The sequence below is a fragment of the Streptomyces rubiginosohelvolus genome (assembly GCF_014649875.1).
GTDB lineage: Bacteria > Actinomycetota > Actinomycetes > Streptomycetales > Streptomycetaceae > Streptomyces > Streptomyces rubiginosohelvolus.
In genome coordinates this window covers 1-115,343 of the sequence record NZ_BMTW01000012.1, presented here as the reverse complement: position 1 = coordinate 115,343, position 115,343 = coordinate 1, and the positions used below count along the sequence as shown (strand labels likewise).

Annotated in this window: 87 protein-coding genes, 2 tRNA genes and 2 pseudogenes (1 of these 91 running past the window's edge); 50 read left to right on the top strand and 41 right to left on the bottom strand. The window is 71.0% G+C overall.

Going from position 1 to position 115,343, the window contains the following annotated elements:
- On the bottom strand, window positions 1–655 hold the 5' portion of the coding sequence (locus IE134_RS24490; RefSeq protein WP_006125323.1) for a GOLPH3/VPS74 family protein. 65 nt of this gene lie to the left of the window's left edge; the window shows 655 of its 720 coding nt (coding positions 1–655); the start codon lies at window positions 653–655; the stop codon falls past the left edge of the window.
- A gap of 192 nt (window positions 656–847) precedes the next feature.
- On the opposite strand from IE134_RS24490, the gene IE134_RS24485 reads away from it, so the two are divergent.
- The 3 genes from IE134_RS24485 to IE134_RS24475 all read left to right on the top strand — a co-directional run bounded on the left by IE134_RS24485 (window position 848) and on the right by IE134_RS24475 (window position 6,516).
- Window positions 848–3,415 (top strand): serine hydrolase, encoded by a 2,568-nt coding sequence (locus IE134_RS24485; protein ID WP_189431734.1) that lies wholly within the window; start codon window positions 848–850, stop codon window positions 3,413–3,415.
- 194 nt (window positions 3,416–3,609) lie between these two features.
- On the top strand, window positions 3,610–5,511 hold the full coding sequence (locus IE134_RS24480) for a DUF8823 domain-containing protein (RefSeq protein ID WP_030710696.1): 1,902 nt from the start codon (window positions 3,610–3,612) through the stop codon (window positions 5,509–5,511).
- A 153-nt stretch (window positions 5,512–5,664) separates the two neighbouring features.
- Window positions 5,665–6,516 (top strand): adhesin, encoded by an 852-nt coding sequence (locus IE134_RS24475; protein WP_189431792.1) that lies wholly within the window; start codon window positions 5,665–5,667, stop codon window positions 6,514–6,516.
- A gap of 135 nt (window positions 6,517–6,651) precedes the next feature.
- On the opposite strand, the gene IE134_RS24470 is transcribed toward IE134_RS24475, so the two are convergent.
- Window positions 6,652–7,449, bottom strand: a complete 798-nt coding sequence (locus tag IE134_RS24470; RefSeq protein WP_098895380.1) for an ATP-grasp domain-containing protein — start codon at window positions 7,447–7,449, stop codon at window positions 6,652–6,654.
- A 149-nt stretch (window positions 7,450–7,598) separates the two neighbouring features.
- Between IE134_RS24470 and IE134_RS24465 the strand changes: the two genes are divergently transcribed.
- On the top strand, window positions 7,599–8,477 hold the full coding sequence (locus tag IE134_RS24465; RefSeq protein ID WP_189431732.1) for an aminoglycoside phosphotransferase family protein: 879 nt from the start codon (window positions 7,599–7,601) through the stop codon (window positions 8,475–8,477).
- 107 nt (window positions 8,478–8,584) lie between these two features.
- On the top strand, window positions 8,585–10,258 hold the full coding sequence (locus tag IE134_RS24460; protein WP_189431729.1) for a DUF262 domain-containing protein: 1,674 nt from the start codon (window positions 8,585–8,587) through the stop codon (window positions 10,256–10,258).
- 226 nt (window positions 10,259–10,484) lie between these two features.
- On the opposite strand, the gene IE134_RS24455 is transcribed toward IE134_RS24460, so the two are convergent.
- From IE134_RS24455 to IE134_RS24410, 10 genes are all read right to left on the bottom strand, one after another.
- A tRNA-Arg gene (locus tag IE134_RS24455) sits at window positions 10,485–10,557 on the bottom strand.
- Window positions 10,558–10,686: 129 nt separating this feature from the next.
- Complete coding sequence (locus tag IE134_RS24450; protein ID WP_098016634.1) at window positions 10,687–11,997, bottom strand: ATP-grasp domain-containing protein; 1,311 nt, start codon at window positions 11,995–11,997, stop codon at window positions 10,687–10,689.
- A 54-nt stretch (window positions 11,998–12,051) separates the two neighbouring features.
- The gene (locus IE134_RS24445) at window positions 12,052–13,407 is read right to left on the bottom strand and encodes an MFS transporter (protein ID WP_189431727.1); all 1,356 of its coding nucleotides are present in this window, start codon (window positions 13,405–13,407) and stop codon (window positions 12,052–12,054) included.
- Complete coding sequence (locus IE134_RS24440) at window positions 13,397–14,143, bottom strand: thioesterase II family protein (protein ID WP_030710680.1); 747 nt, start codon at window positions 14,141–14,143, stop codon at window positions 13,397–13,399. The genes IE134_RS24445 and IE134_RS24440 overlap by 11 nt, the downstream gene beginning before the upstream one ends.
- Window positions 14,140–17,274 carry a type I polyketide synthase gene (locus IE134_RS24435; protein ID WP_189431725.1) on the bottom strand — a complete coding sequence of 1,045 codons (3,135 nt, stop codon included), beginning with the start codon at window positions 17,272–17,274 and terminating at the stop codon, window positions 14,140–14,142. The genes IE134_RS24440 and IE134_RS24435 overlap by 4 nt, the downstream gene beginning before the upstream one ends.
- Window positions 17,274–19,304 carry a non-ribosomal peptide synthetase gene (locus tag IE134_RS24430; RefSeq protein ID WP_189431723.1) on the bottom strand — a complete coding sequence of 677 codons (2,031 nt, stop codon included), beginning with the start codon at window positions 19,302–19,304 and terminating at the stop codon, window positions 17,274–17,276. The genes IE134_RS24435 and IE134_RS24430 overlap by 1 nt, the downstream gene beginning before the upstream one ends.
- 41 nt (window positions 19,305–19,345) lie before the next feature.
- On the bottom strand, window positions 19,346–19,918 hold the full coding sequence (locus tag IE134_RS24425; protein ID WP_030710674.1) for a hypothetical protein: 573 nt from the start codon (window positions 19,916–19,918) through the stop codon (window positions 19,346–19,348).
- A gap of 113 nt (window positions 19,919–20,031) precedes the next feature.
- Window positions 20,032–21,309 (bottom strand): MFS transporter, encoded by a 1,278-nt coding sequence (locus IE134_RS24420; protein ID WP_189431721.1) that lies wholly within the window; start codon window positions 21,307–21,309, stop codon window positions 20,032–20,034.
- Window positions 21,300–23,891, bottom strand: coding sequence for an ATP-grasp domain-containing protein (locus IE134_RS24415; RefSeq protein ID WP_126932137.1), 2,592 nt, complete (start codon window positions 23,889–23,891; stop codon window positions 21,300–21,302). The genes IE134_RS24420 and IE134_RS24415 overlap by 10 nt, the downstream gene beginning before the upstream one ends.
- Window positions 23,892–23,935: 44 nt before the next feature.
- Window positions 23,936–24,175, bottom strand: a complete 240-nt coding sequence (locus IE134_RS24410; RefSeq protein WP_030710669.1) for a hypothetical protein — start codon at window positions 24,173–24,175, stop codon at window positions 23,936–23,938.
- A 294-nt stretch (window positions 24,176–24,469) separates the two neighbouring features.
- On the opposite strand from IE134_RS24410, the gene IE134_RS24405 reads away from it, so the two are divergent.
- On the top strand, window positions 24,470–25,690 hold the full coding sequence (locus tag IE134_RS24405) for a helix-turn-helix domain-containing protein (protein ID WP_030710668.1): 1,221 nt from the start codon (window positions 24,470–24,472) through the stop codon (window positions 25,688–25,690).
- A 62-nt stretch (window positions 25,691–25,752) separates the two neighbouring features.
- On the opposite strand, the gene IE134_RS24400 is transcribed toward IE134_RS24405, so the two are convergent.
- The gene (locus IE134_RS24400) at window positions 25,753–26,973 is read right to left on the bottom strand and encodes an MFS transporter (protein WP_189431719.1); all 1,221 of its coding nucleotides are present in this window, start codon (window positions 26,971–26,973) and stop codon (window positions 25,753–25,755) included.
- A gap of 119 nt (window positions 26,974–27,092) precedes the next feature.
- Here IE134_RS24400 and IE134_RS24395 point away from each other — a divergent pair, with 119 nt between their 5' ends.
- The 9 genes and pseudogenes from IE134_RS24395 to IE134_RS24355 all read left to right on the top strand — a co-directional run.
- Window positions 27,093–28,397 carry an ATP-grasp domain-containing protein gene (locus IE134_RS24395; protein WP_308432625.1) on the top strand — a complete coding sequence of 435 codons (1,305 nt, stop codon included), beginning with the start codon at window positions 27,093–27,095 and terminating at the stop codon, window positions 28,395–28,397.
- Entirely contained in the window at window positions 28,394–30,712 is a 2,319-nt protein-coding gene (locus tag IE134_RS24390; protein WP_189431717.1) for an ATP-grasp domain-containing protein, read from the top strand. The genes IE134_RS24395 and IE134_RS24390 overlap by 4 nt, the downstream gene beginning before the upstream one ends.
- Window positions 30,709–32,739, top strand: a complete 2,031-nt coding sequence (locus IE134_RS24385) for an alpha/beta hydrolase family protein (RefSeq protein ID WP_189431715.1) — start codon at window positions 30,709–30,711, stop codon at window positions 32,737–32,739. Before IE134_RS24390 ends, IE134_RS24385 begins: the two co-directional genes overlap by 4 nt.
- 80 nt (window positions 32,740–32,819) lie before the next feature.
- Window positions 32,820–34,034, top strand: coding sequence for a fatty acid desaturase family protein (locus IE134_RS24380; protein ID WP_078614355.1), 1,215 nt, complete (start codon window positions 32,820–32,822; stop codon window positions 34,032–34,034).
- The gene (locus IE134_RS24375) at window positions 34,031–35,026 is read left to right on the top strand and encodes a proline dehydrogenase family protein (RefSeq protein WP_189431713.1); all 996 of its coding nucleotides are present in this window, start codon (window positions 34,031–34,033) and stop codon (window positions 35,024–35,026) included. The genes IE134_RS24380 and IE134_RS24375 overlap by 4 nt, the downstream gene beginning before the upstream one ends.
- A gap of 68 nt (window positions 35,027–35,094) precedes the next feature.
- Window positions 35,095–36,225, top strand: a complete 1,131-nt coding sequence (locus IE134_RS24370; protein ID WP_189431711.1) for an aminotransferase class V-fold PLP-dependent enzyme — start codon at window positions 35,095–35,097, stop codon at window positions 36,223–36,225.
- Window positions 36,222–39,617, top strand: a complete 3,396-nt coding sequence (locus IE134_RS24365; protein ID WP_189431709.1) for an AMP-binding protein — start codon at window positions 36,222–36,224, stop codon at window positions 39,615–39,617. The genes IE134_RS24370 and IE134_RS24365 overlap by 4 nt, the downstream gene beginning before the upstream one ends.
- Entirely contained in the window at window positions 39,614–40,807 is a 1,194-nt protein-coding gene (locus IE134_RS24360) for a cytochrome P450 (protein ID WP_030710659.1), read from the top strand. Before IE134_RS24365 ends, IE134_RS24360 begins: the two co-directional genes overlap by 4 nt.
- Window positions 40,808–40,954: 147 nt before the next feature.
- Window positions 40,955–42,202: pseudogene (locus IE134_RS24355) on the top strand (AMP-binding protein); the annotation flags it as partial.
- Between the two features lie 82 nt (window positions 42,203–42,284).
- Here IE134_RS24355 and IE134_RS24350 read toward each other — a convergent pair.
- Complete coding sequence (locus tag IE134_RS24350) at window positions 42,285–43,562, bottom strand: M6 family metalloprotease domain-containing protein (protein ID WP_098016622.1); 1,278 nt, start codon at window positions 43,560–43,562, stop codon at window positions 42,285–42,287.
- Between the two features lie 410 nt (window positions 43,563–43,972).
- Here IE134_RS24350 and IE134_RS24345 point away from each other — a divergent pair, with 410 nt between their 5' ends.
- Window positions 43,973–44,653: a TetR/AcrR family transcriptional regulator gene (locus tag IE134_RS24345; RefSeq protein WP_030710656.1), complete on the top strand. Its 681-nt coding sequence runs from the start codon at window positions 43,973–43,975 to the stop codon at window positions 44,651–44,653.
- A gap of 198 nt (window positions 44,654–44,851) precedes the next feature.
- Window positions 44,852–46,393: an MFS transporter gene (locus IE134_RS24340; RefSeq protein WP_030710655.1), complete on the top strand. Its 1,542-nt coding sequence runs from the start codon at window positions 44,852–44,854 to the stop codon at window positions 46,391–46,393.
- Window positions 46,394–46,456: 63 nt separating this feature from the next.
- Here the strand turns inward: IE134_RS24340 and IE134_RS24335 are convergent, their stop codons facing one another.
- On the bottom strand, window positions 46,457–46,969 hold the full coding sequence (locus IE134_RS24335; protein ID WP_030710654.1) for a MarR family winged helix-turn-helix transcriptional regulator: 513 nt from the start codon (window positions 46,967–46,969) through the stop codon (window positions 46,457–46,459).
- Window positions 46,970–47,237: 268 nt separating this feature from the next.
- Between IE134_RS24335 and IE134_RS24330 the strand changes: the two genes are divergently transcribed.
- Together IE134_RS24330 and IE134_RS24325 are read left to right on the top strand one after the other, a co-directional pair.
- Window positions 47,238–48,020 (top strand): dioxygenase family protein, encoded by a 783-nt coding sequence (locus tag IE134_RS24330; RefSeq protein WP_030710653.1) that lies wholly within the window; start codon window positions 47,238–47,240, stop codon window positions 48,018–48,020.
- A 385-nt stretch (window positions 48,021–48,405) separates the two neighbouring features.
- Window positions 48,406–49,407 (top strand): sigma-70 family RNA polymerase sigma factor, encoded by a 1,002-nt coding sequence (locus IE134_RS24325; RefSeq protein WP_030710652.1) that lies wholly within the window; start codon window positions 48,406–48,408, stop codon window positions 49,405–49,407.
- Between the two features lie 130 nt (window positions 49,408–49,537).
- Here the strand turns inward: IE134_RS24325 and IE134_RS24320 are convergent, their stop codons facing one another.
- Window positions 49,538–50,608: a helix-turn-helix transcriptional regulator gene (locus IE134_RS24320; protein WP_098895897.1), complete on the bottom strand. Its 1,071-nt coding sequence runs from the start codon at window positions 50,606–50,608 to the stop codon at window positions 49,538–49,540.
- Window positions 50,609–50,798: 190 nt separating this feature from the next.
- On the opposite strand from IE134_RS24320, the gene IE134_RS24315 reads away from it, so the two are divergent.
- Entirely contained in the window at window positions 50,799–52,319 is a 1,521-nt protein-coding gene (locus IE134_RS24315; RefSeq protein WP_189431790.1) for an MFS transporter, read from the top strand.
- Between the two features lie 63 nt (window positions 52,320–52,382).
- Here the strand turns inward: IE134_RS24315 and IE134_RS24310 are convergent, their stop codons facing one another.
- Window positions 52,383–53,138, bottom strand: coding sequence for a DUF6227 family protein (locus tag IE134_RS24310; protein ID WP_030710649.1), 756 nt, complete (start codon window positions 53,136–53,138; stop codon window positions 52,383–52,385).
- Window positions 53,139–53,365: 227 nt separating this feature from the next.
- The gene (locus IE134_RS24305) at window positions 53,366–54,451 is read right to left on the bottom strand and encodes a P1 family peptidase (RefSeq protein ID WP_030710648.1); all 1,086 of its coding nucleotides are present in this window, start codon (window positions 54,449–54,451) and stop codon (window positions 53,366–53,368) included.
- 284 nt (window positions 54,452–54,735) lie between these two features.
- Between IE134_RS24305 and IE134_RS24300 the strand changes: the two genes are divergently transcribed.
- From IE134_RS24300 to IE134_RS24275, 6 genes are all read left to right on the top strand, one after another.
- On the top strand, window positions 54,736–55,845 hold the full coding sequence (locus IE134_RS24300) for an MFS transporter (RefSeq protein WP_189431706.1): 1,110 nt from the start codon (window positions 54,736–54,738) through the stop codon (window positions 55,843–55,845).
- Window positions 55,842–58,169, top strand: coding sequence for a molybdopterin oxidoreductase family protein (locus IE134_RS24295; protein WP_189431704.1), 2,328 nt, complete (start codon window positions 55,842–55,844; stop codon window positions 58,167–58,169). The genes IE134_RS24300 and IE134_RS24295 overlap by 4 nt, the downstream gene beginning before the upstream one ends.
- A gap of 5 nt (window positions 58,170–58,174) precedes the next feature.
- Window positions 58,175–58,777, top strand: a complete 603-nt coding sequence (locus IE134_RS24290; protein ID WP_010059620.1) for a 4Fe-4S dicluster domain-containing protein — start codon at window positions 58,175–58,177, stop codon at window positions 58,775–58,777.
- Entirely contained in the window at window positions 58,774–59,628 is an 855-nt protein-coding gene (locus IE134_RS24285) for a QcrA and Rieske domain-containing protein (RefSeq protein WP_098016618.1), read from the top strand. The genes IE134_RS24290 and IE134_RS24285 overlap by 4 nt, the downstream gene beginning before the upstream one ends.
- The gene (locus IE134_RS24280) at window positions 59,625–60,020 is read left to right on the top strand and encodes a hypothetical protein (protein WP_098016617.1); all 396 of its coding nucleotides are present in this window, start codon (window positions 59,625–59,627) and stop codon (window positions 60,018–60,020) included. Before IE134_RS24285 ends, IE134_RS24280 begins: the two co-directional genes overlap by 4 nt.
- Window positions 60,021–60,081: 61 nt before the next feature.
- A complete protein-coding gene (locus IE134_RS24275) occupies window positions 60,082–60,306 on the top strand; it encodes a hypothetical protein (protein WP_098016616.1) in 225 nt (74 codons plus the stop codon).
- 40 nt (window positions 60,307–60,346) lie between these two features.
- Here the strand turns inward: IE134_RS24275 and mscL are convergent, their stop codons facing one another.
- The 6 genes from mscL to IE134_RS24245 form a co-directional block, all read right to left on the bottom strand.
- Entirely contained in the window at window positions 60,347–60,880 is a 534-nt protein-coding gene (gene mscL, locus IE134_RS24270) for a large conductance mechanosensitive channel protein MscL (RefSeq protein WP_189431703.1), read from the bottom strand.
- Between the two features lie 113 nt (window positions 60,881–60,993).
- Complete coding sequence (locus tag IE134_RS24265; RefSeq protein WP_030710640.1) at window positions 60,994–61,515, bottom strand: hypothetical protein; 522 nt, start codon at window positions 61,513–61,515, stop codon at window positions 60,994–60,996.
- Window positions 61,516–61,732: 217 nt separating this feature from the next.
- The gene (locus IE134_RS24260; RefSeq protein ID WP_189431702.1) at window positions 61,733–62,617 is read right to left on the bottom strand and encodes an S-methyl-5'-thioadenosine phosphorylase; all 885 of its coding nucleotides are present in this window, start codon (window positions 62,615–62,617) and stop codon (window positions 61,733–61,735) included.
- A gap of 106 nt (window positions 62,618–62,723) precedes the next feature.
- Window positions 62,724–63,065, bottom strand: a complete 342-nt coding sequence (locus IE134_RS24255; RefSeq protein WP_030710638.1) for an FmdB family zinc ribbon protein — start codon at window positions 63,063–63,065, stop codon at window positions 62,724–62,726.
- A 66-nt stretch (window positions 63,066–63,131) separates the two neighbouring features.
- Entirely contained in the window at window positions 63,132–64,412 is a 1,281-nt protein-coding gene (locus tag IE134_RS24250; protein WP_030710637.1) for an MFS transporter, read from the bottom strand.
- 369 nt (window positions 64,413–64,781) lie between these two features.
- Window positions 64,782–66,368: a potassium/proton antiporter gene (locus IE134_RS24245; RefSeq protein WP_030710636.1), complete on the bottom strand. Its 1,587-nt coding sequence runs from the start codon at window positions 66,366–66,368 to the stop codon at window positions 64,782–64,784.
- A 278-nt stretch (window positions 66,369–66,646) separates the two neighbouring features.
- On the opposite strand from IE134_RS24245, the gene IE134_RS24240 reads away from it, so the two are divergent.
- Window positions 66,647–69,391: a penicillin acylase family protein gene (locus tag IE134_RS24240; RefSeq protein ID WP_189431700.1), complete on the top strand. Its 2,745-nt coding sequence runs from the start codon at window positions 66,647–66,649 to the stop codon at window positions 69,389–69,391.
- Between the two features lie 3 nt (window positions 69,392–69,394).
- Here IE134_RS24240 and IE134_RS24235 read toward each other — a convergent pair whose 3' ends face one another.
- Window positions 69,395–70,006, bottom strand: a complete 612-nt coding sequence (locus IE134_RS24235; protein ID WP_189431698.1) for a 5-formyltetrahydrofolate cyclo-ligase — start codon at window positions 70,004–70,006, stop codon at window positions 69,395–69,397.
- A gap of 93 nt (window positions 70,007–70,099) precedes the next feature.
- On the opposite strand from IE134_RS24235, the gene galU reads away from it, so the two are divergent.
- The 7 genes from galU (at window position 70,100) to IE134_RS24200 (ending at window position 75,707) form a co-directional block, all read left to right on the top strand.
- Complete coding sequence (galU, locus tag IE134_RS24230) at window positions 70,100–71,002, top strand: UTP--glucose-1-phosphate uridylyltransferase GalU (protein ID WP_097985212.1); 903 nt, start codon at window positions 70,100–70,102, stop codon at window positions 71,000–71,002.
- 4 nt (window positions 71,003–71,006) lie between these two features.
- Window positions 71,007–72,317 carry a molybdotransferase-like divisome protein Glp gene (gene glp / locus IE134_RS24225; RefSeq protein ID WP_189431696.1) on the top strand — a complete coding sequence of 437 codons (1,311 nt, stop codon included), beginning with the start codon at window positions 71,007–71,009 and terminating at the stop codon, window positions 72,315–72,317.
- A 99-nt stretch (window positions 72,318–72,416) separates the two neighbouring features.
- The gene (gene moaC, locus IE134_RS24220) at window positions 72,417–72,926 is read left to right on the top strand and encodes a cyclic pyranopterin monophosphate synthase MoaC (protein WP_098020236.1); all 510 of its coding nucleotides are present in this window, start codon (window positions 72,417–72,419) and stop codon (window positions 72,924–72,926) included.
- Window positions 72,923–73,498, top strand: a complete 576-nt coding sequence (locus IE134_RS24215; protein WP_078614352.1) for a MogA/MoaB family molybdenum cofactor biosynthesis protein — start codon at window positions 72,923–72,925, stop codon at window positions 73,496–73,498. Before moaC ends, IE134_RS24215 begins: the two co-directional genes overlap by 4 nt.
- A 17-nt stretch (window positions 73,499–73,515) precedes the next feature.
- A complete protein-coding gene (locus IE134_RS24210; RefSeq protein WP_030710629.1) occupies window positions 73,516–74,145 on the top strand; it encodes a GNAT family N-acetyltransferase in 630 nt (209 codons plus the stop codon).
- Window positions 74,146–74,302: 157 nt separating this feature from the next.
- Entirely contained in the window at window positions 74,303–75,526 is a 1,224-nt protein-coding gene (gene sepX, locus IE134_RS24205; RefSeq protein WP_189431694.1) for a divisome protein SepX/GlpR, read from the top strand.
- A gap of 107 nt (window positions 75,527–75,633) precedes the next feature.
- A tRNA-Ala gene (locus IE134_RS24200) sits at window positions 75,634–75,707 on the top strand.
- 253 nt (window positions 75,708–75,960) lie between these two features.
- Here the strand turns inward: IE134_RS24200 and IE134_RS24195 are convergent.
- The gene (locus tag IE134_RS24195; protein ID WP_189431692.1) at window positions 75,961–77,724 is read right to left on the bottom strand and encodes a hypothetical protein; all 1,764 of its coding nucleotides are present in this window, start codon (window positions 77,722–77,724) and stop codon (window positions 75,961–75,963) included.
- Window positions 77,721–78,701, bottom strand: a complete 981-nt coding sequence (locus IE134_RS24190) for a hypothetical protein (protein WP_189431691.1) — start codon at window positions 78,699–78,701, stop codon at window positions 77,721–77,723. The genes IE134_RS24195 and IE134_RS24190 overlap by 4 nt, the downstream gene beginning before the upstream one ends.
- Here IE134_RS24190 and IE134_RS24185 point away from each other — a divergent pair.
- Entirely contained in the window at window positions 78,684–79,046 is a 363-nt protein-coding gene (locus IE134_RS24185; RefSeq protein ID WP_229823724.1) for a helix-turn-helix domain-containing protein, read from the top strand. The genes IE134_RS24190 and IE134_RS24185 overlap by 18 nt on opposite strands.
- A 212-nt stretch (window positions 79,047–79,258) precedes the next feature.
- Here the strand turns inward: IE134_RS24185 and IE134_RS24180 are convergent, their stop codons facing one another.
- The 6 genes and pseudogenes from IE134_RS24180 to IE134_RS24155 form a co-directional block, all read right to left on the bottom strand.
- Window positions 79,259–79,837, bottom strand: coding sequence for a hypothetical protein (locus tag IE134_RS24180; RefSeq protein ID WP_189431689.1), 579 nt, complete (start codon window positions 79,835–79,837; stop codon window positions 79,259–79,261).
- 577 nt (window positions 79,838–80,414) lie between these two features.
- Window positions 80,415–81,145: pseudogene (locus IE134_RS24175) on the bottom strand (transposase family protein).
- 339 nt (window positions 81,146–81,484) lie between these two features.
- Complete coding sequence (locus IE134_RS24170; RefSeq protein WP_031082430.1) at window positions 81,485–82,321, bottom strand: phosphoadenosine phosphosulfate reductase family protein; 837 nt, start codon at window positions 82,319–82,321, stop codon at window positions 81,485–81,487.
- The gene (locus IE134_RS24165) at window positions 82,318–85,998 is read right to left on the bottom strand and encodes an ATP-binding protein (protein ID WP_189431686.1); all 3,681 of its coding nucleotides are present in this window, start codon (window positions 85,996–85,998) and stop codon (window positions 82,318–82,320) included. Before IE134_RS24165 ends, IE134_RS24170 begins: the two co-directional genes overlap by 4 nt.
- On the bottom strand, window positions 85,995–87,119 hold the full coding sequence (locus IE134_RS24160) for a DUF4007 family protein (protein WP_229823722.1): 1,125 nt from the start codon (window positions 87,117–87,119) through the stop codon (window positions 85,995–85,997). The genes IE134_RS24165 and IE134_RS24160 overlap by 4 nt, the downstream gene beginning before the upstream one ends.
- Before the next feature lie 35 nt (window positions 87,120–87,154).
- Complete coding sequence (locus tag IE134_RS24155) at window positions 87,155–88,330, bottom strand: cysteine desulfurase family protein (protein ID WP_031082438.1); 1,176 nt, start codon at window positions 88,328–88,330, stop codon at window positions 87,155–87,157.
- A gap of 424 nt (window positions 88,331–88,754) precedes the next feature.
- Here IE134_RS24155 and IE134_RS24150 point away from each other — a divergent pair, with 424 nt between their 5' ends.
- The 5 genes from IE134_RS24150 (at window position 88,755) to IE134_RS34695 (ending at window position 94,218) form a co-directional block, all read left to right on the top strand.
- Window positions 88,755–90,371: a DEAD/DEAH box helicase gene (locus IE134_RS24150; protein ID WP_189431684.1), complete on the top strand. Its 1,617-nt coding sequence runs from the start codon at window positions 88,755–88,757 to the stop codon at window positions 90,369–90,371.
- A complete protein-coding gene (locus IE134_RS24145; RefSeq protein ID WP_229823720.1) occupies window positions 90,356–92,239 on the top strand; it encodes an ATP-binding protein in 1,884 nt (627 codons plus the stop codon). The genes IE134_RS24150 and IE134_RS24145 overlap by 16 nt, the downstream gene beginning before the upstream one ends.
- Entirely contained in the window at window positions 92,236–93,153 is a 918-nt protein-coding gene (locus IE134_RS24140; RefSeq protein ID WP_189431682.1) for a phospholipase D family protein, read from the top strand. The genes IE134_RS24145 and IE134_RS24140 overlap by 4 nt, the downstream gene beginning before the upstream one ends.
- Before the next feature lie 19 nt (window positions 93,154–93,172).
- Complete coding sequence (locus IE134_RS24135; RefSeq protein WP_031082445.1) at window positions 93,173–93,508, top strand: nucleoside triphosphate pyrophosphohydrolase; 336 nt, start codon at window positions 93,173–93,175, stop codon at window positions 93,506–93,508.
- A gap of 245 nt (window positions 93,509–93,753) precedes the next feature.
- Window positions 93,754–94,218, top strand: a complete 465-nt coding sequence (locus IE134_RS34695; RefSeq protein WP_189431680.1) for an IS3 family transposase — start codon at window positions 93,754–93,756, stop codon at window positions 94,216–94,218.
- Between the two features lie 24 nt (window positions 94,219–94,242).
- Here IE134_RS34695 and IE134_RS24125 read toward each other — a convergent pair whose 3' ends face one another.
- Together IE134_RS24125 and IE134_RS24120 are read right to left on the bottom strand one after the other, a co-directional pair.
- Entirely contained in the window at window positions 94,243–94,692 is a 450-nt protein-coding gene (locus tag IE134_RS24125) for a hypothetical protein (protein WP_189431678.1), read from the bottom strand.
- 293 nt (window positions 94,693–94,985) lie between these two features.
- Window positions 94,986–95,495 (bottom strand): NUDIX hydrolase, encoded by a 510-nt coding sequence (locus tag IE134_RS24120; protein WP_126932121.1) that lies wholly within the window; start codon window positions 95,493–95,495, stop codon window positions 94,986–94,988.
- 345 nt (window positions 95,496–95,840) lie between these two features.
- Between IE134_RS24120 and IE134_RS24115 the strand changes: the two genes are divergently transcribed.
- Window positions 95,841–97,061 (top strand): S1 family peptidase, encoded by a 1,221-nt coding sequence (locus IE134_RS24115; RefSeq protein ID WP_030710620.1) that lies wholly within the window; start codon window positions 95,841–95,843, stop codon window positions 97,059–97,061.
- 60 nt (window positions 97,062–97,121) lie between these two features.
- Here the strand turns inward: IE134_RS24115 and IE134_RS24110 are convergent, their stop codons facing one another.
- The gene (locus IE134_RS24110) at window positions 97,122–98,195 is read right to left on the bottom strand and encodes a helix-turn-helix domain-containing protein (RefSeq protein WP_098895550.1); all 1,074 of its coding nucleotides are present in this window, start codon (window positions 98,193–98,195) and stop codon (window positions 97,122–97,124) included.
- Between the two features lie 139 nt (window positions 98,196–98,334).
- On the opposite strand from IE134_RS24110, the gene IE134_RS24105 reads away from it, so the two are divergent.
- The gene (locus tag IE134_RS24105; RefSeq protein WP_189431786.1) at window positions 98,335–99,843 is read left to right on the top strand and encodes a sigma-70 family RNA polymerase sigma factor; all 1,509 of its coding nucleotides are present in this window, start codon (window positions 98,335–98,337) and stop codon (window positions 99,841–99,843) included.
- 44 nt (window positions 99,844–99,887) lie between these two features.
- The gene (locus tag IE134_RS24100) at window positions 99,888–100,349 is read left to right on the top strand and encodes a GNAT family N-acetyltransferase (protein WP_179888298.1); all 462 of its coding nucleotides are present in this window, start codon (window positions 99,888–99,890) and stop codon (window positions 100,347–100,349) included.
- A gap of 43 nt (window positions 100,350–100,392) precedes the next feature.
- Here IE134_RS24100 and IE134_RS24095 read toward each other — a convergent pair whose 3' ends face one another.
- Window positions 100,393–100,881 carry a GNAT family N-acetyltransferase gene (locus IE134_RS24095; protein ID WP_189431676.1) on the bottom strand — a complete coding sequence of 163 codons (489 nt, stop codon included), beginning with the start codon at window positions 100,879–100,881 and terminating at the stop codon, window positions 100,393–100,395.
- A gap of 50 nt (window positions 100,882–100,931) precedes the next feature.
- Between IE134_RS24095 and IE134_RS24090 the strand changes: the two genes are divergently transcribed.
- Window positions 100,932–101,747 carry an exodeoxyribonuclease III gene (locus IE134_RS24090; RefSeq protein WP_030710610.1) on the top strand — a complete coding sequence of 272 codons (816 nt, stop codon included), beginning with the start codon at window positions 100,932–100,934 and terminating at the stop codon, window positions 101,745–101,747.
- Between the two features lie 64 nt (window positions 101,748–101,811).
- Here the strand turns inward: IE134_RS24090 and IE134_RS24085 are convergent, their stop codons facing one another.
- On the bottom strand, window positions 101,812–102,453 hold the full coding sequence (locus IE134_RS24085; protein WP_030710609.1) for a MerR family transcriptional regulator: 642 nt from the start codon (window positions 102,451–102,453) through the stop codon (window positions 101,812–101,814).
- Window positions 102,454–102,616: 163 nt separating this feature from the next.
- Here IE134_RS24085 and IE134_RS24080 point away from each other — a divergent pair, with 163 nt between their 5' ends.
- The 4 genes from IE134_RS24080 (at window position 102,617) to IE134_RS24065 (ending at window position 106,369) form a co-directional block, all read left to right on the top strand.
- On the top strand, window positions 102,617–104,215 hold the full coding sequence (locus IE134_RS24080) for a flavin-containing monooxygenase (protein ID WP_189431674.1): 1,599 nt from the start codon (window positions 102,617–102,619) through the stop codon (window positions 104,213–104,215).
- Window positions 104,212–105,150, top strand: coding sequence for an alpha/beta fold hydrolase (locus IE134_RS24075; protein ID WP_189431672.1), 939 nt, complete (start codon window positions 104,212–104,214; stop codon window positions 105,148–105,150). Before IE134_RS24080 ends, IE134_RS24075 begins: the two co-directional genes overlap by 4 nt.
- Entirely contained in the window at window positions 105,147–106,040 is an 894-nt protein-coding gene (locus tag IE134_RS24070) for an SDR family oxidoreductase (RefSeq protein WP_030710603.1), read from the top strand. The genes IE134_RS24075 and IE134_RS24070 overlap by 4 nt, the downstream gene beginning before the upstream one ends.
- A 134-nt stretch (window positions 106,041–106,174) precedes the next feature.
- Window positions 106,175–106,369 carry a hypothetical protein gene (locus IE134_RS24065; RefSeq protein WP_010059661.1) on the top strand — a complete coding sequence of 65 codons (195 nt, stop codon included), beginning with the start codon at window positions 106,175–106,177 and terminating at the stop codon, window positions 106,367–106,369.
- Window positions 106,370–106,717: 348 nt separating this feature from the next.
- On the opposite strand, the gene IE134_RS24060 is transcribed toward IE134_RS24065, so the two are convergent.
- Together IE134_RS24060 and IE134_RS24055 are read right to left on the bottom strand one after the other, a co-directional pair.
- Window positions 106,718–107,857, bottom strand: coding sequence for a Rieske 2Fe-2S domain-containing protein (locus tag IE134_RS24060; protein WP_098895881.1), 1,140 nt, complete (start codon window positions 107,855–107,857; stop codon window positions 106,718–106,720).
- Window positions 107,858–107,985: 128 nt separating this feature from the next.
- Window positions 107,986–111,378, bottom strand: a complete 3,393-nt coding sequence (locus IE134_RS24055; protein WP_098020455.1) for a S41 family peptidase — start codon at window positions 111,376–111,378, stop codon at window positions 107,986–107,988.
- A 170-nt stretch (window positions 111,379–111,548) separates the two neighbouring features.
- Here IE134_RS24055 and IE134_RS24050 point away from each other — a divergent pair, with 170 nt between their 5' ends.
- Together IE134_RS24050 and IE134_RS24045 are read left to right on the top strand one after the other, a co-directional pair.
- Entirely contained in the window at window positions 111,549–112,121 is a 573-nt protein-coding gene (locus IE134_RS24050; RefSeq protein ID WP_030710596.1) for a TetR/AcrR family transcriptional regulator, read from the top strand.
- 120 nt (window positions 112,122–112,241) lie between these two features.
- The gene (locus IE134_RS24045; protein ID WP_098895880.1) at window positions 112,242–114,473 is read left to right on the top strand and encodes an MMPL family transporter; all 2,232 of its coding nucleotides are present in this window, start codon (window positions 112,242–112,244) and stop codon (window positions 114,471–114,473) included.
- Window positions 114,474–114,683: 210 nt separating this feature from the next.
- On the opposite strand, the gene IE134_RS24040 is transcribed toward IE134_RS24045, so the two are convergent.
- Window positions 114,684–115,343: ABC transporter permease (locus IE134_RS24040; RefSeq protein WP_189431670.1), on the bottom strand; the 660-nt coding region annotated here is incomplete at its 5' end.

Sequence of the window (115,343 nt, the reverse complement as noted above, 5' to 3'; positions counted from 1 at the left end):
CCGCTGCCTGCTGCGAACGGCGCGGCTGGACCGCCACTCCGTTCTGGACGTCCATCACGGCGTGCGCCACGAGTCCGCCCATCGGGTCGTGCCTGATCAGGTCCCGGAGCCGGGAGCGCGACGAGCGCCCCTCGTTCCCGGGGTACAGGTGCTTGCCGAGTCCGACCGCGTGGGCCAGTGCGGCGAGCGCCGCGGTCCGCGGGTCCGGCGGTACGCCGGTGCGGATCGCACTGTCCAGCCGGTTCCTGATGTCCCGGCTGATCGCCGTCTCCGTCGCCTGGTAGCGAGTCGTCGGCAGCACCCCGCACATCTGGCCCGCCACGGCATGAACCATGCCGCACCGCTCCAGATGAGCGAGATAGATCTGACGCAGCCCCAGCCGGGGCCCGCCGATCCAGTGGACCGCCCGGACCGGGCTGCCACGACGGCGCAGCAGCTCCAGTGCGGAGTCCAGAGTCGGATCTCCTGTCGGCCGTGGCATCACCACGGCGATACGATCCCCGTCAGGGGCTATCCGTCCTGCCAGAGCCAGCTCCACTAGCTGTGCCCCGGCCAGGCCGAGGTCGAGCGACTGTGGCTGCGCTGTGGTACCCGTGGTCGGGTCCAGAGCGAGCAACAGAAGCTCCTCCGGGATTGTTCTGCGGCTCCTGCCCATCCATGCCTCCCCGCGTGGATGTCTGACAGGGTGACCCCTCTCACATTCATCTGTCGAGAGCGCCTGGTCGCTTTGTACGGGAACCAGTAGGTATGTCGTTCTCGTCTAGCAGCTCGGCCAGGGGTTCACACAGGACACTGGTAGATGGTTCGGACAGCGCGGGGTGGCCCCGCAGCGCATGAGGAGGCATCGGTGGCGGGCGAGTCCCCCGACAAAACGGAGCAGCGGAAGTCGTCGGGGACGGCTGAGGAGGAACGCGACCCGCGCTTCGCCGTGTTCCGTGACCCCGGTGCCGACACGGATGCGGACGCGGACGCCGGTACGGATGCCCGTACGGGTCCGGGTGCGGACTCGGGAGCCACGTCCGACACGGCGACCGCGGTGTTCCGTCCCCGGCTGCCGGAGGACGCTGCGCGGCGTGAGCCCGAGGCCGGGAGCGACGACCCGTCCGAGAGCGACGTCGAGCCCGAGAGCGATGCCGCCGGGCCCGGGACCGAGCCCGAGAGCGCTCCTGTGACGGCCTCTGCGGCCTCTGGAGACGCCGACGCGCCGTCGAAGGGGGCGGGAGCCGCGGAGGGCCGCTCAGGCCCGGACGCGGACGTGGAGGCGTCCGAGGCCGAGGAGGCGGACGCGCCGGAGGCCGGGAAGTCGGAGACCGCCGGGGACGGGGACGGCCGACTGCGTGCTGCTGTGGCCGCCTGGGTCGATGCCGCGGCCGAGGACACGCCGAAGGCGGAGGACGCGGAGGAGGCGGAGGACGCCGATCCCGAGCCCGAGCCCGCCGCGAAGGCGGAGCCGAAGCCGGAGCCCGAGCCCGGGCCGGACGAGGAGCCGGATGCGGAGGCGAAGGCCGAGCTGAAGACCGACGAGGAGTCGAAGGCCGAGCAGGACGACGAGCCGAAGGCCGACTCCGAGCAGGAGAAGGCAGCCGACGCCGAACCCGCAACGGCATCCGACTCCGAGCCGGACAAGGCACCCGCCGCCGAAGCCGAGGCCGAACCCGCCACGGCTTCCGACTCCGAGCCCGCCGCCGACTCCGAGCCAACCCCCGACGACGCCTCCGACCTGCGAGGAATCGATCAGCCCACCGCCATCTTCAAGGCGGTCAAGCCGGCCGACCGGGTCGACCAGGCGACGACCGCGCTGAAGCTCCCGCCCCGCGAGGACAAGCCCAAGAGCGAGCCCAAGAACACGCCCAGGGACGAGCCCAAGGGCGGGGCCGAGTCCAAGCCCGGGGCCAAGCCCGAGAGCGAGGCCGAGCGCACCAGCACCTTCGTGCCGCTGCGCTCCGACGACGTACGGACCGCCCCCGCGCCCCGCAAGCCGGAGCCCGAGTCCGATTCGGATGCCGAGTCCGCGGCCGGACCCGAGGCACCCGCGCGCACCCCGGAAGCCGGCTCTCCGGTCTCCCCGGCGGCCGCCGCGCCGTCCTGGGCGGCGGCCGAGCGGACCCGGCAGCAGCCCCTGCCGCCGAAGCCGCCGCTCGACCTGCTCGCCGAGCTGACGAACACCCCGCCGCCGCCGGAGACCCCGGTCCGGACCGCCGTGCGACGGGTCAAGATCTGGACCCCGCTGGTGCTCCTCCTGCTGATCGTCTTTGCGATCGTGCAGGTGATGCGCCCGCTGCCGGAGCCCTCGCTGGAGCTCACGGCGAAGCCGACGTACACCTTCGAGGGCGGCGGGACCGAGCTGTCCTGGCCGGGCCAGGGGCAGTCGGCCGTGATGGTGGACGGGGTCGGGTCGCTCGGTTCCGAGGGCGCGCAGAAGCCGGCCCCGATCGCGAGCGTCGCGAAGGTCATGACCGCCTACGTGATCCTCCAGGGGCACCCTCTCAAGGGTGACGAGGAGGGCGAGAAGATCACCGTCGACCAGAAGGCGGAGGACGAGTCCAAGCGCCCCGACGAGTCGACGGCCCCGCTGACCAAGGGGCAGGAGCTCACTCAGCGCCAGCTGCTCCAGCTGCTGATGATCCCCTCGGGGAACAACGCGGCGCGGCTGCTCGCCCGCTGGGACGCCGGTTCCGAGGACAAGTTCATCGACAAGATGAACGACGCGGCCAAGGACCTCGGCATGACCGGGTCGACGTACACGGACCCGAGCGGGCTGGAGAAGACCACCGTCTCCACCGCCACCGACCAGCTGAAGCTGGCGCAGGCGGTCATGCGCAACGACGTCTTCCGGAAGATCGTGGACATGCCCGAGGTCGAGATCGAGGGCATAGACGGCAAGATCTACAACAACAACAATCTCCTGCTCCAGCCGGGCGTGAGCGGCATCAAGACCGGTTCCTCCACCCCGGCGGGCGGCAACCTGCTCTGGTCCGCGAACACCAAGGTCGACGGCAAGGTGCTGTGGATCTACGGGGCCGTGATGGGCCAGCAGGCGGGGACCGGCCGGGTCTACGACAGCCTGGAGCTGTCGCTCCAGAACAGCCTGAAGCTGATCAAGGACGCGCAGGAGGCGGCCACCTCGGCGACGGTGGTGAAGAAGGGGGACGTCGTCGGGTACGTGGACAACGGATTCGGCGGACAGGCCCCGGTGGTCGCCACCAAGAACCTCAAGGCGGTCGGCTGGTCCGGCCTGGAGGTCGAGCTGAAGGTCACGGACAACGGCAAGGGCATCGACCAGGCCGCGAAGGCCGGGACCGAGGTCGGCTCGGTGACCGTGGGCACCGGCACCGGAAAGGTGACGGCGCCGGTGGTCCTGCAGAGCGATCTGCCCGAGGCGGCCTTCGGCGACAAGATGACCAGGATCGGCTGAGAGCCGGGCCACCACCGGAGCGGCGGGGAGCGGGCCCCGCCCTCCACCGCTCCGGTGGCCGGATATGACCGAGAAGCGTGCCGAAGGTACGTGTTAGCGTCCCCGGACAACTCAAGGATGCCGGGACGCGTCCTGGAGGACGTACCAAGAGGTACACAGAGGTACGGGGCCGGCGGAGGACGGGGAGAGCCGTAGTGACCACCGCGGAGCCGAAGCCCGGCCGCGAGGCGGACGGGACCACCGGTGCCGGGGGCGACGCCCTGCACGTGCGCGTGCCGTCGCCCCGCGTTCCGGAGTCCCCCATCGAGGGCTCCGCCGCAGCCTCGTCCGAGGGCAAGGGCAAGAGCGAGGGCGGCGCCAAGGCCGCCGAGACCTCGCACGCCCGTGCCCACCGGCTGCTGCGCCACCCCGTCACCATCGCGACGGCGGCGGCGGCCGTGCTCCACCTCCTCTGGTTCTTCTTCTTCGCCAACACCGGCGGGGACATCGCCGCGCAGGACGCCTGGGCCGAGTTCGTCGGCCGGCACCCCGGCACGGCGTACAACCTTGCCTGGTACGGGGGCATGCACCCCGTCTCGTACAGCGTGGTCTCGCCCTACCTGATGTCGCTGCTCGGCGTCCGGACGACGATGATGATCGTCGGTACGGTCTCCTCCGGGCTGACCGCGCTGATCCTGGTGCGGGTCCCGGCCGTCCGCAATCCGCTGGCCTGCTCGCTCGCCGGGGTCTTCGCGTTCCTGTGCAACGCGCTGTCGGGCCGGGTGACCTTCGGGCTCGGCATGATGTTCGCCGTCGGCGCGGTGGCCGCGGTGTTCTGCTGGCCCTACCGGTGGCGGTACAAGCGGTGGGCCAAGGCCGCCGTCGCCGCCCCGCTCGCCGGGCTCGCGACCGCGTCCAGCCCGGTCGCCGGACTCTTCCTGGGCGTCGTCGCGGCGGCGCTGTTCCTGCACAAACGACGCCCCGGCGCGTACGCGATCGGCCTCGCCCCGGTGGCGGTGGTCGGTCTGTCCTCCTGGCTGTTCCCGTTCTCGGGTACGCAGCCGATGTCGCTCGGGACGCTGTCGCTGCCGTTCGTCTTCGCGGTGCTGGTCTTCTTCCTCGTACCCCGCGACTGGAGCACGGTCCGCACCGCCGCCGCCGTGTACGGACTCGGGACGCTGCTCACGTACGTCGTCGACTCACAGATCGGGTCGAACATCACGCGCATGGCGATGCTGTTCGCCGGGGTGGCGCTGCTTGCCGCCCTGCCGTACACCGCGCCGCGCAGCCGCCGCTGGTACGCCCTCGTCCTGGCCTTCGTGGGCCTCAACTTCTGGATCGGCTTCAAGGGCGTCGACGACATCGTCCGGACCGCGCCCGCCGCGTCCTGGAACCGCGAACTGGCCCCGCTGATCAACCAGCTCCAGCAGGTGGAGGCGGAGCGCGGCCGGGTCGAGGTGGTGCCCGCGAGCAGTCACCGCGAGTCGTCGGCGCTCGCCCCGTACGTCAACCTGGCGCGCGGCTGGAACCGCCAGGCGGACATGAAGCGCAACCCGCTCTTCTACGACGACACGCTCGACCCGGTGAACTACCGGGAGTGGCTGGACCGCTGGGCCGTGCACTACGTGGTGCTGCCCAAGGACCGGCCGGACAACGGGGCGGTCCAGGAGGCGGAACTGGTCGAGCAGGGGCAGCCCTACCTGCGCCAGATCTGGGGCGACGCCAACTGGAAGCTCTTCCGCGTGCTGGACCCGGTGCCGCTGGCCGACCCGCCGGCGACGGTGGAGCGCGCGGGCGCGGACGAGCTGACGATCACGGTGAAGTCGGCGGGCCGGGTGCTGATCCGGATCCCGTACACCCGCTGGCTCGCGCTCGTCGACGAGGACGGCAAGAGCGTGGAACGCCCGCTGGAGACCGAGGAGTCGAAGGAGCGGTCGCAGCTGGACGACACCGCGCCGAAGACGTATCTCAACACCCACGGCTGCCTGAACAAGGTCGAGGAAGGCCCGTACGGCGACGAGTGGACCGAACTGCTCGCGCCGCGACCGGGAACGTACCGGCTGGCGGCCCCGTACCAGCTCCAGCCGGGCACACCCTGCCCGGAGGAACTGAGCTGACTGGCCCTCGCCCTCCCCGTTCGTGCCCGTCCCGTGTACGGGCCATCGGGTGCGGGATCTCCCTCTGCGGGCGGCGCACTGGCAAGGTGTTCTGCCATGAACGCGACGAGGTGCCAACACTGCGGCGGCGGACGCCGGGGACCGCTGCCCGGAATGGTCTGCCCCGGCTGCGGGGCGGGAGCGGCCGGCACGGCGGGGGTGGACGGTTCCTGGGTCGCGCGCGAGACCCTGGCGGGCCGCCTCTCCACACTGTCGCGCCGACGCAAGGCCCTGCTCGCGGCGGGCGTGGTGGTGGCGGCCGGAGGCCTGGTCACCGTCGCCTCGCTGCTGCTCTCGGGCGGCGGGAGCGTGGGCGGCGGCAGCAGCCGCACGGACGCGGCGGGCCGGGCGGGCGCGGTCCCGGACCGGATCGGCGGGGCGGCCCCCACGAGGATCGTGCCCGGCCCGGGGACGGATACGGAGTCCCCGGACACTCCGCCGCCCCCGACGGACGGTGACCGCTTCACCCAGTGGGCGGGCCCGGGCTGTGCGACGGGTGGGTACGAGGAGCGCGGCCGGTTCGAGAGCGGGGACGCCGGCTGGTACACGGTGGAGAACGGCGGCTTCGACGGCGACGGGTGCGACGGCCGGTTCAGCGCGATCCCGATGTCGGGCAGCCCGACCGAGGACCGGGGCTCCACGGCCGTCTGGTCCTGGCACCTGGGCCGGGGCTTCAGCGAGTGCGCGCTGACCGTCTTCGTCCCCGACAGCGGCCGCCCCCGCGACGCGGCGGGGGAGCCGACCGTCTACCGGGTGCTCTCGGACCCGGGCGACGCGGACTCCGCGTACACGGGTTTCGCGGTGCTCCAGACCGAACACCGGGGGAGCGCGGTGCCGGTGCGCAGCTACCCGGTCAAGGGGGACGTCTTCGCGGTCCAGCTCATCGACCGGGGCCGGGACTGGGGCGATGCGCGCCGGGTCGGCGCGCATCACGCGGCGGCGCAGATGAGGGCGTCCTGCAGCTGAGCGGGTCGCGGTGCGGGGGCGCGGGCCGGCGGTTGTACGGGCTTGGGGCTCGGGCTCGCGGGCTGGCGGGCGCGCGGGCTGGCAGGCGCTCGGGCTGGAGGGTGCGGGCTGGCGGTTGTACGGGCATGCGGGGGCCTACCGCACGAAGGCACGGTCGTGCGGTGACAGGTCCGTGGCGGGTCCGGCGGCGCGGAGGACGGTGTCGAGGGCACGGTCCGGGTCGACGCCGTAACACCCGCTGGCCCAGGCAGCGTTGGCCTCGATGACCGCCCATCGGCCGTCGTCGTCCCGGCCGATGTCGACGACGACGGCCGAGGGCAGACGGTCCCCGGCGGCCGCGAGCACCTCGCGCCCGAAGGCGAGCGCGGCAAGGCCCGGCGGCCCGAGCCGGAGGCGGCCTGCCTCGGCGTACTGCCCGGCCGTGTGGACGGCCCCGTCGAGGAGGAACAGCCGGTACTCGACGGCGAAGGTCATCACGTCGCTCACGAGCACCACGGTGGCCGGGTCCACGGCGTCCGGCCCGGGCAGCCGGGACCCGTCCGCGTACACGAGCGCCGGAATGCCCTTGTCGTTGGGCGACTTGACGAAGGCGGGGCGGCGCAGCCGGTACGCCTCACCGATGGGCATCGCCCGGATCTCCCGCTGGGTGAGCGCCCGGGGGAGCCGGGCGAGCCAGTCGGCGGGAGCCTCCAGGAGGGCGATCCCGAGCGCGGGGGCCACGACGTCGGCGAAGGAGGGCCCGGCATGCAGATGCACGGGGTGCGCCTCCCCCCGGGGGCCCGCCGCCCACTGCGGTCTCCCCGGGCCTTCCGATACGGCGGCGGCTGTCGCCTCCACGACCCGTAGCCCGCGCCGCAGCGCGGTGGTGCGTAACTTCCGTGCAGATGCGGTGAGTTGGGGCGGAATAACGAGGGTGCGCGATGCATACGTCATGGCCGCAGATCCTCTCGTACGGATACGTGGCGCCGCACCGATTTTCGGACGAGGTGTGGCGTCCCGCGGAGAGGCGGCGAGGAGACGACAACGGGGCAGAGCAGGCCGAAACGTTGTGCGGCCCGGGGCCCACCTGGTTCGATCACCGCATGATCATTGAACCGACGCTCGTACGCGGCCTGATCGCCGCCCAGTTCCCGCACTGGGCGGACCTGCCCGTGGAGGCGGTCGCCGCGAGCGGGACGGCGAACGCGATCTACCGCCTGGGCGCCGACATGGCCGTACGGCTGCCCCGTACCGCGGGCAGCGCGGCGGATGTGGCGACGGAACACCGCTGGCTGCCGCGACTTGCCGAGCAACTGCCGTTCCCGGTTCCGCTCCCGCTCGCCCAGGGGGCTCCGGACAAGGTGTTCCCCCGCCCTTGGTCGGTCTGCACCTGGCTGGACGGCACGAACCCGAGCCCTGGCGACGCCTGTTCGTCCTCCGACCTCTTGGCGGCGGACCTGGCGGAGTTCGTGCTGGCGCTCCGCCGGATCGCCCCGGAGGACGCCCCACCCGCGTACCGCAGCGAGCCCTTGGCCTCCCGCGACCAGGCGACCCGAGAGGCGTTGGCGGCCGTGGCCGGAATCGTGGACGCGGAGGCCGTCGCCGCGGCCTGGAAGGAGTCCCTGTGCGCCCCACCCTTCACGGCCACCCCCGTCTGGGTGCACGGCGACCTCCAGCCGGGCAACGTCCTGGTCGCGGACGGCCGCCTCACCGCGGTCATCGACTTCGGCTGCACGGGCCTGGCCGACCCGGCCGTCGACCTGATCGCGGCCTGGTACCTGCTGACGGCGGGAGCCAGGGAGACGTTCCGCGAGGCGATCGCGGCCGACGACGCCATGTGGACGCGGGGGCGGGGCTGGGCACTGTCCATCGCCCTGCTGGAGCTGGCCCACTACCGGGAGACGAACCCGGTGATGGCACGGATCGCGGCGCAGGTGATCGGGGAGATCGTGGAGGAGGGGCAGGGGAAGGCAGCGAGGTGACGGGGCGCGAGTGACCGGTTCGGTCGAGCCCCGGGCGCCGCGTCGGCGGCTGCGTTCGTTCGCATCACACCGGGACGCAGCGTCAACCACTGCTCCATCATGGGGACATGCAGCAGCTCGAGGCGCAGGAAGTATCCCTGCACAAGGTGTTCAGCAGCGACTACGACTTCAGAATCCCGGACTACCAACGGCCGTACGCCTGGGATGCCGAGCAGGCCGTCCAGTTGCTCACCGACCTGGAGGAGTCGCTCGAAAGGGGGACTGATGAGCCGTACTTCCTCGGTTCCGTGGTCCTGGTCAAGGCCAAAGGGGACGCACCGGCCGAGGTCATCGACGGGCAACAGCGTCTCACCACCCTGACCATCCTGTTCGCCCTCCTGCGCGACCTGACGGAGGACGCCGATCTGCGCAGTGATCTCGACAGGCTCGTCACGGAGCCCGGCAACAAGGTTCGACGGCTCGCTCCCAAGCCCAGGCTCACCCTGCGCATGCGCGACGCCAGCTTCTTCCAGCAGTACATCCAGACAAGGGAAGCCACCGAGGCGCTGCGGAGCCTGAAGGAGGAGGCTCTGCCCACGGACGCGCAGAAGGCCGTCCTGCGCAACACCGCCGCACTGCACGCGATACTCGCCGACTGGTCCGAGGGGCGCCGCCTCGACCTCGTGCAGATGCTGGGCGAGCGCACCTTCCTGGTTGTTGTCAGCACCCCCGACCTGGACAGTGCCCACCGCATCTTCAGCGTGATGAACTCCCGGGGCATGGACCTGTCGCCCACGGACATCTTCAAGTCGCGCATCATCGGGGCTCTGGACGACGTCACTTCGGAGCAGTGCGCCCGCAAGTGGGAGGACGCCGAGGAGGCCTTGGGCCGGGACGACTTCGCCGACTTGTTTCTTCACCTGCGCATGGTGTTCGCGATGAAGCGGGCGGAGAGGGAGCTGCTCAAGGAGTTCCCCGAGCAGGTCCTCAGCCGTTATCTGCCGGGCAAAGCCGAGGCGTTCGTCACCGAGGTCGTGGTGCCGTACGCGGACGCCTATGTGCAGATCCGCGATGCCCGCTACACGGCGGCCTCAGGAGCCGAGCAGGTCAACGCCTGGTTCAAACGGCTCCAGCAGATCGACAACAACGACTGGCGGCCCGCCGCTCTGTGGGCACTGCGCAACCAAGGCCACGATTCCGCCTGGCTCGACAGGTTCTTTGGCGCGCTGGAGCGACTGGCGGCGAGCATGTTCATCCGCCGCGTCTACACCACCCCCCGCGTCACGCGCTACGCAGACCTTCTGCGGGAGCTCGACGCGGGCAAGGGCCTGGATGCCCCGTCCTTCACCTTGACGGGCGAGGAGAAGGCCGAGACGCTCGCCCGCCTGGAGGGCGACGTCTACCTCGTCACCAGGACCCGCAAGTACATCTTGCTACGCCTGGACGAGATGCTGGCCGGAAAGCCCGGTGTCTCGTACGACCACGCGGTGATCACCGTCGAGCACGTGTTGCCGCAGAACCCGAAGCCGGGGGCACGGTGGCTACGTGATTTCACCGAGGAGCAGCGCGGGAAGTGGACGCATCGATTGGGCAACCTCGTTCTGCTGAACCGGACGAAGAACGCCTACGCTCAGAACTACGACTTCGCGGAGAAGAAGGGCAAGTACTTCACCGGCAGGCACGGAGTTTCCACGTTCGCCCTGACCAGCCAGGTTCTTCAGTGCGAGGCGTGGGAGCCGGAACTGCTGCACAGAAGGCAACAGCGACTCGTGGGGCTGCTGGCTGACGAGTGGGATCTTTAGCACAGTGCTCGAAGCCCGGGGCCATGATCGGTCCTGGGCTCTTTGCCTGGTGCGCCTCCGCGACTCGCTTGGTGGTGTGATCTGTGCACGTCCGGACTTTGGGCGGTGTTGCGGATCGTTTCCCTGCGGGCTCGTCCGCTCAGCGAAACGGCCCTGGACGAGACGTCCAAGGCCGAGTGGAACTTTCTCCGAGGGAGAACCCCCAGGTCAGAGCGGTAACGCCTTGTGCCCCCGGCAGGATTCGAACCTGCGACACCCGCTTTAGGAGAGCGGTGCTCTATCCCCTGAGCTACGAAGGCCGGGATACATCGGAGGCCCCGCCGTGAAGACTGGGCCGCCGCCCACAGTGTAGCGGGTGGGGTGGCAGCCGTTCCTCGGGTCCGCGGTCGCGGCGGCCCCCACCGCCGCGACCACCGGGCCCGGGATCGTCATACCGTTCCCGGCTCGTCCGACGAGACCGTGAACAGGAACGACAGGGCGTTCACCGTCGAGCGGGCCTTCTCCAGGGCGGCCGCGGCCGTGGGGGCCGACGCCCTGGCGCGGGCTATGCGGGCGAAGGAGCCGTGGCCCGTCAGTTCCGAGCCGGGGGTGAGGAGCACCGCGATGTCCGGGTTGCGGGTGACCGCATCGGCGTCCGCCGGGCCGACGAACGTGCCGTGGGCCTTCGGGGCCGTGTACCAGATCGCCTCGCAGCGCGGCTCGCGGTCCGACTCCAGGATGGCCCGGATGTCCGGGAGCACCTTCTCGCCGAACGTCTGGCGGGTCTGGAAGTCGAGCATGTCCACGCCGACGGCGTCCTTGACCAGGTTGAAGATGTCGTCGCCGCCCACCCGCAGATGCGTCTCGATGATCTTCGGGCCCTCGTCGGTCAGCACGATCTCGGTGTGCGTCGGGCCGAACTCCACCCCCAGGGCGTCCAGCACCCGCGCCACGTGGGACCCGATCGCCTCGCGGTCCGCGCTCTCCAGCGGGGCCGGCAGGACGTGGCCGAGCTCCACCATGTTCTCCGGGTCCGAGTACTTCCGGGTGACCGCGACGACCACGTGCTCGCCGGCCTCCGAGAACGCCTCCACGCTGTACTGCGGCCCCTCGTGGTACTGCTCCGCCAGGACGCCGAGCCGGGTGATCCCGGGGAAGTCGCCGGTCGCCCTGCGGTACGCCTCCGCCGCCTCCTGCGGCGAGTGGACCAGGGTGACGCCGAAGCTCGCCGTGCCCGCCGTCGGCTTCACGATGAAGGGGTATCCCGCGCTCTCCCCGAAGGCCAGCAGGTCATCCTCGCCGTAGGCCCGGCCGGCCGCCGTGTCCTCCACGCCCGCCGCCCGCAGCCGCTCGCGCATCGCGTGCTTGTCCTGCACCAGCGACACGGTCTCCGGCAGGTGCGTCGCGACGCCCAGCGCCGCTCCCACGGCGGCGGCGCGGTCCTGGTCGTGCTCCCAGAACGTCGTGATCCGGGTCACCGGCTCCAGGGCGTGCACCGCCCGCGCCAGGGCGAGGACCTCGTCCATCGGGCCGTCCTGGCGCACGGCGACGACCCGTCGGTAGTTGCCGGACTCCGTGATCCTCGCCAGGTGCTCCGGGCGGCAGATCACCGAGATCCGCGCCGACTCGTCCAGGGCGCGCAGGCGGGCGGCGAAGTCGAGCTTCGGGCCGATCGCGAACATCAGGAAGTGGTCCGAGGGGGGTGCCGGAGCCGGAGCGAGGTCCGTGAGAGGGGTGGGGAGGGCGGTGTGGTCCGTCATGGCGGGGCCTGCCTTTCGGGGGGCGGTCAGCGGTCTGTTGTCAGCGGTCTGTTGTCAGGGGGTGGGGACCGGGTGTGCCTCGGGGTGGCTCGTCGTGCCGCTCCTCGTTCCGGCGAGTGAGGGCGTCGGCGACGGCCCCGCCGTGGGCGGCTTCCGGGCGTACGGCCTCGCCGCCAGCGAGAACGCCGCCGTCGCCGCCGCGAACAGCACGGCCATGACCAGCCAGCCCGCCGTCCCCGCCTTCAGCACGAACGCCGTCATCAGGAACGGGCCCACGATCAGCTGCGCGCTCATGCCCATGCCGAACACGGACAGGTACTGCGGCCGCGACGCGGGGTGGGCCATCTCGTACGACAGCTCCCACGCGGCCACCGCGTGCAGGTTCTCGCCGACCGTCAGCGCCACCACCGCCAGACCGACCGCCACCAGGGCGACGGCCATGCCCCGGCCGTCCGCGGCCGCGAACAGTACGCAGCTCAGGACCAGCGGCAGACAGGACAGCCGCAGCAGGCGCAGCGATCGGGTGACGCCCTGGGCGAAGCGGGCCACGTACACCTGGAGCACCACGGTCAGCACGGTGTTGACGGCGAGGACCACGGAGCTGGCTCCGCCGGGCAGGCCGGCCTGTTGGGTGATCCACAGCGGTACGAGGATGAACAGGATCGAATCGTGCAGCAGGAGTACGGCGTTGGCGAGCGCCGCCGTCAGGAATCTGCGGTCCCGGTAGGGGGAGCGGGTGGGGTGTGCGGCTGCCGGCTCCCGTGCTTCGGTCGCTACCCGGTCGACCCGGGCCTCAGGCGCCGCACCGGCGCGGGCCGGCGCCGGGCGCGCAGCCGCGCTCCGGGCCGCCCTGCCGATCAGCAGGGCCACCGCCACGAACGCCAGGCCGTTGAAGCCGAACAGCGCCATGAACACCGGGCGCGAGCCGGACGCCTGGACGACGGCCGCGAGCAGGAAGCCCGCGGTCATGCCGATGTTGCTCACCGCGCGCAGCGACGCCATGGTCCGGGTGCGGCGGTCCGCCGGTTCGAGTTCGCCCACGATCACCTGGAGCAGCGGCATCGCCGCGCGGGTGGCCGCCGTGATGAGACAGGTGACGACGAAGTAGCCGGCGTAGCCGTCCACGAAGGCGTACGCCACGAAGCCCACCGCCCGGAGCAGCGTCAGGCCCACATAGACCGGGAGGGATCCGATCCGGCCCGCCAGTGCGCCGGTCGGCGCCGGACTGAGCAGCCCGATCACGTTGGCGACCGTGAGCGCACCGCCCACCGCCACCGCGGGGATGCCGACGATGCCGACGAAGTAGAGCGTGGCGGCGGCGAGGAACATGCCGACCGCGACCGCCTCCACCGCCGAACCCGCCGCGATGATCCGGCCGTTCCTCGAAGCCGGGAGCAGATCAGCCAGCATGGTGCACCCCCGGGTGCGAGAGGGCCTCTTCGACCAGCCGGAACGGCGGACGAGGCGTCAGGTAGAAGTGGTCCCCCGGCACGGTGCGGTGCGTGAACGGGCCCTCGGTCGTCTCCGCCCACGCTGCCGCCGCCCACGCGCCGACCTGCGGGTCCGCGTCCCCCGCCACGGCGGTGACCGGGCAGCTCAGCGGTGCTCCGGGGCGGTGGACGTACGCGTCGAACATCCGGAAGTCCCCGCAGACGTACGGGAGGACCAGCTCGCGGAAGTCGGGGTCCGCCAGCAGTTCCGCGTCCGTCCCGCCCAGCTCCGTCAGGGCGTCCGCGATGGCGTCGTCGTCCATGTCCGCAGCGCCGGGCCCCTCGGGGTGCGCGAGCTGCGGGGCGCGGGCCCCGGACGCGAACAGGTGCGCCACGGGCGTGCCCCCCGCCTGGAGCAGGCGCGCGGTCTCGTAGGCCACCACCGCGCCCATGCTGTGCCCCAGCAGGGCCACGGGCCGGTCCAGCAGCGGCCGTACGGCGGTCGCGATGTCGGCGGCCAGCTTCAGCAGGTCGGTGGGGAGCGGCTCCTCCAGCCGGGCCGCGCGCCCCGGGTAGCGGACCGCGTGCACCTCGTGGTCCGGCAGGCCCTCGGGCCAGTCGCGGAAGAAGGCGGCCGAGCCTCCGGCGTGCGGGAAGCAGACGAGTCGGTACGCCGCGTCGGGGCGCGGGGCCGTGCACTGCAGCCAGGGGGTCATCGGGGGTCTCCCGCCGGTACCAGGGAATCCAGCAGGGCCGTCTGGCGGGCCAGCGTGGACGCGGTCATCAGCGACCGGACCGGGACGCGGACGCCCAGGTCCTCTCCCAGCCGCCGCGCGAGCCGGACCACGAGCAGCGAGTCCCCGCCGAGGTCGAAGAAGTCGGAGTCCGCCGACAGGTCGGACCAGCCCAGCAGTTCGGTCCACCGGGCGGCCACCGTCGCCGCCGACGAGCACGACGACGATGACGGGGACGCTGGTGTCGGTGTCGGTGTCGGTGTCGGGGGCGAAGCCGGAGTCGGTCCGCCCGTCGGTTGGGCCTCCGGCATTGCGGCCGGGCTTCTCCGTACCCCGGCCGCCGGGGCCAGCAGGCGCGGGCCCGCGAACACATGGCCGGGCAGGTGCGCCGGGCGGCCCGGTGCGGTCAGCGCGGCCGGGTCCAGCGGCAGGCCCCTGGACCACAGGTCCGCCAGGGCGAGCGTGGTCTCCGCGGCGGGGCGCTCGGACCGTCCCGCCGCGAGCGGGACCGCGGTCAGCCCGGCCGCCTCCGCCATGCCGCTCAACGCCTTGCCGGGGCCCGTCTCGATCGCCACAGTACCGGGGAAGGCCCGGGCGACGGCGGCCAGCCCGGTCGCGAACCGTACGGTGGCGCGGGCCTGTTCGGCGAACGAGCCGGGCTCGACCGTGCCGCCCGCGGGCAGCAGTTCGCCCGTGACGTTGGAGAGGTACGGCAGCGTGGGCCGGCCGAGGGGGAGCCCCCGTACCGCCTCGCGCAGCCGGTCGGCGGCCGCATCGAGCATGCCGGTGTGGAAGGCGTGGCTGGTACGCAGCCGGCGCGCGGTCCGCCCGTCGCCGAGCCAGGCCTCGAAGGCGTCCACGGCCTCCACCGGGCCGGCCAGCACCACGCTCTCGTCGGTGTTGACGGCGGCGAGCTCCAGGCGGCGGCCGTGGGCGTGGCCGCTCGTCGTCGAGGAGGCGAACCGTTCCGCCAGGGCCAGCGCCCGCTGTTCGCCCATCGCCAGGGAGATCATCGCGCCCGGCGGGCACTCCTGCATCGCCCGGCCCCGTACGGTGACCAGATCGGCGGCGTCCGCGAGTCCGAGGACCCCGGACAGTGCGGCGGCCGTGATCTCGCCCAGGCTGTGACCGGCGAGCGCCACCGGGGCGGGGCCCAGCGCGGTGAGCGCCGTCGCCGCCGCGTACTCGACGCAGAACAGCGCGGGCTGCGCCAGTTCCGTACGGGCCAGTTCAGCGGCCGGGAAGTCGGTCGAGAACAAGGCCGATCGCAGGCGGGGCACGAGCGCCGGGCCGAAGTGCGCCAGGCACTCCTCCAGCGCCTCGGTGAACCCGGGCAGCGCGTCCCGCAGGGGCAGGGCCATGCCCGGGTACTGACTGCCCTGGCCGGGCAGCAGGAACACCACGGGCGGCGGTGACCCGGCCGCCCGCACGGGGGCGGCCCGCAGCCGGCCGGCGAGCTCGCCGTGGGTGCGTCCCACGACGGCGGTGCGGTACGGGAGACGGGGTCGCCCGGTGGCCAGGGTGTGGGCGATGTCGGTGAGCGGTACGGCGGCCAGCTCCTCGGGGAGCCGGTCGGCGAGCCGCCGGGTGGTCCGGCCGAGGGCCTCGGGGCTCGCGGCCGAGAGCAGGAGCAGGCGGTCGCCCGCGGGGTCCGGCGCCGCCTCGCCGGCCGGGAGCCGGGCCGGCGGCTGCTCGACGACGACATGGGCGTTCGTACCGCCGATGCCGAAGGAGCTGACTCCCGCACGACGGGGGCCGGCCGGTCCGCCGGACCAGTCCTGGCGCTCGGCCGACAGGCGGAGAGGTGAACCCGCCTGCTCCAGAAGGGGGTTGAGGGTGCGGAAGCCGGCCACCGGCGGAACCTGGCCGTCGCGGACGACCAGCAGGGCCTTGACGAGGGAGGTGAGGCCCGAAGCGGCGTCGAGGTGACCGATGTTGGCCTTGACCGCGCCGACCGCGATCTGCCCCGGTCGCGCCCCGAGTTCGGCGAGGACGGCCGAGGCCGCCGACCACTCGATGGGGTCGCCGACCCGCGTTCCCGTGGCGTGCGCCTCCAGATAGCCGAGGGAGGCGGCGTCGATGTCGGCGGCGGCGATGGCGGAACGGATCACCGCTTCCTGGCCGGTGGCCGACGGAGCCTGGTAACCGGCCTTCGCGGAACCGTCGTTGTTGACGGCCGTGCCGAGGATGACCCCGTAGGCGTCCGCGCCCTCGGCGACCGCGTCCTCGTACGGGCGGAGCACCACGGCGACCACGCCCGATCCCGCGAGCGTGCCGTCGGCCTCCGCGTCGAAGGGGCGGCACTCGCCCGACGCGGACAGGATGCCGCCCGGCAGATGCACGTGCCCCGTCTGCGGGAAGTCGACGGCCGCCGCGACGACCACGGCCTGTTCGCACTCTCCGTTCAGCAGCGCCTGCACGGCGAGATGCACCGCGACGAGGGAGGAGGAGCAGGCGGTCAGGACGCTGAGGGCGGGGCCGGTGAGGCCGAGCCGGTAGGCGATGCGGGTGGCCATGTAGTCGGGCTCATTGGCGCGCAGGGCCTCTTCGACCCCGGCCGCGCCCAGCGTGCCGGACGTGAGCATCGCGCGCAGGTACGCGCTGCTGCTCGCCGAGGCGTAGACCCCCGTGACCCGGGACTCGGAGGTCGGGTCGCAGCCCGCGTCCTCCAGCGCCGTCCAGGCGGCCTCCAGCATCAACCGGTGCTGGGGGTCCATGAGTTCGGCCTCGCGCGGGCTGATGCCGAACAGTTCGTGGTCGAACCGGTCGGCGTCGTCGAGGAGTCCCCGCACCGGTACGTAGTCCGGGTCGTCGAGCACCGGGGCGGCCTCGCCCGCGGCCAGCAGGCCCGCCCGGTCGAGGCGGCTGGTGAGGATCTCCCCGCGCAGCAGCGACTGCCACCAGGAGGCGATGTCGGCGCTGCCCGGGAAGCGTCCGGCCATGCCGGTGACGGCGATGTCCAGGGAGCGGTCGCGGTCCGGGTCCGTCCCGGCGGGCGCGTCGGCCTCCGGGGCGGGGAGGGCGTGCTGTCCGGCCGGGGTGTGCGGTGCGGCGGGGGCGTCCCGTTCGTCGAGGGCGTCCAGTCCGGCGAAGGGGTGCGGTGCTGTGGTCATCAGGCTGCTCCCTGCTCGACGCGGCGCCGACGGGCGCGGGCCGCGCGTTCCTGCCGGGCCCGCTGGGCGCGGCCGGTGTCCGGGGCGGCGGGGCCCGCACCCGTCGTGGCTCCTTCGCGGACCAGTTCGGCCTGGGCGGCCACCGTGGTGCGGCGGAACAGGTCGACCACGGAGGGCTGCACGCCGGCGTGCCGACCGAGCGCTTCCTGGAGCCGGATGATCAGCAGGGAGTGGCCCCCGAGGTCGAAGAAGTTCACATCGGCGGGGACGGTCGCGATCTCCAGCACCTCCGCCCAGGCCGCCGAGACCTGCGCGATGGGGTCCGACGCCGGGGCCACCACTGCCGGGGCAGGGCCCACGGCGGCCGGGTCCGGGGACGGCCCGGGGTCCGGGAGCGCCGCGAGCGCCGCCCGGTCCGCCTTGCCGTTGACCGTCAGGGGGAAGGAGTCCAGCGCCCGCAGCCGGGCCGGGACGGCCGCCTCCGGCAGCACCCGCGCGAGGTTCTCGCGTACGGCGGGGAGGGCGTCGGGTGCGTCCGTGACGACGAAAGCGGTCAGCCGGGCGCCCGCCGCGTCCACCACGGCCACCGCGTCCCGGATGCCCTCACAGGAACGCAACGCCGCTTCCACCGCGCCGAGTTCGACGCGATGGCCACGGATCTTGACCTGGTTGTCACGGCGCCCGAGGAACTCCAGCCTGCCGGAGTCGCTCCAGCGCACCATGTCACCGGTGCGGTACATCCGGGCGGGTGCGCCCGACGCCGTGTCCTCGGCGAACGGGTCCGGGGTGAAGACGCGCTCGGTGGCCTCGGGGCGGTCGAAGTAGCCGCGTGCGACACCGGCGCCGCCGATGTACAGCTCGCCCGTGGTGCCGCGCGGCACCGGGCGGCCCGCCTCGTCCAGGACGTACAGCCGGACGCCTGGCACGGGACCGCCGATGTCGACCGGGCCCGGCTCCTCGAACCGCCGGTAGCTGGACCATACGGTCGCCTCGGTCGGCCCGTACTCGTTGACGAGCGCGGTGCCGGAGCCGAAGGTCCGGAAGTGGCGCCGCACCAGGGCCTCGGGCAGCGGCTCACCGGCCGTGACGACCGTGGTGAGGGAGGCGAGGCGGGGGCGGCCGGCCTGTTCGGCGGCCGCGAGGAGCGCGTCGTACAGCGAGGGGACGCCCAGCAGATGGGTGACGCCGTGCCGTTCGACGAGGCCGAGCAGGGCCCGGGGGTCGCGGTACTCGTCCGGTCCGGCGACGACCAGCAGGCCGCCCGCCGTCAGGGTGCCCCAGAGGCCGGCCACCGAGGAGTCGAAGGCGAGCGGGGAGAGCAGCAGGAAGACCGGCTCGCCGGGGTAGACCTCACGGCGGGCCAGGGTCGACGCGGACAACTGCTGGTGTTCGACGACGACGCCCTTGGGCGCACCGGTGGATCCGGAGGTGTAGATGAGGTACGCCGCGTCCTGCGGGGCGGCCGGTGCGGGAGGCATGACCTCACCTCCGTCGCGCACGTCCGCGCCGTCGACGCGCAGCACCCGGGGGGCGTGCGACGCCACCCGGTGGGCGGTGTCATCGGTCACCAGGACGGCGGCGACGCGGGCGTCGGCGAGCACCGCCGCGATCCGCTCGTCCGGGTTCGCCGGATCGACCGGGACGTAGGCGGCCCCGGCCCGCATCGCGCCGAGCGCCGCGGCGACCATCGCCGTCGAGCGGTCGGCGAGGATGCCGACGCGGTCCCCAGCGGTGATCCCGGCGCTCGCCAGCCGGGCGGCGATCCGCCCGGCCCAGGCGTCGAGTTCGCCCCGGCCGACGCGGTCCTCGCCGCAGACCACGGCGGCGCGGCCGGGGTCTGCGGCGGCGAGCGCGGCCACCTGGGCGGGCACGGCCGTGCGGCCGGTCTCCGGCAGCGGGCTGCCGGTCCCGAGGCCGAGCAGGGACCGCGGGTCGGTGGCGGCGCGGACCTCGTCGGTCCCCTGCCGGGACTCCTCGTCGCGGCCCCCGGCCGGGGGCCGTCCGTGGTCTGCGGCGGACGGCGATGACATCTGAACTCCTTGGGTGACGGTCGGGACGCGGGGCGGCGGGGTCAGTCGGCCAGCGTCATCGTGAGATGGATGCGCTCGGTGCCGCCCGCGTTGTACGCGGAGTGGTGGCGCAGGGTGTTGAGGATGTGGACCCGGCCGTCGGTGGGCACGTGGTACGTGTGGCCGCTGCGGAAGAGCAGCCGGCTGTCCTCGTTGGTCGTGATCGACACATGGGCGACCCGGGAGTGGTCGGTGTGCATGTGGTAGATCTCGCCAGGGTTCAGCGTGACCAGGCGCATCCGGCCCGCGCGGAAGGGGAGTTGGCGGTACAGCTCGTAGAAGTAGGTGTCCTTCAGCGCTTCGTTGAAGAACGCGAACTCCCGCTCCTCGAAGTTCTTCTCACCGGTCTGCTGGTCGAACTGACCGGTGCCGGCGTCGCGCCACGGGTCCTCGGCCCCGGCGCGGTGGGTCAGGCCCAGTCGCCGCAGCCGGTCCTCGGGCTTGCCGGACGGGGCGTCCGGGAGGCGGTCGAGGTACTGCGCGTACGCCTTGACGATCTCGTCGTGGTCGAGCCGGATGGACTCGACGATCTCGACCAGGTCGGTGTCGACGGTGCTGAGGGTGGGCGTGGCCATGGTGATCTCCGAGTTCTCCGGGCGGTCGCCCGGACGGTGGTGGAAGGACCGAGAGGTCGGGAGGAAGAGGTGAGGAGAGAAGGGCGGCCGCGTCGGGTGCGGTGCGTCGCCGGTCAGGCGGAGCTGACCTCGTACGTCCTGGTCAGCGGTGACGTACGGACCGCCCAGGCGACGAGCGGGCGGCTGGCGAGGCCGACGACGAGGAACAGCGCGCCGAGCAGCAACCAGCCGGGCCGGCCCATGCTGAGGGCGAGGAGGCCCAGCAGGGCGGGGGCCAGGGCCTCCGCGACGCCGCTGCCGAGGCCGAAGACTCCGGAGTACTGGCCCTGGGCGTGCGGGGCGGCGAGTCCGAAGGAGTACTCCATGGCGGCGGCGGCGTGCCACAGCTCCCCGAGCGTGTAGACGGCCGTGGCCGCGACGAGCAGGGCCGCCGCGACCCAGGTGGAGACGTCGCCGGCCGCCATCATCAGCAGCAGTCCGGCGCCGACGGCGAGACCCGCCCAGCGCATCCGGGTGCCCGCGGAGGCCGGGTCGGAGACGTTCTTGCTGACCGCGACCTGGAGCGTGATGACGAGCACGGTGTTGAGCACCAGAACCCCGGAGACCATCCAGCGGGGTGCGTCGGTGTGCTCGACGATCCACAGCGGCAGGAGGAACGTGGGCACCGCGAAGTGCAGGGACATCAGGCAGTTGAGGACGGTCGCCGCCAGGTAGGGGCGGTCCCGCAGGGCGTCCCACCGGCCGCTCAGCGCCGGTACGGGGATGCGCGGCGGGCGGGGGAGCCACAGCAGGGCCACCGCGCAGCCCGCGAAGGCCAGGGCCCGTCCGCCGACCAGGCTGAGGTAGGCGGGCGCGGTGTCGAGCTGGATGGCCACGCCCGCGGCGAGTGCGCCGAGCGAGATGCCGAGGTTGGTGGCGGCCCGCAGGTAGGCGCGGAAGCGGGCGGGGTCGTCGCCGCCGAAGGCGCGGATCAGGGGCGCCCGGCTGGATTTGTCGGCGGCGAAGACCACACCGGTGAGGATCGAGATGAGGACGAACGACCAGAAGGCGTCGACCAGCAGGAAGCAGCCCATGAAGACGGTGCCCGCGGACATGACCCCGATCTGGGTCTCCCGGGCGCCCCAGCGGTCGGCGATCCGGCCGCCGAGGATGCCCGCGACCAGGCCGACCATCGCCCCGGCGAACAGCCCGAACGCGACCTGGGACATCGGCAGGTGCACGACCCGGGTGAAGTAGAGGGCGCTGGAGGACATGAACATGCCGCTGCCGAGGGCGTTCACGAAGGTCGCTCCGGCCAGGACGCGCCGGGGGCCTCGGTCGGGCAGGAGGCGGGCGATCGGCCCGGGCCGGCTGGCGGGCGCCCCGGCCGGCGGCTTCGCGGTCAGTGCCACAGCGGGTCCCGGAAGTCGGCGTCGGGGCGGGTTTCGCGTCCCCAGGCCCGCAGTTCGCGGCCGGTGACGTTCTGCGGGGCGACGGTCAGGCGGGCGTCGAACCAGGCGCGCACCTCGTCGAACCGGGCGGCGAGTTCGTCCTCGTCGGCGGCCGACACCAGGACCTGGCCCATCCGGTGGTTGGTGTTGTCGATGTCGCCGAGGAAGGTGCCGCCCGCCGGGAACTCCACCCGGGCGAACTCGACGCCCGGCAGCTCGCACAGCTCGGCGGGGGTGGGGCAGGAGAACAGCGTCCCGGCCCGGCCCTTGAGGTAGGTGGTGCCGAACAGGCCCTGACGGTGGTCCACTTCCCCACGGGGTTCCTCGCCCAGCGCGCTGAACAGGGCGACTTCGCCGAGATGCACGCCGAACTTCGCCTGAACCTGCTCATGGAGCAGTGCCCCGCCGCGCCGGGCCGCGCACTCGCTGAAGGTGAGACGGCCGGTCTCCGGGTCGTGGAAGAGCTCCATGTGGAAGACGCCGTCCCGCAGTCCGAGCGCCTCCAGACAGCGGCGGACCACCGGTTCGGCCCGGTCGTAGGCCCAGGTCTCGGACTTGGGGTCGAAGTGCCGCATCCACAGCGGCGTCTGCTCGTCGATCATGGTGAGGCAGGGGGCGCCGTACCGGCCGACGGCCAGGAAGCGCAGTTCGCCCTCGTGCAGGTAGCCGTCGGCGATCCACTCCTCGCCGCCGACGTACTCCTCCAGGACGAAGGTGCGCTGCGCGGTGCGGTCCTTGCGGTAGCGGCGGCTCAGGGCGGCGAGGGCTTCGGGGCCCTCGACGACGGCGGTCCGTGCGGTCGCCGCGCCGGCCACCGGCTTGAGCACGGCCTTGTCGTACTCCCACGGGACGCCGGAGACGTCGTGCACATCGTCGATGACGGTGACGCGGGCGGTGGGGACGCCGGCCTCGGCGACCTTGCGCTTCTGGAGCGACTTGTCGCGGAAGTGGACGGCGGTCGCCGGATCGAGGGCGCGGCAGCCGAGGTGGGCGGCGAGGACGCCGGCCGTCACCAGGCCCCATTCGTCGGAGGTGTGGACGGCGTCGAACCGGTGCTCGCCGAGTCCGGCCCGGTGCAGGGCCATCAGGATGGCCTCCGGGCTGTTCTGGTCGTCGACGAACAGCCGGTCGAGCTCCGGCGGAATCTCGGCGAGTCCGTGGTCGTAACCGCCGGGGCCCTGGACGACGACCGCCGGGATCCCGTGGCGTACGCAGGCCTGCATCACGTATTTGTCGGTGCCCAGCAGCAGGATGCGGGGGCCCGCTCCGGCCACCCGGTAGACCGCGTCCTTGAGGTCCTGGATACGGGTGTGGTCCGCGCGGATCGTGGCGAGTTCGGGGGCGGTCAGGAAGATCCGCAGGGGGCTGGTGAGCAGGTCGGCCGTGGGGCTGATCCGCTTGCCGGCCGTGAGTTTGACGCCGACCAGATGGACGCTGGGCAGGGCGGCGATACGGTCGACGGCTTCCCGGTCGACGGACTCCACGACGCCGTCGCGGTCGTTGCGGGTGCTGTGGACGGCGGCCGCGGCGCGCGGGGAGTAGACACGGCCCGCGTAGCGGCGCGTGAACTCCTCGGGGTCGGCGTGGGCGAGGGCGGTGAGGTCCGCCTGGTTGGTGCCGAGGCACAGATCGTGGAAGCCGGGGTTCATGTTGCCGTTGAGCCGGGCGCCGATCTCGACGAGGGCCGGGCCCTCGGGGGTCATGATGACCTCGGCGTGGGCGGGGCCGAGGCGGATGCCGAGGGCCTCCAGCACCGTGTCCACGTAGGCGATCAGCTCGGGGACCGGGTCGGCGTCCGGCGCGAGGAGCACGTCGAGGTCGTAGATGTTCCTGCCGCCGGGCAGGATCTGCTTCTCGTACTCCCAGACCCCGCACACGTAGCGCTCGCCGTCGACGCTGACGGTGTCGACGATGTACTCGGTGCCGTGCAGGAACGACTGGGCGAGGGCTTCGGTGTTGGGCCGGTCGAAGATGTCCGTGGAGCCGATCACCGAGCGGGCCGCGGCCAGCACTTCGGCCCGGTCGTGGCAGCGGTAGACGTGGTCGGTGGAGGCCGAGCTGAGGGGCTTGACGACGACGGGGTACGAGCCGTTCCGCTCGGCCCAGTCGGCGAGGGCCTGCGGATCGTCGCTCTTGTGCTGGTCGGCGCAGCGCACCCCGGCCCGGCGCAGTGCCTCGATCATCTCGTACTTGTCCCGGCGGGCGGTGGACAGAGCGGTGCCGTTGCCGGGCAGCCCCAGGCGTTCGCCCAGCGCGTCGGCGAGGGGGACTCCGGGCTCCTGACCGGCCAGGACGGCGACCGGAGCGAGCTCGGCGAGGGCCTCGGCGGTCTGCTCGAAGGCGTCGGGCGGGCAGGTGAGACCCGTCCGGTAGACGCCGAGGTCCGGCTGGAGCATCGTCGTCATGGGTTCGGCGGTGCTGTGGACGTGCACCACGTCGATGCCGAGGCGGGCGAAGGCCGGGGGCAGGAAGGTACCGGTCGAGTACCCGTCCACGATCACCGCGGTCCTGCCCGCGTGAGCGGGGGGCGAGTCGGAAGCCATCGAATCCATCACTCTCTGTGCGGGGTCGGGCGTGGGGCGTTCGGTCACACGGTGGGCGGGGCGGGCCAGCCGATGTCGCCGTCCGCGAGGATGCGCGTGTTCGCTCCCGGAGTCGGAGCCGGAGCCGGCCCGGGCCAGCCGATGTCGTTCGCGACGACGGACCCGGCGGGCGAGACCGGCCGGTCGAGATCCGAGGTCACCCCGGCCGCGACGGCGAACAGGGCCACGAAGGCGAAGGCGCCGGCGGCGACACGGATCCGGGTGACACGCAGGAACGACTGCACAAAAACTCCTAGGCGGAAGCGGAGGAACCAGATGCGGCGCGCAGTGGGCAGCGCCGCTTGCCGAGGAAACTAGTCCAGCGGTCACTGGCTTGGCAAGATATTGCCAGAGTCTTGGCAATTCTCGTCGGGCGGAGGGGCGCACAATCCCCGCCAACTCTCGCCACCTCTTGGGCAAGAATTTGCCCAGCCACCCCGACTCTGGCTAGCCTCGTCCCCAATCACCGGACCAAGGCGCGTATGCGGGCGCCCCTCTCCCGCTCCCCACTTCCCAGTGCGACCAATGGGGTTGATCACGTGTTGGAACAGCCTTACTTCGGGCGGCGACTCAAGCAGTTGCGGAGCGAGCGGGGCCTGTCCCAAGCCGCGCTCGCGGGCGACGGCATGTCCACCGGCTACGTCTCCCGGCTGGAGTCCGGCGCCCGGCAGCCGACCGCACGCGCCGTGCAGCACCTGGCCTCCCGGCTGGGCATCGGCGTCGCCGCCTTCGAGGAGGAGGGCCCCGCCGACTCGCTGGCACAGGCCCTGGCCATCGCCGCCTCTGCCACCTCCGACACGACCCTCGAAGCGCTGGAACGCGCGCTGCACCCGGGCGAGGGGCAGGACCCCCTGCTGCGCTGGCAGGGCCTCTGGCTCGTCGCGCAGGGGCGGCGGCAGCACAGCGATCACGCCAGGGAGCGGGTCGTTCTGGAGGAACTCGTCGCGCTGGGTGACGAACTCGGTCTGCCGGCCCTGCGGGCCCGCGGCTTCACCCAGCTGGCGCGCTGCCTGCGCGCCTGCGGGGAGATCGTCCCCGCCGTCGAGGCGGCCACGACGGCCCACGGGCTGGCCCGGGACAACGATCTCCCGGTGCCGGACGTGGCGGCCAGCCTGCTGGCCCTGGTGTCGGCCGAGGCCGAGGCGGGGCGGCTGACCGAGGCCCGCGCCCACGCCGACGAGCTGACGGCGCTGAACGTGCCGAGGTCGGAACCGCTGGGGGCGGAGGCCCTGTGGACGGCGGCCGCCGTGCGGGTGCGGCAGGGGGATCTCGACGCCGCGCAGAAGCTGCTGGAGGAGGCGCTGGAGGGCTTCGCCGGGGCGGAGAACCTGACGCTCTGGACCCGGCTGCGGGTCGCGGCGGCACGGCTCCACCTGCAGAAGTCCCCGCCGGAGCTGGGTGCTTCGGAGCGGTACACCGAGCAGGCCGAGACGGGCATGGTCTTCGTCGGGATTCCCGCGCTGGAGCAGGAGGTGACCTTCATCAAGGCCGAGATCGCCTTCCAGCGGGGGCGGTTCGCCGATGCGCGCGTCCTGCTGGACCGGGTGCGTGCGGCCGATCCGCGCATGACCTACCGCAACCGGGTGCGCCTGGAGATCCTCGACAGCCGGCTGCTGATCATCGAAGGCCGGGATCAGGAGGGGCTGGAGCGGATGCGGGCCCTGGCGGAGGAGGCCCAGGCGGCCGCCAGCATCGATCTCGCCGCCGACATCTGGCGGCTGCTGGCCGAGACGCTGGCCGCCGCCCGCACCACGCCCTAACCCAGGTGGCGGGCCGCCCGCACCACGCCCTAACCCAGGTGGCGGGCCGCCCGCACCACGCCCTAGCCCAGGTGGCGGCCGCGCGCCAGTGCGACCGCCGCGGGCAGCAGGAAGCCCCCGCAGCCCAGGACCATTCCCGTCCAGCCCCAACGCGCGTACAGCGCCGCGCCGGTGAGTGAACCCACCGCGCCGCCCGTGAAACTGGCCAGCATGAACAGGGTGTTGAGCCGCGCGCGGACCTGCTCGCCCAGCCGGAACACCCGCACCTGATTGGCGACCTGCGAGGAACTGGTCCCGTACACCAGCAGGTTCGTGCCGATGACGAGTGCGGTCAGCGAGTCCCCGCCCACCCCCAGGACCAGGAACGCGGCGCTGACGCAGATCAGGGCCACCGTGTTGACGTACCGCGGCCCGCGCCGGTCGCTCAGCCGGCCTGCCGTGTACGAGAGCAGCGCCGCGGGCAGGCCGAACAGGCCGAACAGCCCCGCCCACGCCACCCCCAGGCCGAACGGCGGCCCGGCCAGGTGGAAGGCGAGCGTCGCCCAGAAGGCGCTGAAGGCGGCGAAGACGGTCGCTCCCAGGAGGGCGGAGAACCGCAGCCCGGGATGGGCGCGGACCAGCCGGGGCAGCGATCCGATCAGCTCCCGGTACGGCACGGAGCGGCCGCCGCGTGACGCGGGAAGCAGCCGCGGCAGGACGAACACCAGGCCGCCGGTGAGCGCCGCCGCGACCAGATAGGCGGTGCGCCAGTCGCCGCTGAACCCGGCGACCGCACCGGAGAGGGTGCGCGAGAGCGTCGAGCCCAGGGTGATGCCGATCCCGATCACCCCCACGGCGCGCCCGCTGTGGCCGGGCCCGGCCAGGGAGGCGGCCGTCGGCACGAGTATCTGCGGCAGCACGGTCGTGGTGGACAGGGCGAGCGTGGCGACGGTGAGGGTGGCCAGGTTCGGCGCGGCGGCCGCGACCAGCAGTCCGGCCGTCGTCAGCAGCAGCAGCGTGGTCGCGAGCCGCCGCAGCCGGGCCGCGTCGGCGAGCGGCACCACCAGGGCGATGCCCAGCGCGTACCCGACCTGCGCGGCGGTGGCGATCAGGCTCGCGGCCGACCCGGAGACGTCCAGTCCCGACGCGACGGCGTCCAGCAGGGGCTGCGGGAAATAGATGTTGGCGACCGTGAGCGCGCTCGCGCCCGCGAACGCCAGCGCGGCGGGGCGTTTCAGGCCGGAACGGGACGGTGCTGCGGATGGCTCGGCGGGCGGTGCTGCGGACGGTACGGCGGAGGTCATGGCCGGTCCTCCCTGGTGGCTGGCGCCGCGAATGATGCCTAAGACATTGCCATTGATGTCAACGGTGTGGCAATGTTTTGCCAACCCCCGCGACCCACCCTGGCCGAATCCGGCTGTGGATGACCTCTGAGCGCAAGGTGAAGAACATGAGGAGCCCCGAACCACGCCCTGTGGCGGTGCTGGTTGATGCGTACACCACGGGTAATCATTTGCCCCCAGCTTTTGCCAAGCTGGGTGTGGACGTGGTGCACGTCCAGAGCAGCCCCGAGCTGATGACCTCGATGAGACTGCCCGATCTCACCGCATACCGGGCGGTCGTGCCGTACGGCACCCCGGCCGAAACCGCCGCGCGGTTGGTGGAATTCGCCCCGATCTGCGTGGTCGCCGGACAGGAACCGGGCGTACCGCTTGCCGACGAACTCTCCGAACTGCTCGCGTTGCCAGGAAACGGAACAGCTCAGTCCGTCGCCCGCCGGGACAAGTACGAGATGATCGAGGCGCTGCGCCGGGCAGGCGTCCGCTGCGCCGAGCAGTTCAAGAGCGACGACGCCGAGGAGCTCGTCGCCTGGGCCGAGCACCGTGGCTCCTACCCCGTCGTCGTCAAGCCGATGTCCTCCGCCGCCAGCGACGGCGTCGCCATCTGCAACGGTCCCGAAGAGGTCCGCAAGGCGGCCGAAGCCGTCCTCGGCACCGTCAACATCTTCCACGAGCGCAACGACGAAGTCCTCATCCAGTCCTTCCTCCAGGGCGAGGAGTACATGGTCGACTTCGTCTCGTACGGCGGGGAGCGGCACGCCTGTGGCATCTGGCAGTACCACAAGCGGCTCAAGGGCACCCACCGCATCTACGACCGCGACTCGATCACCCCGCCGGACTCCGGCCCGGGGCCCGCGATCATCGCGTACATGCACGAGGCGCTCGACGCCCTGGGCATCCAGTACGGCCCCACCCACGCCGAGGTCATCGTGACCCCCGAGGGCCCCACCCTCGTCGAGGTGGGGGCGCGGCTGAGCGGCGGACTGCTGCCCGCCTTCCACGACATCTGCCTCGGCGGAAACCAGGCCGACGTCACCGCGCTCGCCTACGCCCGGCCGCAGGAGTTCCTCGACCGGTACGCCGGCGGGACGTACCGCAAACTGACCCACGCCACCTGGATCCTCGCCGCCACCGACCTCGACGGGGTCGTCGAGGCGATCGACGCCGACGTCGTCGCGGAGATCGAGGCCCTGCCGACGGTCCACACGTTCGTCCCCAAGCTGGCCCCCGGCAAGCGCATCCGCCCGACCGTCGACCTGTACACCGCCACCTTCGCCGTGCACCTGTGCGACGCGTCGGCCGAGGCCGTGGAGCGGGACTACGCCCGCATCCAGGAGCTCAAGGACCGCGTCTACCGCCTGCGCGACGACGCGGGGGCCGCCGCATGAGCGCCGCGCCCCACCCCCGCGAACTGCTGCTCATCGGCGGCGGCGGCGAGATGACCCTCAGCGTCGACGTCGCCGTCCAGGCGCTGGAGCAGGCGCGCGCCCGCGGCCTGCGCACCCATGTCACCAACCGGGCCGACACCCTCGCCGCCACCCCGGCCGTCACCGCCGCCGCCGACACGGCCACCGCGGTCGACTTCGCCCGTCCCGGCGACACCGCCGACTGGGCGGCCGGGCGCGCCACCGACGGGGAGCGCCCCGCCCTCGTCTTCGGCGTGCGGGAGATGGCCCAGGAGGCGGTCGCCGCCACCGCGCAGGCCCTGGAACTGCCCGGGAATCCGCCCGCCGCCGTGCGCCGGATCCGTACCAAGGACGCCTGCCGGGCGGCGCTCGCCGCCGCCGGATTCCGCCAGCCCGCCGTGCGGGTGTGCCGGGACGCGTCCGAGGCCCGCGCCTTCCTCGCCGCCACGGCGGGGCCCTGGGTCGTCAAACCGCGCGACGGCGCGGACAGCGCGGGCGTCCGCAAGGTGACCGGACCCGATGATCTGCCGGCCGCGCTCGCCCAGCTCCCCGACCGCGAAGCGCCCTTCCTCGTCGAGGAGTTCGTCGACGGCAGGGAGTTCAGCGTCGAGGGCGTCTTCGTCGGCGGCAGCCCGCGCGTCCTGGCGGTCACGGCCAAGGAGAAGCTGCCGCCGCCGTACTTCGTCGAGATCGGGCACGTCCTGCCGGCGGACCTCCCCGAGGAGACCCGCCGCAGCGTCGAGGAGACCGTCACCGCCGCGCTCACCGCCCTGGAACTGCGCTTCGGCCTGTTCCACGTCGAGCTGTGGCTCACCGCGGAGGGCATCGTCCTCGGCGAGGTGCACGTCCGGATCGGCGGCGGCTGGATCCACCGGATGCTGCCCCACGTCCGGCCCGGTCTGGAGCTGTACGGGACCGTCTACGACGACGCGCTCGGCCTCCCCGTCGACCTCCCCACCGCGCTGCCCGCCCCCGAACGGGCCGCCGCCGCACGCTACTTCGCGCCGCCCGAGGGCCGGGTGAGCGCCGTCTCCGGCTGGGACGCGGTCCGCACGCACCCCGCCGTCCTCCACGCCGAACTGCGCGTCGGCCCCGGCGACGTCGTCCCGGGCTTCCGCAGCGGCGGCGACCGGGTGGGCGCGGTGGTCGTCGGCGCGGCGACCCCGGCCGAGGCACGGGAACTCGCCCGCGAACTGGTCGCGTCGGTGCGCTTCACGGTGGAGCCGGTGGACGCGGTGGACACGGGCGACGCCGTTCCCGAGGTGCGCGTCGACCTCGAACCCCGGCCGCTCACCAGCTCGTTCCGCATCTCGCACATGACGATCGAGACGGTCGACCACCTCCGGCTGCGGCTCTTCCAGGGCGGACGGACCGTCGGCGAGGGGGAGATCACCGCCGACAGCGGCTACGGTCAGGACGGCCCCGCCATCGCCGCCGAGGCGGAGGCGCTCGCCCGAACGCTGGCCGCGGCCCGCGACGACTCCCACCACGGCGCGGACGGGGCCGACCCGGTCGCCCCGCTGCGCGCCGCCCTGGAGAAGGCGGCGGCCGACGGGGTCGGCGCACCCGCCCGGATGCTCGTGGAGATGGCCTTCCTGGACCGCGCCGCCCGCCGGGCCGGCGTCCCCGTGTGGCGGCTGCTCGGGCTGCCGGAACCGGGACGCGTCCGGCTCCTGCACACCGTGCCGATCGGGGAGGACATCCCCCTCGACGGCCGCCCGCTCAAGATCAAGCTGGGCGGCGCCGACGACGAACAGATCCTGCGCTCGCTGCTCGGCGTCCCCGCACCGCTGATCCTCGACGCCAACCGGGGCTGGGACCGGCAGGACTGGGAGCGGCTGCGCCCCCTGCTCGCCGAACTGGCCCCCGCCGTCCTGGAGGATCCGGTACGCGATCCGGCGCTGCTGCCCGCGATCCGCGCGGCGCTGCCCGGCACCGCCGTCGTCCTCGACGAGGGGATCGCCACCGCCGGGGACGCGGCGTTCGCCGTCGGCACGGCAGGCGGCCTCAACGTCAAACTGATGCGCTTCGGCGGGATCCTTCCCGCGCTCGACGCCCTCACGGACGCCACCGAGAAGGGCGCGGCCCGGATGCTGGGCTGCTTCCTGGAACCGCCCCGGGCCATCGCGTACGCCGCCCAGCTCGCGGGCCTGTGCGACTGGTCCGACCTGGACGGCCACTTCTGGGTCAGCGACGACCGCCCCGTCCCCTCCTACGGGCTGGACAGCGACGCCCCGGGCATCCCCCGGATCGCGTACACCCCGGAGCCCGCACGCAGGGAGGCAGCGGCGATATGAGCGACACGAAAAGTGTTCTGCCGTACGGGAGTTGGCCCTCCCCGATCGAGGCCGACGACGCCGCCCGGGGCGACGCCCTGCTGGAGTGGGTCGGTTTCCTCGGCGACGACGTCTGCTGGACCGAGGTGCTCCCCGAGGAGGACGGCCGCAGCGGTCTGATGCGGCGGACCGCCGACGGCGTCGAGGAGGTGCTGCCGCCCGGCTGGGACGTCCGCACCCGGGTCATCGAGTACGGCGGCCGGCCCTGGCTGGCGCTGTCCGGCCGGGCGGCGGACGGGCTGGTCTTCACGCACGGCCCCGACCAGCGCCTCCACCGCTGGCGGCCCGGCTCCGACCCGGTACCGCTGAGCCCGCCGGGCGCCTGGCCCGGCGAGCTGCGGTACGCGGACTTCGCCGTCCACGGCGACGAGATCTGGTGCCTGCGCGAGACCGTGGCGGACGACACCGCCCGTACCGCACGACGCCATCTGGTGGCGATCCCGCTGGACGGCAGCGCGGCCGAGGACCCCTCCCGGGTCCGTGAACTGGCCGCCACCCACCACTTCATGACCGGACCGCGGATCGAACCCGGCGGCGACCGGGTGGCCTGGCTCGGCTGGGACCACCCCGACATGCCCTGGGACACCACCCGGCTGATGGTCGCCGCCGTCCTCCCCGACGGCACGCTCGGCGCGCCGGCGGTCCGCATGGGCGGCGAGGGCGAGGCGGTGACCCAGGCGGACTGGGCCACCGACGGCTCGGGCACGCTGTACGCGGTCAGCGACCCGGACGGCTGGTGGAACGTCCACGCCGTCGACCGGGACGGCGGGACCCGGTCGCTCTGCCCCCGCCCGGAGGAGTTCGGCGAGGCGCTGTGGCGGATCGGACTGCGCTGGTGCCTTCCGCTGCTGGACGGCACGCTCGCGGTGATCCACGGTGTCGGCGAGCGCCGCCTCGGCATCCTCGGGGCGGACGGGGTCCTCACCGACTTCGCGGACCCCGCCACCGAATGGCACTTCGCCGCGACCGACGGCCGCCGGATCGCCGCCGTCGCCTCCTCGCCCGGCCGCCGGCGCACGGTCGTGCTGGCCGACCCGGCGGACGGCAGCGTGCGGACGGTCCGGGCCCCGTCGTCGGATGGCCGGTCCCTGCCGTCCGACGCGCCGGCCCCGGACGCCGATGGCGCCGCCTCGTACGCCCGGACGCCGGCCCCGGACGCCTACGCCACCACCCCGTACCGGCGCACCTACCGGGGCGACGACGGCGAACCCGTCCACGTCCATGTGTACCCGCCGCACCACCCGGAGTTCACCGGACCCGGCGACGAACTCCCGCCCTACCTGGTCCTCGCGCACGGCGGGCCCACCAGCCGCTCCCACCTGGTGCTCAACCAGGAGATCTCGTACTTCACCAGCCGGGGCATCGGCGTCGTGGACGTCCAGTACGGCGGCTCCACCGGCTACGGCCGGGCCTACCGCGAACGGCTGCGCCACCGCTGGGGCCTGACCGACGTCCAGGACTGCGCCACCGCCGCACGCGGCCTGATCGCCGAAGGGCTCGCCGACCCGGACCGCATCGCGATCCGCGGCGGCAGCGCGGGCGGCTGGACCGCCGTGGCGTCCATCGCCGCCGAACCCGGCCTCTACCGGGCCGCCGCCGTCTACTACCCGGTGCTCGACCCGGTGAGCTGGCGCGAGGAGACCCACGACTTCGAATCCCGCTACCTCGACGGCCTGATCGGCCCCTGGCCGGACACCGCCGACCGGTACGCGCACCAGTCGCCGCTGCGCGAGGCCGACCGCATCCGCACGCCCTTCGTGCTCCTCCAAGGCCTCGACGACACCGTCTGCCCGCCCGCCCAGGCGGAGCGCCTGCTCCAGAAGATCGACCCCGACACGGTCCCGTACCGCTGTCTGACCTTCGAGGGCGAGGGCCATGGGTTCCGCCGCTCCGCGACCGTCGCCGCCTCGCTGCGGGCGGAACTGCGCCTGTACGCCGACGCGCTGGGCTTCACGCCCGCCGCCGCCTCGTCCAGTTCCCCCTCCTGAGCTCCCGCACCACCGCTCTTCCCGAACTCCTCGAACTTTCCGGCCTTTCCGCCCATTCCGTACCGAACGGAGGCTTCGTCATGTCCACTTTCGAGCAGCTGAACTTCGACCGGCTCGCCCCGGACATCCGCAAGGAACTGCGTCATCTGCGGACCCTGGACAACCACCACGCACCGCTCGCGATCCTCTTCGAATACGCGCTGATCGCCGCCTGTGTGGTGCTCTGCACCCAGGTGTCGTACGCGTTCTATCCGCTGGCCCTGCTCGTCATCGGTTCCGTACAGCGCTTCCTGGCCCACTTCCTGCACGAGTCCAGCCACAAGGTGTTCGCCCGGAACAAGACGCTGAACCTGGTCGGCGGCTCCCTGCTCTCCGGCTACCTCGTCTGGCACCTCTACGGGCCCTACCGCAGCTCCCACGTCGGCAACCACCACCGCAACCTGGGCGACGCGGTCAACGACCCGGACTACAGCTTCCACATCGAGTGCGGCCTCTACGACACCGAACGCTCCGACCGGCACTTCTTCCTCAAGGAGGTCGTCGCCTCCGCACTCGGCCTGCGCACCCTCAAGTACCTCGGCTACATCGCCCGCGAGCGGGTCTTCTGCGACAGCTCGCAGATCACCGTCTCGGTGCCCGTCGCCCTCCGCACCGAGCAGAAGGTCTTCGTCGCCCAGTGGGCCGCGATCTTCGGCGTCTGCGCCTGGTTCGGCGTGCTGCCCGAACTGCTGCTGTTCTGGTTCGTCCCGCTGTTCACCACCAATGTGGCCATCGGCTGGCTCGCCGAGCTGTCCGAGCACTACCCCATGCCGGAGAGCGAGAACAAGCAGGTCCTGCTGACCCGCAACCGGCACGGGATCTTCCTGGAGCGCTTCTTCCTCAGCCGTCACAACGACCGCTACCACCTGGTCCACCACATGAACGCCGGCATCCCGTTCTGGAACCTCGGCCGCGCGCACAAGGTGCTCCTCGGCGATCCCGGCTACGCCGCCTGGGACGGACTGTGGGCGGGCGCGTTCACCCGGCCGCGGGACCGCCGCGACAAGGAGACCGTGATCAGTTACGCCGCCAAGTACCGCACCTGGAGACAGCGCGGCGGCGACCCGGCCGCGGCCGGGCCCAGCTTCGCCCAGCTCATGGTGGCCGCCGCCCGGTCCGGCGCCCCCGACCCGGCCGCCTTCGTCCTCGCGGAGACCGCCCCGCCGCTCGACGGCGACATCGACCGCATCGGTCACATCGGCGAGAACGTCCACGACGCCTCCGGCGACGACGCAAAGGCCAAGGTCCTCTCATGAACACGGCACTCCCCGAGCGAACGCCCGTCTCCCAGCGCGCCCTGCACGAGGCCGCCGGCCGCGGTCTGCGGCTCCTGGCCGCCGACCCCCGGTGCCGCAGCGCGTTCACCGCCCCCGGATCCCTCCTCCAGGACCTCCTGTCGCCCGCCGCGCACCGGTACGTGCTCGCGGCCGACCGCGACGCCTTCCTCGACCACCTCCGCGTGCTGCGGGCCAAGTCGTACCGGATCGCGGTGGAGTTCGTCGGCGAGGAGGCCGCCGACCCCGCCGAGGTCGAGCGGGTCGTGGGGGAGTACCTGGCGGTCCTCGCCCATGAGCCGGTCCCCGAGCAGCTCGGCTTCGACCTCTCCAACGTGGGCCTCGCCCTCTCCCGGGAGCTCTGTGCGGCCAACACCGCGCGGATCACCTCGGCCGCCGCGGCCCGGGGCAGCGAGGTCGTCCTCAGCATGGAACGGGCGCCCGCCGTCGACGACGTCCTCGGGACCTACCGTGAGCTCGCCGCCGATCACGCCAACCTCGGCGTCACCCTCCAGGCCTATCTGCACCGCACCGAGGGCGACCTCGACGCCGTACCGGTCGCGGGCCGCCGGATCCGCCTGGTCAAGGGGGCCTTCGTCGCACCCCCCGAGGTGGCCCTGGGGCGCGGCCCGGCCCTCGACGCCCGCTATCTCCGGCTCGCCGCCGCGCTGGTGGACCGGGGCGCCCGGCTCAGCCTGGCCACCCAGGACCCGGCGATCCTCGAAGCCGCCGCGAGGAGCGGACTGCTGGACCGGGTCGAGGAGATCGAGATGCTCCACGGCGTACGCCCCGAACTGCTGCGCTCCTACCGCGAGTCGGGCCACGCCTGCCGTATCTACGCCACCTACGGCGAGAACTGGTGGCTGCACCTGCTGCACCGCCTCGCCGAGCACCCCCCGATGGTGCTCACCGCCCTGGCCGACATCGCCGAACGCGGTCAGGCGGAGGGCCGCACCGTGGGCGCCGGCTACTGACGCCTGTCCGACCGGCTCCCCGCCCCCGACCACGTAACCGAATCCACCCAACGGAGCGAGCGCACAGCATGATTCACCTGAACACCGCCGGAGCGGGCCTCGTCCCCGCCGAGGTGCGGCGGACCATGGCCGAGGTCCTCGACCGGGAGGCGGCCGCCGGCTGCTACGAGACCGAGAGCTTCTACGACGGCGTCGTCAACGACGAGGTCTACCGCCGCCTCGCCCGGATCCTCGACGCCCCGGTCGCCGATGTCGCCCTGTTCGACAGCGCCACCCGCGCCTGGTGCGCCGTCGTGCCCCGGCTGAACCTCGGGCCCGGCGACCGGGTCTGGGTCACGCCCTACGAGTACGCGGGCAACCTCATCTCCCTGTTCGACCTGCGCGACCGGACCGGCTGCACGATCGAGGTCGTCCCCCTCCTGCCGAGCGGCGACCTCGACCTCGACTGGATGGCCGCCCACATCGACGACGATGTCGCCCTCGTCTCCGTGACGCACATCCCGTCCGGCTGCGGCATCGTCAACCCGGTCGAGGAGATCGGCCGGCTGCTCGCCCCCCACCGCTGCTTCTACGCCGTCGACGCCTGCCAGTCGATCGGCCAGGTGCCCGTCAGCGCGGCCCGGATCGGCTGCCAGCTGCTCACCGGGGCGGGCCGCAAGTTCCTGCGCGGCCCGCGTGGCACCGCCTTCGCCTATGTCGCGCCCGAATTGCGCGCCGCCCTGCTGCCGGGCTTCCACGATCTGCACGTGGCGCACGTCGACTCGGCCACGGGCTACCGGATCGACGACCGCAGCGCCCGGTCCCTGGAGCTGGCCGAGCGCGGCACCGCCGCCGTGGCCGGGCTCAACACGGCGCTCACCCTCTTCGAGGAGGGCAAGCCGTTCGACCACGAGGACGTGTTCGGGGCCCTGCGGGCGGCGGTGACCGGCGCCCCGGGCGTCGAACTCATCGCCCCCGGCACGAAACAGTCCGGCATCCTCACGTTCCGCCACGCGGACGTCGATGCCGCGACGGTGATGGCCCGCCTCGCCGAGCAGCGGATCAACGTCTGGAAGATCGTCGGTCACCACACCCCGATCTACATGGCGGACCGGGGAGTGGACACGGCGGTGCGGGTCTCGGCCCACTACTACAACACCCCGGAGGAGATGGACGTCTTCGGGCGTGCCCTGCGTGAGGCGCTGGGGGCGGGGGCATGAGCGCGGCCACGGTGACCCCGCACGAGGTCCCGCACGCGGCCTCGCAGGAGGGCCCGCACGCAACCCCGCACGCGACCTCGCAGGAGGGTCCGCACGAGACCCTGCACGGGGCCGTCGCCCGGTGGGCGGCGAGGACCCCGGCGGCGACCGCGGTCGTGCACGGGGCGCGCCGGCTGAGTTACGCCGAGCTCGACCGGGCCGCCGACGCCCGGGCCGGGTCCCTGGCGCGCCGGGGTGTCGTCGCCGGTGACCTCGTCCCCGTGCTGCTGCCCCGGGGCACGGAGCTGATCGTCTCGGTGCTGGCCGTGCTGAAGCTGGGTGCGGCCTACGCCCTGCTCGACCCGGCGTGGCCGGACAGGCGGATCCGGGAGGTCACCGACCGGCTCGGCGCGCGGCTGATCGTCACGGGGGACCCGGGCTGCGAGCGGTCGGGCCTGCCGGCCTGGTCACCCGCCGAGGCCGCCTCCGGCGCCCCGGTCCGGGTCGGTGGCGAGGCTGCCTCCGGCGCCCCGGTCCGGGTCGGTGGCGAGGCTGCCTCCGGCGTTCCGGTCCGGGTCGGTGGCGAGGCTGCCTCCGGCGTTCCGGTCCGGGTCGGTGGCGAGGTCTCCTCCGACGCGCCGGCCTGTGTCTTCTTCACCTCCGGGACGACCGGCCGCCCGAAAGGAGTGCTGAGCCCGCACCGGGCCACCGCCCGCCTGGTGCGCCCGGACACCTTCGCCCGGTTCGGCCCCGCGACCGTGATCCCGCTGGCGGCCGCGCTGCCCTGGGACGCGTTCTCGCTGGAGCTGTGGGCCGCCCTGCTCAGCGGCGGCACCTCCCTCGTCGTCGAAGAGCCGTATCTCTCCGGCCAGGCACTGCGCGAGGCGGTCGCCGTCCACGGGGCCGACACGGTCTGGCTCACCAGCAGTCTGCTCAACATGGTCGTGGACGAGGACCCGGACGCCTTCCTCGGGCTGGCCCAGGTGATCACCGGCGGCGAACGGCTCTCCGTCCCCCATGTGCGCGCCTTCGTCCGGCGCCACCCCGGCATCGCCCTGATCAACGGGTACGGGCCGGTCGAGAGCACCGTCTTCGCCACCACGCACCGCATCACCGAGGCCGACTGCGACCTGCCCGGCGGCATTCCCGTCGGCCGCCCGGTCCCCGGCACCCGTATCCACGTCATCGACGGCGAGATCTGCGTCGCGGGCGACGGGCTCGCCCTGCGCTACCTCGGCGAACCGGAGCTCACCGAGGCCAAGTTCCCCCGGGTGCGGGTCGACGGCGAGGACGTACGGGTCTACCGCACCGGAGACCTCGGGCGGCTGGACGAGAACGGCGTGCTGCACTACGAGGGCCGTGCCGACCGCCAGGTGAAGGTGCGCGGTCACCGTGTCGAACCGGCCGAGGTGGAACGCCGGATCCAGGACCTGCTGCCCGCGGTCCGCGACTGCCGGGTGGTGGCCCACCGCAACGCGGCGGGCAACACCGAGGGCCTGGTGGCGTTCTGCGTGCCCGAGCGGCCGGGAGATCCGCTGAGCGCGGCCGCCGCGACGCTGGCGGCTGAACTGGTCGCCTACCAGCGGCCGGACGCCGTGCTGGCGGTGGCCGGGTTCCCGCTGACCGCCCAGGGCAAGCTGGACGAGCGGGCGCTGCTGGACCTGTGGGCCCCGGAGGCGGCCGACGGCACGCGGCAGCCGAAGGCCCCGACAGCCGCCGGGGCACCGTCCGGGACCTCGGCCGCGACCGCCGCCGCGCAGCCTTCAGGCACCTCGGCCCCGACTGCCCCCGCGCAGCCGTCCGGCACCTCGTCCGGCACCGCGCCCACGTCGTCCACCGGGGGAGCCGTGCGCCGCGCGTCCGACGAGCCGTCGTCGTACGTCCACCGCACCGCCGCCGTCTTCGCGGCCGTCCTCGGCCTGCCCACCGTTCCGCTCGACACCCCCTTCACGGACCTCGGCGGCTCGTCCCTGGCCGGTGGCCGCGTCTGCGCCCGCCTCGCGGCGGAACTGGAGCGTCCCGTACCCGTGTCGCGGCTGTACGAGCACCCGACCGCCCGGGGCCTGGGCCAGTGGCTCGCGGAGGAGGTGTCCGCCCCGCCGGCCCCCGTGGCGGCGGGCGACGACGTCCCGCTGACGCCCATGCAGACCGGCTACCTCACCAACCACCTCCTGCGCCCGCAGGACCGGTCCGCGCACTGCCTGCTGCTCTTCCGGATCGACGGCGACCTCGACCTGGACTCCCTCGACAGCGCCGTCGAGACCGTGCACGAGCGCCACGAGACGCTGCGGACGGCCTGTACGGCCACCCCGCACCCCGTGGCCCGTGTGACGGACCTCCCCGCCCCGGTCCTGGAGATCCTGGAGCCGGAACCGGACACGGACCGTGCGGTCGAGACGCTCCGCGCGACCCTGGGCGCACCCCTCGGCCTCGACGAGGGCGAGGTGTGGCGGACCGCGCTGGTCCCGCTGGAGCCCGGCCGGGCCTGGGTGTTCGGCTGCGTGGTCCACCACATCGCGTTCGACGGATGGTCGGAGTCGGTGCTCGCCGGAGACCTGGCGGCGGCCTACAACGCCGCCCGGGCCGCAGCCGGCGACGCGGCCCCCGCGCCGTCCCCGCCCCCGGCGCTCTCCGTCGCCGCGAGCGCGCGCCTGCGGGCGGAGCGCCTGGCGCACGCCGATCCGGAGCACCAACGCGCCACGCTGCTCGACGCCTTGGCCGGCGTACCGGAACTGACCTGGCCGGCCAGGACCGACCCGACAGACGCCCCCGTCGTGCCCGTGTTCCGCACGGAGCGCCTGCTGGAGCCGGACGCCGCGGCGCGTCTGGACGCTGGCGCCGCCCGCGCCGGCGTCACGCGGTACGCCGTTCTGCTGGCCTGCTACGGGCAGGTGCTGGCCGAACTCACCGGGCAGCGCGACTTCGCGGTCGGCGTCCCGGTGGCTCAGCGCTTCGACCCCCGCCTCGACGACGCGGTCGGCTGCCACATCGAGATGGCCTGCCTGCGGCTGCGCGGCGCGGTCCTCGACGGCGGGCCGGAGGCCGTCGCCGAAGCGGGCCGCGTCCTCGACCGGGCCTTCGCCGCCCAGGACGTGTCCTTCCACGAGCTGGTCCGGCTGCTCAACCCGCCGCGCACCGGGCGGCCCCCGCTCTTCCAGACCCTGCTGGTGCTCCAGGACAACGCGATCCCCGAACTGTCCCTGACCGGTCTCGGGACCACCCTGCTGCGCCCGCCCTACCTGGACATCCCGCTGGAGGTCCAGACCGAGGTCTGGCCGCTGCCCGACGGCCGGCTGCGGCTCGCCGTCAACCACCGCCCCGACGCGGTCGGGCACGCCACCGCCCACGAGCTGGCCGAGCGGCTCGCCGAGCTCGTCCACACCCTGCCGTCGCACGAAGGAGACCCGTCATGAACGTCCTCGCCCCCGAGACCGTCAGCCTCGTCGACCCCGAGCTGTACGCGACCGGCGACCCGCACCCCGTGTGGCGCTGGATGCGCGACCACGACCCGGTCCGCCGCCACGAGGCCGGGGAGTACCCGGCGTTCTGGTCGGTCACCCGGTACGAGGACGTCCGCACCGTCTACCAGGACGCCAAGGTGTTCAGCTCGGCGCAGGGCATCCTGCTGCGCCCCCGGTCGCACGGCCGGGACCCGGGCGGCGGCCGCACCCTCGCCCTGACCGACCCGCCCCGGCACAAGGCCCTGCGGTCGCTGGTCGCCGACTGGTTCACCACCCGTTCGGTGCGGGCGCTGGAGGACGCGATGCGCGGGGCCGTGCGCCAGGTCGTGACGCGCGCGGCCGGGCTCGGGACGTGCGACTTCGTCACCGATGTCGCGGCGCGGCTGCCGCTCTATGTGATCTGCCGGCTGATGGGGGTGCCGGACCATGAGCAGGAGATGCTCTTCGCCCTCACCAGCAGGGCGTTCGGGGCGGGCGAGCCGGAGGTCCGCAGCGTCGCGCACCAGGAGATCATGGCGTACTTCGTCGAGCTGATGTACCGGCGGATGGACCGGCCCGAGGACGATCTCGTCAGCGCCCTGGTCAACGGCGAGGTCGACGGGGAGCTGCTCACGGAGGAGGACATCCTCCTGAACTGCGACAACCTCCTGGTCGGCGGCACCGAGAACGTCCGCCTCGCGGTGGCCGGCGGGATGAAGACCTTCCTCGACCGGCCGGACGCGTGGGAGCGGCTGCGCGCGGACCGGGGGCTGATGCCGACGGCGGTGGAGGAGGTGCTGCGCTGGACCTCCAGCGCGACCCACATCATGCGGACGGTGACCGAACCGGTGATGCTGCGGGACCGTCCGCTGGAGGCGGGCGACCGCGTCGTCCTGTGGACCCCGTCGGCCAACCGGGACGAGCGGCACTTCGCGGACCCGGACCTGTTCGACATCGCCCGCCGCCCCAACCGTCATCTGGCGCTGGGCGCGGGAACGCACTTCTGCCTGGGGGCGATGATGACCCGCACCGAGATGCGCATCCTGTTCACCGAGCTGCTCGACTCGGTGCGTTCCATCGAACAGACGGGCCCGGCGGTGCCGTTGAGCTCGATCGTCGTGAACGGTCTGGAGAGCCTCCCGGTGAGGATCACGGCGAAGTGAACCTCTACACCCTCATCGGCCTGACCGCCGCGAGCGCCCCGAGCCCGCCCGCCGCGAAGGCCCGACGACGGCCTTGGCGACGGGCCGCCGCCCGCATAGCGTCTCGCATGTCAGTCAGCGTCAGAGCCAGCGCGAGAGAGGCCGTCCGTGCCGCACACCGTCCCGTCCCCGGACCCCGAAGCAGCCGCATCGGCTGAGCTCGCCCGGCGCGCCGCGCGCGTCGAGGCCTCCCTCACCGCGCCCGGTGCTCCTTTCGCCGTGGTGCTCGGCGAGCGGGGGACGCCGGAGTACGCCGACGGCCCCCGTACGCTCCGGGAGTTCGTCGAGACCACCTGGGCCTACGGGGAGGCGCCGTTCCTGATCGCGGGGGAACGGACCTGCTCCTACGGGGAGTTCTTCGCCGCCGCCTCGGCTCTCGCGGTACGTCTGCGGGAGGGGTACGGGCTGCGCTCGGGCGACCGTGCCGTGATCGCGTCGGGGAACCGTCCCGAGTGGCAGATCGCCTTCTGGGCGGCCCAGTTGGCCGGTCTCGTCGCCGTACCCCTCGACGCCGGGTGGACCGAGGACGCGTTCACGCACGCGCTGGAGGACTGCGAGCCCGGGGTGCTGCTGGTGGACGGGGAGCGGCTGGGGCGGGTCGCCGGCTGGGCCCGGCGGACCGGGACGCGCGTCGTCCTCTTCCCCGGCTCCGGCGACGAGGGCGCTTCGGGACCACGCGTCGAGTTCCCCGGCGGGGATCAGGCGGCGGACGGCCTGCGTGTCGAGCGGTACGAGGATTTCCCCGCCCCCGACCCGCTGGCCGCGCCGCCCGACGGGGAACCCCGGCCCGAGGACGACGCCACGATCCTCTACACCCTCGGCGCCACCGGCCGCCCCCGGGGCGCGGTGGCCACCCAGCTCGCCCAGACCGGTGCCGCGCTCAACGCCCGCTACCACGCGGCGGCCTCCGCGCGGGCGCGCGGCGCCATCCCGGGGCTGGAGCCCGCCCCGGTCTCCCCGGTGGCGGTCCCGTTCTCCGATGCCGCCGCGTTCACCGGCTTCTACGGTGCGATGGCGGCCGGCGGCGCCCTCGCCCTGACGGACGACGCCACCGCCGGGGACGGGCCGGCCGGTTACGGCCCGGCCGAGACCTGCGGCGTCGTCCTCGCGCCGCTCGGCGAGGAGCCCGGCGACGCGGGCCGGCCCGCCCCGGTCACGGAGGTGCGGATCGCCGGTCCGGCGGGCGTGGAACTGCCCGACGGGGAGCTGGGGGAGCTGTGGCTGCGCGGCCAGTCGCTGTTCCGCGGCTACTGGCGCGACGCGGCGGCGACCGGGGCCGCCTTCGGTGACGGCGGGTGGTTCCGTACGGGGGACCGTGCCGTACGCCGCGACGGGTGGGTCTCCGTCGTCGGCCGGCCCCAGGGCGCGTAGGCCGCGGGCCGGTGCACGGGCGCGTACGTCCTCGGGCGGCTCACGAGCACGTAGGTCCTCGGCCGGCTCACGGGCGCGTGACCCGTACCCGGTAGTTGCCGTCGTCGTCCTCGTCCAGCACGGATATCCGTACGCCGTTGGCCCGGTCGGTGAAGGTCTGGCCGGGCCGGAACGGGGCGTCGGACAGCTCCGCGTGCACGTTGGGGCGCCGGGTGCAGCCGCCGCTGTCCTCGGTGGCGTCGGCGACGGAGACCGGGCCCTGGCCGGTGTCCACGTCGGAGCTGACCTTGTAGATCAGCACCCCGGGCCGGCAGACCGCCTCGTCGTTGCCCCCGGCCGTGCGGACCTCCACGGCGTAGCCGGACTGCGCGCTCAGCGGGACGAAGGCGAGCTTGGTGCCGCCCTCGGTGGCCAGCGGGCCGAGCGTGTGCTCGCTGACGCCGGGCTGCGAGGCGCAGCTGATCTGCTCGTTGTCGAGCCAGCCGAGCTTCCACTTGTGCCAGGCCAGGAAGTCGTTGTTGGCGCCCCAGTCCTCGGACATGATGTCCCAGTGCCCGACGGAGCCGCCGCCCTCCATCGTGTAGAGGTCGGGCAGCCCGAAGACATGGCCGTTCTCGTGCGGCAGGACGCGGTAGCCGGTCTCGGAGTACGACCCCGATCCGTCGTCCTGGCGGCTGTAGACGAACGAGGTGTTGGCGAGCGGTACGCCGTCCGCCTCCGGGGCCTCGTCGTTGCCGGAGAAGGTCACGGAGAGCACGGTGTCCAGTGCGGAGGGGCCGGCGTTCGGGCTGACCAGGATGTTGACCAGGTCGTACTCCGAGAAGTCGACCCGGGGGTCGGCGGCCGCGACGATGTCCTTCACCAGCTGGCGGTAGCCCGGCTCGAACGGTGAGCCGCGCTCTATCCCGTACTCCGTGAACGCCATCGGCATCCGCAGCCAGTCCTTGACGGGGGCCTCGGGCCGGTAGACGAGCCGGCCGTAGGAGCTGGTCCGGAACCAGTCGGAGGTCTGCGGGAAGAACTCCGCGAACCGGTCCGTCGCGGGTTCCGTACCCTCCGCGTCCGGGAAGTCGATCATCAGGTTGAGCGCCCTGATCTCGCCGGTCGACCGGGCGTAGCCGGGCGGGGTCGGCAGGCCCTCCGACATCTGCACGCCCATGGTCGCGGAGATCCGGCACGGGGCGAGCGCGGAGTCCTGGGCGGTGGCCGCCGGGCCCGCCGAGGCGCGGCCGCCGGAGTGGAGGGTGGTGCTGGCCGAGGCCATGGCGGCTATGACCAGCGCGGTCGCTCCGGCCAGGGCGACCGGGCGGCGGTGTCTGCGTATCCGGTGGCGGGGCTGCTGCATAGAGGCGCCTTCGGGGTCCGCGGCAGCCGGCCGACCCCTGACTGCGCTCTGGCGATCAGCCTCTGCCGGGTGGTCCGGGGCCGCTCGCTGGGTGCGCCGATCGGTGGGTTTCCACCCAAGATCGATGTGATGCAGGTCACATCATGGGTGGGAAATAACCGGGGAACCTCTCCCCGTTTGCACACGTGTCCCCGCTAAACGGGGAAGCGGTCCCCGGTTACGGATGGGGTCCGACCGGCTACGCAGGGGAAGGGGAGGTGAGGGTCGCAGTGGAGACCGTCGCCAAGGGCGCCGCGCAGGCCGCCGTCACCGGCAACACCGCGCAGCCCGGCACCGGACGTGTCACCCGGACCGGCACCGGCACCGGCAGCGTCACGCGGACCGGCACCGGAAGCGCCACCCGGACCGACATCGGCACCGGACGTGTCGCGGAGGCCGCCGCCGGGAAGAGCGCCGCGCCGACGGCATCGTGCCGCGTCGCCCGTCCGCGGGCCGACGCGTTGCGCAACCGTGAGCGGATCGTCTCGGCCGCGCGCGAGCTGTTCGTCGAGTTCGGCCCCGACGTGGCGCTGGACGACGTCGCCCGCCGTGCGGGCGTCGGCAACGCCACGCTCTACCGGAACTTCCCCGACCGCGCTGCCCTCACCCATGAGGTCGTCCTCGCGGTCACCTCCCGCACCACCCTGAGGGCCGAGGAGGCCGTCGCCGCGGAGTCCGACCCGTTCGCCGCGCTCAGCCGCTTCGTGCACGCGGCCGCCGACGAACGGATCGGCGCCCTGTGCCCGATGATCTCCGGCGTCTTCGACAAGGACCACCCCGATCTGCTCGCCGAGCGCGACCGCCTCGAAGAGGCCGTCGCAGGGCTCGTGACGCGCGCCCAGTCCGCGGGGCGGCTGCGTACCGACATCGCCGTCGGTGACGTACTCGTCGCCCTCTCCCAGCTCACCCGGCCGCTCCCCGGCATCGCCTGCCAGGGCATCGACCGGTTCACCCACCGTCATCTGCAGTTGTTCCTGGACGGCCTGGAGACCCCGGCCCGCTCCGAACTGCCTGGATCGGCGGCGACCTTGGAGGATCTGCGGCGCTCCTGACGGCCGCACCGACCTGAACCTTCCCGGACCCGCCGACTCCATCGGCCTCATCGTCCCGCCCCACCCGAACACCGGCCCGTACGTCCCTGTCACGCGCGGGCGGCTCACACAACCGTCGCGCGTACGCCACAGCCCGTACCGCCGACGCCCACTTCGCGACGCCTCGGCGCCCTCGCACGTCCTTAGGTGGCTACACCCATGTCAAAAACGGCCGATCTGTCCAGAACAGCCGACACCGCCCTTCCCGATCCGAGCCGCTGGAAAGCCCTCGCCTTCATCGCCCTCGCCCAGTTGATGGTCGTCCTCGACGCGACCATCGTGAACATCGCGCTGCCCTCGGCCCAGACCGACCTCGGCATCTCCGACGGCAACAAGCAGTGGGTCATCACCGCCTACGCCCTCGCCTTCGGCGGTCTCCTCCTCTTCGGCGGCCGGATCGCCGACCTCTGGGGCCGTAAGCGCACCTTCGTCGTCGGCCTGATCGGCTTCGCGCTGGCCTCCGCGCTCGGCGGGGCCGCCCAGAACGAGGCGATGATGTTCGGCTCCCGGGCCCTCCAGGGTGTCTTCGGCGCCCTGCTCGCCCCGGCCGCGCTCTCCCTGCTCGCCGTGATGTTCACCGACGCCAAGGAGCGCGCCAAGGCGTTCGGCATCTACGGGGCCATCGCCGGTGGCGGTGGCGCGGTCGGGCTGATCCTCGGCGGCTTCCTCACCGAGTACCTGAACTGGCGCTGGACGTTCTTCGTCAACATCCCGTTCGCCATCGTCGCCGCCGTGGGCGCGTACTTCGTGATCCGTGAGCCCTCCGGCACCCGCAACCGCGCACCGCTCGACATCCCCGGCGTCGTGCTCTCCACCCTCGGCCTGGTCGCCCTGGTCTACGGCTTCACCCGCGCCGAGTCGGCCGGCTGGTCGGACGCCCTGACCGTCTCGATGTTCATCGCCGCCGCCGTGCTGCTGCTGGCCTTCGTCGTGACCGAAGCGCGCGTGAAGTCGCCGCTGCTGCCGCTGCGCGTCCTCACCGAGCGCAACCGCGGTGGGGTCTACCTCTCGCTGGGTCTCGCCATCATCGCGATGTTCGGGCTGTTCCTCTTCCTGACCTACTACCTCCAGGTCGTGAAGGGCTACTCCCCGGTCAAGACCGGCTTCGCGTTCCTCCCGATGATCGCGGGCATGATCACCGGCTCCACCCAGATCGGCACCCGGCTGATGACCCGGGTCCCGCCGCGCCTGCTCATGGGCCCGGGCTTCCTGGTCGCCGCGGTCGGCATGCTGTTCCTGACCCAGCTGGACCTGAACACCAGCTACGCGGCCGTCATCCTGCCCGGCATGCTGCTGCTCGGCCTCGGTATGGGTACGGCGTTCATGCCGGCGATGTCCCTGGCCACGCACGGCATCGAGCCGCGTGACGCGGGTGTGGCCTCCGCGATGGTCAACACCTCGCAGCAGGTCGGCGGCGCCATCGGCACCGCTCTGCTGAACACCATCGCCGCGAGCGCCACCACCGCGTACGTCGCCGATCACGCGGCCCGCGCCACGGACCCGAAGCTCCTGGAGCTCCAGGCCATGGTCAGCGGTTTCGCCTCCGCGATCTGGTGGGCGGTCGGCATCCTCGTCGCCGCGGCCGCCATCGCGATCGCCCTCATCAACACCGGCCGCCCCGGAACGGGGTCGGGCGGCACGGAGAGCGCGTCCGAGGCGGGCGCCGAAGAGGAGTTCAGGATCCCGGTGGTCGCCCACTGACGACGGCGACCGGTCCTTGACGAGGACCGGCCCCTGATCTGCCCGGATCTGCCCTGGCTCCGCTCAGCGGAGCCAGGGCAGATCCGCGTCCGTGCCCTCCGGTTCCAGACCGGTGGCGAGCGTCCGCATGATCTCCCCGAGGCTTTTCACCTGCTCGTCCGTGAGCCGGTCGAACATCGCCTGCCGTACGGCCTCGACATGGCCCGGCGCCGAGCGGCGCAGCATGTCGAGGCCGTCGTCCGTGAGCACCGCGTTCTGGCCGCGCTTGTCGGAGGGGCAGTCCTCACGGCGGACCCAGCCGTTCTTCTCCAGCCGGGCGATGGCGTGCGAGAGCCGGGAGCGGGTGATCTTCGCGTTACGGGCCAGCTCCGTCATCCGCATCCGGCGGCGGGGGGCCTGCGAGAGCTGGACGAGCAGCCCGTAATAGGTGTGCGGCATACCGGCGTCGCGCTGCAACTGGCGGTCGAAGTGATCCTCCAGCAGCGTGGTGGCATGCAGATAGGCGCGCCAGACGCGCTGCTCCTCGTCGGTGAGCCAACGCGGTGCGCTGGTGGATGCCGTGGTCATGGACTCCACTGTACGACCTTTTCTTGAAAGTTGAACTAGATAGAGCTAAGGTCTCCACAGGTAGGATCTTGAAGTTTCAAGAAGCCTTCCCGGGAGGTCCCCGCGGGGGATCCGAGGGGGAGATCCCGCGGTATTCCGTAGGACCCCTGCACAACCATCCCTCGGATGACCTCGGGGAACTACCGCTCTGACGAACTCGTGACCGGATCCGGTGACCCGGACGCCCAGCGCGGCGCCCGGCCGCCCGGGATCCGGCGCCCAGTGGATGGGGAGTGCCATGACAGCCACCGCGGAGCGCATGCCCGCCCTCTACCTCTCGCACGGCGCGCCGCCCCTGGCCGACGACCCCGTCTGGCCCGGCGAACTCGCCGCCTGGTCCGCGGGCCTGCCCCGCCCCCGCGCGATCCTGATGGTCTCCGCCCACTGGGAGGAGGCCCCGCTCGCCCTGGGGGCAACCGAGACCGTGCCGCTCGTGTACGACTTCTGGGGCTTCCCCGAGCACTACTACGGGGTGCGGTACGAGGCCCCCGGCGCGCCCGGTCTCGCCGACAGCGTCCGGAAGCTGCTGCGCGGCGCCGGTACGCCGGTCCAGGACATCCCGGACCGGGGCCTGGACCACGGGGCGTACGTCCCGCTGGTGGAGATGTTCCCGGACGCCGGCATCCCCGTACTCCAGATCTCCCTGCCGACCCTCGACCCGCAGAAGCTGATGGCCGTCGGGCGCAAGCTCGCGCCTCTGCGCGACGAGGGCGTGCTGATCGTCGGCAGTGGCTTCTTCACCCACAACCTGGCCGCCCTGCGCCACCAGGGCGGCGGGGTGCCCGGCTGGTCGGCGGAGTTCGACGACTGGGGCGACCGCGCGCTGCGGGCCCAGGACATCGACGCGCTGATCGACTTCGAGCACACGTCCCCGGCCGGAAAGCTCGCCCACCCGCGCACCGAGCACTTCGCGCCGCTGTTCGTGACGCTGGGCGCGGCCGAGGACGAGCTGGACCGGGGCCGGAGCGTGATCGACGGCTTCTGGATGGGACTGGCGAAGCGGTCGGTGCAGTTCGGCTGACCCCGTACGTGTCGGGGCCTGACCGGCTCTTCCCGTCGCGGACGCACCTGAGCAACCCGAACGCCACCGCAGCCGTCTCCCGGGGTGGGTACGGGGGGTTCGCGGGCGGGATCAGGGCGCATCGGGTGGACGCGCCGAATCCGGGTACCCGGCCGAAGAGTCGGCAAGGGCGCCGACAAGGAGCCGGAGCCCCTCCGCACCGCCTCTGACCTGCGCGTCCGATGGGATCCGGAAGCGGTGCCCGGCGGTCGGAGCGGGACAGGGTACTGCATGATCACGAAAATGAATGTGCCGCATGGGAATTCTGTCCGGATTCCAGTCGTTGTTTCCATCGGATGCAGGGCACCCGAAAGGGTGTCGCGACCTACTCAGCAAGGGAGCACGCATGGCAACCCGTGCCGTCGCCCGTCGTAAGTCCACCGCCTCCGGTGAGACCGACCGGGCAAGCAGTGTTCGCGCCGTGGGCGGGGAGATCGCCGATCGCGACCTGGTCGGCATGTACCTGGACGAGATCGCCCGCACACCGCTGCTCGACGCCGCCAAGGAAGTCGACCTCTCCCAGACCATCGAGGCGGGCGTCTACGCCCAGCAGATCCTCGACGGCGAGGTGGAGAGCGAAGCCGGTGACGCGAAGCGTGAGGAGCTGGAGGCGCTGGTCGCCGACGGCGAGCGCGCCAAGGACATATTCATCCGTTCCAACCTCCGGCTCGTCGTCGCCGTGGCCCGCCGCTACCCGCGCGCGGGGCTCCCTCTGCTCGACCTGATCCAGGAGGGCAACGCCGGCCTGGTGCGCGCGGTCGAGAAGTTCGACTACGCCAAGGGCTTCAAGTTCTCCACGTACGCCACCTGGTGGATCCGGCAGGCCATCACCCGGTCCATCGCCGACCAGTCCCGCACGATCCGGCTCCCCGTCCACCTGGTGGAGGAGCTCGGCCGGATCCGCCGGGTCCAGCGCGAGTTCAACCGCGAGCACGGGCGCGACCCGGAGCACGCGGAGATCGCCGCCGAGCTCGACTCCAACGCCGAGCGTGTCGGCAACGTCCTGGACTGGGCCCGCGACCCGGTCAGCCTCAACATGTCCGTGGACGACGACGGCGACACCCAGTTCGGCGACCTGCTGGAGGACACCTCCGCCGTCTCGCCCGAGCAGTCGGTGATGACCCTGCTCCGCAGCGAGGAGCTGGAGGACCTCATCGGCAAGCTCGACAACAGGACCGCCTCGATCATCAAGATGCGGTACGGCATCGAGGACGGGCGCGAGCGGACCTTGACCGAAGTGGGCAAGCAGCACGGCCTCACGCGGGAGCGGATCCGGCAGATAGAGAAGCACGCACTGCTCGAATTGAAGCGAATGGCTCACGACACGGGCTTTGACGCTGCGGCGTGAGCCAATAACCCGTAATCTCCCCATCAAGCCGGTTCGCACCGGCCGACCGACCGGGTCATTCCGGTCACCCGACCGGTTTTCCACCGGTCCACGAGCTGAGCCCCGGCGCCCACCCCCCCGGCGTCGGGGCTCATCCCTGTTCCGGGCCGGTCCCGTGTCGCGGTTCCGGGTCCGCCTCCTGACGCGGTTCCGCGGCAGCCCCGGCGGCGGCCCGGGTCAGCCGGGCGCCCAGCCCCTCCAGGTACGCCACCAGCTGCGGCGGCCCCTGTACGGAGAACTCGCAGTCCACCAGCGCCAGCCGCAGCGCCACCCACTCCAGCGAGTCGGTGCACGAGGCCCGCAGCCGGCAGCCGCCCTCCCCGTCCGGCTCCGGCGCCCCGAGGTGCGCGGGCAGCCGCGCCGTCACGAACTCCGCCGGCGCGCCGAACCACACGTCGAGGCGCAGCTCCGGCTGCATCCGCCGCATCGACCGTGCCAGGAACCTCGCCGCGTCCCCGCTTCCGGTATCCCCCCTCTCCGTGTCGCTCCCCGCGCCCTCGACGGGCAGCGGCCTCGGAGTGAACCGGGCCCCGGTCGCGTACGGCTCGCCGACCCGGTCCACCCGGAACGTCCGCCAGTCCTCCCGGCCGAGGTCGTACGCCACCAGGTACCAGCGCTGCCCGGTACTCACCAGCCGGTACGGCTCGACCTGCCGCTTCGTCCGGGTGCCGTCGCCGCTGCGGTACGCGAACCTCAGCCGCTCCCGCCCGGTGGCCGCGGACGCCAGCGTCGTCAGGGTCCGCGGGTCGATGGTGGAGCCGTCGCCCCGGGTCAGCGGCACCGTGGCGTTCTGGAGCGCGGAGACCCGGTGCCGCAGCCGGGAGGGGAGCACCTGTTCCAGCTTCGCCAGCGCCCGTACGGAGGCCTCGTCGACGCCCTCGATCGCGTGCCCCGCCCCGGCCCGCAGCCCCACCGCGATGGCCACCGCCTCCTCGTCGTCCAGCAGGAGGGGCGGCATGGCGGCGCCCGCGACCAGGCGATAGCCGCCGACCGAGCCGCGCGAGGCCTCGACCGGGTAGCCCAGGTCGCGCAGCCGGTCGATGTCGCGGCGGATCGTGCGCGGGCTGACGTCGAGCCGTTCGGCCAGTTCGCCGCCGGGCCACTCGCGCGGGGTCTGAAGGAGGGACAGCAACTTCAGCAGACGTGCCGGGGTGTCGGACATGGCTTCAGGATGACGGAGAATCAGGTCATGATCTGACCTAATGGCTGCCTAGGTTCTCTCCATGCCTTCTTCCGCACCGCCGCCGCCCGCGGCCTCACAACTCGTACCGCCCACGTCGCCCGCGACGGTGAAGACGCAGGTCGCATCGGTGACGACGCCAGTCGCACCGGTCAAGACGCCGGGCGCACCGATGAAGACGCCGGGTACACCCGCAGCCACAGCCACAGCCACAGCCACAGCCGCACCCGCGTCCGCCCCGGCCGACCGGCGTCGCTGGTTCGCGCTCGCCATCGTGATGACCGCGGCCTTCATGGACCTGGTCGACGTCACGATCGTCAACATCGCGATCCCCAGCATCACGCGCGAGACCGGAGCCTCCGTCTCCGCGATCCAGTGGATCACCGCCGGTTACGCGCTCGCGTTCGCGGCCGGGCTGATCACGGGCGGCCGGCTCGGCGACATCTACGGGCGCAAGCGGCTCTTCCTCATCGGCATCGGCGGCTTCACGCTCGCCTCGGCCCTGTGCGGCGTGGCGCCCACCCCCGAGATCCTGGTCGCCGCCCGCATCCTCCAGGGCGCGACAGCGGCCCTGATGGTGCCCCAGGTCCTCTCGATCGTGCACGCCACCTTCCCGGCCCACGAGCGCGGCAAGGTCTTCGGCCTCTTCGGCGCGATCGTCGGACTCGGCGCGGTCTCCGGTCCGCTGCTGGGCGCCCTGCTCACCGAGTGGGACCTCTTCGGGCTCGGCTGGCGGCCGATCTTCCTGATCAACCTGCCCGTCGGCATCGCCGGACTGGTCCTCGGCGCGAAGTTCATCACCGAGTCCAGGGCCCCCAAGGCGGTCCGTCTCGACCTGCCCGGCGTCGCCCTGATCACCCTGGCTATGCTGATGCTCATCTATCCGCTCACCCGGGGACACGAGCTGGGCTGGCCGCTCTGGGGCCATCTCTCGATGGTGGGCAGCCTGTTCGTCTTCGCGGCACTGGTGATCCACCAGCGGCGGAAGGCCCTGACCGATGGCTCGCCGCTGATCGAACTGTCCCTGTTCCGGGTGAAGAGCTTCGCCGCCGGCATCGCCGTGCAGCTGACCTTCGGCGTCGGCCTCGGCATCTTCTTCCTGGTCTGGACCCTCTACATGCAGATGGGCCTCGGCTGGAGCGTGCTGCGCGCCGGCGTGACGGGCATCCCCTTCTCCGTCGCGGTGTCGGTGGCCGCCGGAATCTCCGTGCAGAAGCTGGTGCCCCGCTTCGGCCGCAAGGTCCTCCAGGCCGGTGCGCTCCTCATGATCGCCGGGCTGCTGACCTACCTCTGGGAGAGCGAGCAGTACGGCATGGGCATCAGCTCCCGGCAGATGGCCGTCCCGCTGGTGGTCATGGGCGCGGGGATGGGGCTGATCGTGGCTCCGCTGACCGACATGGTGCTCTCCGAAGTGCCCAAGGAGCATGCCGGTTCGGCGTCCGGCCTGATCAACACCGTGCAGCAGATGGGGACGGCGCTCGGCCTCGGTCTGGTGTCCGTCGTCTTCTTCGGCGCGACCGGCGACCGGCCGGCTCCCGAAGCGGTCGGCCCGGCGTTCGTCGACGCGTTCCAGCAGTCGCTGTGGTGGGTGGCCGGGGTGCTCTCGGCGATCTTCCTGGTGATGTTCGCGCTGCCCGCCCGGCCGCGCGCCCACGGGGAGGACGGCGTGAACACGGAGGCTGACGCGAACTGACCGGCGCGGCAGGGGAATCGGGCCCGGAGGCACTGGCCTTGGGGGCGGCCCCGGCGGATCGGGTCAGCAGATCCGGGTGCGGCTCTCCATCGCCGCGCGGGCGGTGTGCTCGTCCTCGTACACCTCGCACATGTGCCGGCCGTCGGGCGTGGCCGTGTGCTCGACCTCCCACAGGCTCGTCTCGCTGCCGTCCAGCAGCAGGAACGCGTGCTCGTAGAGCGTGAATCCGGCGGGCCGGCCGTCGACATCGCACTGCCGCCCGAAGATCTGGGTGATGTGGTGGGCGAAGGCGGCCCGAAGCAGCCGCGCCCTCTCCTCGCCCGGCCGGTCGGCGTTCTCCGCACGGCGCAGCACCCGGCGGGCGTGGTCCGCGGAATTGTCGGGGGCGTACGTCCGGGGGAGCGGGGCCGGCGGGGCGGACATCAGGACCGTCAGCATCTCCAGGTCCCCCGGCGCCTCCTGCATCCCCTCGTCGCCGAAGGCCGGGGAGTCGGAGAAGCTCCCGGCCAGCCGGGACGCGGCGATACGGGCGTCGCCCTCGTCGTCGTACAGCTCGTGCCGACGCGGGCTCCGCACGTCCCGGCCGCCGCTGTGCACCAGCTCCCACAGAGTGAGGGCGGAGCCGTCGGCGAGGAGATACGTGTGACGGTAGGTCTCGCGGTGCAGCACGGAGCTGTGGTGCGACGAGTGCAGCGAACTGCTGTGGGCGAGCGCCGTGCCGAGGCGGTCGACCGTGCTGTCGGGAAGGTCGAAGGAGTTCAGGGCGCGTCGCAGGAGTCGGTCGAGGTGGTGCTCGGTTGTCTCGCACGGATCGCTCAAGGTGGTGTCTCCAGGCCGTCGCCGCGTGTTACTCGATGCGTGCTTAACGTAGTCCCTGGGCCTGACATCGTGACCGGGGTTGGGTGAAAACGTAAGGCGCACGCCGAAAGTTCCCCGCTCGTTCCCGGTGCATTTCGGGCGCTTGGGAGGAACTCCCTTACGTGGACGGCGAGTCGGCCACCCGTGCGCGCCCCCGGCTCACACCGCACGCCCCCTCCGCCGCGGCCTCACCGCACCCCGCCTCCGTACAACTCCGTGTACGAGAGCAGCCTGCCGCCCGGCCGCTCGGTGCTCCGGGCCGCGCGCACCGCCTTCACGATGGCCCGCGCCAGGACGTCGGCGCCCGCCGCGAGGATCTCGTTGACGGCGACCGGGTTCCCCGGCTCCACCGGCACCTGCCCGGTGGCCAGGGTGAACACGGTGTCCCCGTCCGTCAGCAGATGGACCGGGCGCACCGCGCGGGCCAGGCCGTCGTGCGCGGTGCCCGCCAGCTTCTGGGCCTGCGCCCGCGTCAGGTCCGCGTCCGTGGCGACGACCGCGATCGTCGTGTTGAACGGCGGGGCCCCGCCCCCGGCCGCCTCCGCCGCTTCCCGCTCCAGCGCGAGACGCCGCTCCGCGGCCGCGTGGACCTCGGCCGGAGGGTGGACCGGCGGCTCCCCGGCCCCGTACTCCCCGAACAGCACCCCGGTCCGGGGATCGACCACCGAGCCCGCCGCGTTCACCGCGACGACGGCGGCCACCGTGACCCCGGAGGCGAGGCGGGCGCTCGCCGTGCCGATGCCGCCCTTGAGCTGCCCGGCCACCGCGCCGGTGCCCGCGCCCACCGAGCCCTCGGCGACGGGCTCCCCGGGGCCCGTGGCAGCGGCGGCCTCCACCGCGGCGCGGCCGGTCGACGCGTCGGGGCGGGCCCGCCAGTCGCCGCCCCGGCCGAGGTCGAAGAGAGCGGCGGCCGGAACGACCGGCACCACCTGAGTGGGCCCGGGGCCGACCCGGACGCCCCGGCCCTGCTCCTCCAGCCACGCCATCACGCCGGACGCCGCGTCGAGCCCGAAGGCGCTCCCGCCCGTGAGGACGACGGCGTCGACCCGCTGCACCAGGTTGCGCGGATCCAGTGCGTCCGTCTCCCGCGTCCCCGGCCCGCCGCCCCGTACGTCCACGGCTGCCACGGCCCCGCCCTCGGGCGCCAGGACGACGGTCGTACCGCTCAACGCGCCCGCACCGGCGACCTCGGCGTGGCCGACGCGGATACCGGCCACATCGGTCAGCGCGTCCAGCAGCGGCGGCAGCTCGGGGGCCTTGTCCTCGCGCGTCATCGTGCAGCTCCTCCGGTCGGGATCGGGGCCCGCCGAAGAGCACGGGCCGCTACACCTCGAACGTACCGGCGAGCCGAAAGCGGTGCGCGAGACTCCGTGCGGTCGGTGCACAAGACCCGGCCGGGCAAGGCGGCCTGCGCAGCCCTGCCGGCGCCAGGCGGCCCCCGCGCCCCTCCGGCAGCCCCGCCCCGGCAAGGCGGCCCTTGCGACTGTCCGGGCGACCCGCTCACCCTCCCATCCCCTAAAACGGGTTCAAACGACCCAAACAGTCCTACGGTGGCCGGGTGACCGAGCCCTCAGGAGCCACCGCAGCAGCCGAGCCCCCCGCCCCCGGTGACCCCGAGACCACTCCTGCCGCCCCCACCGGCCCCCGGTCCGTCACCGCCCGGGCCACGCTCGCCGGAGTGGCTGTCTCCGCCCTCCTGATCGTCGCGATCGTGCTCGGCAGCCGCATGCTCCGTAACTTCGACTCGGCCCTCCTCCCGTACGCCGTCGCCACGGTCTTCCTCGCCTTCGGCGTCGCCTACCGCTACACCGTCTGGATCTCCGCCCCCGGTGCCCGACGCCTCTTCAAACAGGGCTGGCGCAGCCTCTTCTCGATGGAGAACTTCCGCAGGGCCCCCACCGCCCTGCCCAGGATGATCGCCACCTACCTCGGCTTCCAGAAGTTCCTCGGCGCCCGCTCCCACGCCCGCTGGGCCGCTCACCAGCTCATCTTCTGGGGCTGCGTCCTCGCCGCCCTGATCACCTTCCCGCTCACCTGGGGCTGGTTCACCTTCACCTCCGGCACCGGCTCAGGACCCGGTTACGAGATGCGGATCTGGGGCTTCAAGATCCTCGGCTTCGACTCCCTGAACCTGCTCGGCTGGCTGATGTTCCACGGCCTGGACATCGCCGCTGTCCTCGTCATCCCCGGCGCCTCGTACTTCCTGTGGCGCCGGATGAAGGACCGCGGCGCCATCACCGGCCAGCGCTTCGCCTACGACCTCGTGCCGCTGATCGCGCTCATCGTCATCTCCGTGACCGGCCTGCTCCTCACCTTCTCCTCGGTCTTCCTGCACGGCGGCGGCTACCAGTTCCTGGCGATCCTGCACATGGTGTCCGTCGTCTTCACCCTGATCTACATCCCGTTCGGCAAGTTCTTCCACATCGTCCAGCGCCCGGCCGCGGTCGGCATGCAGCTGTTCAAGTACACCGGCCGCAAGGACGACGAGGTCTTCGCCTGCCGCCGCTGCGAGGAGCCCATCGACACCGGGCCCTACGTCGAGAACCTGCGCGGCACCATGCGCGACCTCAGCCTCGACTTCGACGCCTGGGCCGAATACTGCCCGCGCTGCAAGCGGGTGCTGCGCGGCAGCGCCTACCTCTCCCATGTGAAGAAGGGCTTCAAGTGACCGCGGATCCGCGAGCTGCTGCCGACCGCCGCACCTTCATCCCCCTGGACCCCTCCCTCGCCCCGCCCGGCACCCGCGCCTTCCGGGACGCGGGCGGCATCCCGGCCGACCGGTGGCACGCCGACCAGAACGGCGAGACGCTCGTACCCACCCACTGCTGCTTCTGCGGGGTCCAGTGCGGGATGTATCTGCGCGTGGACCACGGCGGCAAGGTCTTCGGCGTCGAACCCCGCAACCACGACATCAACCGGATGCGGCTCTGCCCCAAGGGCATCAACGCCTACCAGCAGGTCAACCACCCCGACCGGCTCACCGCCCCGCTGATGCGCCGCTCCCGCGACGAGGAGTTCCGGGAGGTCTCCTGGGAGGAGGCCCTCGACTTCACCGTCTCCGAGGTCAGGCGCATCCAGCAGACGTACGGCAACGACGCCTTCGGGCTCCTCGGCGGGGCCAGCCTGTTCTCCGAGAAGACCTATCTGGTGGGCAAGTTCGCCCGGGTCGCGCTCAAGTCCCGGCACGTCGACTACAACGGCCGCCTCTGCATGGTCAGCGCCGCGGGCGCCAACAAGCTGGCCTTCGGCATCGACCGGGCCGGCAACCCCTTCTCCGACATCCTGCTCACCGACTGCCTGCTCATCGCGGGCTCCAACGTCGGTGAGTGCTTCCCCGTGATGACCCAGTACGTCTGGGGAGCCCGGGACCGCGGTGCGACCCTCATCGTCGTCGACCCGCGCGAGACCGCCATCGCCCGGACCGCCGACATCCATGTCGCCCTCAAACCCGGCACCGACTCCGCCTTCTTCACCTCCGTCCTGAATGTCGTCATCGAGGAAGGGCTCACCGACGAGAACTTCCTCGCCGACCACGCCACCGGCTGGGAGGAGCTCAAGGCCAAGGCCGCCGAATACCCGCCCTCCCGCGCCGCCGCGATCTGCGGCATCCCCGCCGAGCAGATCGTCCAGGTCGCCCGGGCCTTCGCCCGCGCCCCCAAGGCCATGGCCTGGCACGCCCGAGGCATCGAACACCACTCGCAGGGCGTCGAGAACTGCCTCTCCGTGATCAACCTGTGCACCGCCACCGGCCACATCGGCAAGCCCGGCGCCGGCTACGGCACCATCACCGGCCAGGGCAACGGGCAGGGCGGCCGCGAGCACGGCCAGAAGTCCGACCTCCTCCCCGGCGGACGCTCCATCATGAACGAGGAGCACCGCCGTCAGATCTGTGAGATCTGGGGCATCGAGGAGTCCGAACTCCCGCCCGCCGGCACCTCCATGATGGAAATGGTCTGGCAGATGCAGCGCCGCGAGATCCGCGGCCTGATCGGCATCTGCAACAACCCCTTCGTCTCCCTGCCCAACTACCGGGTGGTCAAGGAGGGGTACGACACCACCGAGTTCCACGCCCAATTCGACTTCTTCCTCTCCGAGACCGCCACCAACGCCCATGTCGTCTTCCCCGTCACCACCTGGGCCGAGGACGAAGGGGTGATGGCCAACGCGGAAGCCCGCGTGGTCAAGCACAACAAGGCCCAGGACCCGCCTCCAGGAGTCCGGACCGACACCTGGGTGATCTGCGAACTCGCCCGCCGCCTCGGCGCGGGCGACAAGTTCGACTTCCCCGACTCCCGGACGGTCTTCGACGAGTTGCGCGTCGCCTCCGCCGGAACCGTCAACGACTACTACGGCATCACCTACGAACGGCTGGAGGAGACCGGCGGCATCGCCTGGCCCTGCCCCAGCACCGACCACCCCGGCACCCCGCGCCTCTTCGAAGACGGGAAGACCTACCACCCCGACGGCAGGATCCACCTCCAGGTCGTCGAGTGGCACCCGCCGATGGACCCGTACGACGACGAGCACCCCATGTCGCTCACCACCGGCCGTACCGTCGCCCACTTCCTCTCCGGCAACCAGACCCGCAGGCTCGGCGCCCTCGTCGAACAGACGCCGCGCCCCTGGGCCGAGATCCACCCCTCCCACGGCTTCCGCAACGGCGAACCCGTCCGCGTCGTCACCCGGCGCGGCAGCGAGGTCTTCCCCGCCCTGGTCACCGAGGCGATCCGCCCCGACACCGTGTTCGTCCCGTACCACTGGCCCGTCCCCACCGCGGCCAACGCCCTCACCATCGACGCCCTCGACCCCCGCTCCAAGATCCCCGAGTACAAGGTGTGCGCCTGCCGCATCGAGCACGCCGAGCGGATCGACGAGGTCCCCGCCCCGCCGGTCGCCCCCGGCCATGTCGCCTACCCGGAGACCCAGGTCTCCCGTACCGACCCGCTGCCTCCCACGGCCCCGCAGGGCCGTGGCACCTCGGAGAGGAGCTGAGGCCCATGATGGGCAGAACGATCTTCATCGACCCGGGGCGCTGCATCGGCTGCCAGGCCTGTGTCTCCGCCTGCCGCGAATGCGACTCGCACCGCGGCAAATCGATGATCCACCTCGACTACACCGACGAGGGCCAGTCCGTCGCCTCCCTTCCGACCGTCTGCATGCACTGCGAGGACCCGGTCGCCCCGTGCGCCGAGGTCTGTCCCGCCGACGCGATCCTGGTGACCGCGGACGGTGTGGTGCAGCAGGCCGACACCACCCGCTGCATCGGCTGCTCCAACTGCGTCAACGCCTGCCCCTTCGGCGTACCGAAGATCGACCTCCAGGCGAAGCTGCAGATGAAGTGCAACCTCTGCTACGACCGCACCGCCTACGGCCTCGCCCCCATGTGCGCCACCGTCTGCCCGACCGGAGCGCTCTTCTACGGCACCGTCGAGGAGCTCCAGGCGGAGCGCCCCGGCGTCCAGGTCGCCGACACCTTCGTCTTCGGCGAGACCGAGGTCCGCACCGGCGTGGCCATGGTCGTCCCCGCCGAACGGGTCCAGTGGCCGGTTCCCGGCGGTCTCCCCGTCGTCGAGATCAACGGGAAGGACGTCCGCCGATGAGCGTCACCGACCAGCAGCCGGCCGGCGAGCACCCCGCCGGGGGAGACCCGCGCGAGGCGCTCCAGGACCGGATCGCCGCCGACTCCCTCACCACCCGGCGGGACTACCTCCGGATCGTCACCACCGTCTCCGGCGGACTCGCCGTCGGCGGTATCGGGGTGGCCGCGGGCATCCTCCACCGCCACGGCGACGGCGAGGAGGGCAAGGCCCCCGAGCCGAAGCGCATCGCCGCCGGGCTCCCGCCCGGCGAATCGATCGCCTTCCGCTACCCGGGCGAGGAGGACCGGGCCGTCGCCGTCCGCCTCGACGACGGCACCCTCGTCGGCTACTCCGCCGTCTGCACCCACCTCGCCTGCGCCGTGCTCTGGCGCAAGGACCGGGGCACCGAGGGCGAGCTGTACTGCCCATGCCACGAGGGGGTCTTCGACGCCCGGTCCGGCGAGGTCACCGCGGGCCCGCCGCCGCGCGGGCTGCCCAAGGTCGTGGTCGTCGAGCAGGACGACGGCAGCGTCTGGGCCGTGGGGACCACCCGGTCCGGCGAGAGCGTCGAGGAGGGCCTCTGCCGCCAGCTCGGCGGGGAGCGCCCCGAACTCGCCGCCCGTATCGGCTGCCCGGGCGCCGACGGCGGAGCCGAGGCCCCGCCCCGGGCCGCCACCGGAACAAGAGCCCGGAACCGGGCCGCCGGTGAAAGGCCCGCACCCCGGGCCGACGGCGCCAGGGATGCCGGCGGCCGCGTCACCGGCCCCGCCGCACGCCCCGCTCCCGCCGCCGGTTCCGGATCCGTCGCCGGCCTCGGTCGCGGAGCCGACGCGGCGTCCGCCACCGCCGAGAACCCGGGCGGGCGGGCATGAACGACACCCCGCACCCCGAGCAGCCTCTGCCGCCACCGGGCACCCACTACCCCGCCTACCACCCCGGCAGCGCCGACCCCGAGCTGAACCGGCCCGTCCACGAGCGCTATCCGCAGATCCGCCCCACCAGCGGATACGGGGACCCCCGGGTCCGGCACACCGGCCCCGGACCCGGAGCGGGCACCGACCAGGACCCCGAGCGCTCCTCGAAGCTGACCGCCCGCCTCGCCCTGGCCATGTCCGTCGTCGTCGGCCAGCTCTGGGGGCTGACGATCCTGATCGACGAGTGGATGGAGGGCAACACCGGCACGGCCTGGTGGGGGGCGGGTTTCCTCTGCCTGTCGTTCCTCGTCGTGCTCGGCCTGTGGCTCGTCGACCCGAAGGACCGCTGACACCCGCCGCCCGGCCCCACGGCGGCTCACCCCCCGTGGTGAGCCGCCGTACCCTGGAGACATGAGCGCCGCCCCCGCCCCCAGCCCGCGTGATGCGAAGAAGCAGCAGCCACAGGAGCAGCCGCACCCGGAACCGAAGCCCAAGCCGGTTCTGATCTTCGACGATCCGCTGGACCGGCAGTCCGCGGACGATACGGACCAGGGGTGGGGCGAGCGGCCTCCGACCGGCGGCAGCGCCGCGGACCTCGCGCGCTTCCTGGACGAGAAGCCGCCCCACCACATCTGAGCGAAGCCGCCCCGCCCCGTCTGACCGGCCGCCCGGAGGGCTACCGGTCCTCGCGCGGGCCGGCAGCGGCCCCGTCGGCTCCGCCCGGTCCTTCGCCCGAGTCCGGTCCGGGCGCGCCACCGGTGCGCTGGGCGACCAGTTCGTCGCGGATCTCCTTCAGCACCTCCAGCTCGCTCACCTCGATCGTCTCCTGCACACCTTCCTTGGCGGCCTGCATCGCCGCCCGCCGGGCCAGATACTTGGCCATCGGCAGCACCATCAGGAAGTACACGACGGCGGCGGTGATCAGGAAGCTGAGGGTGGCGCTGAGCACCGAGCCCCACAGGATCTCGATTCCGTCCATCTTCCCGGTCTTCGGGTCCGTGGTGCACGGGCCCTGGAGGCAGGAGCTGTAGTTGTCCAGGTCCTGCGTGCCGAACGCGCCGACCAGGGGGTTGATGATGCCCTTGACGAACGCGTTCACGATGTTGGTGAAAGCGGCACCGATGACGACAGCCACCGCGAGGTCGATCACATTGCCGCGCATCAGGAAGGCCTTGAAGCCCTCCAGCAGACTGACCTTCTTCTCGCTCACGGATGAGCCTTCCTTCGCATGGACGGTGAGGGGAGCACACTGCCCCACCACCCAAGGCGGGAGAAGGCGGGACTGTCCAATCCGCCGATTCCCCCAGATGCGGTGACGAGACGTCAGTTCGCATCGGACACCGCCACGGCCAGCCGCCCCGAAGCTCCCGCACCGAGCAGCGCCGTGGCCGTCGGCCGCTCCACGGACAGCACCACCAGCGCCCCGGCCCCCGTGGAGGCGGGAGGCACCTTCGCCACCCGCGCTCCTCGGGCCACCACACGCGCGTCGCCGCCGCCCGCCTCGCTCACCGCGATCACATCGACCCGGTCTCCCGGCCGCAGCAGCCGTACGGTCTCCGGGTCCGCGATCCGGACCGGCGCGGAGACCAGCCGCACCGGCGACCGGACCGCACCCGGCGGATCGTCCGGCGGGCCGGCCCCTCCGTCGGCGCTGCTCAGGCCTGTGGTGGCCAGCGCCGCGCCCGCCAGCGCGAGCCCCGCGGCCGCCGCACGCCGTTGGCGGCGCAGCATCCGCCGCAGCCGGTCCGCGCCACCGCTCCGCACCCGCAGAGGACCGAACGGCCCCACCCCGCACGGGGCGGGCACCGGAGCAGGGCAGGAGGAGGGAGAGGAAGAAGTGGACATGGCACCACCCGGGATCAGTGCGGACGAGCACAAAGGAAATGCGCAAAGGAAATGCGCAAGGGAAAGGGGAGTCCGGTCCGGTGTCACCCGGCCGAACTCCCCTCACTTTCCCCCGTCCGAGCAGATCCCGCTGGGGCCTGTGGACAGTCCCCGAACTGTGGACAACTCCGTCACCCGATCGGTGAGCTCCGCCCTGCCCGAGCGGCAGCCGTACCCGCTACGGCAGTGTGATCCCCGTGTCGATCCCGTCCAGCGCGTGGGCGCATGTGCAGTTGCGGCTCTCGCTCTTCGGCAGCCCCGCCACCGCGTCGAACAGCACCGAGCGCAGCCGGTCCACATTGGCCGCGAACACCTGGAGCACCTCCTCGTGCGAGACGCCCTCGCCGGCCTCGGCCCCCGCGTCCAGGTCGGTCACCAGGGTCATCGCGGTGTAGCAGAGCCCCAGCTCCCGGGCGAGGACGGCCTCGGGGTGCCCCGTCATGCCCACGACGGACCAGCCCATCGCCGCGTGCCAGCGCGACTCCGCGCGGGTCGAGAACCGGGGGCCCTCGACCACCACCAGGGTGCCGCCGTCCACCGGCTCCCAGTCCCGGCCGCGGGCCGCCGTGAGCGCGGCCTTGCGGCCCTCGGGGCAGTACGGGTCGGCGAAGCCCAGGTGGACGACGTTCGGCACGGTCCCGTCGGCCCGGGTCTCACCGTCGTAATAGGTCTGCACGCGGGCCTTCGTGCGGTCCACCAGCTGGTCGGGGACGAGCAGGGTGCCCGGCCCGAACTCCGGCCGCAGCCCGCCCACCGCGCACGGCCCGAGCACCTGCCGGACCCCGACGGAGCGCAGCGCCCACAGGTTGGCCCGGTAGTTGATGCGGTGCGGCGGCAGGTGGTGGCCGCGTCCGTGGCGGGGCAGGAAGGCCACCCGGCGGCCGCCGAGCTCGCCGAGGAAGACCGAGTCGCTCGGCTTGCCGTAGGGGGTGTCCACGGCGACCTCGGTGACGTCCTCCAGGAAGGAGTAGAAGCCCGAGCCGCCGATGACACCGATCTCCGCGGACCCCTCGGCCCCCGCCGTACCCGTACCGGAGTTCGTTTCCGTAAGTGCGTTCACCATGCGGTCACCGTATCCGCAGGGGTGCCGCCCGGGGGAAACGACCGGACCCCGCCGAGGGGTCTCGGCGGGGTCCGGTGAAAGGCGGGTGGTGCGTGCGTACGTGGGCTCAGGCGGCCGACGTACCGCTCGACGAGGCCGACGCGGGGGCCGACGACGAGGAGGAGGCGGACGACGAGGCGCTCGACTTCGTGTCCGAGCCCGTCGACGACGAGGACGAACCCGAGTCGGACGACTTCGAGGCCGTCGACGCCGGCGTGCTGCTCGACGAGGAGCCGCGGCTGTCGTTCCGGTAGAAGCCGGAACCCTTGAAGACGATGCCGACCGCGGAGAACACCTTCTTGAGGCGTCCGTCGCAGCTCGGGCACACGGTCAGGGCATCATCGGTGAACTTCTGCACCGCCTCGAGGCCTTCGCCGCACTCGGTGCACTGGTACTGATAGGTCGGCACTTGCTCCTCCTGGCACTCTCACTCAGTGAGTGCTAACGACGCTCCATACTGACGTATTCCGTCGGATCAGTCCACCGTGACCGGCTCGCGGTGACCGATCCCACGTGCCACCGTGCGTCCCTGGGACCTCGGAGTCAGCCGGGAGCGCAGGGCGAGCAGGGTCACCAGGGCCAGGGCGGTTCCGGCCAGGGGGACCAGGAACCCGGTGCTCGCGCCGTGGGCGTCGGCGAGTCGCCCCGCCACGGTCACGGCCGCCGCCTGGCCGAGCGCCACCGCGCCCGTCAGCCAGGTGAAGGCCTCGGTGCGGGCGGTGGCGGGCACCAGCGCCTCGACCAGGGTGTAGCCGCTGATCAGGGCCGGGGCGATGCAGAGGCCGACCAGCAGGCCGAGCCCGGCGAGCAGCGGCACCGAGTGCACGGCCCACAGGCCGGACGCGGTCAGGGTCAGGGCCACGTACCCGACGATCAGCCGGCGGCGCGGGCTGCTCTTCCAGGCGATGGCGCCGCAGGCGATGCCCGCCAGCATGTTGCCCGCCGCGAAGATCCCGTAGAGGACCCCGTTGACCCCGGGGTGGCCGATCTCCTCGGAGAACGCGGTCAGCGAGACCTGCATCCCGCCGAAGACCGCGCCGATGCCCAGGAAGGTGACGGCCAGGACGCGCACGCCGGGAACGGAGAGCGCCGAGGCGTGCGGCTCGGCCGCGGTGGCCTTGGCGCGCGGGGCGGGCTGGGTGGCGCGCTGCGCCGCGAAGAGGAGGCCGCCGATCAGCGTCAGGGCGGCTTCCGTGATCAGTCCGGCCGCCGGGTGCACGCCGGTGCACAGGGCGGTGGCGATCACGGGGCCCAGGACGAACGTGAACTCGTCCGTCACCGACTCGAACGCGGCCGCGGTGGACATCAGCGGGGAGGCGGGCCGGTCGGGGGTCGCCCCCAGCATCGCCGCCCAGCGGGCGCGCACCATGGGGCCGACCTGCGGGATCGACGCACCGGTCGGCACGGCGGCGGCGAACAGCGCCCACAGGGGCGCGTCCGCCAGCGCCAGTACGGTCAGGGCGCTCACGGAGACGGCGTGGAGCAGGACCCCGGGCACCAGGACGGCACGCTGGCCGAACCGGTCGGCGAGTTTGCCGCTCTGCGGGGCGAACAGCGCCATGGAGACGCCGGAGACCGCCGCGACGGCGCCCGCGCTGCCGTACGAGCCGGTCGTGTGCTGCACGAGGAGGACGATGCCGATGGTGAGCATCGCGAAGGGCTGCCGTGCGGCGAAGCCGGGGAGGAGGAAGGTCCACGCACCGGGGGTGCGCAGCAGTTGCCCGTATCCGGGGCGGTCGGAGACCGTGGTCGCCACGGTCCTTGCCTTTCTGCCGCCTGGTGGCCCTGCTTCCCGGCGCCCTTGTGGGGCGGGCCGGACGGAAGCGGCCGAGAGCTGTCCTCTTCGCGCGGAACTGCGGTAGATGCCGGGTGGCTCGCTGCCATCGGCGAAGAAACGCCGGGCGAAGAGACACCACGACCGCCATACGGTCGCGCCAGCTCTGCATCAGACAGAGTTGGTCGATCAGGTTTGCCTTCATGCTACAGGCAGGAAACCCTGTGCGCCTGTGAATGCGCACAGAGCTTCCGTATCAGCCTGTGATCTACGACGCGTTCGTCGCAGGTCGCCTTCGTCGTCACCCCAAAGGGAGCTCAGTCGTCACCCCTGAAGGGGCTCATGAGGGACTCAGGGACGGGTCTTCGTGCCGCTGCCGCCGCTCCCGTTGACGCCGGTACGGGTGTCGGCACCGGCGCCGCCGAGTTTCTTGGCCAGTTTCATCGCCTGGGGGATGGCCGACCCGCCCTGGGGGCCCGTGGCGCCGGGGGTCCCGGAAGCGGCGGATCCGCCCGTGCCCAGCCAGCCGGCCAGTTTGCCGCCCTCGGCGACCGCCCGCAGGCGTTCCTCCGCCCGGTCGCGCACCGGGTCGGTGGCCACCACCAGGAGCTCGTCCCCGCGGCGCAGCACCGTCGCCGGGGAGGGCACGAAGCTCTGGTTCTCCCGGACCACCAGCGTGACGGCGGCGCCGGCCGGGAGCCGCAGCTCGCCGACCTCGACACCGTGCATCTTCGACTTCGCCGGGACGGCGACGGACAGCAGGTGGCCGCGCAGCCGCTCCAGGGGGGCCGACTCGATGCCCAGGTCGTCGGCCTCGGCCGGGTCCTCGGCGATGTTCAGCTTGTTCGCGACCCAGGGGAGCGTCGGGCCCTGGATCAGGGTGTAGACGATGACCAGGACGAAGACGATGTTGAAGATGCGGGTACTGCCCTGCACCCCGGACACCATCGGAATGGTCGCCAGGATGATGGGCACCGCCCCGCGCAGCCCGGCCCAGGACATCAGGACCTTCTCGCGGCCCGGAATCCGGAACGGCGCGAGACTGAGGAAGACCGACACCGGCCGCGCCACCATGGTCAGCACCAGGCCCACCACGACGGCCGGCCAGAAGTCGTCGACCAGGTCGTGCGGGGTGACCAGCAGGCCGAGCAGCACGAACATGCCGATCTGGGCCAGCCAGCCGAGCCCGTCGGCGAAACCGCGCGTGGCGGGCCAGTGGGGCAGCTTGGAGTTGCCGAGGATCATCGCGGCCAGGTAGACGGCGAGGAATCCGGAGCCGTGGGCCATGGCGCCCGCCGCGTACGCCGAGACCGCGATGGCCATCACGGCGATCGGGTAGAGGCCGGAGGCGGGCAGCGCCACATGCCGCAGCCCCAGGGACCCCAGCCAGCCCACCGTGATGCCGATCGCGGCGCCGATGGCCAGCTCCATCGCGATCTCCGCGACCAGGATGTACCAGTGCTCGACCGGGCCGACCGCGGACAGCGCCACGACCATGATGACGACGGGAGCGTCGTTGAAGCCGGACTCGGCTTCCAGGACACCGGTGATCCGGGGCGGCAGCGGCACCCTGCGCAGCACGGAGAAGACGGCCGCGGCGTCGGTCGAGGAGACGACCGCGCCGATGATCAGCGCCTGACGCCAGTCCAGGCCGACGAGGTAATGCGCGGCGGACGCGGTGATGCCGACGCTGATCGCGACGCCGATGGTGGAGACCACCGCGGCGGCGGGCAGGACGGGTTTGACCTCTTTCCACTTCGCCCCGAGTCCGCCCTCGGCCAGGATGACGACCAGGGCGGCGTAGCCGATCACCTGCGTCAGCTCGGCGTTGTCGAACTTGACGTCGAAGATGCCGTCCTGCCCCAGGGCGATCCCGATGCCGAGATACAGGAGCAGGCTGGGGAGCCCGCTGCGCGAGGAGATCCGTACCGCCGCCACGGCGACGAGCAGGACGAGCGAGCAGACGAGCAGGAGTTCGTTGAGCGCGTGGACAGTCAGGGTCCGTTCCTTCCCTGCGTGCGCCTGCCGGATCGGCCCCCGGCAGCCAGGTACTTCGTTACCTTACCTAATCGTTAACGATTCCTTGACGGCTTCGACCATTCGTACGAGGAAGACGCAAATGGATGCATCCCTATACCGCGTCCGAGTGGCTTCTCCGCTGCGCCTATGGTTGCTCCTGCACTCCCAGGACCACCCTGCCCCCTCGAAGGACAGCGATGCCCGCCAACACAACCGACTCTTCCGGCCCTTCCGACGCGAAGAAGCCCGGCAGGAAGAAGGGGCGGCGCGCCCGCCTGCTCGTGCTCGTCCTGGTGCTGGCGCTCGTCGCGGGTGTCGGGTACGGGGCGTACTGGTCCGTATCCACCGTGCGGGCCTCGTACCCGCAGACCACCGGATCGATAACGCTCGACGGCCTTTCCGGCGACGTCGAGGTCAAACGCGACTCCTACGGGATTCCGCAGATCTACGCGGATTCCGACGCCGACCTCTTCCGCGCCCAAGGCTTCGTCCAGGCCCAGGACCGTTTCTGGGAGATGGACGTCCGACGGCACATGACGTCCGGCCGGCTCTCCGAGATGTTCGGTTCCGGGCAGGTGGAGACCGACGCCTTCCTCCGTACGCTCGGCTGGCGGCAGGTCGCGCAGGACGAGTACGACAAGGTGCTCGACGAGAGCACCAAGAAGAACCTCCAGTCGTACGCGGAGGGCGTCAACGCGTATCTGAAGGGCAAGGAAGGCCGGGACATCTCGGTCGAGTACGCGGCGCTGGGCCTGACCAACGACTACAAGCCCGGCGAGTGGACCCCGGTCGACTCGGTGGCCTGGCTCAAGGCGATGGCCTGGGACCTGCGCGGCAACATGCAGGACGAGATCGACCGTTCGCTGCTGACCAGCCGCCTCGACCAGGACCAGATCGAGGACCTCTACCCCGGTTACCCGTACAAGCAGAACAAGCCGATCGTCGAGCAGGGTGCGATCTCGCCCGTCACCGGGAAGTTCGACCCCGAGGCGACCCCGTCGGACTCCGTCGGCTCGACGACCCCTCAGGGCGCCGGCGAGGGATTGAACACCCAGCTCTCCGCGCTCTCCGACACCCTCGACGAGATCCCGGCGCTGCTTGGCCCGAACGGCAACGGCATCGGCTCCAACTCCTGGGTCGTCAGCGGGGACCACACCACGTCCGGCAAGGCGCTGCTCGCGAACGACCCGCACCTCGCGCCGATGCTGCCCTCCCTCTGGTACCAGATGGGTCTGCACTGCCGGAAGCTCTCGGCGAGCTGCCAGTACGACACGGCCGGCTACACCTTCTCCGGCATGCCCGGTGTGATCATCGGTCACAACCAGGACATCGCCTGGGGCCTGACCAACCTGGGCGCCGACGTCACCGACCTCTTCCTGGAGAAGGTCTCCGACGACGGCTACCTGTACGACGGCGAGACCAAGCCGTTCAAGACCCGCGAGGAGACCATCAAGGTCGCGGGCGGCCGGGACCGGACGATCACCGTCCGCGAGACGAACAACGGCCCTCTGGTCTCCGACCGCAGCAAGGAACTGGACAAGGTCGGCCAGAAGGCCCCCGTCAGCAACGCGGCCCCCGACCGGGCCGACGGGTACGCGGTGGCGCTGAAGTGGACCGCGCTGGACCCGGGCAAGTCGATGGACGCCGTCTTCGCGCTCAACCGGGCCAAGGACTTCACGACCTTCCGGGCGGCCGCCCAGAACTTCGAGGTCCCCTCGCAGAACCTCATCTACGCCGACACCGAGGGCAACATCGGCTACCAGGCCCCCGGAAAGATCCCGGTCCGCTCCGCGGGCTTCGACGGTACGGCCCCGGCGCCGGGCTGGGACCCGAAGTACGCGTGGAAGGACTACATCCCCTTCGACGAGCTGCCCTACGAGTACAACCCGGACCGCGGCTACATCGTCACCGCCAACCAGGCCGTCATCGACGAGAAGAAGTACCCGTACCTCCTGACCAAGGACTGGGGCTACGGCGCCCGCAGCCAGCGGATCAACGACCTCCTCGCCCAGAAGATCAAGGGCGGCGAGAAGGTCTCGACCGATGACATGCAGAAGCTGCAGATGGACAACTTCAGCGAGATCGCCGCGCTGCTGGTGCCCGAGCTGAAGAAGATCAACATCCCCGACCCGAGCGTCCGCGAGGCCCAGAAGCTGCTGGATGGCTGGGACTACACCCAGGAGCCCGACTCGGCAGCGGCCGCGTACTTCAACGGCGTCTGGCGCAACATCCTGAAGCTCGCCTTCGGCAACAAGCTGCCCAAGGAGATGCGGGTCAAGGGTGACTGCCTCAACGTGCCGCCGGCCAAGAACAGCGGCCCGGCCGATGCGCAGAAGAAGCTCGTCCGCGAGTGCGGCCAGCGTGACGGCGACACCGCGCAGCCGGACGGCGGCGACCGCTGGTTCCAGGTGGTCGGCAACATCATGGACGACCCCGACAACGAGTGGTGGAAGGCGCCCGCCCGGGGCCGCGAGGACGCCCTGGAGAACCGGGACGACCTGTTCGCCCGGGCCATGGAGGACGCCCGCTGGGAGCTGACCTCCAAGCTCGGCAAGAACATCTCCACCTGGAGCTGGGGCCGGCTGCACCGGCTCACGCTGAAGAACCAGACGCTCGGCACCGAGGGCCCCGGCCTGCTCCAGCGGGCGCTCAACCGCGGCCCCTGGAACCTCGGCGGCGGCGAGGCGGCGGTCAACGCCACCGGCTGGAACGCGGCGAGCGGCTACGAGGTCGTCTGGGTGCCGTCGATGCGCATGGTCGTCAACGTGGGGGACTGGGACAAGTCCCGCTGGATCAACCTCAGCGGCGCCTCCGGGCACGCGTTCAACGCGCACTACACCGACCAGACCGACAAGTGGGTCGACGGCGAACTGCTCGACTGGTCCTTCGGGGCCGAAGCGGTCGGCGCGTCCACCGTCGACACGCTGACGCTGAAACCGTAGGCCCTACAGAGGGTTCACGAAGCGCCGCGCTCCGGCCGGTGTGACGACGGCGTCCACGGGGTGGTCGTGCGGTTCCACAGGGACCCGCGCGACCACCTCGTTCTCGTACAGGAGCACGACGAGCGACGGGTGTGCCCCGGCGGCCGTCAGCCGGGCCAGCGCCCGGTCGTAGCTGCCGCCGCCCCGCCCCAGCCGCATCCCGGACCCGTCCACCGCCAGGCCGGGCAGCAGCACCGCGTCGGCGGCGAGAACGGAGTCGGGACCCAGACGCGGTCCGTCCGGCTCCAGGAGGCCCCGCCCGGCCGGGAGCAGGTGCGCCGGGCCCTCGTAGGCCGCCCAGTCCAGGTCGTTGTCGGCCAGGAGGACCGGCAGCAGCACCCGCACGCCGCGGCCGCGCAGCGCCTCCAGGAGAGCGCGGGTGCCCGGTTCGCGGCCCACGGAGACATACGCGGCGACCGTACGGGCGTCGGCCAGTTCGGGGAGGTGCAACGCCGCCTCGGCGAGAACCGCGGCGGCCCGGAGCGCGTCCTCCTTCGTCAGGAGGGCCCGTGCGGCGAGCAGTTCGCGCCGCAGGGAACCCTTCTCGGACGCCTTTCCGGACTTGTCGGTGTTCATTGGTTACTCGCACGATTCTCGTATGGGCATATTTAAGGACGAAGTTAACCGGAATATCAGCTTCCGGACGTGTGCACCCGTTAAGGTCGGCACATGACTCAGTCGCCCTCCAGGATCAGCAAGGCCGTCATCCCGGCAGCAGGTCTCGGCACCCGGTTCCTGCCCGCCACGAAGGCCACTCCGAAAGAGATGCTGCCTGTCGTCGACAAGCCGGCCATCCAGTATGTCGTCGAAGAAGCCGTGGCAGCCGGTCTCTCCGACGTACTGATGATCACCGGTCGCAACAAGCGTCCCCTGGAGGACCACTTCGACCGCAACTACGAGCTGGAGTCCGCGCTCACCCGCAAGGGCGACGCCGAACGCCTGTCCAAGGTCCAGGAGTCCAGCGACCTCGCCACCATGCACTACGTGCGCCAGGGCGACCCCCGCGGCCTCGGGCACGCCGTGCTGTGCGCCGCCCCGCACGTGGGCGACCAGCCCTTCGCGGTGCTGCTCGGCGACGACCTGATCGACCCGCGCGACGCGTTGCTGGCCCGGATGGTCGAGGTCCAGGAGCGTGAGGGCGGCAGCGTCATCGCGCTGATGGAGGTCGACCCCTCGCAGGTCCACCTCTACGGCTGCGCCGCCGCGGACGCCACCGTCGACGGCGACGTGGTCCGCATCACCGACCTGGTCGAGAAGCCGGACCCGGCCGACGCCCCCAGCAACCTCGCCATCATCGGCCGGTACGTCCTGGACCCCGCGGTCTTCGGCATACTGCGACACACCGAGCCGGGCCGCGGCGGCGAGATCCAGCTCACCGACGCGCTCCAGCTGCTCGCCGCCGACGAGAAGATCGGTGGCCCCGTGCACGGCGTCGTCTTCAAGGGCCGCCGCTATGACACCGGCGACCGCAGCGACTATCTGCGCGCCATTGTCAGACTGGCGTGCGAACGTGAAGACCTGGGGCCGGACTTCCGGACCTGGCTGCGCAAGTACGTCGCTGAGGAGATGTAACCCCGTGAGCAGCACGATCTGGTCGGTCGACGAGCATCTGGACGACATCCTCGACTCGGTGAGGCCGCTGGAGCCCATCGAGCTGCAGCTGCCCGACGCCCAGGGGTGCGTCCTCGTCAAGGACGTCGTCGTGCAGGTGGCCCTGCCGCCCTTCGACAACAGCTCCATGGACGGTTACGCGGTCCGCGTCGCCGATGTCGAGGGCGCGAGCGAGGAGTTCCCCGCGGTCCTCACCGTCATCGGGGACGTCGCCGCGGGCAGCGCGGGGCTCGCCGACGACCAGGTCGTGGGACCGGGACAGGCCGCCCGCATCATGACGGGCGCCCCGTTGCCCGCCGGTGCGGAGGCCGTGGTCCCGGTCGAGTGGACGGACGGCGGTACGGGCGAGGGCCCCGCCGAGGGGATGCGCGCCCACGCCGACGCGCCGGAGGGCGCCACCGGCGAGGTCCGCGTCCACCGTCCGGTCACGGCCGGCGCGCATGTGCGCGAGCGCGGCAGCGACGTCCAGCCGGGCGAGCTGGCCCTGGCCGCCGGATCGGTCGTCGGCCCGCCGCAGATCGGACTGCTCGCGGCGATCGGCTGCTCCACCGTGGTCGTACGGCCCCGCCCCCGCGTGGTCGTCCTGTCCACCGGCAGCGAACTGATCCAGCCCGGCGAGGGGCTGACGGGCGGCCAGATCTACGACTCCAACAGCTTCGCGCTGACCGCAGCCGCCCGGGACGCCGGAGCCATCGCCTACCGGGTCGGCGCGGTCGCCGACGACGCCGAGACACTGCGCGCCACCATCGAGGACCAGCTGATCCGCGCGGACATCGTCGTCACCACGGGTGGCGTCAGCGTCGGCGCGTACGACGTCGTCAAGGAGGCGCTGTCCTCCGTCGGCGACGCGGACGAGCCGGGCAGCGGGGTCGAGTTCCGCAAGCTCGCCATGCAGCCGGGCAAGCCCCAGGGCTTCGGCTCGATCGGCCCGGACCACACCCCGCTGCTGGCCCTGCCGGGCAATCCGGTCTCCGCCTACGTCTCCTTCGAGCTGTTCGTCCGCCCCGCCATCCGGGCCCTGATGGGCCTGCCCGATGTGCACCGCCCCACGGCCCGCGCCGAGCTGCGCGCCGACAAGGCGCTCACCTCGCCGGCCGGCCGCCGCCAGTTCCTGCGCGGCCGTTACGACGCGGAGGCGGGCACGGTCACCCCGGTCGGCGGTTCCGGCTCGCATCTGATCGCCGCGCTGGCCCAGGCCGACGCGCTGATCGTGGTGCCCGAGGACGTCACCTCGGTCGAGCCCGGCACGGAGACGGCCGTGGTCCTGCTCCGCTGACCACCGCCCGGTGGCGGTACGGTATCTGCCGCCGTGCCTTCCGGGGGACCCCCTCCGGGTCCGAGGCCCATCGGTGCCCCTACCGCTAGGCGGAGTGAGTTGAGTACGCAGAACAGGCTGACGCACATCGACGAGGCGGGCGCGGCCCGCATGGTCGACGTGTCGGCGAAGGACGTCACCACCCGCGTCGCCCGCGCATCCGGCCGGGTGCTCGTCGCGCCGCGCGTGATCGAGCTGCTGCGCGGCGAAGGAGTCCCCAAGGGTGACGCCCTCGCCACCGCCCGGATCGCCGGGATCATGGGGGCCAAGCGCACCCCGGACCTGATCCCGCTCTGCCACCCGCTGGCCGTCTCGGGTGTGAAGGTCGACCTGAGCGTGGCCGACGACGCGGTGGAGATCACGGCCACCGTGAAGACGACGGACCGCACGGGCGTCGAGATGGAGGCCCTGACGGCGGTGTCGGTGGCGGCCCTGACCGTCGTCGACATGATCAAGGCGGTCGACAAGAGCGCGGTGATCACCGACGTACGGGTCGAGGCGAAGTCGGGCGGCAAGTCCGGCGACTACCGGCGCACCACGCCGGCGGAACCGGCGGGACCGGAAGCGTGACGCCGCCCGAGCCGACCGGAGCCGCCGGCCACGAGCAGCCGGCAGGGGGGCCCGAGCCCACCGGAGCCGCGTCGCCCTCCCCGTACGCCGCCCTCGTCGTCACCGCCTCCAACCGGGCCTCCGCCGGCGTGTACGCGGACAAGGGCGGCCCGTTGATCGCCGAGGCGCTGACCGGCCTCGGCTTCACGGTCGACGGCCCGCAGGTCGTCCCCGACGGCGACCCGGTCGAGGCGGCTCTGCGCGCGGGCGTCGCCGCCGGGTACGACGTGATCGTCACCACCGGCGGTACGGGCATCTCGCCCACCGACGCCACCCCCGAGGCCACCCGCCGTGTCCTCGACCACGAGATCCCCGGCATCCCGGAGGCGATCCGGGCCGAGGGCCTCGCCAAGGTCCCGACCGCCGCCCTCTCCCGGGGCCTCGCGGGCGTCGCGTCCCGCACCCTGATCGTCAACCTCCCCGGCTCCACCGGCGGGGTGAAGGACGGGCTCGCCGTCCTCGGCCGGCTCCTGGTGCACGCCGTCGACCAGCTCCGCGGCGGCGACCACCCCCGACCGGGGAGCCCGAGCTGAACATCGCGACCTGGCCGGTGACGCTGACCGACGGCGAGATCGTCCTGCGTCCGATAAAGATGCGCGACCAGCGGGTCTGGCGTGAGGTCAACCGGCGCAACCGCGACTGGCTGCGCCCCTGGGAGGCGACCGTCCCGCCGCCCGCCCCCGGCGGCCCGATCGCGCAGCGCCCCACGTACCGGCAGATGGTCCGCCACCTGCGCGCCGAGGCGAACGCGGGGCGGATGCTGCCGTTCGCCATCGAGTACGAGGGCCGGCTGGTCGGCCAGCTCACGGTCGCGGGGATCACCTGGGGCTCGATGTGTTCCGGTCATATCGGCTACTGGGTCGACCGGAGCGTCGCCGGCCGCGGAGTCATGCCGACGGCGGTGGCGCTCGCGGTGGACCACTGCTTCCGCACGGTGGGCCTGCACCGGATCGAGGTCTGCATTCGCCCGGAGAACGCGCCCAGCCGCCGGGTGGTGGAGAAACTCGGATTCCGTTCGGAGGGCGTGCGCCCGCGCTATCTCCACATCGACGGCGCCTGGCGCGACCACCTGATCTTCGCGCTCACCGCCGAGGAAGTGCCCGAGGGGATGCTCCGGCGCTGGCGCCGGTCACGGCCGGTGACGCCGGGACGGCCCGGGCCGACCGAGGAAATAAAATAAGTGTTCGAATTTGATCGCCGGATGACCGCACGGGATAGGGCTATCGGCGTCTGTTGATCCGAACAATCACAAAAAAAGTCCGTGATATCAGCCGGATCGTGCGACACACCGGGCCAATTGGCGGATCCTTCCGCGCAAACCCCTCTACGGTGTGAGCGTGAGCAGCAGCGGCCTCATCTACGCAGTCATCGTCGGGGCCTGGGCCGCCTACTTGGTGCCGATGTGGCTCCGCAGGCAGGACGAGCTCAACGAAGCCCGTCCGACGGAACGCTTCAGCACCGCCATCCGGCTGCTGTCCGGCCGGGCGGCGATGGAGCGCCGTTACGCCAAGGAGCTGCGGGAGCGCACTGCCGAGGAGGCGGGCCACGAGGTCGACCCGGACCGGGAAACGGACCGTATGGAATCCGTGGACGTCCGGGCCTTTGCCGCGCCTCCGGCGCACACGGAAGCCCGGCTGAGCGACCCGGCGCACGCGCCCGAGCGCGCCCCGGGCCACCAGGCATCCGACCGCCCGGCGCACGACCGGCTTCCGCAGCAGTCCCCGGACCGTCAGCACCCGGACCGCCTGGCGCACGAACGCCGGCCCGGCGAGCGCCCCGGGGAGCACGTGCCCCCCGCCCGGCGACGCCCGCGCTCCGGTGCGGCCGACGCAGAGCGGGCCCGGCGCGCCCAGCGCTCCCAGGTCCTGGCGCGGCGCAGGCGGACCACCGTCGTCCTCTTCCTGGCCTTCACCCTCGGCGCGATCGTCGCGGCGGTCGGCGGCCTCGGCTTCCTCTGGGCCCCCGCGGTGCCGGCCGTGCTGCTGAGCACGTACATCGTGCATCTGCGCGCCCAGGAACGCCGCCGGTTCGCCTTCACGATGGACCGCCGCCGGGCCGAGGACGCGGCGCAGCGGCTGCGGGAGAACCGCCCGCGCCGGAACCAGCCCGCGGCCTCCGACTCCGCCGAGCCGGACGACGACTCCGAAGCGCACCACGCGGAGCCGGAACTCACTCCCACGGTCTCCCCCCAGGAGGCCGGCCGCCGCGCCCTCGTCGAGCAGACGGACCACGCGGAGTGGGTGGACCAGCAGCGCGAACGCGGCCGCGCCCAGGGCGACAGCTGGGAGCCCGTTCCCGTACCGCTGCCCACCTATGTCACCGCGCCCGTCGCCCCCCGGGCCACGGGCGGGGTGGAGGTCGGCGACCCGGAGACCTGGAGCGCGGCCCGCTCCAGCACCGCCGAGCCCACCCAGACGGGCACGTCGCACCCGACGGCCCCGGCGGTCGACCCGGCCCCGCGCCAGCGCACGAACCAGTCCCGCCGCAACCGCGACCGGGGCCGGACCCCGCTCTTCGACCAGTACGACGACGAGGACCGGCCGCGCGCGGCCAATGAGTGAGGCCCCCGGGGACACCCGGGGGCAGCGGGAAACCCGACACCGCTGACCAGCGGAGGAACGGATTTCCAAGCACCCCTGTGAGGGTGCTAGAGTTTCACACGTCGCAAGGGCCTGTGGCGCAGTCTGGTAGCGCACCTCGTTCGCATCGAGGGGGTCTGGGGTTCAAATCCCCACAGGTCCACAAAGGGCCGTTCACGAGTTAGCTCGTGAAGGGTTCACGAGATCCCGTCCAGTTACTTCAACTGGGCGGGATTTCGTGGTTCTCAGGCTTGGTACGACGCGGATGCCGCTCGGGGAAGCCCGGTCCGGCGCCGTGGGCACGGTGAGCGGAGCTGGCTGTGGTGGTGCGGGCATGGCGAAGCGGCCGCAGGACTCGGGTGGTCCTGCGGCGCGCTGACAGCTGTGTGGTTGCGCCTGCTCCGACGAAGCCGCTTCTACGATTCGGGCGGCGGGACGGAGTTGTCTCCTCCCGCTTCCTCGACAGGGTCCTCGTACGGGTCCGGGGTCTCGGGAATGTGGCCGAGGGTGTAGTTCTCTTCTTTCCACAGGCGCTGGTCGCGCAGGAAGGACTCGATGGTCCTCAGGTTCTCGACCATGAGCTGAATGGCGCTGAGCAGTGTCTGGGCGACGCGGCCCCGGCTCTGCCGCTTTTCGCGGGAGTGCAGAAAGGTGTCGACGTTCTTGGCGCGGCCGTTGAGTCCTTCGATGTGGCTGCGCAGGCTGCGGTAGGCACGCTGCCAGGCCTCTCGACCCCAGGGCAGGTCCTGCCGGAGCTTGGGCATGATGTCGACCGGCACGGTGATCGTGGACTGCTGGCAGATGGCCGGACGCTGGTGGGCGGGGCGTTCCGGTGGGCGCACGGTCGGTTTCGCGTCCGGATGGGCCTGTCTGGCGCGGCGGTTGGTCAGATCGATCGTGTGGGGCCGGCCTCGGACGGGGCGGCGTGCTGTGTGGCCTCGGCGCCGGTGGGCGCCGGAGGCGTCGCGTTCCTGGGCCCAGGGGCAGGTGACGCGGGGGCTGGTGCCGGCGGCGGGGCACTGGCGGCGTTCCAGACCGCGGTGGTCGGCGGCCTGTTTCAGCGGGAGGACGTAGGAGTCTGCCTCCAGCATCTCGGGCAGGAGTTCCTCGCGGGTCTTGCTCTGCTTGGCGGCGGCCATGCGGTGATAGGTTTCGATGATCCGTTGGGGGGTGTGGGGACAGAGGAGGTCGCCCGCGATGGCGAGGGTGCCTTCGACGGCGTTCTTGTCCTTGCGGACCATGGTGGTCTTGTAGTCGAGAACGGGTTTGTAGCCGACCGCACGTACGGGGTCGTGAAAGTTTTCGACCTTGGCGCCGGAGTAGGCGAGGTCCCCGGCCAGGTACCCCTGGATGGGCCACAGACGCTTGACGATCTGGAGCAGGCGCACGGCCTGGGGGCCGATCTGCTTGCCGGGTGTGTGCACGGACATGCCCATGCACAGCTGGGGATAGCGGCCGGCGCGGGACGCATCGGCATGTCCGGCGACCAGCAGCGTGGCGCTGTAGCCGAAGGTCTTGTGGCCGCCGCCGGAAACGTGCACGCCCGCACTCACTTCGAGCGAGGCGCGGCGCTTCGTGCTGTGGCGGGCCCAGGTGGGAAGGGCGGTGGCGTCCACCGACAGGTCGCCGGCCCAGTCGTCCATCAGCCCGCGGGCAACCGCGGTGCGTACGGGTGTGAGCACCAACTTGTTGGCGATCCGCGACAGGGCCGGCGTCGAGTCGTGGTGTGTCCGGTGCAGCCAGGCGCGCCGATAGGTGACGGCCTGATTGCGTGGCATACGGGTCCGGCGGTCGTAGCGGGCCGGGTCAAGCACCGTCGTGATGCGCGACCAGGCATCGTAGAAGCGCTTGGCCGACGCACGCGTCGCCTCGACGTCCGTACGGTCGACTTCCGTCAGCCCGAAGTACTTGAGCCAGGGCTTGCGCAGGCGGAACTGCACGCACTCCCAGGCGTCGTCCACGTTGGTGCTACGCAACTCCCGTGCCGCCAGCACCATACCGACCAGTACGGTCTCCGACCGGAGGCCGCGAGGGCCGGGGCGGCGGGCCTCCAGCACCGTGAGTTCGTCCAGGACTCCGCTGGCCCGGACGAGATCGACGACCTGCCGCACGAGGCGGTCGTTCAGCTGGGAAGGGTGCGGTGAGGGGGCGGGCCGGTGCTGCCCGCTGCGGGCCCTCATGCCCAGCCGCGCAGCATACGTACGGCGGCGTCGTGCGAGATCGCCGGTACCCAGGCCATGTAGGGGGCGAGCGCGGCGGTCGTCTTCATTCCTGCCGCGCGGGCCACCAGGTCGGCCGGGACACGGTCTCGCAACAGCGACACGATCCACGTGGCGCGCAGGCGCCGGGTGTCCAGGGCTGGGACCTTCGGATCGCCGGGCTTGGTGCGTTTGACCCAGTTGCTGATGGCGTTCTTTGGGTAAAGGACTTGGCGGTCGGGCGCGTACAGGTAGTTGTCCCCGGCGGCCTGGGCGAGGTTGGCGAGGGTCTTCTCCCACAGCGAGCGGCACACGATGAGCCGGTCGGTCTCCGGGACGTGGACGACGACGGCGTCGCTGGGCAAAACGTGGATGTCGGTGCCGCGCACGGTGAGCATCTCCTTGGGCGGCAGGCCGCAGCCGGCGCCGAGCGCCAGCAGTGCCTTGCCATTGCCCTGGCCGGTGGGGGTCGGCGGAAGGTTGTTGGACCAGACGTCCAGACGGGTCAGGTCGCTGGTGCCGTAGGGCTCGGCGCGGGAGCGGTCACCACTCAGGTGAGGACGGGGCGCTTCGCCGCGCTCGACCCAGATGAGGGTCTCCCGGACGCGGGCCAGGATCGAGGCGTAGGTCTGCGTGCTGTTTGGGGCGATGTCTGTATTCAGCAGGAGCGAGCGGGTGATGGTGCCTTGTTCCAGCCAGACAGCCGGATCGCGTGCCAGTCCTGCGCGCTCGGCGCTGACGGCAAGGGTCGCCATGACGCCCAGCACCGTGGTGAGCCGGTAGGGAACGTGGTCGGCGACGGTGGCGACGACCATACGCACCCCGTCGGCCACCGCCTCCCACTCGGGAGGAGCGTCCTTGGGGCGGTACCGCAGGATTGCCTGACTCATCTCGGTCTCCAGCGCGATGCACCACGAATACCGGCTGAACAAATAGCCGCTTTGTTCGACATAGTGCACATCAACCTGGAGGAGCGCATCTCGATGCCCGGTGGCACCCAGCGCAGTACGACGCCGAGGGACCTTGCCGAGGACCCGGACGCGTGGCCCCACGCGATCATGACCGGTCACCCTCAAGCTCGGGTCGTCCAGGCGCTCGCGCGCGCCCTCGGGGAGAGGCTGAAGGAGCGAGGGCTGAGCCTGCGGCAGGCCGCCACCCTTACCGGGGTCAACCGGCAGGCGATCGTCAATCTGCTCAACGGGATCAGCTGGCCCGACGTGGTCACCGTGAGCCTGCTGGAGGACGGTCTCGACGTCGCATTGTGGCCGGGGGCTGCGAGCCCTGCCTCGGAGAAATGCGGATGAGTTCGGTGGATAAACCGGCACGAAAGCCTACTTTCCATGCCATCGATGAGCGGAATGGCATACAGAACTAGGCCACGCGCCTCCCAGCGGACGTGCCGTCGACTAGGCTGGGATGCACGTGAACCATGATCAGGGGCACGTATCGGTGCCGCCGGATTGCCCTCCGGCGGCACCACCCCTCTCACACAACTGATCAGAGGCGCATATCTAGGTCAGGCAGCCTCAGCTTTCTGCGCTGTCGGTAGGTCCCGGGCCACGGCGTAGGTGGCGGCGGCGACCTTCTCCACACGCCCCTTGCCGACCAGCCGGTTGAGCGCGGTGCGCACGTCTTCGCTGGGGCGTTTGGAGTTTCCTAGCTTCTCCGTGCGCCCCCTGGCCCGCAGAATGACGATGGCTTCGACCACCTCATCGACATGCATGGCGCGATCGGAGGTGGCGAGAATCGTCATGACGAAGTCCTGCAGGCTGTTGGACTCGTCGTCCTGGAGCTCGTCCAGAGAAGCCGTGGCAGAACTCTGCGGCGGCATGGGCGGCTCTTCCTCTGAGCTCTCCGGCGCGTCCGCCCCGGGCGCAGGAATGCGGTCCTCGACGAACTGGTACATCGTCTCCGCCTGCTCCAAGCCTTGTTCCTCGCCCGCGAGCCGGTCCTGAAGTTCGCTGACGCGGTTGAGGGCCTGGGAGAGCTCGTCGCGCAGTGCCGCACAGTCAGCACGCCGTTCGTCCCGGTCCTGGCGGATCAGAGCCAGTGCGTCAAGGAGCAGGTCGGAGCGCCTACTCGCTCCGTGCGCCATGTGGCCTCCCGTGTCTGACGTTGCCTACAGGCACACCCTACGGGTCTGACAAGCAGAGCGTAATGTGGTCTTCCAATCTTGTGGGTTATGAGGGTCCGTTGGCGGGGGTGTGCTCTCGTGCGGCTTGCAGACCAAGACAGCTGAACCTACTTCGGTGCAGCAGGCGCATCATCAGGCTCTGTCCATGTATCGCCAGTTGGCGTATAGGGCGCTGCTTGAAGTCATCGATGCGGCATGGCCCACCGGGACTGCTGGCGCGGACTGCGTACTGGCTACGGTGCAGACGCCCGTCGAGGCGCTGCGCGAGCGCTATGAAAGAGCCCAGCAATCGCTTTCCGGCAGGAGGAGTCACGACGCAGCGAGTTCACCGACGACCTGCTGTACGGACGTGGCGACTTGGGACTCTGGTGGAGCGGGCAGAGCAGTTCGGGCTGAAGCTTTCCCACACAGTCGCCGTCGCCGAAGGCCCGCCCCCTACACCGAGGGCGAAGTCGTGCCCCGCCTCGTGGAGCGGGCCGTGAACGTGCGCTTCGGCGATCGCAACACCATGCTCACCATCAAGGAGCCTTCTCCAACCTCACGCTGATGCGTGGTGAAGGGCGAGGACTGCCTTCACCAGGTCGGTGATGCGCTCGGTGCTGCAGTGGAGCTTCTGCAGGAGCCGCCAACCTTTGAAGGTGGCCATGGCCTGCTCGCCGAGGCAGGAGATCTGGGCGTGGGTGCTGTTGTGCCTGCGCGGCCACCGCTTGAGGCGACGGCCTCAGGAGGGCACCTGGATGGAACCGCTGGCGCTCTGATAAGCCTTGCCGGCCCAGCACTTCAGTCCGGCCTCGGCGAGTGCGGCGACGATGTCGTGGGTACGGGCGGCGGTCAGGTCGCGAGTGGGGCCGGGGAGCGCGGGTGAAGCCCACAGCAGCCGTCCACATAGGTCGGTGAGGACTTGGACGTTCATGCCGTGCGCTGGTGCTTGCCGGGAGTGGTACGGGGTGTCGGCGGCGATTCGGTCGAGGATGACGAAGGCCAGCTGGCGTGCGGTCCGCATCGCCTAGGCCAGGCTTGGAGCGAGTGCGGCCAGGGCCTTTATCGCTTCGCTGACGTAACGGTAGACGGTCCCGATCCCGATGCCGAACGCAGCGGCTGGCTGAGCGTGGGGGTCGCCGCGGCGCAGGTGAGCCAGGACCACAAGCGCCTGCCTGTTCGGCGTGATGCGGCGCGGGTGCCGATCATGCGGCGATGAGCGGCCAGGCACCGGGCAAGGTGACGAAGGTGCGCGCTGGACAGATCGATCGCCGATGGGTAAACAAGCACGCGAAGCTCCCCGCGACATGGGTGATCTTGGTCGTGAACCCTGCTAGGAGCTTCGTCATTCACCTCACGCAGCGTGCCCCAACCTGCCAGCCACGCCCGAAGGTTGGAAAAGGCTCAGTATCCTGCCCGCCCCCACACCAGGCCCATGACCTACGAGCTTCATGATGTACAGGTCTCAATCGACCGACCGTCAACGAGCGTTTCAGAGAGGGGGATTTGTGGTGCGTAAGTGGTGGGTTACAGTCTGGCATCCAGGGCCGACGCTCCGTCGGAAGACGCGAAGACCCGCCTGCCCTGTGCTTGTGAGCACAGGGCAGGCGGGTTCGGGTGGGAGTCGGATCAGAGGTGGCAGACCGCGCAAGCCGCCGAGTCGTCATCCTCGTCGAGCGCATCGGAGAGGATCTCCAACAGCGGCCGGTTCGGCTTCACACGCTTGGCTGCGCGCTCAAGGGCAGCCTCGTGCTTGGCCTCGATCTCGTCGCGGCGTTCTATCAGTTCACCCAAGGACTCGCCCTGAGACCAGGTGTACTTGCGACCCTGCATGGCCGTGTCCTGGTGCTTGAGCTTGTCTTCGTAGGCGACGGCCTTCTCGTATAGCTCTGGGTGTCGGTCCTTGAGGCCCACCCACTCGTGCTTCCGCTGGAAGAAGCAGAAGTAGCAGCCGGAGCGGGTACGCCACTCGTAGTAGCCAGGCAGGCCAATGCCGGCCTCTTCGAGGATGCGGTCGACGCCCGCGCGGTCGATCCCGTCTTCACGGAAGGGGAAGACCGCCGTGATGTTTGGCTTGGTGCTGACGTAGCCCAGCCGATTCTCGTCGGCACGGATTGCGACGTATGAGATGGCTTCGTCGTCGCCGATCCACTCTTCGAGCGGCCGGATCTTCAGGTTCTTCGTGCACCAGCGCATCTGAGGGCTGGGCAGCGTCCCCTGGTAGACCTCCAGCCAGTGATCGAAGTCGCGGGAGGAGTTGAGCCGCTCAATGGGCTTGCCGAGCGCGCCTTCGAGGCGATTCAGGTACTCGTAGGTCTCGGGCAGCTCGGCCCCGGTGTCGCAGAAGAAGTACTCCATCTCCGGCACCCGGTCGCGCATGTAGATCGCGAGGGATGAGGAGTCCTTACCCCCTGAGATCCCGAGTACGTGGCGCTTCTTGCTGCTCGTGCCGTCGGCGTCTGTCACGGCTGCTCCTTCCTTTCGGATGTGGCGCTGTCCTGCTGAGACAGGCGCTCGGCCAGCGCGGCGAGGAGGATGCGTGCGCCGTCCGGGCCCAGTGCTTCCTCAGCTTGCCTGATGACACTGACAACGAGCTTGTCCGCGGCATTCCGCGACTTCTTGGGTACGTGGATGAGCGTGCGCTCTTCAGCACCCTGGGGGGTGGTGAGTGTCAGGAGGTGAGTGTCGATCTGCCGCGGCTTCGGCTTGGCCCGCTTTGTGGCTGCGGAGCGAACCGTGACAGGTGAATCCTTGGCCTCGGCCTCCTCTAGGTCCTCGACTTCCTCGGCCTCCGTGACACTGTAGAGGTGGCTGACCCGGTCGAGGGCGCGAGCCCTGTCCTGTACGACACGAGGGAAACGATCCATATCGCGGTCGGTCCAGTCCCCGAGGGCCTGGTTGACCAGCTGGACCACGACCGTGCCGAGCCAGTCGTCATCGGGGAGCATCTCGTTCGTTACGCGGGACACGAAGCCGTGAAGGCTGACCTCAAGAGACGCGTCCGCGAAGCCCTGGAGCCGCTCGGCGAGACCTGCACGGAGTTCCGTGATGCTGGTGGCAGGAAGCCTGAACTCCTTGGCCAGAGTGTCCACCACGTACCGCTGGAGGCTCTCACTCGCGCCGGTGAGCTCGTTGAGCGCGGAGGTGAGCCGCTCGATGAACGACTCGGCCGCTTCCGCGTCCTTCTTGGTTCCAGGAGTGATCTCCTCGAAACCAAGCGCTTCCGGCAGCTCCTCGAAGACAAGATTGTCCGGGTCGGTGGCCCTGGACAGAACGTCGCGGACTGCGAGGGTGTCCTCACTGAGCCGCTGAGTCTTGCGGGAGTACTGATCCAGGACCAGGATGCGGTCCAGCATCCCGCGGGTGACGGCCAGCAGCGCCGGGTTGCGGTTTGCACGACTGCGAGGAATGTCGACGTCGAGCGACTTCACCAGGCCATCGAGCACGAGCCTGCGCTGTCCCCGGTCCACGGGGGTCGACTTCACGGTAAAGCGTTCCGGGTAGGGAACGTTGAGGCGCTCCACGATGGCGGCGGTGAGGCGAGGGCAGTAGTTGCCCTCCTCGAACAGCGCTACGTCGTTGCCCCGCAGGATGAGCCCTGCGACCACCAGGATCGGGACCACACCGGCCTTCACGCCGTACGGCGCAGCCATGAGACGCTCGTAGATGTCGACGATGGGGGTCGGCTCGGTGGCCTCGCTCAGGGCCTCCTCGAGGGCTTCCCAGACGGGCATGACGCTGGAGTTCTTCTCAGCGTTGGGGCGAGCCATGCCATGGGTGTGGAGGGTGCCGCCCGAGCTCGCGCCGCCGCTGACCTCGCCGGTGGCGCGGTGCAGACCGAGGTGCTCGACGACTCCGTCGTAAAGGGCACGCTCCGCGGGGAACTTGTCCTCGGGCCAGCCGAGCCGTGCCAGGCCGGTCTTCTCGATCATCGCCGTGAGGACCTCACGCCGCGTGCGAGCCGCGTTGCTGGTGAGCTGGTGGCGGCCCACCATTTCGTTCCTGACATGCGGGGTCTGGTGGTAGACCACGTTGCACGCCTCAGAGACGAGCCCTGCGTAACTGCGGGCACTGAGCTCCTGGGCGGGATCCCCGTCGGTGTCCTCACCGCTGGCCCAGAGGTACCAGCTCGACTCGTCGCTGCCAGGGCGGAACGCCTCCGCGAGCAACGCCGTGATCTTCTGGGAGAACTCCCCGGCTCGTTCTTTGATCTCTCGCCGGGCGACATGGTCGAGTTCCTCGTCGCCCATGAGGTCCTGAAGAGCTACGAGAGTGGTACCCGCGGCCAGCACCGCCTGCGGATTCCGGGTGAGCCCAACCACGACAGGAAGGGGAGAGTCCACTCGCGGGCTGTTCTTCAGTTCACCGAGGTGGAAGACCAACATGCCGTCTGCTGCGTCCTGCACGATCTTCGGGCCGCGCAGCTTCTCGGTCTTGTGGCTAACAGCGGTCACGAAGTGGCGCTGCATGCCGGTGAGCTGGCTGTGGGCGCCGGCAGCGACCGCGTTCGGGAGAACGTTGGTGCCGAGGTGCTTGTTGAAATAGCGGACGACGTCATCAGGCTGGAGCTGCGAGGCGATCTCGCTGACCCGGGCGTCGATATCGACATCGGTGCCCTGCCAGATTCGGTACTCGTCGCTGTACTCGCGGTGGACGACGAGCCCGTCCTTCACCAGCTTGTCCAGCCGCTTCTTCAGCTGCTCGAAGCGGTTGACGTCGGTAGCGTCGATCGGGTCGTTCAGCGCGAACTGAATCATCGCTGGCGTCGCCCGCAGCATGCCGTCCGCGTCGATGAGGTTCAGGACGCCGATGGCCTTGAGGAGCGACTGGTCTTCTTCCGGGAGGCCGTTAGCCTCTTCGAGCCGGGTGTTGATCTCCAGCCAGCGGCTCGCCTTGGAAGAGGCGAGAATCGTGGTCCGCCCGGCAGAGAAGAAGAAGTCGTACAGCTGCGGAATGCGCAGCGTTGAGGCTCGTTCCGGAGAGCTGGCCGCGAACGTGTCCAAGCTGCGCCGCACGGTGAACGGTTCGTCGTTGACGAGGAAACCGCTGAGGCTGCGGTCGTTCTGGCCGATCTGAGATGCCATGAGCGGCGCGGCAACTGCAGTGAGCGGGTGCAGCGGGTACAGGTTGGCGAATGACTCTACGGAGACATCGACCACCGAGTGCAGCGACTGGTGACGCCAGATTCCGTGGGCGGCCTGAGCCTGCGCCTTGATCAACTTGTGGCTCTGCTCCGGCAAGGCGGAGTGGTCCAACTTCCGCTGAAGAAGGTAGAGCGCGTCACCGAGGTTCGGGGCGAAGGTGACGTCCTCGAAACGGCCCTGGATCTTGGCCCATTCCTGGGTCTGGACCGAGTTCGACCGAGAGGTGTAGTCACTGAACGCCAGGTGCTGCAGGGTGAAGATGTAGAGCGGGAGGCCCTTTGCTCCGGCACCCTTCTCCGCGAGGAGTTGGAGCAGGAAGACGTCGCTGTCGGCGTTCTTCCTGTTCGCCTCGACGGACACCAGGTGTTCCAGCGTCTTGCCGAACTCATCGATGATCAGTAGAAGCGGTGCCCTGCCGCACAGCGTGGTGACGGCATTCAGCAGGCTGTCCGTAGTCGGGACGTCCGTCTCAGCGCAGGCAGCCATGACGGACGCGATGTCCTTCGGAACACGCTTCTTCCACTTACGTTCCACCGCAGTCTGGAGTGCCCGGTGGACGGTAACCGCCAGCGGCTCACGACGAGCCGTGGTGACTGCGCCCAGGAAGCCGTCGCCAGGGTGGGTATCCCGGTTCTCGGCGATCTCCTGCGCAAGTGCTGGGTGCGTTGCCGAAACGGCCTCGTGAGCAGCGGCTCTGCGGTTCGTGTCGTGACCGAGCAGAGCGTCGATCAAGTTGGAGAGCGTCGACTTGCCGGACCCGTACGGTCCGGTGAAGGACCATGCGCGGGAGCGCTTGAGGTCGCCCAGAGCGTTGCCCACGCGGTCGAGAACGTCGAACGCGCGTACACCGACGTACGGGGAATGCAGGTCCGCGTCGTATACGTCGCGTTCGAGGTTGGTGGAGCGGAACTCCGTGCCAACGAAGCTGATCCCGGCGGGGATCTGGGCACCAGTGTGCTTCGCCCTGGTGCGAGCAGAAGGCTGGGTGGCCGTGGTCACGCGAGCTCCTCGTTCTTGTCAGCCTGCAGGGGGAACAGCTCCTGGGCGGTCTCAGCGTCATCCGTGGCCTTCTTGAGGCCCGGCTTCTCCCGCATCCACTCCTCAGGGGTCGGGAAGCCGTCGCGGTCACGTACGCGGCCGTACTGCTCGTCGAGAATGTCCCAGGCGAGAGTCTCGGGATTGTCCGCGAAACGCAGACTCCGCTGTCCGAGAGACTCGACGATCTCCAGCTGCGGGTGCTTCTCGACGAGCGCTTCGATCGACCGCGCGAGCTCAGGTTCACGCATTCGGAAGGCGAGCCCGGGTGCTCCAGGCTCGTTGGCGAGCCGGGCCAATGAGATGGAAGCCGGCCTGCGCGAGAAGCGCGCGGCATAGTCAAGGCAGGCGTACAAGAGGACGCGAGGCGGGAGGCTGGGGCGGATGCCGCTGGTGAAGCGGTAGGTGCGCTCCTTACCGCGCCCTCCCTGGTACTCCAGCAGGCCGAGCTCGCGGAAGGGGCAGAGGAGCGAGTCCTCGAAGCTGCCCGGGGACAGGGGGTTCGCGTCGGGGTCGGGTGCGTACATCTTGATGAAGCACTCGGCATCGCGGGTGACGGACTCAGCCGCCGGCCACTGCTCACGCTCGAAGCTTTCGTGCACCTCGCGCGTAATGAGTGCGGTCATCTCATCGATCGTGACGCGGGCCAGCGGAGCGAGGTGGAACATCGTGTACCAGCTCGGGGCAAGGCAGGGAGCTTCCTCGCTGCCCGAGACGAGCCACCAGTGCAGCAGCCACAGGCTGCCGGTGTCCTCAAGGTAGGGATCGGCCCCGTCCTCGTCCAGGAGCCACCGGGCACGCCAGGTCGGTGCGGCTGCGAGGGAACGTGACTGGTTCTCGGCACTGCGGTATTCATGGGTCAGCTTGAAAGCCTGCGACCAGTAACGCATCGAATAGACCATGTTCTTACCCACACCGAGACGCACAAGAGCGTCTGGAGCATGGAAGAGCATCTCGTCCTGCTTGACCTGAAGGTATGCCTTGTGCAGCCAGCCGAAGCGCGGGGGGAAGCTTTCGTGGCGGTTGAATTTGAGTCCGACGACGTCGGAGAGGCGGCCTTCTGGCATTACAGTCGAGCCCTTCATTGCGAAGTGTGGATAAGAAGTTTTGGAAAGTCCGGTCAAGGGCCGGCGGTGGCACTCATGAGCGCTTGGACATGTGTGACGGCCTGCGCTGTGGAGGCCACGGCCCGACGGACCTCTTGTTCCGTTGTGGAATAGCCCAGCGAAAAACGGATCGTGGCATCGGCGTCTTCGCGGCTGAGGCCCATGGCGACAAGAACATGACTTGGGCTTGGAGCGCCCGCAGCGCAGGCGCTGCCGTCGGAGGCGGCCACATCCGGCATGGAAGAAAGTACCGCGTCGGCGGGAGCGCCGGGGAAAGTGATGCTTGTTACGCCGGGTAGCCGGGGTGCTCCGGCGCCGTTGACATAGCTACCAGGAAGACGGGCAAGTAGCTCGCCTTCCAGGAGGTCTCGCAGCTTGGTGCTGCGGGAGGCGTCCTCAAGGAGATCTCGGTTGGCGGCCTCGGCGGCAGCCCCCAGGCCGGTGATGCCGGGAACGTTGAGAGTGCCGGCACGCCAGCCACGCTCGTGACCGCCGCCGAAGGTCAGGGGACGCTGTGGCAGCCGGATACCACGCCGGATGAACAGTGCACCGACGCCTTGCGGGCCCCCGAATTTGTGCGCGGAGAGCGACATCAGGTCGACGTTGAGCACCCCCAGGTCAAGGGGGAGCTTGCCGACGTACTGTGTCGCGTCCGTGTGAATCAGGGCTCCAGCCGAATGGGCGGCCTCGATCATCGGACTGAGGTCGGTGATCACGCCGGTCTCGTTGTTCGCGAGCATCAGCGAGACGAGGGATACGTCTCGCCCCAGGAACGAGGCTTTGAACGCCTCTGTGTCGAGTTGGCCTTGTCGGTCTACAGGCAAGATGGTGAGGGAGTCTGAGGCGCCGCAAGTGAGAGCTCGTGCGGTCTCCAGCACGGCCGGGTGCTCGACGGCGGAGGTGACGATTACCTGCTGCCCGGTGTGAGCGGCGTGCAAGGCAAGGTTGTTGGCCTCGGTGGCGCCAGAGGTGAAGATGATCTCGCCAGGGGAGCAACCCAGTAGATCTGCGAGGCTTCGGCGTGCTCGGTCGACCCTGCCTGCGGCACTGCGGCCGTGATGGTGGACGCTGGAGGCATTGCCTACGGCGCTGAGCGCTTCGTTCATCGCTGCGAGTGCTGCCGGGCGCATGGGAGCTGTGGCGTTGTAGTCGAGGTACGCCGACCGCGACTCGATCGCATCAGGTTCCATGAAATGCCCCCACTCGTCGTGATTCGCTCCTTATGCCGCTCGTCCTGGTGGGCGTTCTCGACCGGTAGCTCAGGTTCCACCAGGAGCGTCCTGCGATCCTAACGAACCTTCGGGGCTAGTGGGACCGGCACGCCGCAGGTAGTGCAGGCACTAGCGCTGCGTGAGCATCTCGCATCGAAGAGTGTTCTCTTTTGTTCGTGAGCCTCTGATCAGGGCGGATGTGCGCCCGGTGAAGCCGAGCCTGAATCGGCGATCTTCGGCCCGTTGTCAGTGGTGGCCTCTACTGTGGATCGCACGTCGTGACCCGAGTCACGGCGGCAACAAGGATCGGACAGCACGGCGTGGTGGAGAGTCGGCAAGTGCAAGGTGGGGACGCGAGAGGCGCGGAAGCGCCTCGGCTGAGGCGCGAGGGAGCTGAAGCGGGATGAGTTCACCCGGCATCGCATTCGCGCGCGTCCTAGATGCGGCCTCCCTTGATTACGTACGCGGCCTTCTCGGTGAGGAGGCGTGCACGCTCCTTGACCTTCTGAGTGGTGGGGATGCCGACGAGGCAATGCTTCGGTCGGTAGCGGCGGCGGCTGTATCCCCTGAGCAGATTTTGTCCGATGTCGATAAGCGGCAAGAGTTTCTGGATATTTTGCCGGGTGGCAAAACGGATGAGCTTGCAGGAAGGCTGGGGTGGAAGGGGTCTGGTCGAGCTGCGACGTTCCTGCGGAAGTGCGATTGGACGGCGGAACAGCGCAGGACCCTTTTGGGTTTTCTGGGCTTGATTGTCGAACGAGCGCCGAAGGCTCCTCCTGCAGTGCGGGGTACGGCAGAGGCGGGCTACGCGCTCTTCTCGCATCAGCGTCGCGCGGCGGCACGAGCTAGCGAGCGGTTGTACGCGGATGAGCGGCGGGTCGTCCTCCACCTACCGACTGGGGTAGGGAAGACCCGGACGGCGATGAACATGATCAGTGATCATTTGCGATCACACGAACCGACACTCGTTGTGTGGCTGGCGCGCGGGAACGAGCTTCTAGAGCAAGCCGCTTCGGAATTCGAGCGAGCGTGGGCAACCCTCGGGAACAGGGATGTGCACGTGGCCCGGATGTGGGGGGACGCAGCAGCTGATCTGACAGGGGTCACCGACGGGATCGTGGTCCTGGGGCTCGACAAGGCGGTCGCCGCGATCAAGAAGGACCGAGACTTTCTCGACCGCTTGGCACTGAAGACGACCCTGACTGTTTTCGATGAGGCGCATCAGGCCATCGCGCCGACATACAGCAGGGTCACGGATGCACTGACGCTTCGCCGGGACTCAAGCCTGCTGGGACTGACCGCGACTCCTGGTCGGACCTGGGCAAACGTCGAGGAGGACAAGCGGCTGTCTGAGTTCTTCGCTCGACACAAGGTCATGCTGGAAGTCGAGGGGCACGACAACCCGGTCAGCGCCTTGATCGAGGACGGTTACCTGGCTCGTCCTACCTTCCGGACCGTCGCTGCCGACTCCGGCATGAAGTTGAGCAGAAGCGACTGGCACGCGTTGGTGGATGCGTTCGACATCCCCGAGAAGCTGATGGCTCAGCTGTCGACGAGCGCGCAGTGGAACCTGCAAGTCGTACGGACGGTGCTTGAGCTGTCGAAGGAGCACTCGAGGATCTTGCTATTCGCGGCCTCGGTGGAGCACAGCCGACTGTTGGTGTCCACGCTGTCTGCTCTCGGTATCGATGCGGAGCAGGTGACCGCCGACTCTTCTAAGCAGCACAGAGCGAAGGTGATCGCTCGGTTCAAGGGGAAGTCGAACCGCCCCATGGTGCTGTCGAACTTTGGAGTGCTGACGACCGGGTTTGATGCTCCGGCTGCCAGCGCTGCTGTTATCGCACGTCCTACAACCTCTCTGGTGTTGTATAGCCAGATGGTGGGGAGGGTGATCCGCGGGCCGAAGGCCGGCGGCACCTCGACGTGCGAAGTTGTGACCGTAATTGACCCTGATCTTCCGGGGTTTGGCGATGTGGCAGATGCGTTTACCAACTGGGAGGACGTGTGGAGCAGCAGATGATCGATGTCGACAGCTACCCGATTGTCAGCGCGGACATGACGGTCAAGGCGATGCGAGACAGTGGGTACAAATCCACCGCGCACGCCATCGCCGAGCTGATCGACAACGGCATCGAAGCGAAGGCGGACGTCGTTGAACTCTTCACCGTAGAGGCGACTGAGAAGCCCACGGAACGATCGCGCTACCCGATCGCGAAGATCGCGGTGATGGACAACGGCACCGGTATGGATCGGGAGACGCTTCGGAGGTCGCTCCGGTTCGGCGTGGGAAGCCGCCAGGAGCGCAAGGGCATAGGGCGTTTCGGCGTGGGCCTCCCCAACTCCAGCATGTCCCAGTGCACTCGCGTGGACGTGTGGTCGTGGCAGAACGGTCCTGAGAACGCACTCCACACGTACCTCGATCTGCACAGGATCGACGGCACCGACGCGCAGGTTCCGGAGCCGGCGCTGAAAGCAGTTCCGCAGGAGTGGCAGAAGTTGAGCCAAGGGCTCGGGACGTCCGGAACCTTGGTCCTCTGGACCGATCTCGACCGCGTTCAGTGGATCGGCACGGCCACAACGCTGAAGCACACCGAATGGCTCATTGGCCGGATCTATCGCAGGTACATCACGGATGGGCGGTGCCGGATCCGTCTGGTCTCGGTCCGTGGAGGGGAAGAGCTCCCTGGGGCTGCCGACGCTCTGCCTAACGATCCGCTGTACCTGACGCCGAAGTCATCCACCCCTGCACCGTTCGATACAAAGCCGATGTTCAGGCCGATCGGCGCAGGGTCCGTGGGAGAGATCGGCGTCGAAGAGTTCATGGTCAAGGGAGTTGACGGTAAGTCGTATCCGGTCACAGTCCGAGCCTCGATCGCTACGGACGCTGCTCGCCGCTCGGATATCGAGGATGAGCCCTGGCCGGAGGACGTCACTCCGACGCTGGATCCTGGTCGAACTCTCTGGGGCAAGCACGCAGCCCGGAATCTCGGTATCTCGCTCATGCGGGCGGACCGTGAGCTGGACCTGGACAACGGCTGGACCAGCACGTCCGATCCGGTGGAGCGGTGGTGGGGAATCGAGATCGACTTTCCGCCTCAGCTCGACGAAGTCTTCGGCGTGACGAACAACAAGCAGTCAGCCACGAAGTTCACGGCCCTCTCGCACTTCAACTGGGAGGAGGAAGGAGAAGGGCTCACCCAGCTGGAGTTCAAGGAGCTGCTGAAGGAGGAGGGGGACGGCCGTGTACCGCTGATGGAGATCGTCTTCCACGTGCGGGACAAGCTTCTCAAGCTGCTGAGGGACGAGCTGAAGCAGCAGACTCGAGGTACGCGGAAGGCGCGTAGCCGCCATGAGTCGGCTGAGAAGCAGGCCGAGCAGGCTGTAAGGCGCAGGCGTGAGGAAGCCAGCCCCAGCGAGACGGACTTGCTGGAGGATCAGAAGACGGCCGAAGAGAGTCGGCAGGAACAGATCGACGACTTGGTCAAGGAGCATGAGTACACGCCTCTTGACGCAGAACGGATGGTCGCCGAGACCATGGCGCAGAACCGCCATGTCCGGCTGATCACCAGCCGTTCCCCTGATTCACCTGCGTTCTTCAACATCAAGTACTACGGCGGTGTGCTTCAGGTTTCGTTGAACATGGACCACCCGGTGTACGACGACCTGGTGGCAGTTCTGGACGATGAGTATCAGGACTCCAGCCCGAGCGAGCTCAAGGACAGACTGGAGCGGGCTTCGAGCGCCTTCAAGTTGCTGCTGTTCTCCTGGGCGCGCTTCGAGGATGAGACGACGCAGCCGCGCACGAAGGAGCGCATCAAGAGCTTCCGGCAGGACTGGGGTCGCATGGCCAGGGAGTTCTTTACGGTCGACGAAGAGGACGATGAGTGAGACCGGATTACGTCTGGGGGCAGCTTCACGAGCTGTTGAGCTCGGCGAGCGAACGTGTCGTGCTGGTGGCGCCCTTCATCAAGAAGGAAGTGTTCGCTGCGGCTGTTGCTGCCCTCGGTGATCGAGATGTCGAACTGCTCTGCGTGACCCGCTGGGCAGTCATGGAGATTGCGGCCGGTGTCTCCGATCCGGAGATCGCGGAGGTCGCAGAGCGGGACCCTCGTGTCTCCATCGTGCTCTGCCACGACCTCCATGCGAAGGTGTACGTGGCGGATGATCGCTGCCTCGTGGGGTCGGCCAACCTGACGGGGCGGGCGACCGGGCGGAGGATTCCGAAGAACCTCGAAGTGCTCGTCGAGGTACCCGCCGATCATCCGGAGGTGAGGTTGGTCCTTGACCAGGTTCAGCGGACAGCCGTGCCGGCAGATGCAGAGATGGGGCGGCGCCTTCGAGAGCAGGCGAACCTCCTCGCTAACGATGAGGACCGGCCGGATCTTGTGGTCGTCGTGGACGAGGTGGATTCGACCCCCACACGGTGGCGTCCGGAAACGCGCATGCCGGCTCGCCTCTCCAGGGTCTATCGCGGGCTGAAGTGCGATTTCCCGCATGAGATTCTTGCTGGCGTTGTACGGGACCTGGCGCATCTGGACATCTCGCCCGGCTTGGACGAGACAGCCTTTTCCTCGGCTGTACGGACCCGTCTCTACGAGCTCGCCGAAGTCGCCGCGCTCGCGAGGACGGGGAGCCTCAACCAGGTGGACCTTCAGCGGTCGATCATGGAGGCGGATGGCTGCGAGGAGGAGGTCGCGCAGCGCGCGGCTGAGAACATTGCTGAGTGGCTCAAGTACTTCGACGAGGTCAGGATCGTCCAGACCGGGCCCTGGGAGCTGATGCAGGGGCGGGAGATTCGATGATCTTGAAAGGGTGTTCCTGATGAGGGCGGGCGGGAAGCTCGTACGGGACCGGATCCCGGAGATCATCCGCAGGAACGGCGAAGAGCCGGTTTCGTACGTCGCCGATGCGTCGGAGTATCGGCAACGGCTGCGTGACAAGCTGAGCGAGGAGACTGACGAGTTCCTTCAGGCAGACGGCGAGATTGCCAAGGAAGAGCTCGCCGATGTACTTGAAGTAGTTCAAGCGCTTGCGCGCAATCTAGGCATGACTCTGGACGATCTGGAACGCCTTCGCGCGAGCAAGGCCGCCGAGCGGGGTGGTTTCGAGAACCGCATCATCTGGATGAACAAGGTGGGCGGTGAGGGTCGCGAGTAGCTGAGCTTGGCCTCTCTACCAAGGGTTGGGGGTGCCTGTGAGGCGGATGAGCCACCGACGGGAAGCGCGGCGACCACGCAAGTAGACGATCTCCGCCTCTGGGGCGAGGCGTGAGATCGCCGCTTCGTGGCGTGCCGCGGCCGAGTCGTGGCGGAGGCGCCGGATGAGTGCACGGTGCGGATGAAGGGCGCGGTGCGGCTTCAGGATGACGACTATGTCGCAGGCTGACAGGTGACTGTCGGTAGGTGGCGGTGATCGGTTTCGCGTACCTAGGGTGCCACGGGCGGGACCTGGCTGGTGCGCTCGGTGCGGCGGCGGAGGCGGTGCTGACCGAGCAGATCCGCAGTATTTACATCGAGACCAAGGGCGCCTACGGCGTTCCTCGGATCACGCGTGAGCTGCGGGAATCCAGTCCGGTGGTGAACCACAAGCGGTTGGCGAGGCTGATGCGGGCCGCCGGGATCACCGGCCGCCACCTGCGGAAAGGCAAGCGCACCACCGTCCAGTACGCACGGGCGCCGAAGGCCCCGGGCCTGGTGGGCCGGGACTTCACCGAGCCGAGGACGGATGTCCGCTGGTTTCGGAAACATCACGTACTAGCCGGTCAGGAACGACTGGTTGTACCTGGCCACGGTCATCGAAATGCATTCAAGGCGCATGGTCGGCTGGTCGATGGCCGAGCACATGCGGGGCAAGTCACTGTCACCTGAAGGTGCAGCAGACCCGATGACATGTTAGTCCAAAGTGATCGGTCCGTCTGGAAGCCAGCCGTCAAGGTAGCCGTAGGTGAGGACCTTCACGGTCTCGACCTCGGGGTGGTCCAGCCAGAGGTCGAGGGCGGCTCGGGGAGTCCAGAAGATGTTCCTGCCCGAGATTTCATCAGCTGACCCCGCAGCGACTCGGACGATGTGAAAGCGCTCCTCCCTCCGCAAGGTGGCGCGTTCGGGGGCGGAAGCCCAGCGGTGGCCAGTGACTGTGCCGATTCTCATCGGACGCACGGGGAAGAGGTCGCGACAGAGTCGGTATGCGGTGTCTGTGTAGTTGTCGCCCAGCAGGGCCGGGCGCTGAGGGAGAGTCCACTTCGGGTGACCGGCCTCTGGGGGCAGCAGGGCGATGCGGTGAGTGAGGTCGATCGCGATGACCTTCGCGATGCGGTGCAATCGTGGAGCTGGCAGGTATCCCATGTTCGAAGGCTTTCTTGTGGCTAATCAAATAGCCAACTTGGTGCGGCGTGCGGGTGATGCGTTTGTTGTGGACATGGTGATTCGGGAAGTGGTCATGCGGTTCGCGGGAAAGAGGGTGTGAAGACCTGGCATCGCCGCAGGTCAGACCTACTCGTGAACGCCCCACAAACACAAACGACAGTTCGCGAGTAGCTCTCGGGAACGGTGACGAGATCCCGCCCGATCGAAAGATCGGGCGGGATCTCGTCGTTTCGGGCTTCGTGCGATGCGGATGCATGAAGGGTGCCCAGAGGTCAGAGCGGCTTGGTGTCCGCGGGCAGACGCAGGTAGCGGTCGTAGGCGTCGCGGCTGTCCGAGACGAAATTCCAGTCCGCCATCGCCTGCTGCAACTCGGTGCCGGACAGCCAGCCGTGCCAGGCCACTTCGGCCACCCGCGGAGCCACCCGCTCGTGGTCCACGGTCGCTTCGTACACCGCGAACCAATAGGGGCTCAGCTCGCCCCGGCAGAGGAACTTGAACAGCGGGCGGACCGGTGCCGTGACTCCCATCTCCTCGTCGAGTTCACGAGCGGCGGCCGCCTCGTATGATTCCCCCGCCTCCACGGCACCGGCCACCAGCCAGCTGTATTCACCGGGAAAGCGCGAGCTGTTCTCGGGGCGACGGTGGACGAGATAGCGGCCGGTCTCGTCCCGGCACAGCACCATGGACATGCGATACAGCAATCCGGCGGCGACGGCTTCGTTCCGGCGTACCACGCCGATGACCCGGTCGTGTTCGTCGACATGGTCCACAAGTTCGCTCATGGGCTTGATACTTCATGACTCGCTCCGCCCGGCGCCAGCGATTGACGTGGTTGAAGGCCGTCCGTATCGCCGTGGTGGCCGTCGAGGGCGGTTGCGCAGGTCCGGCTGGGTGCGGCGCGGTGAACAGCCGGTCGTTTCTCTACAGTTCTCGGCCAGTTCTGTAGAAAAGAGCCCCACCGCCACTTCTTGTCGCGGCAGTTCCGGCTGCGACAGAGTTCGAGGCGCGGCGACAGGAACATGTCATCGCCGCCGGGCAGTGTCCATGGAACACATCGCGCTTCCCCAGGCGCGGTGTGGCCACCCCCCCATTGTCTGGACGCTCGCCTGCGTAGCGGAAGGAATCGCGTGAAGCACGGAAAGAAGAACGCGCGCAGATACATCGTGGCCGCCTCGATCGGCGCCCTTCTGTCGGCCGGAGTCGCCACAGGGGCCTACGCCGGTACGACGGAGGAGCCCTCGGCGCCCGCGGCGGCGCCGGCGTACCAGCCGGAGATGGTCAAGGCGCTCGCCGTGACCCTGGGTGTCAGCGAGAAGGCCGCGGTCGAGCGGCTGGACCGTGAGGCCGAGCAGCAGGACCGGTTCGCGGAGCTGCGGAAGGACCGGGTCGACACGCTCGGGGCCTTCTTCGCCAAGGACGGTTCGCTGGTCGTCAACGCCGCCGACGCCGAGGCGGCGAAGGACGTCCGGGCCGCGGGTCTGAAAGCCCGGGTTCCCGAGCGTGGCGAGAGCGAGCTCGACCGGATCAAGGCCCAGCTCGACGCCAAGGCGCTCAAGAGCGCCCCGGCCGGGGTCTCCGCCTGGTCCGTCGACCTCGCCTCGGACACCGTGACCGTCGAGGTGAACGGCGCCACCGACGCCGCCACCCGCAGCTTCCTCAAGGCCGCGCAGAGCAACGGCGACGCCGTGCGCGTGGTCAAGGGGCAGGAGAAGCTGGAGACCCAGGCCGTCGTTCCGCCCGGCAGCCGGATGACCTTCAACGGCTACCTCTGCTCCGTCGGTTACGGCGCCAAGGACCGCAACGGCAAGCAGGTGCTCGTGACCGCCGGGCACTGCATCGAGGACCTGCCCGCACTGGCATACAACGGCACCCGGTTCGCCAAGGGCACCCACACCCGGTTCGCGCTCGGCACCCGCAGCGTCGACATGGGTATCGCCGCCGTCGACGCCGGCAATTCCATCGGCCTCGACATCACCACGTACGGCAAGGCCGGCACCGTCCCGGTCAAGGGCAGCAAGCGGGCCCCCTCCGGCGCGGCGCTCTGCAAGTCCGGCCAGACCACCAACTGGACCTGCGGCAAGGTCGGTTCGTACAACGTCAGCGTCACCTACACCGACCAGAACGGCGGCCCCGACACCGTCGTGACCGGGCTGGCCAGCTCCAGCGTCTGCACCCAGGGAGGGGACAGCGGTGGCGCGTACGTCTCCGGTGACCAGGCCCAGGGCATGACGTCCGGCGGTCCCACCAACCAGCGCTGCAACGGGCAGGTCAACTCGCCCGGCTCCTCCTACTTCCAGCCGCTGGACGACGCCCTCGCGTACTACGGGCTGACGCTCAACACGAAGTAGTCGCACCGCAGAAACAGACCGGCAGAATGGCCACCCCCCCAGACGCGGGAGACCGTCCACTCATCCTGGGCGGTCTCCCGTTCCACTTGGCCCCGTGCCACCGGTTCCCGTTCCGTACTCCCATGCCACTCCGTGCACACCCGGCTTGCACCGGGAGGTGAGCACATGGACGTCGTGCGCGTCGCTCAGCGGGATACGGCGGCGGCCGCGGGGCGGGTCGCCGACCTTGTCCCGGACGTAGCGGTGGCAGTCGGCGGGCAGGGCGCCGGGGTGGAAGAAGACCTGCTGGAGGTATTCGTGGAGGTTCGTCCGCGACCAGCGTTCGTAGTGCGTGGCCGGGGTCTCGGACGGGCTCACCTCGACCGCGTAACTCACCACCGTCGTATCCAGCTTGGCCAGTTCCCGGCCGAAGTGGATCTCCAGCACCAGGGACTTGAGCCCCTTCAGATACGTGGCCTCCGCCAGGCGGCCGCACGTGACCTTGATGTCGACGGGTTCGGCCGCCTCGTCGTCGAAGCTGAGCACGAAGATCGCCCGGTCGGCGCCGGCCCGCTTGGCGCGCAGCACGTTCGTGGTGGAGATGCCGCTCAGCGTGCCGGTCTCACCGACCCTGACGATGTCGTGGACCATCAGCGAGCTGGTCTCCTGGTTGAAGTGGCGGAAGCGGGCGCCGAGCGCCTTCTCCACCACCGAGTCCTCGCCGAGGATCTGCAGCGCCGCTCCCTCCGCGTCGGGCGGGGTGGTCCGGCCGCGCGGGCGGCGCGGGCCGAGCAGCGAACGCAGGGCTCCGGCGGGCAGCTCCAGGATCTCCTCCAGCACGTCCACCGCCTGGAGGGAGCGGGCCCGTTCGGGCTGGCTGCGCCCGCGCTGCCAGCTGCTCAGGGTGGCCTGGCTGATGGTGATGCCGCGCACCCTGAGCCGTTCGCTCACCCGCTCCAGGGAGAGGCCGCGGCGGTTCAGCGCCTCCCGCAGGACCCCGGGGAAGGTGTCTGCGCCGGTCGCCGCCGCGTGCAGGGCCGAGGTGGTGATGGCCTCGCCCGTCCGCGCCGCGGTGGTGTGCGCCTCGGTGGCCCGCGGATGCGTGGCCTGCGATCCGGTGGCGTGCGCCTCGTCGGTGTCCGTGTCGCTCGACATGTCTCTCCCCGCTCCCGCACTCTCTCGGCGGGACTGCCTGCCGGCCCCCGCATACTGGTTGACCACCGGGCGGGGGGCGGATAACAAAACCCCCAGGGGTGACCTGGCCCACATTCCGGTGGCGAACCGAACGAAGGGCGTGAACGGCGTGGACAGCACCGCTCTGGTCATCGCGGCGAGGAACGGCGACCGGGCCGCCGGGGAACGGCTGGCCGCCCAGTACCTCCCGCTGGTCTACAACGTCGTCGGGCGCGCCCTCAACGGCCATCCGGACGTGGACGACGTGGTGCAGGAGACCATGCTCCGGGCGCTCTCCGGCCTGCCCGCCCTGCGCGATCCGGCCCGCTTCCGCTCCTGGCTCGTCGCCATCGCCATGAACCAGGTCCGCAGCCGCTGGTCCAACCTCGGCCACCGCCCCGCCCCGCTGGAGGAGACCGACGACCCCGCCGATCCCGCCGCCGACTTCGTCGACCTGACGATCCTGCGCCTGGAACTCTCCGGGCAGCGACGCGAGACGGCCGAGGCGACCCGCTGGCTGGACGTCATCGAGCGCGATGTGCTGTCCCTGTGGTGGCTGGAGACGGCCGGCGACCTCACCCGGTCCGAGCTGGCCGAGGCGCTCGGCCTTTCCCCGCAGCACGCGGCCGTACGCGTCCAGCGGGTGAAGAACCAGCTCGACGTCGGCCGCACGGTCGTCCGGGCCCTGGCCTCCGACCCCCGCTGCCCGGCCCTGGAGGACCTGCTGGGCGACTGGGACGGTACGCCGACACCGCTGTGGCGCAAGCGGATCGCCCGCCATGTACGGGGCTGCGCCTCCTGCTCCGACGGCAGCGCGGGGCTCGTGCCGGCAGAGGGCCTGCTCTCCGGTCTCGCGCTCGTGGTGCCGCTCTACGACAGCGGGCAGCAGGTGGCGGTGGCCGTCGCCTCCTCGGCGGCCCCGGCCACCGCCGCCGCGCCCTCGGCCGCCGCGCACGCCGCCCCGGCCGCCTTCTCGGCCGGGAAGGCGGCCGGGCTCATAGCCGGGGCGGCCGCCGTGACCGCCCTCGCCGTACTGATCTGGCCCTCAGCCCCGGCCGGGCCGGAGTCCCGGGGCGGCCCCGTCACCGCCAGCCCCGCGCCCCCGCCGGTGACCGCCCCCGCCGAGCCCGGCCCCAGTCCCTCCACGGTCCCGCCCACGCCGACGCCCACCCCCAGCCGGACCGCCGCCACCCGGCCGCCCACGGTCCCACCGTCGCCCTCCGCCTCGCCGGCGCCCGCGCCGCGCCCCGGCCCGGACGCCCGCGTGGTCACCCGGGTCAACACCCTGCGCGCCGCGAACGGCTGCCCGGAGCTGGAGACCGACCCCCGGCTGACCGAGGTCGCCCAGCGGCACTCCGAGGACATGGCCGCGCGGAACTACTTCGACCACACCGACTCCTCGGGCCGGGGCGCGGGCGACCGGGTCGGCGCCACCGGCTACGCGTGGTCGGCCGTCGGGGAGACCATCGCGACCGGCATGAGCGATCCGGCGGCGGTCGTCGAGGAGTGGCGCAACAGCCCCGGCCGCGACGACGACATCTTCAACTGCGACTTCGTCCACGTCGGCGTCGGTATCGCCGACTCCCCGCGCGGCCCCTACTGGACCCAGGTGCTGGCCACCCCGAGGTGAGCGGCCGGGCCGGTTGTCAGTGGCGGGTGCCAGACTCGGTCGGCATGGAGAACAGCGTGCAGATCAGGGATGTCGTGCCCGAGGACCTGGAGGCGTTCCTCGCGTACGAGCACGATCCGGAGGCGGTCCGGCGGTCGCGGTTCGCTCCCCGGGAGAGGGACGCGTTCATGACGCACTGGAAGACGCGGGTGCTGGGGGATCCCGCCAACTTCGTGCAGACGGTCGTCGTGGACGGGGAGACGGCGGGGAGCATCGTGGCCTGGTGGGAGGAGGACCGGCGCTTCATCGGCTATTGGCTCGGCCGTGCGTACTGGGGCAGGGGCATCGGTACGCGGGCGCTGACCGCGTTCCTGGAGCGGGAGACGGCCCGCCCGCTGTACGCGGACCCCGCGGCCGGAAACACCGGTTCGGTACGCCTGTTGGAGAAGTGCGGGTTCACGGCGACCGGCACGGTGCGGCACGGGGAGGAGGAGCACGTGGTCCTGGTGCTCGGCGGGAGCACGTGACCGACAGCCCTGTCCGGGGTGCGTGACCGAACCGCCCGGCCCCCTACGGCTGCCGCAGCGGCTTCGCCATGCAGATGCTGCTGTCGTACGTCCGGTAGTGGCCGAACTTCACATCGCAGACGGTGTAACCGCACGAGGTGTACAGCGCGACCGCCTCGGGCTGCTGGTCGCCGGTCTCCAGGACCATCCTGGTCCGGCCCGCGGCCCGGGCGTCCTCCTCCAGGGCGGCGAGCATCCGCCGGGCCAGGCCCCGGCCCCGGCCCTCGGGGATCACGAACATCCGCTTGATCTCGGCGTCGCCGTCCTCGTAGCCGTCGGCGTTGAGGTTCTGGGTCCGCCAGCCGCCGGTCGCCACCGGGCGCTCCTGCTCGTCGTAGGCGAGCAGATACAGACCGTGCGGCGGTACGAACATCGACGGGTCGAGCGGTGTGACATCGCCCTCGTCGCCGTAGCGCACCGCGTATTCGAGCTGCACCTGGTCGTTGAGTTTGACGGCGTCGGGGTGGTCGAAGGAGCGAGGGTGAATAAGCATGCTGAATATCGTATATCTGTGCGTGGGGGTGGAGTAGGTACTGTTCGGGGATGCTGACCGTTACCAGTGTGAATGTTAATGGGCTCCGGGCCGCCGCCAAGAAGGGCTTCGCCGAGTGGCTGGCCGGGACCGACGCCGATGTGGTCTGCCTCCAGGAAGTGCGGGCCGAGCTCGCCCAGCTGCCCGAAGGGGTGGGCGCCCCCGAAGGGTGGCACACCGTCCACGCGCCCGCCGCCGCCAAGGGCCGCGCGGGAGTCTCGCTCTACTCGCGGCAGGCCCCCGAGCGGGTCCAGATCGGCTTCGGCGGCCACGGGGTGCCCGGGGCGGAGGAGTTCGACACGAGCGGCCGGTATGCGGAGATCGACCTTCCCGGGGTCACGGTCGCGAGCCTGTACCTGCCCTCCGGCGAGGTCGGCACCGAGCGCCAGGACGAGAAGGAGCGCTTCATGGCGGCCTTCCTGCCCTACCTCCAGGGTCTGAAGGCGCGGGCGGCCGCGGGCGGCCGCGAGGTCGTGGTCTGCGGTGACTGGAACATCGCCCACCAGGAGGCCGACCTGAAGAACTGGAAGGCCAACCGCAAGAGCTCCGGCTTCCTCCCCGAGGAGCGCGCCTGGCTGACCCGGGTCCTGGAGGAGGCCGCGTACGTGGACGTCGTACGGTCGCTGCACCCGGATGTCGAGGGGCCGTACAGCTGGTGGTCCTACCGGGGGCGGGCCTTCGACAACGACTCCGGCTGGCGCATCGACTACCAGATGGCCACCCCGGGGCTGGCCGGTCGTGCGGTGAAGGCCTGGGTCGAGCGGGCGGCCACGCACGGCGAGCGCTGGAGCGACCACGCGCCGGTGACCGTCGTCTACGAGCGGTAGTCCCGTCGCCGTCGTCCCCGAGCGGTAGGCCCCGCTTCGGGGGCGCTCGCGTCTCCGGGGGCGTCTACGCCTTCGGAGGCTGTGTACCGTCCTCGCGGCGCAGCCTCCGGTCCAGGGCCATCGACAGCTCCGCGTCCACCACCGCGCGGGCCAGGGGCCGGAGTTGGGCGGGTTCGGTCTCCTTCGCATGGGCATGCAGTACGCGTACGAAGATTTCCGCGAGCGCCTCCGCGTGCTCGCGGACGCGGCGGCCCGAGGAGAGCACCGTGGACAGCGGCACCCCTTCCCGTACGAGCTCGGCCGACACCTCCAGGAGGCGGCGGCTGATGTGCACGATCTCGTCCCCGTCGGTGGCGAGATAGCCGAGGTCCAGCGCGGCGGCGAGGTTCTCCGGGGTGACCTCGCCCTCGAAGTAGTCCGCGAGCTGCTCCGGGGTGAGCCGGACCGGGGTCTCCTCGGTCGGTTCGCCCAGGCCCAGCACCTCGGCGACATCGCGGCCGCTCTCGAAGGTGGCCGCCAGATCGGCGATGCCGTTGAGCGTGTGGCCGCGCTCCAGCAGGCCCGCGATGGTTCGCAGCCGGGCCAGGTGGTGGTCGTCGTACCAGGCGATCCGGCCCTCGCGGCGCGGTGGCGGGATCAGCCCGCGCTCCCGGTAGAAGCGCAGGGTCCGCACGGTGATGCCGGCCTCCTTGGCCAGCTCCTCCATGCGGTATTCGCGGTGCTCGCGTCCTTCAGCCACAGGGGCACCCTATGTTGTACCGCCGGTAACTTTCCTTGGTCCGCCCCCTACCCATCAGTACGGTCCTGCTCTACTCTCCGAACCATGCCAGTGATTGCTGGCAAAGTCGCGGACCGCGGGAGGCGGCAGCATGGCCCAGCAGGAGCACGTACGTGTGGCGGTGATCGGAACCGGATTCGGGGGCCTGGGGGCCGCCGTCCGGCTGCGCCGCGAAGGCATCACCGATTTCGTCGTCCTGGAGCGGGCCGGCTCGGTGGGCGGCACCTGGCGGGACAACAGCTATCCCGGCTGCGCCTGCGACGTACCGTCCCACCTCTACTCCTTCTCCTTCGCGCCCAACCCGGACTGGCCGCGCACCTTCTCCGGCCAGGAGCACATCCGGGCCTACCTGGAGCGCGTCGCCGACACCTTCGGGCTCCGCCCGCACATCCGGCTGAACCACGAGGTGAAGCTGATGAGCTGGGACAAGGAGAACCTGTACTGGGTGATCGAGTCCGCCAACGGGTCGGTGCTCCGCGCGGATGTCGTCGTCTCCGCCACCGGGCCGCTCTCCGACCCCAAGATGCCCGACATACCCGGGCTCGACTCCTTCCCCGGCAAGGTCTTCCACTCCGCGCGCTGGGACCACGACTACGACCTGGCCGGCAAGCGGGTCGCGATGGTCGGCACCGGCGCCTCCGCGATCCAGATCGTCCCCGCGATACAGCCGAAGGCCGCGAAGCTCACGCTCTTCCAGCGCACCCCGCCGTGGGTCATGCCGCGCATGGACCGCACCATCAGCAAGGCCGAGCGCGCGCTCCACCGGGCGGTCCCCGTCACCGGCACCGCGCGCCGCGGACTGCTGTGGGGCATACGGGAGTTGCAGGTCAGCGCCTTCACCAAGCACCCCGACCAGCTGGGCCTGGTGGAGACGATAGCCAAGTCCAACATGGCGCGGGCCATCAAGGACCCGGCCCTGCGGGCCAAGCTGACCCCCGACTACCGCATCGGCTGCAAGCGGATCCTGCTCTCCAGCACCTACTACCCGGCGCTCGCCCAGCCCAACGTGGACGTGGTCGCCTCCGGGCTCAGCGAGATACGCGGCTCCACGGTCGTCGCCGCCGACGGCACCGAGGCCGAGGTCGACGCGATCATCTTCGGCACCGGCTTCCATGTGACGGACATGCCGATCGCCGAGCGGGTCGTCGGAGCGGAGGGCATCACCCTCGCCGAGACCTGGAAGGACGGGATGAACTCGCTGCGCGGCGCGACCGCCTCCGGGTTCCCCAACTGGATGACGATCATCGGCCCCAACACGGGCCTCGGGAACTCCTCGATGATCCTGATGATCGAGTCCCAGCTGAACTACATGGCCGACTACCTCCGCCAGTTGAACGTGCTGGGCGGACGCGCCGCGCTCGACGCCCGGTCGGCCTCCGTCACCGCGTGGAACGACAAGGTCCAGCAGCGGATGAAGCGCACGGTGTGGAACACCGGCGGCTGCACCAGCTGGTACCTGGACGAGGCGGGCCGCAACACCACCGTCTGGCCGGGCACGACGGGTGAGTTCCGGCGGCAGACCCGGTCGGTGGACCTCGCGGAGTACGACGTCGTCCGGGCCGGGGCTACAGGGGGTGAGCGGCGGGCCGTCGGCACCGGACGCGTCCCCGAGCAGCCCGGGCGTACCGACCGCGAGACCGTGACCGCCGCCGCTGAGGCCGGGCCCGTCGCCGAGGAGGCCACGCGATGAGCCGGCTCCTGCACCGCGACACCGTCCCGCCCGTGCCCGCCGCCGAGCTGACCGCACGCTCCGCCGACGGGGCGCGGATCCATGTCGAACTGCACGGCCCCGAGGACGCGCCCGCCGTCGTCCTCGCCCACGGCTGGACCTGCAACACCCGCTTCTGGGACGCCCAGATCCGCGACCTGGCCGCCGACCACCGCGTCATCGCCTACGACCAGCGCGGCCACGGACTCACCCCCGAGCCCGGACCCGGCGGCTACAGCACGAACGCCCTGGCCGACGACCTCGAAGCGGTCCTCGCCGCGACGCTCGCCCCGGGGCAGAAGGCGGTGCTCGCCGGGCACTCGATGGGCGGGATGACCGTGATGGCGGCGGCCTCCCGCCCCGGGGTGCGCGAGCATGCCGCCGCCGTGCTGCTCTGTTCCACCGGCAGTACGCGGCTGGCCGCCGAGGCCCTGGTCCTGCCGCTTCGCGCGGGGGCGCTGCGGACCCGGCTCACCACCGCCGTACTGGGCGCGAAGGCCCCCCTCGGGCCGGTGAACCCGGTCTCCAGGAAGATCCTCAAGTACGCGACGATGGGACGGGGTTCGGCACCGGACCGGGTCGACGCCTGCGCCCGGATCGTGCACGCCTGCCCGCGCCGCGCCCGGGTGGAGTGGGGCCATGTGCTCGGCGAGCTGGATCTCGCGGCGGCCGTACGGGAGTTGCGGATGCCGACCGCGGTGATCGCCGGCACGGACGACCGGCTGACCCCGCCGGTCCACGCGCGGGCCATCGCGGACGCCCTGCCGGTCGGCCTCGGCCTGACCGAGCTGACGGGCATGGGACACATGACGCCGGTCGAGGCCCCGGAGGCCGTTTCGGCGAAAATCAGGGAGCTGGTCACCCGGTACGTCACCACGGGCGCGGCCGCCACGGCGGAGAAGGAGGATGTCGCATGAGCGGCAAGCGGAATCTGGAGGGCCAGGTCGTCGTCGTCACCGGCGCGGCCCGGGGCGTGGGCGAGCTGCTCGCCCGCAAGCTGTCCGCACGCGGGGCGACCCTCGCGCTCGTCGGCCTGGAGCCGGACGAGCTGAAGCAGGTCTCCGACCGGCTGCACGGCGAGAGCGACCACTGGTTCGCCGACGTCACCGACCACGAGGCGATGGCCCAGGTGGCGCGCGAGGTCAAGGAACGATTCGGCAAGGTCGACGTGGTCGTCGCCAACGCGGGCGTCGCCGCGGGCGGACCGTTCGCCGACTCCGACCCGGCCGCCTGGCGGCGGGTCATCGAGGTCAACCTCATCGGCGGCGCGGTCACCGGGCGGGCCTTCCTGCCGGTGCTCATGGAGAGCCGCGGCTACTTCCTGCAGATAGCGTCGCTGGCCGCGATCACCCCGGCCCCGATGATGACCGCGTACTGCGCGTCCAAGTCGGGCGTCGAGGCCTTCGCGCACAGCCTGCGTGCCGAGGTCGGCTACAAGGGCGTCAAGGTCGGCGTCGGCTACCTCTCCTGGACCGACACCGACATGGTGCGCGGCGCGGACCAGGACGACGTGATGCGCGAGCTGCGGCAGCGGCTGCCGTGGCCGATGAACCGCACCTACCCGCTCGGCCCGGCCGTCGACCGGATCGTGGACGGCATCGCGCGGCGTTCCCCGCACGTCTACGCCCAGTGGTGGCTGCGCGGGATGCAGTCGGTCCGGGGCTACCTGCCCTCGGTCATCGCGCTCGGCGGACAGCGCGAGATGCGGCGCTTCGAACCGCGCCTCCACACTGTGTCCAAGGGCTTGGTGGGGGCCGGGGGAGCGGCGGACCAGGACGCGCGTGCGGAGCGTGCGGACCGGGCGTAACGGGGCGGACGGGCAACACCTCACGGTGGGTAACGGTCCGAAATGCGCGGGATGTCGGGGCGTGTAACGCTGAGCACGGCCCCGCTGGGGGCCACCCCCACATCCGTCCCACGCATCCCACAGGAGTGAACAGCATGGGTATCGCAGACCAGTTCAAGGACAAGGCGCAGGAGCTCGCCGACCAGGCCAAGCAGAAGGCCGGCCAGGGCAAGGACCAGGCCAAGGAGCGCGGCCAGCAGGCCCGCGACCAGCGGTCGGACTCCTCCTCGGGCATGCAGGACCGTGCCCAGGACGCTGCGGACCAGGCGCGCGAGCGTTTTGACCGTTGACGGTCGTTGAGGTGTGACGCGTACGTGCTGCGGTCAGCGCGTGCGTACGCGTCGCGTCAGGAGGCGCACCCGGATTGCCGGGTGCGCCTCCTTCTTTGCGCGGGGCCGCCCTCCCCGGGGCGCGGGTCAAAAGATGTCCTCAAGCGCCGGACGGGCTGAAAAGATGCCCTCAATCGCCGGGCGGGCTGGGGGTGTCGGACGGGCTGGGGGTGTCGGGCGGGGTTGGAAAGGATGCCCTCCCACCCTGGGGGTGCCGGACGGGCTGGAAGGATGCCCTCGAACTCCGGGGTGTCGGGCGGGCTGATTCAACCCAGCCCGTCCGGCGATTGAGGACATCTTTGGCCCGGGTCAGGGCACCAGGCCCTCGCAGGGGCGGGTGTCCGCCGTGGTGCGCGGGGCGAGCGGGACGCCGTTCGTGCGCAGGACGTCGCGGACGTCCAGGATCAGGCTGAAGACCTCGTGGTTGCGGTCCTCGCCCTGCTCGTCCCACGCCCGCTGCTCCGCCTCGACGGCCATGCGGTCCTCCGCGAAGACCCGTTCGGTGAAGTGCCGGATGAACGGCCAGGCCACGCTCAACGCGGCGGGGATCCTCGGCTTCTCGATCATGAGCAGCCCGTACGCGTGGCAGACGCGCTGCTCCGCGTCCTCGGGGACGTACACCGCCCAGAGGCGCAGCGCCGGGTGGTCGGCCTTCTCCGGGACCAGGTCCAGCGTCTGGTAGGGGTACTCGGTGCGGATCGTCATGACGTCGCTGGACGGCTGGCCGCCCAGGCCCTCCGCGGCGAGCAGGCTCGCGCTGCGGTTGCGCTTGCCGCCGGTGTGCGTGAACAGGTAGCGGGCCTCCACCGAGGCCGGGCCGCTCTCGTACCCCAGCAGCTTCGGCTGGAGCTTGCCGACCACGCCCCGGTGCAGGAACTGGTGGTTCATGTCGAGCAGGTTCTCGTGCAGGAACGAGTAGTGGCAGCGCACCGTCCGGGAGAACGTCATCGTCCTGTAGCGCGGTGAGGCGAAGGCCGGTACGTCCGGCAGCGGGGTGACCGCCGCCTTCTCCGGGTCGCCCGGGAAGACGAACACCAGGCCGTACGCCTCGCGCACCGGATAGGCCCGCACACCGCGCGGCGGCCGGGCGTCGCCCTTGGCGAGGTAGGGGATCTGCGAGATGCGGCCGTCGCCTCGGTAGGCCCACGCGTGGTAGCAGCAGCGGAGCGTCTCGCCGTCCACGACGCCCATGCTCAGCGGCACCTGCCGGTGGGCACACCGGTCCTCCAGCGCGTGGACGGTACCGCTCCGGGCGCGGTAGAGCGCGATGCGCTCCCCGGCGAACACGGCCGCGGCCACCCCTTCCTTCCGTACGCTCCGGGAGAGGGCGACCGGGTACCAGAAGTCCGGGTTGGCCCCGATCCGCCGCAGGTCGGGCGGGGCGGGGGCCGCGCCGGGGTCCTCCCCGGGCCGGCCGCGGGCGATCTGGTCCGAGCGGTTCTCGGTCATGCGTCTCCCTCGTATGTGGGCAGCCCCTTCCATCGTGTCCGCCGCCCACGCGCGAGCGCCCGCCCGGAACGCCCGGACGGGTGCTCACCTCCCACGCACGGGGGACCCCGGGCCGGTGTGACCGGCCGTCACCTCGGGGGGAGTGGTGGCCTGCGCAGGTCGGGGGCCGTGTCGTACGACGGGGGCGTAGCCGCCGGGTGGGCCGCCAGCAGGTCCAGCGCCAGGCGGACCGCGTCGTCCAGGACCGCGTACCGGCCCTCCGCCCAGTCCAGCGGGGTGCGCAGGGCCTCCACGTCCGGCTCCACGCCGTGGTTCTCCACCGACCAGCCGTAGGTGTCGAACCAGGCGGCGTTCATCGGGACCGTGATCGACGTGCCGTCGCCGAGCCGGTGGCGGCCGGTCATCCCGACCACCCCGCCCCACGTGCGCTGGCCCACCACGGGCCCCATCTTCAGCAGCCGGAACGCGGCGGTGATCATGTCGCCGTCCGAGGAGGTCGCCTCGTCCGCCAGCGCCACCACCGGGCCGCGCGGCGCGTTGGAGGCGTAACTGACCGCCTGCGCGTTACGGGTCAGGTCCCAGCCGAGGATCGTGCGGGTGAGCTTCTCCACGACCAGCTCGCTGATGTGGCCGCCCGCGTTGCCCCGTACGTCCACGATGAGCGCGGGCCGGGCCACCTCAAGGCGCAGGTCCCGGTTGAACTGGGCCCAGCCCGATCCGCCCAGGTCCGGGATGTGCAGATAGCCGCACTTCCCGCCGCTCAACTCCCGTACCACGTCACGGCGTTTGGCCACCCAGTCCTGGTAGCGCAGCGGGCGCTCGTCCACCAGCGGCATGATCGCCACCCGGCGGGACGGGCCGCCGCCCGCCGGGGAGAACGTCAGCTCCACCGTGGTGCCGCCCGCCGCTGTCAGCAGCGGGTACGGGCCCGCCACCGGGTCCACCGGCCGGCCGTCGACATGGGTGAGGACCGCCCCCTCCCTGATCCCCGTACCCGCGAGCGGTGAACGCGCCTTGGAGTCCGAGGAGTCGCCGGGCAGGATGCGCTGGATGGTCCACGCGCCGTCCCGGCAGACGAGGTTGGCGCCGAGCAGGCCGATCGCCCGCTGGTAGTGCGGCGGGCCCTCGTTGCGGCGGGCGGGGGAGACGTACGCGTGCGAGGTGCCCAGCTCGCCCAGCACCTCGCGCAGCAGATCCGCGAACTCGTCGGGGGACGCGACCCGTTCGACCAGCGGGCGGTACTGGTCCAGCACCCCGTTCCAGTCGATGCCGCACATGTCCGGTTCCCAGAAGTAGTCGCGGATGATCCGGCCCGCTTCCCCGTACGCCTGCCGCCACTCCGCCCCCGGGTCGACCTCGTGCAGGATCCGGCGCAGGTCCAGGTAGACCGTGGTGTCGCCGTCGCCGGGCTCGGTGGCGGGGAGGGCGCGCAGTTCGCCGTCGTCCATCACGACGAGGCGCGAGCAGTCGCCGCTGACCGCGAACCAGTCCAGGTGGTCGACCAGTTCGGTCCTGCGGGCCTTCGCGATGTTGAAGTGTTCCAGGGTGGGCCGCCCCGACATGTCGGCCGGGTTCGCGAACGTCTCGCCCAGCGCGCCCGAGATCGGCCAGCGCAGCCAGACCAGACCGCCGCCGCTCACGGGGGCGAGCGCCGAGTACTTGGAGGCGGAGACCGGGAACGGCGTCACCCGGCTCTCCAGCCCCTCGAACTCCACCATCACCGTCGACCCCTCCGACGTACTCCCGTCCGGCACGTCCACCGGGTCCAGGCCGCCCGCCGCCGGGCGTCCGTCGGGTGAGAGCGCGAAGGGGGACGGGGTCGCCGAGGAGAGCGGGACCAGATACGGGCGGCAGCCGAGCGGGAAGGAGAGGTCGCCGGTGTGGACGTCGTACACCGGGTCGAAGCCGCGCCAGGACAGGAACGCCAGATAGCGGCCGTCCTCCGTGAAGACCGGGTTCTCGTCCTCGAAGCGGCCGTTGGTGACGTCCACGATCACCGGGGCGCCGGGGCCGGAGATCCGGGCCAGCTTGATCTGCCGCAGCGAGCGGCCGACGCCCGGGTGCGACCAGGTCAGCCAGTCGCCGTCGGGGGAGAAGGCCAGATCGCGGACCGGGCCGTTGACCGAGCGGATCAGCTCGCTGAGCCCGGGGTGCTCATCGACCGGAACGGCGCTGTCCGGGGTCGCCGCGCCGGTGGCCGCGTGCAGATCGGCGCGGGTCGAGCCGCTGGGGGCCCTCTCCACGGGCTCCACCGGTTCCGTCTCCGTCTCCTCCTCGCCCGTGTCCAGGAGCAGCAGGCGGCCGTCGTTCGAGGCGATGGCCAGGCGCTCCCCGTCCGGGTCGGAGATCATCTCCTGGACCCGGCCCAGCAGCCCGGAGGCCAGCCTGCGCGGTGGGCGGTCGCCGCTGGCGCGCGGCAGATAGGCGATCTCGACCGCGTCCGGGCCGTCCGCGTCGGTGACGTACGCGACCTGCCCGCCGCTGCCGAGCATCTCCGGCAGCCGCACCCGTACGCCCGGGGTGTCGGCGATGGTGCGGGCGGGGCCGTCGCGGTGGGTGAGCCAGTAGAGGCTGCCGCGTACGGTGACGGCGCTGGCCCGGCCCGTCTCGTCGACGGAGAGCGAGTCGACGTTGCTGGCGGCGGGCACCTGGTGGACGCGGCGGCCGGTGCGCGGGCCCCCGAGGCGCACCTCCAGTTTGCGCGGGGTGGCGTCGGGCGACTCCAGGTCCTCCACCAGCCACAGCTCGCCCGCGCACTGGTAGATCACCCGGTGCCCGTCGCTGGAGGCGTTGCGGGCGTAGAAGGCGTCGTGGTCGGTGTGGCGGCGCAGGTCGGTGCCGTCCGTCCGGCAGGAGTAGAGGTTGCCGACGCCCTGGTGGTCGGAGAGGAACGCGATGCGGCGGCCGACGAACATCGGGTTGGCGAGGTGCCCGTCGATGTCCGGGAGCAGCCGCTCGCCGTGCAGCCACAGGCGGCCCATGGCCCCGCCCCGGTAACGCTTCCAGGCAGCCGGCTCGTGCGGGGGCGTGCCGGTGAGCAGCAGGGTGCGGCGCTCGCCGTCGATGTCGGCGACCGCGATGTCGGAGACCGGGCCCCAGGGGAGCCTGCCGCCGGGGCTGCCGTCGGTCGGGACGCTGTAGGCCCAGGAGAAGTACGAGAACGGCTGGTTGTGCGAGGAGACGGCGAGGATCTGGCATGCCTCGCCCGGATCGGGGCTCCAGCCGCAGACCCGGGCGTCCGTCGAGCCCCAGTAGGTGAGCCGGCGCGCCGGGCCGCCGTCCACCGGGGCGAGGTGGATCTCGGGGTCCAGGGTCCGCCAGGTCGTGTAGGCGATGGAGGTGCCGTCGGGCGAGAAGCGGGGATGGCTGACCCGGGTCCGGTCGACGGTCACCCGCCAGGCGCGTCCGGGCCGGTGCCCCGCGGCGGCGAGGGGGGCGACCCAGAGATCGTCCTCGGCCGCGAAGCACAGCAAGTCCTGGTGGAGGTGCGGGAAACGGAGATACGCGACGTCGTCACTCACCCCCCAATGTTTTCGGTGCGGGGGGCCCGGGGCAACTTGTGGTGCAGGACACAAGCGAAACGATTTCGTTTCGCTGGCGGATGGGGGTACGGTTCAGGTGTACGAAACGGTTTCGTTCGATGCTGAGTGAAGCCGTCGGCAGGGGAAACGAGCGCGAAGGAGGTCGGCACATGGCACGCACCAGGCTGACCCCCGAGCGTGAGGGCGAGCTCTACGAGGCCGTCCTCGACCTGCTCCGCGAGGTCGGTTACGACGCCCTGACCATGGACGCCGTCGCCGCCCGTACCCGTTCGAGCAAGGCCACCCTCTACCGCCAGTGGGGCTCCAAGCCCGAGCTGGTCGCGAAGGCGCTGCGGCACAACAAGCCGGGGAACCTCGCGGACATCGACACCGGTTCGCTGCGCGGGGACTTCCATACCGCGCTGAGCCGGACCGACGACTGCCAGATGGAGAAGGACGCCGCGCTGATGCGGGGTCTGAGCCATGCCGTCCACGAGTACCCCGAGCTGCTCCAGGCCCTGCGCGAGCTGCTGATCGAACCGGAGATGACCGGGTTCGACCAGATGCTGCAACGGGCGGTGGACCGGGGTGAGCTGCGTCCGGACAATCCGGCGCTGAAGTACATCCCGCACATGCTGGTCGGCGCGCTGGCCGCCCGGCAGCTGATCGAGGACCGTCCTGTCGACCAGGCGTTCCTCGTCGATTACGTGGACTCCGTGGTTCTCCCCGCCCTCGGCGTCTGACGTCCCCGCACCACCTGCACGGCCTCTCCCCGAAGCTCCACCTGACACGCCGCTCTCGTCGTCGGGCTGGTTCCTCATGCCCGATTTCCACTCATACGACCTGACCGGGAGTACGCCCCCGTGGCCACTTTCCTCTACAAGCTCGGACGGCTCACCTTCCGCCGCCGCGGCTTCGTCGCCCTGATCTGGGTGGCGTTGCTGGCGGTCGCCGGAATCGGTGCGGCCACCGCGTCCACCGCCACCTCCAGTTCCTTCTCCATCCCCGGTACGGAGGCGCAGCGCGCCTTCGACCTCCTGGAAGAGCGCAACCCCGGCGGCAGTGCCGACGGCGCGACCGCCCGGGTCGTCTTCCAGGCGCCCGAGGGCGAGAAGGTGACCGACGCCGAGAACAAGCGCGAGATCACCGGGATCGTCAAGGAGCTGCAGTCCGGCTCGGACCAGATCGCGGGGGTCGCCGACCCCTTCCAGCAGAAGGCGGTGAGCCAGAACGGCTCGACCGCGTACATCTCGGTCTCCTACAAGGTCAACTCCATGGAGCTGACCGACGCGACCCGGGACGCCCTGGAGGACGCGGGCAAGGATGCCGAGAAGAGCGGCATGAAGGTGGAGATCGGCGGTGACGCCCTCCAGGTCATGCCGCACACCGGGACCGCCGAGATCATCGGCGTCGTCATCGCGGCGATCGTCCTCGTCATCACCTTCGGTTCGCTGATCGCGGCGGGACTGCCGCTGGTGACCGCGCTCGTCGGGGTCGGCATCGGGGTCTCCACGATCACCGCGCTGGCCAGCGTGATGGACCTGGGCTCCACCACCTCGATCCTCGCCATGATGATCGGCCTCGCGGTCGGCATCGACTACGCCCTCTTCATCGTCTCCCGCTACCGCGCCGAACTGGCGGAGGGCCGGGAGCGCGAGGAAGCCGCCGGGCGGGCCGTGGGCACCGCCGGTTCCGCGGTCGTCTTCGCGGGCCTGACCGTGGTCATCGCCCTGGCCGGCCTCGCCGTCGTCAACATCCCGATGCTGACGAAGATGGGCCTCGCCGCCGCCGGTACGGTCGCCATCGCCGTCCTCATCGCGCTCACCCTCGTCCCGGCCGCCCTCGGCTTCGCGGGCAAGCGGATCATGGGGCGCAAGGCCCGTAAGGCCGCCGAGATGGAGAAGAGCCCCGAGGCCAAGCCGAACATGGGCACCCGCTGGGCGCGGTTCGTGCTGCGCAAGCCGGTCTGGGTCATGCTCGTCGGCGTCCTCGGCCTCGGCATCGTCGCCGTACCGGCCGCCTCGCTGGAGATGGGCCTGCCCGACGACGGCGCCCAGCCGAAGTCGACCACGCAGCGCCAGGCGTACGACATGCTCTCGGACGGCTTCGGCCCCGGGTTCAACGGTCCGCTGATGGTCGTCACCGACACCAAGAACAGCTCCGACGGCAAGGCCGCCGCCAACCGGGTCGCCGAGGAGATCGAGGCGCTCGGCGTCAGCGCCGTCCTCCCGCCCGCCTTCAACAAGGCCGGCGACACCGCGACGATCACGGTCATCCCGAAGGACCGCCCGTCCTCCCACGCCACGGAGGAGGTCGTCCACGACATCCGTGACGTGGGCAAGGACATCAAGGCCGACACCGGGGCCGAGGTCCTGGTCACCGGCGCCACCGCGATGAACATCGACTTCTCGCAGAAGATGAACGACGCGCTGCTGCCCTACCTGGCGCTCGTCGTCGGCCTCGCGTTCCTGCTGCTGATGCTGGTCTTCCGCTCGATCCTCGTCCCGCTGAAGGCGGCCCTGGGCTTCCTGCTCTCGGTGGTCGCGGCCCTCGGCGCGGTCGTCGCGGTCTTCCAGTGGGGCTGGCTCGGCTCGCTCTTCGGCGTCGAGCAGACCGGTCCGATCATGAGCATGATGCCGATCTTCATGGTCGGTGTGGTCTTCGGACTCGCGATGGACTACGAGGTCTTCCTCGTCACCCGGATGCGCGAGGCGTACGTCCACGGCGAGAGCCCGGGCCAGGCCATCGTGACCGGCTTCAAGCACGGCGCACGGGTGGTCACGGCCGCAGCGGTGATCATGATGGCGGTCTTCTCCGGCTTCATCGGCTCCAGCGAGCAGATGATCAAGATGATCGGCTTCTCGCTCGCCATCGCCGTCCTCTTCGACGCCTTCGTGGTGCGCATGGCGATCGTGCCCGCCGTCCTGGCTCTGCTCGGCAAGAAGGCCTGGTGGCTGCCGCGCTGGCTGGACCGGGCGCTGCCCAACGTGGACGTGGAGGGCGAGAAGCTGCAGAAGCAGCTGACTGACGCGTCCGGTTCCGCAGGGTCCGGTGACGGCGGCGGCGAGGGTGAGCGTGAGCTCGTCCGCGTCTGACCCGTCCGTCCTGACGGAGTCCTCCCAGCTCCGGGTCCGCGTCTGAGCGGAGCGTGGCCCCGGAAGCGCCGGTTACCTGTGGGGACGGGGACCGGGGCAAGCGAAAGCCCCCGTGCGAGCGGCACGGGGGCTTTCCTCTTGCCCGCGGGCTTTCTGGGTGCGGGCTTTCCCTTGTGTACGGGTGAGGCGCGGGCGGGGCGCCGCACGTGATCAGCGCGCCGCCGGGTCGCGGCGGAAGAGGGACTTCGACCACAGGTAGCCGAGTACGGCCAGGGCCAGGCTCCAGCCGACGGCGAGCCAGCCGTTGTGGCCGATCTCGGTGCCGAGCAGCAGGCCGCGCAGGGTCTCGATGACCGGGGTGAAGGGCTGGTACTCGGCGATCGGCCGGAACCAGCCCGGCATGGTGTCCGCCGGGATGAAGGCGCTGGAGATGAGCGGCAGGAGGATCAGCGGCTGTGCGCTGTTGGCGGCCGCCTCCGCGTTCGGGCTGGCCATGCCCATCCCGACCGCGATCCAGGTGAGCGCCAGGGCGAACAGCGTGACCAGCCCGAAGGCGGCCAGCCACTCCAGGGCGGTGGTGTCGACGGACCGGAAGCCGATGGCCGCGGCCACGGCGCCGACGACGACGAGGCTCGCGAGGATCTGTAGCACGCTGCCGACGACATGACCGATGATCACGGAACCGCGATAGATGGCCATGGTGCGGAAGCGGGCGATGATGCCCTCGGCCATATCGGTGGAGACGGACACCGCGGCCCCGATGACGGTGGAGCCGATGGTCATCATCAGGATGCCCGGGACGATGTAGGCGATGTAAGCGGAGCGGTCGGCCCCCGCGCCGCCGATGCCGGCGCTCATGACGTCGCCGAA

What these genes read in the sequence shown, in the direction of transcription:
- IE134_RS24065 (WP_010059661.1), top strand. Translation starts at nt 106,175, where the DNA reads ATGGGTATCGCAGACCAGTTCAAGGACAAGGCGCAGGAGCTCGCCGAC.
- IE134_RS24360 (WP_030710659.1), top strand. Translation starts at nt 39,614, where the DNA reads ATGAACGTCCTCGCCCCCGAGACCGTCAGCCTCGTCGACCCCGAGCTG.
- IE134_RS24050 (WP_030710596.1), top strand. Translation starts at nt 111,549, where the DNA reads ATGGCACGCACCAGGCTGACCCCCGAGCGTGAGGGCGAGCTCTACGAG.
- IE134_RS24120 (WP_126932121.1), bottom strand. Translation starts at nt 95,495, where the DNA reads ATGAGCGAACTTGTGGACCATGTCGACGAACACGACCGGGTCATCGGC.
- IE134_RS24095 (WP_189431676.1), bottom strand. Translation starts at nt 100,881, where the DNA reads ATGCTTATTCACCCTCGCTCCTTCGACCACCCCGACGCCGTCAAACTC.
- IE134_RS24275 (WP_098016616.1), top strand. Translation starts at nt 60,082, where the DNA reads ATGAGCGCCGCCCCCGCCCCCAGCCCGCGTGATGCGAAGAAGCAGCAG.
- IE134_RS24240 (WP_189431700.1), top strand. Translation starts at nt 66,647, where the DNA reads ATGCCCGCCAACACAACCGACTCTTCCGGCCCTTCCGACGCGAAGAAG.
- IE134_RS24450 (WP_098016634.1), bottom strand. Translation starts at nt 11,997, where the DNA reads ATGACGGACCACACCGCCCTCCCCACCCCTCTCACGGACCTCGCTCCG.
- IE134_RS24080 (WP_189431674.1), top strand. Translation starts at nt 102,617, where the DNA reads ATGGCCCAGCAGGAGCACGTACGTGTGGCGGTGATCGGAACCGGATTC.
- IE134_RS24415 (WP_126932137.1), bottom strand. Translation starts at nt 23,891, where the DNA reads ATGGCTTCCGACTCGCCCCCCGCTCACGCGGGCAGGACCGCGGTGATC.
- IE134_RS24340 (WP_030710655.1), top strand. Translation starts at nt 44,852, where the DNA reads ATGTCAAAAACGGCCGATCTGTCCAGAACAGCCGACACCGCCCTTCCC.
- IE134_RS24265 (WP_030710640.1), bottom strand. Translation starts at nt 61,515, where the DNA reads ATGTCCACTTCTTCCTCTCCCTCCTCCTGCCCTGCTCCGGTGCCCGCC.
- IE134_RS24100 (WP_179888298.1), top strand. Translation starts at nt 99,888, where the DNA reads ATGGAGAACAGCGTGCAGATCAGGGATGTCGTGCCCGAGGACCTGGAG.
- IE134_RS24460 (WP_189431729.1), top strand. Translation starts at nt 8,585, where the DNA reads ATGCAGCAGCTCGAGGCGCAGGAAGTATCCCTGCACAAGGTGTTCAGC.
- IE134_RS24090 (WP_030710610.1), top strand. Translation starts at nt 100,932, where the DNA reads ATGCTGACCGTTACCAGTGTGAATGTTAATGGGCTCCGGGCCGCCGCC.
- IE134_RS24445 (WP_189431727.1), bottom strand. Translation starts at nt 13,407, where the DNA reads ATGCTGGCTGATCTGCTCCCGGCTTCGAGGAACGGCCGGATCATCGCG.
- IE134_RS24330 (WP_030710653.1), top strand. Translation starts at nt 47,238, where the DNA reads ATGACAGCCACCGCGGAGCGCATGCCCGCCCTCTACCTCTCGCACGGC.
- IE134_RS24160 (WP_229823722.1), bottom strand. Translation starts at nt 87,119, where the DNA reads ATGAAGGGCTCGACTGTAATGCCAGAAGGCCGCCTCTCCGACGTCGTC.
- IE134_RS24365 (WP_189431709.1), top strand. Translation starts at nt 36,222, where the DNA reads ATGAGCGCGGCCACGGTGACCCCGCACGAGGTCCCGCACGCGGCCTCG.
- IE134_RS24375 (WP_189431713.1), top strand. Translation starts at nt 34,031, where the DNA reads ATGAACACGGCACTCCCCGAGCGAACGCCCGTCTCCCAGCGCGCCCTG.
- IE134_RS24155 (WP_031082438.1), bottom strand. Translation starts at nt 88,330, where the DNA reads ATGGAACCTGATGCGATCGAGTCGCGGTCGGCGTACCTCGACTACAAC.
- IE134_RS24125 (WP_189431678.1), bottom strand. Translation starts at nt 94,692, where the DNA reads ATGGGATACCTGCCAGCTCCACGATTGCACCGCATCGCGAAGGTCATC.
- IE134_RS24425 (WP_030710674.1), bottom strand. Translation starts at nt 19,918, where the DNA reads ATGGCCACGCCCACCCTCAGCACCGTCGACACCGACCTGGTCGAGATC.
- IE134_RS24135 (WP_031082445.1), top strand. Translation starts at nt 93,173, where the DNA reads ATGAGGGCGGGCGGGAAGCTCGTACGGGACCGGATCCCGGAGATCATC.
- IE134_RS24285 (WP_098016618.1), top strand. Translation starts at nt 58,774, where the DNA reads ATGAGCGTCACCGACCAGCAGCCGGCCGGCGAGCACCCCGCCGGGGGA.
- IE134_RS24435 (WP_189431725.1), bottom strand. Translation starts at nt 17,274, where the DNA reads ATGACCACAGCACCGCACCCCTTCGCCGGACTGGACGCCCTCGACGAA.
- IE134_RS24305 (WP_030710648.1), bottom strand. Translation starts at nt 54,451, where the DNA reads ATGACGCGCGAGGACAAGGCCCCCGAGCTGCCGCCGCTGCTGGACGCG.
- IE134_RS24195 (WP_189431692.1), bottom strand. Translation starts at nt 77,724, where the DNA reads ATGAGGGCCCGCAGCGGGCAGCACCGGCCCGCCCCCTCACCGCACCCT.
- IE134_RS24320 (WP_098895897.1), bottom strand. Translation starts at nt 50,608, where the DNA reads ATGTCCGACACCCCGGCACGTCTGCTGAAGTTGCTGTCCCTCCTTCAG.
- IE134_RS24280 (WP_098016617.1), top strand. Translation starts at nt 59,625, where the DNA reads ATGAACGACACCCCGCACCCCGAGCAGCCTCTGCCGCCACCGGGCACC.
- IE134_RS24390 (WP_189431717.1), top strand. Translation starts at nt 28,394, where the DNA reads ATGAGCGCCGCGCCCCACCCCCGCGAACTGCTGCTCATCGGCGGCGGC.
- IE134_RS24070 (WP_030710603.1), top strand. Translation starts at nt 105,147, where the DNA reads ATGAGCGGCAAGCGGAATCTGGAGGGCCAGGTCGTCGTCGTCACCGGC.
- IE134_RS24385 (WP_189431715.1), top strand. Translation starts at nt 30,709, where the DNA reads ATGAGCGACACGAAAAGTGTTCTGCCGTACGGGAGTTGGCCCTCCCCG.
- IE134_RS24465 (WP_189431732.1), top strand. Translation starts at nt 7,599, where the DNA reads ATGATCATTGAACCGACGCTCGTACGCGGCCTGATCGCCGCCCAGTTC.
- IE134_RS24395 (WP_308432625.1), top strand. Translation starts at nt 27,093, where the DNA reads ATGACCTCTGAGCGCAAGGTGAAGAACATGAGGAGCCCCGAACCACGC.
- IE134_RS24325 (WP_030710652.1), top strand. Translation starts at nt 48,406, where the DNA reads ATGGCAACCCGTGCCGTCGCCCGTCGTAAGTCCACCGCCTCCGGTGAG.
- IE134_RS24370 (WP_189431711.1), top strand. Translation starts at nt 35,095, where the DNA reads ATGATTCACCTGAACACCGCCGGAGCGGGCCTCGTCCCCGCCGAGGTG.
- IE134_RS24085 (WP_030710609.1), bottom strand. Translation starts at nt 102,453, where the DNA reads ATGGAGGAGCTGGCCAAGGAGGCCGGCATCACCGTGCGGACCCTGCGC.
- IE134_RS24380 (WP_078614355.1), top strand. Translation starts at nt 32,820, where the DNA reads ATGTCCACTTTCGAGCAGCTGAACTTCGACCGGCTCGCCCCGGACATC.
- IE134_RS24260 (WP_189431702.1), bottom strand. Translation starts at nt 62,617, where the DNA reads ATGGTGAACGCACTTACGGAAACGAACTCCGGTACGGGTACGGCGGGG.
- IE134_RS24150 (WP_189431684.1), top strand. Translation starts at nt 88,755, where the DNA reads ATGAGTTCACCCGGCATCGCATTCGCGCGCGTCCTAGATGCGGCCTCC.
- IE134_RS24235 (WP_189431698.1), bottom strand. Translation starts at nt 70,006, where the DNA reads ATGAACACCGACAAGTCCGGAAAGGCGTCCGAGAAGGGTTCCCTGCGG.
- IE134_RS24350 (WP_098016622.1), bottom strand. Translation starts at nt 43,562, where the DNA reads ATGCAGCAGCCCCGCCACCGGATACGCAGACACCGCCGCCCGGTCGCC.
- IE134_RS24290 (WP_010059620.1), top strand. Translation starts at nt 58,175, where the DNA reads ATGATGGGCAGAACGATCTTCATCGACCCGGGGCGCTGCATCGGCTGC.
- IE134_RS24475 (WP_189431792.1), top strand. Translation starts at nt 5,665, where the DNA reads ATGGTCTGCCCCGGCTGCGGGGCGGGAGCGGCCGGCACGGCGGGGGTG.
- IE134_RS24440 (WP_030710680.1), bottom strand. Translation starts at nt 14,143, where the DNA reads ATGACCCCCTGGCTGCAGTGCACGGCCCCGCGCCCCGACGCGGCGTAC.
- IE134_RS24315 (WP_189431790.1), top strand. Translation starts at nt 50,799, where the DNA reads ATGAAGACGCCGGGTACACCCGCAGCCACAGCCACAGCCACAGCCACA.
- IE134_RS24470 (WP_098895380.1), bottom strand. Translation starts at nt 7,449, where the DNA reads ATGACGTATGCATCGCGCACCCTCGTTATTCCGCCCCAACTCACCGCA.
- IE134_RS24430 (WP_189431723.1), bottom strand. Translation starts at nt 19,304, where the DNA reads ATGTCATCGCCGTCCGCCGCAGACCACGGACGGCCCCCGGCCGGGGGC.
- IE134_RS24400 (WP_189431719.1), bottom strand. Translation starts at nt 26,973, where the DNA reads ATGACCTCCGCCGTACCGTCCGCAGCACCGCCCGCCGAGCCATCCGCA.
- galU (WP_097985212.1), top strand. Translation starts at nt 70,100, where the DNA reads ATGACTCAGTCGCCCTCCAGGATCAGCAAGGCCGTCATCCCGGCAGCA.
- IE134_RS24060 (WP_098895881.1), bottom strand. Translation starts at nt 107,857, where the DNA reads ATGACCGAGAACCGCTCGGACCAGATCGCCCGCGGCCGGCCCGGGGAG.
- IE134_RS24075 (WP_189431672.1), top strand. Translation starts at nt 104,212, where the DNA reads ATGAGCCGGCTCCTGCACCGCGACACCGTCCCGCCCGTGCCCGCCGCC.
- IE134_RS24110 (WP_098895550.1), bottom strand. Translation starts at nt 98,195, where the DNA reads ATGTCGAGCGACACGGACACCGACGAGGCGCACGCCACCGGATCGCAG.
- IE134_RS24180 (WP_189431689.1), bottom strand. Translation starts at nt 79,837, where the DNA reads ATGGCGCACGGAGCGAGTAGGCGCTCCGACCTGCTCCTTGACGCACTG.